Source organism: Acidovorax sp. JG5 (assembly GCF_017939685.1).
Classification (GTDB): Bacteria; Pseudomonadota; Gammaproteobacteria; order Burkholderiales; family Burkholderiaceae_C; genus Acidovorax.
In genome coordinates, this window is the sequence record NZ_JAGKSE010000005.1 from 1 (window position 1) to 112,173 (window position 112,173).

The 112,173-nt window shown below is 65.2% G+C and carries 101 protein-coding genes, 1 tRNA gene, 2 pseudogenes and 2 riboswitches (1 of these 106 only partly in view); of the genes and pseudogenes, 34 read left to right on the plus strand and 70 right to left on the minus strand.

Annotated elements, in window-relative coordinates; translation table 11 throughout:
- The 3 genes from J8G26_RS07660 to J8G26_RS07670 form a co-directional block, all read right to left on the minus strand.
- Positions 1 to 238: DUF1010 domain-containing protein (locus tag J8G26_RS07660; protein WP_210568493.1), on the minus strand; the 238-nt coding region annotated here is incomplete at its 3' end.
- Between the two features lie 16 nt (positions 239 to 254).
- A complete protein-coding gene (locus J8G26_RS07665; protein ID WP_210568494.1) occupies positions 255 to 545 on the minus strand; it encodes a DUF1010 domain-containing protein in 291 nt (96 codons plus the stop codon).
- Positions 546 to 589: 44 nt separating this feature from the next.
- Positions 590 to 871, minus strand: coding sequence for a DUF1010 domain-containing protein (locus tag J8G26_RS07670; protein WP_210568495.1), 282 nt, complete (start codon positions 869 to 871; stop codon positions 590 to 592).
- Between the two features lie 140 nt (positions 872 to 1,011).
- Here J8G26_RS07670 and J8G26_RS07675 point away from each other — a divergent pair, with 140 nt between their 5' ends.
- On the plus strand, positions 1,012 to 2,037 hold the full coding sequence (locus J8G26_RS07675) for an integron integrase (protein WP_210568496.1): 1,026 nt from the start codon (positions 1,012 to 1,014) through the stop codon (positions 2,035 to 2,037).
- Between the two features lie 70 nt (positions 2,038 to 2,107).
- Here J8G26_RS07675 and gcvP read toward each other — a convergent pair whose 3' ends face one another.
- From gcvP to J8G26_RS07725, 10 genes are all read right to left on the minus strand, one after another.
- Complete coding sequence (gcvP, locus tag J8G26_RS07680; RefSeq protein WP_210568497.1) at positions 2,108 to 4,996, minus strand: aminomethyl-transferring glycine dehydrogenase; 2,889 nt, start codon at positions 4,994 to 4,996, stop codon at positions 2,108 to 2,110.
- 35 nt (positions 4,997 to 5,031) lie between these two features.
- On the minus strand, positions 5,032 to 5,406 hold the full coding sequence (gene gcvH / locus J8G26_RS07685) for a glycine cleavage system protein GcvH (protein ID WP_086912538.1): 375 nt from the start codon (positions 5,404 to 5,406) through the stop codon (positions 5,032 to 5,034).
- A gap of 69 nt (positions 5,407 to 5,475) precedes the next feature.
- Positions 5,476 to 6,612: a glycine cleavage system aminomethyltransferase GcvT gene (gene gcvT, locus J8G26_RS07690; RefSeq protein WP_210568498.1), complete on the minus strand. Its 1,137-nt coding sequence runs from the start codon at positions 6,610 to 6,612 to the stop codon at positions 5,476 to 5,478.
- A gap of 44 nt (positions 6,613 to 6,656) precedes the next feature.
- A riboswitch (glycine riboswitch) is annotated at positions 6,657 to 6,786 on the minus strand.
- A gap of 13 nt (positions 6,787 to 6,799) precedes the next feature.
- Positions 6,800 to 6,907, minus strand: a riboswitch (glycine riboswitch).
- A gap of 6 nt (positions 6,908 to 6,913) precedes the next feature.
- Positions 6,914 to 8,191, minus strand: a complete 1,278-nt coding sequence (locus J8G26_RS07695; protein ID WP_210568499.1) for a TRAP transporter large permease — start codon at positions 8,189 to 8,191, stop codon at positions 6,914 to 6,916.
- Positions 8,188 to 8,682, minus strand: coding sequence for a TRAP transporter small permease (locus J8G26_RS07700; RefSeq protein WP_210568500.1), 495 nt, complete (start codon positions 8,680 to 8,682; stop codon positions 8,188 to 8,190). The genes J8G26_RS07695 and J8G26_RS07700 overlap by 4 nt, the downstream gene beginning before the upstream one ends.
- A 99-nt stretch (positions 8,683 to 8,781) precedes the next feature.
- The gene (locus J8G26_RS07705) at positions 8,782 to 9,753 is read right to left on the minus strand and encodes a TRAP transporter substrate-binding protein (protein WP_210568501.1); all 972 of its coding nucleotides are present in this window, start codon (positions 9,751 to 9,753) and stop codon (positions 8,782 to 8,784) included.
- Positions 9,754 to 10,027: 274 nt separating this feature from the next.
- The gene (locus J8G26_RS07710) at positions 10,028 to 10,822 is read right to left on the minus strand and encodes an ABC transporter ATP-binding protein (protein ID WP_210568502.1); all 795 of its coding nucleotides are present in this window, start codon (positions 10,820 to 10,822) and stop codon (positions 10,028 to 10,030) included.
- 22 nt (positions 10,823 to 10,844) lie between these two features.
- Positions 10,845 to 11,735, minus strand: coding sequence for an ABC transporter permease (locus tag J8G26_RS07715; protein WP_210568503.1), 891 nt, complete (start codon positions 11,733 to 11,735; stop codon positions 10,845 to 10,847).
- 106 nt (positions 11,736 to 11,841) lie between these two features.
- Positions 11,842 to 12,807, minus strand: coding sequence for an ABC transporter substrate-binding protein (locus J8G26_RS07720; RefSeq protein ID WP_210568504.1), 966 nt, complete (start codon positions 12,805 to 12,807; stop codon positions 11,842 to 11,844).
- A 209-nt stretch (positions 12,808 to 13,016) separates the two neighbouring features.
- Positions 13,017 to 14,723, minus strand: a complete 1,707-nt coding sequence (locus tag J8G26_RS07725) for an electron transfer flavoprotein-ubiquinone oxidoreductase (RefSeq protein WP_210568505.1) — start codon at positions 14,721 to 14,723, stop codon at positions 13,017 to 13,019.
- 161 nt (positions 14,724 to 14,884) lie between these two features.
- Between J8G26_RS07725 and J8G26_RS07730 the strand changes: the two genes are divergently transcribed.
- Positions 14,885 to 15,667 carry an SDR family oxidoreductase gene (locus J8G26_RS07730; RefSeq protein WP_087746058.1) on the plus strand — a complete coding sequence of 261 codons (783 nt, stop codon included), beginning with the start codon at positions 14,885 to 14,887 and terminating at the stop codon, positions 15,665 to 15,667.
- Positions 15,664 to 16,086 (plus strand): acyl-CoA thioesterase, encoded by a 423-nt coding sequence (locus J8G26_RS07735; RefSeq protein WP_210568506.1) that lies wholly within the window; start codon positions 15,664 to 15,666, stop codon positions 16,084 to 16,086. Before J8G26_RS07730 ends, J8G26_RS07735 begins: the two co-directional genes overlap by 4 nt.
- A 62-nt stretch (positions 16,087 to 16,148) precedes the next feature.
- On the opposite strand, the gene J8G26_RS07740 is transcribed toward J8G26_RS07735, so the two are convergent.
- The gene (locus tag J8G26_RS07740) at positions 16,149 to 16,733 is read right to left on the minus strand and encodes a peroxidase-related enzyme (RefSeq protein ID WP_210568507.1); all 585 of its coding nucleotides are present in this window, start codon (positions 16,731 to 16,733) and stop codon (positions 16,149 to 16,151) included.
- A gap of 221 nt (positions 16,734 to 16,954) precedes the next feature.
- Here J8G26_RS07740 and katG point away from each other — a divergent pair, with 221 nt between their 5' ends.
- Positions 16,955 to 19,114, plus strand: coding sequence for a catalase/peroxidase HPI (gene katG / locus J8G26_RS07745; RefSeq protein WP_210568508.1), 2,160 nt, complete (start codon positions 16,955 to 16,957; stop codon positions 19,112 to 19,114).
- Between the two features lie 110 nt (positions 19,115 to 19,224).
- Here katG and J8G26_RS07750 read toward each other — a convergent pair whose 3' ends face one another.
- Entirely contained in the window at positions 19,225 to 19,770 is a 546-nt protein-coding gene (locus J8G26_RS07750) for a PAS and helix-turn-helix domain-containing protein (protein WP_087746050.1), read from the minus strand.
- A 76-nt stretch (positions 19,771 to 19,846) separates the two neighbouring features.
- Here J8G26_RS07750 and J8G26_RS07755 point away from each other — a divergent pair, with 76 nt between their 5' ends.
- From J8G26_RS07755 to J8G26_RS07780, 6 genes are all read left to right on the plus strand, one after another.
- Positions 19,847 to 20,554, plus strand: coding sequence for a CoA transferase subunit A (locus tag J8G26_RS07755; protein WP_210568509.1), 708 nt, complete (start codon positions 19,847 to 19,849; stop codon positions 20,552 to 20,554).
- Positions 20,555 to 20,556: 2 nt separating this feature from the next.
- Positions 20,557 to 21,195, plus strand: a complete 639-nt coding sequence (locus J8G26_RS07760; protein ID WP_210568510.1) for a 3-oxoacid CoA-transferase subunit B — start codon at positions 20,557 to 20,559, stop codon at positions 21,193 to 21,195.
- Positions 21,196 to 21,304: 109 nt separating this feature from the next.
- A complete protein-coding gene (locus tag J8G26_RS07765; protein WP_210568511.1) occupies positions 21,305 to 22,627 on the plus strand; it encodes an HD domain-containing phosphohydrolase in 1,323 nt (440 codons plus the stop codon).
- 157 nt (positions 22,628 to 22,784) lie between these two features.
- Positions 22,785 to 23,660, plus strand: coding sequence for a translesion DNA synthesis-associated protein ImuA (imuA, locus tag J8G26_RS07770; protein ID WP_210568512.1), 876 nt, complete (start codon positions 22,785 to 22,787; stop codon positions 23,658 to 23,660).
- Positions 23,623 to 25,149 carry a DNA polymerase Y family protein gene (locus tag J8G26_RS07775; RefSeq protein ID WP_210568513.1) on the plus strand — a complete coding sequence of 509 codons (1,527 nt, stop codon included), beginning with the start codon at positions 23,623 to 23,625 and terminating at the stop codon, positions 25,147 to 25,149. The genes imuA and J8G26_RS07775 overlap by 38 nt, the downstream gene beginning before the upstream one ends.
- A gap of 31 nt (positions 25,150 to 25,180) precedes the next feature.
- Positions 25,181 to 28,414, plus strand: coding sequence for an error-prone DNA polymerase (locus J8G26_RS07780; RefSeq protein WP_246881297.1), 3,234 nt, complete (start codon positions 25,181 to 25,183; stop codon positions 28,412 to 28,414).
- 198 nt (positions 28,415 to 28,612) lie between these two features.
- Here the strand turns inward: J8G26_RS07780 and J8G26_RS07785 are convergent, their stop codons facing one another.
- Positions 28,613 to 30,808, minus strand: a complete 2,196-nt coding sequence (locus tag J8G26_RS07785; RefSeq protein ID WP_210568514.1) for an AsmA family protein — start codon at positions 30,806 to 30,808, stop codon at positions 28,613 to 28,615.
- 136 nt (positions 30,809 to 30,944) lie between these two features.
- On the opposite strand from J8G26_RS07785, the gene J8G26_RS07790 reads away from it, so the two are divergent.
- The 4 genes from J8G26_RS07790 to J8G26_RS07805 all read left to right on the plus strand — a co-directional run bounded on the left by J8G26_RS07790 (position 30,945) and on the right by J8G26_RS07805 (position 36,442).
- The gene (locus J8G26_RS07790) at positions 30,945 to 31,850 is read left to right on the plus strand and encodes a pseudouridine synthase (RefSeq protein ID WP_210568515.1); all 906 of its coding nucleotides are present in this window, start codon (positions 30,945 to 30,947) and stop codon (positions 31,848 to 31,850) included.
- Between the two features lie 154 nt (positions 31,851 to 32,004).
- The gene (locus tag J8G26_RS07795) at positions 32,005 to 34,074 is read left to right on the plus strand and encodes a Cache 3/Cache 2 fusion domain-containing protein (protein ID WP_210568516.1); all 2,070 of its coding nucleotides are present in this window, start codon (positions 32,005 to 32,007) and stop codon (positions 34,072 to 34,074) included.
- 129 nt (positions 34,075 to 34,203) lie between these two features.
- Positions 34,204 to 34,277, plus strand: a tRNA-Gly gene (locus J8G26_RS07800).
- Between the two features lie 239 nt (positions 34,278 to 34,516).
- On the plus strand, positions 34,517 to 36,442 hold the full coding sequence (locus J8G26_RS07805) for an integrase arm-type DNA-binding domain-containing protein (protein WP_060833124.1): 1,926 nt from the start codon (positions 34,517 to 34,519) through the stop codon (positions 36,440 to 36,442).
- 27 nt (positions 36,443 to 36,469) lie between these two features.
- On the opposite strand, the gene J8G26_RS07810 is transcribed toward J8G26_RS07805, so the two are convergent.
- A complete protein-coding gene (locus J8G26_RS07810) occupies positions 36,470 to 37,093 on the minus strand; it encodes a LysR family substrate-binding domain-containing protein (protein WP_060833123.1) in 624 nt (207 codons plus the stop codon).
- 104 nt (positions 37,094 to 37,197) lie between these two features.
- On the opposite strand from J8G26_RS07810, the gene J8G26_RS07815 reads away from it, so the two are divergent.
- A complete protein-coding gene (locus J8G26_RS07815) occupies positions 37,198 to 37,497 on the plus strand; it encodes a helix-turn-helix transcriptional regulator (protein WP_060833131.1) in 300 nt (99 codons plus the stop codon).
- A gap of 23 nt (positions 37,498 to 37,520) precedes the next feature.
- On the opposite strand, the gene mobH is transcribed toward J8G26_RS07815, so the two are convergent.
- Positions 37,521 to 39,365 (minus strand): MobH family relaxase, encoded by a 1,845-nt coding sequence (mobH, locus tag J8G26_RS07820; RefSeq protein WP_060833122.1) that lies wholly within the window; start codon positions 39,363 to 39,365, stop codon positions 37,521 to 37,523.
- Positions 39,366 to 39,694: 329 nt separating this feature from the next.
- On the opposite strand from mobH, the gene J8G26_RS07825 reads away from it, so the two are divergent.
- From J8G26_RS07825 to J8G26_RS07835, 3 genes are read left to right on the plus strand one after another with little or no spacing between them, the layout of a single operon-like run.
- Positions 39,695 to 39,913 carry an AbrB/MazE/SpoVT family DNA-binding domain-containing protein gene (locus J8G26_RS07825; RefSeq protein ID WP_006489017.1) on the plus strand — a complete coding sequence of 73 codons (219 nt, stop codon included), beginning with the start codon at positions 39,695 to 39,697 and terminating at the stop codon, positions 39,911 to 39,913.
- Positions 39,913 to 40,326, plus strand: a complete 414-nt coding sequence (locus tag J8G26_RS07830; protein ID WP_210568517.1) for a putative toxin-antitoxin system toxin component, PIN family — start codon at positions 39,913 to 39,915, stop codon at positions 40,324 to 40,326. The genes J8G26_RS07825 and J8G26_RS07830 overlap by 1 nt, the downstream gene beginning before the upstream one ends.
- Before the next feature lie 56 nt (positions 40,327 to 40,382).
- The gene (locus J8G26_RS07835; RefSeq protein WP_095377335.1) at positions 40,383 to 40,754 is read left to right on the plus strand and encodes a DUF3742 family protein; all 372 of its coding nucleotides are present in this window, start codon (positions 40,383 to 40,385) and stop codon (positions 40,752 to 40,754) included.
- 14 nt (positions 40,755 to 40,768) lie between these two features.
- Here J8G26_RS07835 and J8G26_RS07840 read toward each other — a convergent pair whose 3' ends face one another.
- From J8G26_RS07840 to soxR, 13 genes are all read right to left on the minus strand, one after another.
- Positions 40,769 to 42,292 carry a conjugal transfer protein TraG N-terminal domain-containing protein gene (locus J8G26_RS07840; protein ID WP_095377334.1) on the minus strand — a complete coding sequence of 508 codons (1,524 nt, stop codon included), beginning with the start codon at positions 42,290 to 42,292 and terminating at the stop codon, positions 40,769 to 40,771.
- A 13-nt stretch (positions 42,293 to 42,305) separates the two neighbouring features.
- Positions 42,306 to 42,656, minus strand: coding sequence for a hypothetical protein (locus J8G26_RS07845; RefSeq protein WP_031635005.1), 351 nt, complete (start codon positions 42,654 to 42,656; stop codon positions 42,306 to 42,308).
- The gene (locus J8G26_RS07850; RefSeq protein WP_104727372.1) at positions 42,653 to 44,050 is read right to left on the minus strand and encodes an integrating conjugative element protein; all 1,398 of its coding nucleotides are present in this window, start codon (positions 44,048 to 44,050) and stop codon (positions 42,653 to 42,655) included. Before J8G26_RS07850 ends, J8G26_RS07845 begins: the two co-directional genes overlap by 4 nt.
- 11 nt (positions 44,051 to 44,061) lie before the next feature.
- Complete coding sequence (locus J8G26_RS07855; protein ID WP_210568518.1) at positions 44,062 to 45,012, minus strand: TIGR03756 family integrating conjugative element protein; 951 nt, start codon at positions 45,010 to 45,012, stop codon at positions 44,062 to 44,064.
- A complete protein-coding gene (locus J8G26_RS07860) occupies positions 45,009 to 45,446 on the minus strand; it encodes a TIGR03757 family integrating conjugative element protein (RefSeq protein ID WP_114862086.1) in 438 nt (145 codons plus the stop codon). Before J8G26_RS07860 ends, J8G26_RS07855 begins: the two co-directional genes overlap by 4 nt.
- 204 nt (positions 45,447 to 45,650) lie before the next feature.
- Complete coding sequence (locus J8G26_RS07865) at positions 45,651 to 46,184, minus strand: AAA family ATPase (protein WP_210568519.1); 534 nt, start codon at positions 46,182 to 46,184, stop codon at positions 45,651 to 45,653.
- Positions 46,185 to 46,189: 5 nt separating this feature from the next.
- Positions 46,190 to 47,566 (minus strand): CoA transferase, encoded by a 1,377-nt coding sequence (locus J8G26_RS07870; protein ID WP_210568520.1) that lies wholly within the window; start codon positions 47,564 to 47,566, stop codon positions 46,190 to 46,192.
- A gap of 97 nt (positions 47,567 to 47,663) precedes the next feature.
- The gene (locus tag J8G26_RS07875; RefSeq protein ID WP_210568521.1) at positions 47,664 to 48,914 is read right to left on the minus strand and encodes a RhtX/FptX family siderophore transporter; all 1,251 of its coding nucleotides are present in this window, start codon (positions 48,912 to 48,914) and stop codon (positions 47,664 to 47,666) included.
- A 1-nt stretch (position 48,915) separates the two neighbouring features.
- Positions 48,916 to 49,320 (minus strand): cupin domain-containing protein, encoded by a 405-nt coding sequence (locus J8G26_RS07880; protein ID WP_210568522.1) that lies wholly within the window; start codon positions 49,318 to 49,320, stop codon positions 48,916 to 48,918.
- On the minus strand, positions 49,317 to 50,990 hold the full coding sequence (locus J8G26_RS07885) for a PepSY-associated TM helix domain-containing protein (RefSeq protein ID WP_210568523.1): 1,674 nt from the start codon (positions 50,988 to 50,990) through the stop codon (positions 49,317 to 49,319). Before J8G26_RS07885 ends, J8G26_RS07880 begins: the two co-directional genes overlap by 4 nt.
- Before the next feature lies 1 nt (position 50,991).
- Positions 50,992 to 53,103: a TonB-dependent siderophore receptor gene (locus tag J8G26_RS07890; RefSeq protein ID WP_210568524.1), complete on the minus strand. Its 2,112-nt coding sequence runs from the start codon at positions 53,101 to 53,103 to the stop codon at positions 50,992 to 50,994.
- 105 nt (positions 53,104 to 53,208) lie between these two features.
- The gene (locus tag J8G26_RS07895) at positions 53,209 to 54,096 is read right to left on the minus strand and encodes an AraC family transcriptional regulator (protein ID WP_210568525.1); all 888 of its coding nucleotides are present in this window, start codon (positions 54,094 to 54,096) and stop codon (positions 53,209 to 53,211) included.
- A gap of 114 nt (positions 54,097 to 54,210) precedes the next feature.
- Complete coding sequence (gene soxR, locus J8G26_RS07900) at positions 54,211 to 54,672, minus strand: redox-sensitive transcriptional activator SoxR (protein WP_210568526.1); 462 nt, start codon at positions 54,670 to 54,672, stop codon at positions 54,211 to 54,213.
- Positions 54,673 to 54,810: 138 nt separating this feature from the next.
- On the opposite strand from soxR, the gene J8G26_RS07905 reads away from it, so the two are divergent.
- The 5 genes from J8G26_RS07905 to J8G26_RS07925 are packed head-to-tail and all read left to right on the plus strand — an operon-like array spanning position 54,811 to position 61,814.
- A complete protein-coding gene (locus J8G26_RS07905) occupies positions 54,811 to 55,230 on the plus strand; it encodes a DoxX family protein (protein WP_210568527.1) in 420 nt (139 codons plus the stop codon).
- Positions 55,227 to 56,333, plus strand: a complete 1,107-nt coding sequence (locus tag J8G26_RS07910) for an efflux RND transporter periplasmic adaptor subunit (RefSeq protein WP_210568528.1) — start codon at positions 55,227 to 55,229, stop codon at positions 56,331 to 56,333. Before J8G26_RS07905 ends, J8G26_RS07910 begins: the two co-directional genes overlap by 4 nt.
- A complete protein-coding gene (locus tag J8G26_RS07915) occupies positions 56,330 to 59,425 on the plus strand; it encodes a MexW/MexI family multidrug efflux RND transporter permease subunit (RefSeq protein WP_210568529.1) in 3,096 nt (1,031 codons plus the stop codon). Before J8G26_RS07910 ends, J8G26_RS07915 begins: the two co-directional genes overlap by 4 nt.
- Positions 59,422 to 60,909, plus strand: a complete 1,488-nt coding sequence (locus tag J8G26_RS07920) for a TolC family protein (RefSeq protein WP_210568530.1) — start codon at positions 59,422 to 59,424, stop codon at positions 60,907 to 60,909. The genes J8G26_RS07915 and J8G26_RS07920 overlap by 4 nt, the downstream gene beginning before the upstream one ends.
- A gap of 2 nt (positions 60,910 to 60,911) precedes the next feature.
- On the plus strand, positions 60,912 to 61,814 hold the full coding sequence (locus tag J8G26_RS07925; protein ID WP_210568531.1) for a LysR family transcriptional regulator: 903 nt from the start codon (positions 60,912 to 60,914) through the stop codon (positions 61,812 to 61,814).
- Positions 61,815 to 61,823: 9 nt separating this feature from the next.
- On the opposite strand, the gene J8G26_RS07930 is transcribed toward J8G26_RS07925, so the two are convergent.
- From J8G26_RS07930 to J8G26_RS07970, 9 genes are all read right to left on the minus strand, one after another.
- A complete protein-coding gene (locus J8G26_RS07930) occupies positions 61,824 to 62,516 on the minus strand; it encodes an alpha/beta fold hydrolase (protein ID WP_210568532.1) in 693 nt (230 codons plus the stop codon).
- Complete coding sequence (locus J8G26_RS07935; protein WP_231522081.1) at positions 62,513 to 63,094, minus strand: LysE family translocator; 582 nt, start codon at positions 63,092 to 63,094, stop codon at positions 62,513 to 62,515. Before J8G26_RS07935 ends, J8G26_RS07930 begins: the two co-directional genes overlap by 4 nt.
- 91 nt (positions 63,095 to 63,185) lie before the next feature.
- Complete coding sequence (locus J8G26_RS07940) at positions 63,186 to 63,806, minus strand: glutathione S-transferase (RefSeq protein WP_210568534.1); 621 nt, start codon at positions 63,804 to 63,806, stop codon at positions 63,186 to 63,188.
- A gap of 68 nt (positions 63,807 to 63,874) precedes the next feature.
- Entirely contained in the window at positions 63,875 to 64,477 is a 603-nt protein-coding gene (locus J8G26_RS07945; protein WP_210568535.1) for an ATP-dependent Clp protease proteolytic subunit, read from the minus strand.
- Positions 64,478 to 64,639: 162 nt separating this feature from the next.
- Positions 64,640 to 64,834: a heavy-metal-associated domain-containing protein gene (locus tag J8G26_RS07950; protein ID WP_210568536.1), complete on the minus strand. Its 195-nt coding sequence runs from the start codon at positions 64,832 to 64,834 to the stop codon at positions 64,640 to 64,642.
- 61 nt (positions 64,835 to 64,895) lie between these two features.
- Entirely contained in the window at positions 64,896 to 65,324 is a 429-nt protein-coding gene (gene cueR, locus J8G26_RS07955) for a Cu(I)-responsive transcriptional regulator (protein ID WP_210568537.1), read from the minus strand.
- Positions 65,325 to 65,339: 15 nt separating this feature from the next.
- Positions 65,340 to 67,835: a heavy metal translocating P-type ATPase gene (locus tag J8G26_RS07960; protein ID WP_246881298.1), complete on the minus strand. Its 2,496-nt coding sequence runs from the start codon at positions 67,833 to 67,835 to the stop codon at positions 65,340 to 65,342.
- Positions 67,836 to 67,934: 99 nt separating this feature from the next.
- On the minus strand, positions 67,935 to 68,963 hold the full coding sequence (locus J8G26_RS07965; RefSeq protein WP_210568538.1) for a 2Fe-2S iron-sulfur cluster-binding protein: 1,029 nt from the start codon (positions 68,961 to 68,963) through the stop codon (positions 67,935 to 67,937).
- A gap of 7 nt (positions 68,964 to 68,970) precedes the next feature.
- Positions 68,971 to 69,240 carry a glutaredoxin family protein gene (locus J8G26_RS07970; protein ID WP_210568539.1) on the minus strand — a complete coding sequence of 90 codons (270 nt, stop codon included), beginning with the start codon at positions 69,238 to 69,240 and terminating at the stop codon, positions 68,971 to 68,973.
- A 256-nt stretch (positions 69,241 to 69,496) separates the two neighbouring features.
- Here J8G26_RS07970 and J8G26_RS07975 point away from each other — a divergent pair, with 256 nt between their 5' ends.
- Genes J8G26_RS07975 through J8G26_RS07985 form a run of 3 tightly spaced genes read left to right on the plus strand, consistent with a single transcriptional unit; the run spans position 69,497 to position 75,563 of the window.
- Positions 69,497 to 70,729: an efflux RND transporter periplasmic adaptor subunit gene (locus tag J8G26_RS07975; protein ID WP_210568540.1), complete on the plus strand. Its 1,233-nt coding sequence runs from the start codon at positions 69,497 to 69,499 to the stop codon at positions 70,727 to 70,729.
- Entirely contained in the window at positions 70,726 to 73,914 is a 3,189-nt protein-coding gene (locus J8G26_RS07980; protein WP_210568541.1) for an efflux RND transporter permease subunit, read from the plus strand. Before J8G26_RS07975 ends, J8G26_RS07980 begins: the two co-directional genes overlap by 4 nt.
- 8 nt (positions 73,915 to 73,922) lie before the next feature.
- Positions 73,923 to 75,563, plus strand: a complete 1,641-nt coding sequence (locus tag J8G26_RS07985; RefSeq protein WP_210568542.1) for an efflux transporter outer membrane subunit — start codon at positions 73,923 to 73,925, stop codon at positions 75,561 to 75,563.
- On the opposite strand, the pseudogene J8G26_RS19340 reads toward J8G26_RS07985, so the two are convergent.
- The 11 genes and pseudogenes from J8G26_RS19340 to J8G26_RS08035 form a co-directional block, all read right to left on the minus strand.
- Positions 75,480 to 75,683: pseudogene (locus tag J8G26_RS19340) on the minus strand (redox-sensitive transcriptional activator SoxR); the annotation flags it as partial. The gene J8G26_RS07985 and the pseudogene J8G26_RS19340 sit on opposite strands and share 84 nt — an antisense overlap.
- 105 nt (positions 75,684 to 75,788) lie before the next feature.
- Entirely contained in the window at positions 75,789 to 76,565 is a 777-nt protein-coding gene (locus tag J8G26_RS07990; RefSeq protein ID WP_210568543.1) for a thioredoxin domain-containing protein, read from the minus strand.
- Positions 76,566 to 76,577: 12 nt separating this feature from the next.
- A complete protein-coding gene (locus J8G26_RS07995; RefSeq protein WP_210568544.1) occupies positions 76,578 to 79,457 on the minus strand; it encodes a conjugative transfer ATPase in 2,880 nt (959 codons plus the stop codon).
- Positions 79,457 to 79,888 (minus strand): TIGR03751 family conjugal transfer lipoprotein, encoded by a 432-nt coding sequence (locus tag J8G26_RS08000; protein ID WP_043223459.1) that lies wholly within the window; start codon positions 79,886 to 79,888, stop codon positions 79,457 to 79,459. Before J8G26_RS08000 ends, J8G26_RS07995 begins: the two co-directional genes overlap by 1 nt.
- The gene (locus J8G26_RS08005) at positions 79,869 to 81,287 is read right to left on the minus strand and encodes a TIGR03752 family integrating conjugative element protein (protein WP_210568545.1); all 1,419 of its coding nucleotides are present in this window, start codon (positions 81,285 to 81,287) and stop codon (positions 79,869 to 79,871) included. The genes J8G26_RS08000 and J8G26_RS08005 overlap by 20 nt, the downstream gene beginning before the upstream one ends.
- Positions 81,277 to 82,164 (minus strand): TIGR03749 family integrating conjugative element protein, encoded by an 888-nt coding sequence (locus J8G26_RS08010; RefSeq protein WP_210568546.1) that lies wholly within the window; start codon positions 82,162 to 82,164, stop codon positions 81,277 to 81,279. The genes J8G26_RS08005 and J8G26_RS08010 overlap by 11 nt, the downstream gene beginning before the upstream one ends.
- Positions 82,161 to 82,850: a PFL_4703 family integrating conjugative element protein gene (locus J8G26_RS08015; protein ID WP_210568547.1), complete on the minus strand. Its 690-nt coding sequence runs from the start codon at positions 82,848 to 82,850 to the stop codon at positions 82,161 to 82,163. Before J8G26_RS08015 ends, J8G26_RS08010 begins: the two co-directional genes overlap by 4 nt.
- On the minus strand, positions 82,847 to 83,257 hold the full coding sequence (locus J8G26_RS08020; protein ID WP_020649417.1) for a TIGR03750 family conjugal transfer protein: 411 nt from the start codon (positions 83,255 to 83,257) through the stop codon (positions 82,847 to 82,849). The genes J8G26_RS08015 and J8G26_RS08020 overlap by 4 nt, the downstream gene beginning before the upstream one ends.
- A gap of 6 nt (positions 83,258 to 83,263) precedes the next feature.
- A complete protein-coding gene (locus tag J8G26_RS08025; RefSeq protein WP_025513276.1) occupies positions 83,264 to 83,623 on the minus strand; it encodes a TIGR03745 family integrating conjugative element membrane protein in 360 nt (119 codons plus the stop codon).
- A gap of 23 nt (positions 83,624 to 83,646) precedes the next feature.
- A complete protein-coding gene (locus J8G26_RS08030; protein WP_009463356.1) occupies positions 83,647 to 83,880 on the minus strand; it encodes a TIGR03758 family integrating conjugative element protein in 234 nt (77 codons plus the stop codon).
- On the minus strand, positions 83,877 to 84,242 hold the full coding sequence (locus J8G26_RS08035; RefSeq protein WP_029578133.1) for an RAQPRD family integrative conjugative element protein: 366 nt from the start codon (positions 84,240 to 84,242) through the stop codon (positions 83,877 to 83,879). Before J8G26_RS08035 ends, J8G26_RS08030 begins: the two co-directional genes overlap by 4 nt.
- A 224-nt stretch (positions 84,243 to 84,466) precedes the next feature.
- Between J8G26_RS08035 and J8G26_RS08040 the strand changes: the two genes are divergently transcribed.
- Both J8G26_RS08040 and J8G26_RS08045 read left to right on the plus strand, forming a co-directional pair.
- Positions 84,467 to 84,667, plus strand: a complete 201-nt coding sequence (locus J8G26_RS08040; protein WP_009397209.1) for a helix-turn-helix domain-containing protein — start codon at positions 84,467 to 84,469, stop codon at positions 84,665 to 84,667.
- Between the two features lie 61 nt (positions 84,668 to 84,728).
- Positions 84,729 to 86,348 carry a DNA cytosine methyltransferase gene (locus tag J8G26_RS08045; protein WP_029578134.1) on the plus strand — a complete coding sequence of 540 codons (1,620 nt, stop codon included), beginning with the start codon at positions 84,729 to 84,731 and terminating at the stop codon, positions 86,346 to 86,348.
- On the opposite strand, the gene J8G26_RS08050 is transcribed toward J8G26_RS08045, so the two are convergent.
- Positions 86,345 to 86,803 carry a very short patch repair endonuclease gene (locus tag J8G26_RS08050; RefSeq protein ID WP_048940592.1) on the minus strand — a complete coding sequence of 153 codons (459 nt, stop codon included), beginning with the start codon at positions 86,801 to 86,803 and terminating at the stop codon, positions 86,345 to 86,347. The genes J8G26_RS08045 and J8G26_RS08050 overlap by 4 nt on opposite strands.
- Before the next feature lie 135 nt (positions 86,804 to 86,938).
- Here J8G26_RS08050 and J8G26_RS08055 point away from each other — a divergent pair, with 135 nt between their 5' ends.
- From J8G26_RS08055 to J8G26_RS08070, 4 genes are all read left to right on the plus strand, one after another.
- Positions 86,939 to 88,417, plus strand: coding sequence for an ATP-binding protein (locus tag J8G26_RS08055; protein ID WP_210568548.1), 1,479 nt, complete (start codon positions 86,939 to 86,941; stop codon positions 88,415 to 88,417).
- Positions 88,418 to 88,548: 131 nt separating this feature from the next.
- Positions 88,549 to 91,074, plus strand: a complete 2,526-nt coding sequence (locus tag J8G26_RS08060; RefSeq protein WP_246881299.1) for a Z1 domain-containing protein — start codon at positions 88,549 to 88,551, stop codon at positions 91,072 to 91,074.
- Positions 91,067 to 92,032 (plus strand): PD-(D/E)XK motif protein, encoded by a 966-nt coding sequence (locus tag J8G26_RS08065; protein WP_029578137.1) that lies wholly within the window; start codon positions 91,067 to 91,069, stop codon positions 92,030 to 92,032. Before J8G26_RS08060 ends, J8G26_RS08065 begins: the two co-directional genes overlap by 8 nt.
- Positions 92,032 to 94,104, plus strand: coding sequence for an AIPR family protein (locus J8G26_RS08070; RefSeq protein ID WP_144735378.1), 2,073 nt, complete (start codon positions 92,032 to 92,034; stop codon positions 94,102 to 94,104). The genes J8G26_RS08065 and J8G26_RS08070 overlap by 1 nt, the downstream gene beginning before the upstream one ends.
- Positions 94,105 to 94,187: 83 nt before the next feature.
- Here J8G26_RS08070 and J8G26_RS08075 read toward each other — a convergent pair whose 3' ends face one another.
- From J8G26_RS08075 to J8G26_RS08095, 5 genes are read right to left on the minus strand one after another with little or no spacing between them, the layout of a single operon-like run.
- Positions 94,188 to 94,664 carry a Mov34/MPN/PAD-1 family protein gene (locus tag J8G26_RS08075; RefSeq protein WP_050411167.1) on the minus strand — a complete coding sequence of 159 codons (477 nt, stop codon included), beginning with the start codon at positions 94,662 to 94,664 and terminating at the stop codon, positions 94,188 to 94,190.
- Positions 94,652 to 96,283: a ThiF family adenylyltransferase gene (locus J8G26_RS08080; protein WP_210568549.1), complete on the minus strand. Its 1,632-nt coding sequence runs from the start codon at positions 96,281 to 96,283 to the stop codon at positions 94,652 to 94,654. The genes J8G26_RS08075 and J8G26_RS08080 overlap by 13 nt, the downstream gene beginning before the upstream one ends.
- A complete protein-coding gene (locus J8G26_RS08085; RefSeq protein WP_210568550.1) occupies positions 96,280 to 97,422 on the minus strand; it encodes a cyclic GMP-AMP synthase DncV-like nucleotidyltransferase in 1,143 nt (380 codons plus the stop codon). Before J8G26_RS08085 ends, J8G26_RS08080 begins: the two co-directional genes overlap by 4 nt.
- Positions 97,416 to 98,417 carry a CBASS cGAMP-activated phospholipase gene (locus J8G26_RS08090; protein WP_210568551.1) on the minus strand — a complete coding sequence of 334 codons (1,002 nt, stop codon included), beginning with the start codon at positions 98,415 to 98,417 and terminating at the stop codon, positions 97,416 to 97,418. Before J8G26_RS08090 ends, J8G26_RS08085 begins: the two co-directional genes overlap by 7 nt.
- A gap of 6 nt (positions 98,418 to 98,423) precedes the next feature.
- On the minus strand, positions 98,424 to 98,648 hold the full coding sequence (locus J8G26_RS08095; RefSeq protein WP_023093135.1) for a DUF2188 domain-containing protein: 225 nt from the start codon (positions 98,646 to 98,648) through the stop codon (positions 98,424 to 98,426).
- A 288-nt stretch (positions 98,649 to 98,936) separates the two neighbouring features.
- Between J8G26_RS08095 and J8G26_RS08100 the strand changes: the two genes are divergently transcribed.
- Positions 98,937 to 99,326, plus strand: coding sequence for a helix-turn-helix transcriptional regulator (locus J8G26_RS08100; protein ID WP_017462926.1), 390 nt, complete (start codon positions 98,937 to 98,939; stop codon positions 99,324 to 99,326).
- Positions 99,327 to 99,328: 2 nt separating this feature from the next.
- On the plus strand, positions 99,329 to 100,198 hold the full coding sequence (locus tag J8G26_RS08105) for an ImmA/IrrE family metallo-endopeptidase (RefSeq protein ID WP_144735372.1): 870 nt from the start codon (positions 99,329 to 99,331) through the stop codon (positions 100,196 to 100,198).
- Positions 100,199 to 100,255: 57 nt separating this feature from the next.
- Here the strand turns inward: J8G26_RS08105 and J8G26_RS08110 are convergent, their stop codons facing one another.
- The 13 genes and pseudogenes from J8G26_RS08110 to J8G26_RS08170 form a co-directional block, all read right to left on the minus strand.
- On the minus strand, positions 100,256 to 101,005 hold the full coding sequence (locus tag J8G26_RS08110) for a TIGR03747 family integrating conjugative element membrane protein (protein ID WP_210568552.1): 750 nt from the start codon (positions 101,003 to 101,005) through the stop codon (positions 100,256 to 100,258).
- On the minus strand, positions 101,002 to 103,161 hold the full coding sequence (gene traD / locus J8G26_RS08115) for a type IV conjugative transfer system coupling protein TraD (protein WP_210568553.1): 2,160 nt from the start codon (positions 103,159 to 103,161) through the stop codon (positions 101,002 to 101,004). The genes J8G26_RS08110 and traD overlap by 4 nt, the downstream gene beginning before the upstream one ends.
- Positions 103,162 to 103,171: 10 nt before the next feature.
- Entirely contained in the window at positions 103,172 to 103,723 is a 552-nt protein-coding gene (locus J8G26_RS08120) for an integrating conjugative element protein (protein ID WP_151181683.1), read from the minus strand.
- A complete protein-coding gene (locus tag J8G26_RS08125) occupies positions 103,720 to 104,298 on the minus strand; it encodes a transglycosylase SLT domain-containing protein (RefSeq protein WP_151181684.1) in 579 nt (192 codons plus the stop codon). Before J8G26_RS08125 ends, J8G26_RS08120 begins: the two co-directional genes overlap by 4 nt.
- Positions 104,283 to 105,014: a TIGR03759 family integrating conjugative element protein gene (locus tag J8G26_RS08130; RefSeq protein ID WP_151181685.1), complete on the minus strand. Its 732-nt coding sequence runs from the start codon at positions 105,012 to 105,014 to the stop codon at positions 104,283 to 104,285. Before J8G26_RS08130 ends, J8G26_RS08125 begins: the two co-directional genes overlap by 16 nt.
- Positions 105,015 to 105,043: 29 nt before the next feature.
- On the minus strand, positions 105,044 to 105,691 hold the full coding sequence (locus tag J8G26_RS08135; protein WP_210568554.1) for a hypothetical protein: 648 nt from the start codon (positions 105,689 to 105,691) through the stop codon (positions 105,044 to 105,046).
- On the minus strand, positions 105,688 to 106,272 hold the full coding sequence (locus tag J8G26_RS08140) for a PilL N-terminal domain-containing protein (RefSeq protein WP_210568555.1): 585 nt from the start codon (positions 106,270 to 106,272) through the stop codon (positions 105,688 to 105,690). Before J8G26_RS08140 ends, J8G26_RS08135 begins: the two co-directional genes overlap by 4 nt.
- 139 nt (positions 106,273 to 106,411) lie before the next feature.
- Positions 106,412 to 108,685, minus strand: a complete 2,274-nt coding sequence (locus J8G26_RS08145; RefSeq protein ID WP_210568556.1) for a helicase-related protein — start codon at positions 108,683 to 108,685, stop codon at positions 106,412 to 106,414.
- Positions 108,686 to 108,795: 110 nt separating this feature from the next.
- Positions 108,796 to 109,101, minus strand: a complete 306-nt coding sequence (locus J8G26_RS08150) for a hypothetical protein (RefSeq protein ID WP_032963631.1) — start codon at positions 109,099 to 109,101, stop codon at positions 108,796 to 108,798.
- Between the two features lie 102 nt (positions 109,102 to 109,203).
- A complete protein-coding gene (locus tag J8G26_RS08155; protein ID WP_210568557.1) occupies positions 109,204 to 110,313 on the minus strand; it encodes a DUF6094 domain-containing protein in 1,110 nt (369 codons plus the stop codon).
- Between the two features lie 65 nt (positions 110,314 to 110,378).
- Positions 110,379 to 111,030 (minus strand): annotated as a pseudogene (locus J8G26_RS08160) (hypothetical protein).
- Positions 111,031 to 111,114: 84 nt separating this feature from the next.
- Complete coding sequence (locus J8G26_RS08165; protein WP_210568558.1) at positions 111,115 to 111,480, minus strand: hypothetical protein; 366 nt, start codon at positions 111,478 to 111,480, stop codon at positions 111,115 to 111,117.
- Positions 111,481 to 111,569: 89 nt separating this feature from the next.
- Positions 111,570 to 112,173, minus strand: partial view of a DUF3275 family protein gene (locus J8G26_RS08170; protein WP_210568559.1) — the 3' portion only. The gene runs 8 nt beyond the window's last position; only the last 604 of its 612 coding nucleotides appear in the window; its start codon lies beyond the right edge, outside the window; it ends in the stop codon at positions 111,570 to 111,572.

Here is a 112,173-nt window from a genome sequence, read left to right on the forward strand (position 1 = left end):
CAAGGTAAGCGGCCCGCAGAATGCGGGTCCGCTTGACCGCAGGGTTAGACCCGAAGGCCAAAAGGGAGCGCCCGGACTTGGACCAGGGCGCAGCCCACGAAAAAGCGCTGGGCCACGAGAGCGGCGCAGCGCTGCAAGAATGATAGCTGGTGGCGCTTGCTACAAAGGCGCTGGAGGCCAAAAAGGCTTGAAAGCCTTTGGAGCAGGGCCAAGCGCTGGAACAAGTGGCTGCGCGCATAAAGCGGGTGATGGGACTAACGGGCGAGGTAAGCCGACCGCAGAATGCGGGTCGGCTTGACCGAAATGTTAGAACCAGAAGCCAAAACGGGTAACCCTAACTTGACGACGGGCACGAACTGTGAAAAAGCGCTGCGCCACCGAGGCAGCACAGCGCTTGTAAAACGATAGCTGCTTGCGCTTGCCACGCAAGGGCTAGAGCCTAAAAAGGCTGGAAATCGACACAACGCCACCAGGCGAAGCCCGGAGAAACGGCAAGCCCAGCGCTGAAGAACGCTTGAGAAGTTGAACGCCGTTTGAGAAAGCATGGGCTTGAGTAAAGCGGGTTTTCTGCGGTGCTAACGCCCTGAGTTCAGCCGCCGCCGTAGGCGGTCGGCTGCGACGAATGGTTAGACCCGAAGGCCGGAAGGGAGCGCCGGGCTTGAAGACGGGCGCAGCCCACTACAAAGCGCTGGGCTACGGAGGCGGCGCAGCGCTGAAAATGATAGCGGGTAGCGCTTGCTACGCAAGGGCTGGCAGCCAAAAAGACTGCAAACTGGCGCAGCGCATGCAGGCGAAGCCCAGCGCAGCGCGAAAACCCCAGCGAATCAACGCTTGAGAAAGGCGAAACGCTGGAATAAATGCGGGCCTGCATAAAGCGGGAATATGAGGGGACTAACTAGAATTAGACGACGGCCATCGTAAGCAAGTTGGTCTGCCAAAACAAGATGTATCCATTGGTACGTAGGGATAGTACCCAGGTGATGCTGTTTAGGCAAACCTAAAATTTTCCGGATGACATCGTCTTCCGATCGTGCCGCACCCACCGCACCGGGGGCAGCCCCAGCGCCCAAACTTTTGGATCGTTTGCGTGACCATCTGCGCACGCGCCATTACAGCATTCGCACCGAGACGGCTTATGTCGATTGGGCGCGGCGCTTTATCCTGTTTCACGGAAAGCGCCATCCGCAAGAGATGGGTGCGGCGGAGGTAGAAGCATTTTTGACACATTTGGCGGTGCAGCGCCAGGTATCTGCATCGACCCAGAACCAGGCCAAGGCGGCGATTCTGTATTTATACAAGCAGGTGCTGGGTGTGGATTTGCCCTGGCTGGAAGATGTGGTGCAGGCCAAAACGCCCAGACGCCTGCCGGTGGTGCTGACGGCCACCGAGGTGCGTGCTTTGCTGTTGCACATGCAGGGCACGACCGGGCTGATTGCGCAGTTGCTGTATGGCACGGGCATGCGCTTGCTGGAGGCGCTGCGCCTGCGCGTCAAGGATGTGGAGTTTGCCCGGCGCGAGATTGTGATTCGCGAAGGCAAAGGGAATAAAGACCGCATCACCGTGTTGCCCGAGAACCTGATTCAGCCGTTGCAGCAGCAATTGCAGAAGGCGCGGGCGTTGCACGAAAAGGACGTGGAGGCGGGGTTTGGCCGTGTGCATTTGCCGCATGCGCTGGCGGTGAAGTACGTCCATGCGGACCGCAGCTGGGCTTGGCAATGGGTCTTTCCGTCGCCAGTGCGCTCCGTTGATCCGCGCCCCGACGCAGTGACGGGCGCTTTGCTGGAGCGGCGCCACCATGTGTACCCCGAGTCGGTGCAGCGCGCGGTGCGCGAGGCGGCCCAGCTGGCGCAGATCGACAAGCCGGTGAGTCCGCATGTGCTGCGCCATTCATTCGCTACGCATTTGTTGCAAGCGGGCTACGACATTCGCACGGTGCAAGAGCTGCTGGGCCATGCCGATGTGAGCACCACCATGATTTATACGCATGTGCTCAACAAGGGCGGGCGCGGCGTGCTCAGCCCGCTCGATGCGCTGTAAAGCACAAAGGCCCGTCACCGGGCCTTTGTTGTGTTGCAGCAGCGCCATCACAGCGCTGCATCAGTGCGCTTTACTCCAGTTCGCTCACTGGCACGCAGCTGCAGAACAGGTTACGGTCGCCATAGACGTTGTCCACGCGGCCCACGGGCGACCAGTACTTGTTGCTGCGCAGGGCCGCCACCGGGTAGGCGGCTGCCTCGCGGGTGTAGGGGCGGGCCCATTCGCTGCCCAGCAGGCTCTCGGCCGTGTGCGGGGCGTTTTTCAGCGGGTTGTTGTCCTGCGGCCAGGCGCCGGATTCGATCTGGCGGATTTCACCCCGGATGGCGATCATGGCGTCGATGAAGCGGTCGATCTCGAACAGCGTTTCGCTCTCGGTGGGTTCCACCATCAGCGTGTTGGGCACAGGGAAGCTCAGGGTGGGGGCGTGGAAGCCGTAGTCGATCAGGCGCTTGGCCACGTCCTCGGCCATCACGCCGCTGGTGTCCTTCAGGCCGCGCAGGTCCAGGATGCACTCATGCGCCACATGGCCGTTGGCGCTGGCGTACAGCGTGGGGTAGTGGTCCTTGAGGCGCGCGCTGATGTAGTTGGCTGACAGGATGGCGGTTTCGGTGGCCGCTTGCAGGCCCTCGGCGCCCATCATGCGGCAATACATCCAGCTGATGGGCAGCACCGCGGCATTGCCCAGGGGCGCAGCCGACACCGCACCCACGCCACCGGCCACGCCGGCCGTGGCATGGCCGGGCAGGTAGGGCACCAGGTCGGCCACCACGCACACAGGGCCCACGCCGGGGCCGCCACCGCCGTGGGGGATGCAGAAGGTCTTGTGCAGGTTCAGGTGGCTCACGTCGCCGCCGAACTCGCCGGGGGCGGCCACGCCCACCAGGGCGTTCATGTTGGCGCCGTCTACATAGACGCGGCCGCCGTGCTGGTGCACCAGCGCGCACAGCTCTTTGACCTGGGTCTCGAACACGCCGTGCGTGCTGGGGTAGGTGATCATCACCGCGGCCAGGTTGGCGCTGTGCTGCTCGCACTTGGCCTGCAGGTCGGCCATGTCCACGTTGCCGTTGGCATCGCATTGGGTCACCACCACCTGCATGCCCGCCATCTGCGCGCTGGCGGGGTTGGTGCCGTGCGCGCTGCTGGGGATCAGGCAGATGTTGCGGTGCCCGTGGCCCTGGGCTTCGTGGTAGGCCTTGATGGCCAGCAGGCCCGCGTATTCGCCCTGGCTGCCTGCGTTGGGCTGCAGGCTGATGCCGGCATAGCCCGTGGCTTGGCACAGCCAGGCGCGCAGTTGTTCGTCGAGCAGGCGGTAGCCTTCGAGCTGGTCGGCCGGGGCGAACGGGTGCACGTTGGCAAATTCGGGCCAGGTGATGGGGATCATCTCGCTCGTGGCATTGAGCTTCATGGTGCAAGAGCCCAGCGGGATCATGCTGCGGTCCAGTGCCAGGTCCTTGTCGGACAGCTGGCGGATGTAGCGCAGCATGCCGGTTTCGCTGTGGTGGGTGTTGAACACCGGGTGCGTGAGGTAGGCGCTGGTGCGGCGCAGTTCGGCGGGGATCAGCGGCTCCACGCCCTTTTCAAAGGCGTCAAACGTGGGCAGCGCCTGGCCGTCCTGGGCGAAGATCTTCCACAGCAGCTCGATGTCGGCGCGCGTGGTGGTCTCGTCGAGCGAGATGCACAGCTGGTTTTCGAAGTAAATTCGCAGGTTGGCGCCCATGGATACTGCGCGGGCAGCTATCGCTTTGGTAGCGCCGTCGGTCTTCAGCGTCAGCGTGTCGAAGCAGGCCTGCGGGCGCACCGGCGCGCCGAGCTGCTCCAGCCCTTTGGCCAGGATGGCCGTGTAGCTGGCCACGCGCTGGGCAATGCGCTTGAGGCCCTGGGGGCCGTGGTACACGGCGTACATGCTGGCAATCACGGCCGGCAGCACCTGCGCGGTGCAGATGTTGGACGTGGCCTTTTCGCGGCGGATGTGCTGCTCGCGCGTTTGCAGCGCCAGGCGGTAGGCGGGCTTGCCGTGCACGTCCACACTTACGCCCACCAGGCGGCCGGGCAGGCTGCGCTTGAACTCGTCGCGGCAGGCCATGTAGGCGGCGTGCGGGCCGCCCGCGCCCATGGGCATGCCCAGGCGCTGGGTGGTGCCCACCACGATGTCGGCGCCCCATTCGCCGGGCGGGGTGATCAGCGTGAGGGCCAGCAGGTCGGCGGCGGCGATGAAGGCGGCCTGCTTGGCATGGGCCTTGTCCACGTCGGCGCGCAGGTCGTCAATGCGGCCGCTGGTGGCGGGGTATTGGGCCAGCACGGCGAAATAGTCTCCGTTCAGTGCGGCCTCCCACTCGGCGGCGGAATGGGCCAGCACCACCTCGATGCCCAGGGGCTTGGCGCGGGTCTGGATGACTTCGATGGTCTGCGGGTGCGCGTCACCGGCCACCACAAACACGTTGCTCTTGGACTTGACCGAGCGCTTGGCCAGCGTCATGGCCTCGGCCGCGGCGGTGGCTTCGTCCAGCATGGACGCATTGGCGATCGGCATGGCCGTGAGGTCGCACACCATGGTCTGGAAGTTGACCAGCGCCTCCATGCGACCTTGCGAAATTTCGGCCTGGTAGGGCGTGTAGGCCGTGTACCAGGCGGGGTTTTCGAGGATGTTGCGCAGGATGACGCCGGGGATGTGGGTGCCGTAATAACCCTGTCCGATGAAGCTTTTGAGCAGCTTGTTCTGCGATGCCATCGCCTTGAGTTCTGCCAGCGCCGCCGCTTCCGTGACCGGCAGCGGCAGATCCATGGCGCGGCTGCGCGCGATGGAGCGCGGCACGATGGAGTCGATGAGGGCGCGGCGCGAGGCCTCGCCGATCACCGACAGCATGTGCGCTTCGTCGGCTGCGTCGATGCCGATGTGGCGGGGCAGGAATTCGGTGGCGTTTTCAAGCTCGCCGAGCGGCAAGGCAGATGGCATCAACATAGGGCAGTCTCAGAAGGGGTTGTCAGGCCTGGCGCTCAGGCGTTTTTGGCGAAATCAGCGTAGGTGGCTTCGTCCAGCAGCGCATCGAGCTGGCTGGCGTCGCTGAGCTTGACCTTGAAGAACCAGCCGGTGTTGAGCGGGTCGGAGTTGGCCAGCGAGGGGTCGGCGCGCAGGGCTTCGTTCACTTCGACCACTTCGCCGGAGACCGGCATGTACACGTCGGCGGCGGCCTTGACCGACTCGACCACGCCGGCCACGTCGCCCTGGGCAAACGTGGTGCCCACGGCGGGCAGGTCCACAAACACCACGTCGCCCAGCGCGTCCTGGGCGTGCACGGTGATGCCGACCACGGCCGCATTGGCGTCGGCGGCGTTGATCCATTCGTGGTCTTTGGAAAATTTGATCGTCATGGAAAAGCTCCTGGAAAAAATGAAGGAATCCGGAATGTAGCCGGGCCCTGCGGCGGCGGCGTGGGGCAATCAGCCGCGGTAGTAGCGGGTGGGCACAAAGGGCATGGCGCTCACTTCCATGGGCACGGCCTTGCCGCGCACGATGGCGTTGACGCGCGTGCCCAGTGCCGCATGGGCGGGCAGCACGTAGCCCATGGCCACGGGTTTGTCGATGGTGGGGCCCAGGAGGCCGCTGGTGACTTCGCCGATCTTCTGGCCGTCCAGGCTTTGCAGCTCGGTGTGTTCGCGCACGGGCACGCGCTCCAGCGCGATCAGGCCCACGCGTTTGCGCTGCAGGCTGGCCGGGTTGTCGAGTTGCGCCAGCACCGTGTCGGCGCCGGGGAAGCCGCCTGCGCGAGCACCGCCGGTTCGGCGCACCTTCTGCATCGCCCAGCCAATGGCCGCTTCCACGGGGGTGGTGGTGGTGTCGATGTCGTTGCCATACAGGCACAGGCCCGCTTCCAGGCGCAGCGAGTTGCGCGCGCCCAGGCCGATGGGCTTGACTTCAGGCTGCGCGAGCAGGGCGCGGGCCAGGGTGTCGGCCTGCGCGGCGGGCACCGAGATTTCGAAGCCGTCTTCGCCGGTGTAGCCGCTGCGCGTGACAAAGCAGTCGCAGCCGGCGATGGAATAGTGGCCGCCGGTCATGAACACCCGCTTTTCAATGCCCGGCGCCAGGCGCGACAGGGCGGTGACGGCCTGCGGTCCCTGCAGCGCCAGCAGCGCGTGGTCGGGCATGGGGATGACTTCGCAGCGCTGGCCGATGCGGGCCTGGATGTGCGCGATGTCAGCCACCTTGCAGGCGCCGTTGACGATCACGAAGATCTCGTTTTGCGCCACGCGAAAGAACATCAGGTCGTCGATGATGCCGCCCGCGTCGTTCAGCAGCAGCCCGTAGCGCTGCTTGCCCACGGGCAGGTCGATCACGTCCACTGGCATCAGGCTCTCGAACGCGGCAGCGGCGTCGGGGCCGACCAGTTTGAGCTGGCCCATGTGGGACACGTCGAACAATCCAGCAGCGCTGCGCGTGTGCTGGTGCTCGGCCATCAGGCCAGCGGGGTATTGCACGGGCATGGAATAGCCGGCAAACGGCACCATGCGGGCGCCCAGCTCGATGTGCAGGGCGTTCAGGGGCGTGTTGAGCAGGGGGGCGGCGGCAGGGGCGGACATGAAAGCTCCAGGGCAAATGGGGGCCGCGGCACATGTGCCACGGGATTTGCCCTGCTGTCCGCTTTACCTGAGAGATTCACCGCAACACCCTGGCTGGCTGTGCGGTTTGCTCCTTCGGTGGATGGCCTCGCGCACAGTTTTCGTGTGGGGCCATCTCTCTCCAGCAAGGGAACGCCCACATCACTGCGGGCGTTTGCCAGTCCTTTTGCCTGAGCGTTCGGGTGTTCCTGCGCCTTCGGCGGTGCCTCTCATCCTGCAATGCAAGGGACGGGGCACTCTCTCCTGACGGGCACGATTGTACTTACTTCGCGTACACCAGATCGCGCAGCGCGAGCGAAATCCACGGCACATAGGTGATGACCATCAGACACACCAGGATCACGCACACGAATGGCAGCAGGTGCCGGATGATGCGGTCCAGCGATATGCGCGCCACCGTGCAGGCAGCAAACAGGTTCACGCCAAACGGCGGCGTGATCATGCCCAGTGCCAGGTTGACCACCATGATCAGGCCGAAGTGCACCGGGTCGATGCCGAAGTGCATTGCCACGGGCGCCAGGATGGGCGCCAGCACGATGATGGCCGCACTGGTTTCGATGAACATGCCGATGATGAACAGCGCCGCGTTCACGCCTAGCAAAAAGAGCGCGGGGGATTGCAGCACCGCCTCCAGCCAGCGGCCAATGGCATCTGGCACGCCGGCGCGCGTGATGAGAAAGGCAAACAGGCCGGCGTTGGCGATGATGAACATGATCACCGCCGACGAGATGGCCGACTTGCGCAGGATGGCGAACAGGTCCTTGACCTTGATCTCGCGGTAGATCACCACGCCCACCACCAGCGCATAGAAAACCGCCACGGCCGATGCCTCGGTGGGGGTGAACACCCCGCCATAAATGCCGCCCAGAATGATCACGGGCATGAACAAGGCCCACCCCGCCTGCAGCGTGGCGCGGCCAAAGGGCATGCGGCCATCGCCGTCGTTCTTGCCCCAGCCCTTGTATTTGCAGTAGGCCCAGACAAACAGCATCAGCGCGCCGCTGATCAGCAGGCCGGGGCCAAAGCCGGCAATGAACAGCTCGCCAATAGACACTTCGGCGCTCACGCCGTACAGGATCATGGGAATGGAGGGCGGAATGATCACGCCCAGCTCGGCGCTGGTGGCCTGCAGCGCCGCGGCATAGCTGGTGGGGTAGCCGTGCTTGATGAGCGCAGGGATCAGGATGGCGCCGATGGCAAAGGTGGTGGCCACCGACGAGCCCGACACGGCCGCAAAGATCATGCAGGTGAGCACGCAGGTCATGGGCAGGCCCCCCTGCACGCCGCCCACGATGCTCTTGGCAAACTCGACCAGCCGGCGCGAGATGCCGCCGGTTTCCATCAGGTTGCCCGCCAGGATGAAGAACGGAATGGCGGCCAGCGGAAACTTGTTGATCGAGGCAAACATCTCCTTGACCGCGATCAGCATGTTGGCGTTGGCCACTTGAATACCCAGGATGGAGGCCAGCCCGATCGACACGGCCACGGAGACGGTGAGTGCAAAGCAAAGCACCATGGTGAAGATCATTACTGGCGTCATTGCGCGGTCTCCAGTTCCATGCGCTGGGGATCGATCAGGTTGCCGATGATTCCCACCACGCAGAACAATCCGCCCACCGGCATGGCCAGATACGCCCAGAACATCGACACCGACTCCAGCCCGGCCATGCTTTGCACGCCGCCGCGCTGCGCGTAGTCCCAGCCCCACCAGATGATCACGCCGATCAGCGCCAGCGCGGCCAGGCACACCACCCAGTCGAGCACACGGCGAACGCGCGGCGGGCTCCAGCGGTAGAGCACGTCCACGCTCACCATCGCCCCCTGGCGAAAGGCGGCCGGAATGGCCAGAAACACCATCCAGATCAGGCTGAAGCGGATCAGCACCTCGGTCCATTCGGCGGGCTGCTCGAACACGAAGCGCATGAGGATCTGGAACATGCCCAGTGACGAGGCCACGGCCAGCATGGCGCAGGCGCCGAGCATGGCCGCCCCGGTGCAGTAGCGCTCAAAGCTAAGAAACAGGTTTTTCATGGGCGGCACGGATCGGAAAGCAGAATATATGAATAAAAACGCCCGTTGGCGCTTTGCCGACGGGCGCTGATAGCTATCAAAAAGAAAGCGCTTTGCGGTTTACTTCACGTTGCGGATCTTGTCGAGCGCTGCCTTGCCGAACTGCTTTTCAAACTCGGCATTGACGGGCGCCAACGCGGCCACGAACTTGGCCTTGTCCACGGTGTCGATCACGGTCATGCCCTTGGCGCGCAGGTCGGCCACACCCTTGGCATCGTCCTCGTCCACGCGCGCACGGTTGGCCTTGGTGCCTTCTTTGGCGGCATCGAGGAAAGCCTGCTTGTCGGCAGCGCTGAGCTTTTCAAAAGCCGCCTTGTTCATCACGAAGATGCAGGGCGAGTACACATGACCGGTGAGCGTGAGGTGCTTTTGCACCTGATCGAATTTGGCCGAGATGATGACGGGCAGCGGATTTTCCTGGCCGTCCACGGTGCCTTGCTGCAGGGCCGTAAACACCTCGGGGAAGGCCATGGGCGTGGTGATGATGCCAAAGCCCTTGTAGGCCGCGATGTGCACGGGGTTCTCCATGGTGCGCATCTTCAGCCCCTTGAGGTCGCCGGGCTCCTTCACGTCGCGCTTGCTGTTGGTCATGTGGCGAAAGCCGTTTTCGGCCCAGGCCAGCGCCTTGAAGCCCTTGCTGTCGAACTTGGTCAGCATCTCCTGGCCGATGGGGCCGTCGAGCACGGCGCGCGCATGGGCCTTGTCGCGGAACAGGAAGGGCACATCGAGGATTTTTGTTTCGGGCACGAAATTGGGGATGGGGCCGGTGGAGCTGAAGGCCAGCTCCTGCGTGCCCAGTTGCACTGCTTCAATCGACTCGCGCTCGCCGCCGAGGGCCCCGTTGTAGAAGGTCTGCACCTTGTAGCGGCCGCCCGTGCGCTTTTCGACTTCCTTGGCAAAAGTATCGATGGCCACGCCCTGGTGTGAGTTCTGCGCCGTCGAGATGCTGATGCGCATGGTGGTTTGCGCGGCGGCAGTGGCCATGAAGCCGATGGCAAGGCCGAGGCCGACGACGAGTCTGGTCAATTGCATGGTGTCTCCTGAAGGGGGATGGTTGCGTGCGGCCTGTGGTGCAGGTTGCGGCGCGGGCCTGCGCCGCGCACTGCAAAAATTATGGCGCTGCAGCATGGCGTCGGGCATCGGGGTTTGTGCTGGTAAGCATGCTTATCAGCGGCGCATGGGAGTTCCACAAGTGCCGCAACTACCGGACTCGTTGAATCTGCAAGCAAAAATAGCTGCTGGCGCTTATCCAGTAAGCGCGAGCAGCTATTGATTTGATAGTTAAAAGGCGCAGTCTGCGCCCGCTTCAACCCAGAAGCAGGGCGTCGTCCGACAGCTTTTCGCCGCGCACTTTCTCGAACATGTGCAGCAGGTCGGGCACATCCAGGCGCTTGCGCTCTTCGCCGGAAACATCGAGCACCACCTGGCCCTGGTGCAGCATCACGGTGCGTTCGCCCACGTCGAGCGCCTGGCGCATGCTGTGCGTGACCATCATGGTGGTCAGCTTGTTCTCTTGCACGATGCGCTCGGTCAGGCGCAGCACGAAGTCGGCGGTGCGCGGGTCGAGCGCGGCGGTGTGCTCATCGAGCAGCAGGATGCGCGACGGCTGCAGCGCCGCCATGAGCAGGCTCACCGCCTGGCGCTGGCCACCCGAGAGCAGGCCGATGCGGTCGGTCAGGCGGTTTTCCAGGCCCAGGCCCAGCGTGGCCAGGCGTTCGCGAAAGCCTTCGCGCATGGATGCCTTGACGGCGCGGCCCAGGTTGCGGAAGGCGCCGCGGCGCTGCGCCAGCGCCATGTTTTCCTCGATGGTGAGGTCTTCGCAGGTGCCGGCCATCGGGTCCTGGAACACGCGGGCCACGCGCTCGGCGCGGGCCCATACGGGCATGCGCGTGACATCCACGCCGTCGATGGCGATGCGGCCACTGTCCACCGTCTGGTCGCCCGAGATGGCGTTGAGAAAGGTGGACTTGCCGGCGCCGTTGGAGCCGATGACGGTGACAAATTGCCCGGCCGGAATGTCCAGCGACATGCCGCGCAGGGCGCGCGTTTCGATCGGCGTGCCGGGGTTGAAGGTGATTTCGAGGTGTTGGGCGCTCAGCATGGGGCTCTTTCGGTGCGCGGGTTCAGGACGGCTTGCGCTTGGCGAACTTGCGCTTGAGCTGCGGAATCACCAGCGCCACGGCCACCAGCACGGCGGTCACGAGGTTCAGGTCTTGCGCCTTCAGGCCAATGAAGTCGCTGTTGAGCGCCAGCGCGATGAAAAATCGGTAGGCAATGGCGCCGATGACCACGGCCAGCGTGGCATAGAACAGGCGGCGCGAGGGCAGGATGCTCTCGCCCACGATCACGGCGGCCAGGCCGATGACGATGGTGCCGATGCCCATGGAAATGTCCGAGCCGCCCTGGGTTTGCGCAAACAGTGCACCGGCCAGGCCCACCAGGCCGTTGGAAACCGCCATGCCCAGCAGCAGCATGGCGCCGGTGTTCACGCCCTGGGCGCGGGCCATGCGCGCATTCGAGCCGGTGGCGCGGATGGCCAGGCCGCGTTCGGTGGCAAAGAACCAGTCGAGCAGCAGCTTGGCGGCCAGCACGATGACGACCAGGATCAGCGGGCGCGCGATGAAATCCTCCATGCCTTCGGGCTGCAGCAGCACGAACAGCGTGGGGTCATTGATGAGGGGCACGTTGGGCCCGCCCATGATGCGCAGGTTGATCGAATACAGCGCAATCATCATCAGGATGCTGGCGAGCAGGTCCATGATCTTGAGCTTGACGTTGAGCCAGCCGGTGATCAGCCCGGCCACCGCGCCCGCCGCCGTGGCCGCCAGCGTGGCCAGCCAGGCGTTGGTGCCGGTGGAGATCAGGATGGCGCAGACGGCGCCACCCAGCGGGAAGCTGCCATCCACCGTGAGATCGGGAAAGCGCAGCAGCCGAAACGAGATGAACACGCCCAGCGCCACCAGGCTGAAGATCAGGCCGATTTCAACGGCGCCGAGCAGGGAAAAGAAGGACATGGGGCAGCGGGGCTAGAGGTTGAAAAACAAAGCAGGAGCCACGCGGGGGCATGGCTCCTGCCGGAGGGGGCCGGGTCTGATGACCCAATCCGGTTGCGGCTGGCGCTTACTGCACAACCTGCGCGGCCGACTTGATCAGCGCGTCAGACAGCTTCACGCCCTGTTTCTCGGCAGCGCCCGGGTTCACGAACAGTTCCATCTTGGTGCTGATCTCGGGCTTGATGTCGCCGGGTTTTTCGCCCTTCAGGATGCGCGCCACCATGCGGCCGGTCTGCTCGCCCAGATCGCGGTAGTTGATGCCGAAGGCGGCGATGGCGCCGCGCTTGACACTGTCGGAGTCCGCTGCCACCAGCGGAATCTTGGCCTCCTGGCCCACCTTCACCAGCGCCTCGTAGGCCGAGACCACGTTGTTGTCGGTGCTGGTGTAGATCACATCGACCTTGCCGATCAGACTGCGCGCGGCGCTGCTCACGTCCACCGAGCGGGGCGCTGCGGCCTCGACCAGCGTCATGCCCAGCTTGGGCAGCAGGGCCTGCAGCTGCTTGACCACGACGGCCGAATTGGCCTCGCCGGGGTTGTAAACCACGCCCACGCGCTTGGCACCGGGCACGACCTGCTTGACCAGGTCCATTTGCTTATCGAGTGCCAGCAGGTCGGACACGCCGGTCACGTTGTTGTGCGAGGGCTCCCAGTTCTTCACCAGCTTGGCGGCCACGGGGTCGGTCACGGCCGAGAACACGACGGGAACGGTCTTGGTCGAGGCAATCACGGCCTGGGCGGACGGCGTGGCGATGGCGACGATGGCATCGGGCTTGTCACCGACGAATTTGCGGGCGATTTGCGCTGCCGTGCCGGTGTTGCCCTGGGCGCTCTGGTATTGCCATTTGAGGTTCTTGCCGGCTTCAAAACCGGCTTCTTTCAACGCGGCCTGCACACCGTCGCGCACGGAGTCAAGGGCGGGGTGTTCGACGATGGCGGTCACCGCCACGGATTTTTGTTGCGCGCTGGCCGGAGCTACGACGGCCACGGCCAGGGCCAGGGCGCCCAGGGACATCCAGGGCAATTGCTTCATGTTTATTGGCGCGGTCTTTCTGGTTTTGGAGGGATAGGGTCGGCGCATGTGGCATCGGGGCCGGCTGCCAATTTTACTGCGATGGGGCAATGCGCCGGCAGGCGGGGCAAGCCCCCTCGCGCCAGGGTCGGGTTTTCAGCGGGGCGTGACTGAATATGAACGAAAAAGGCCTGCAGCGCAGGCCATACAAGCGCAAGGTGCTATGGTTTTTACATGCCCGAGTAGTTGGGGCCGCCGCCGCCTTCGGGTGTGACCCAGACAATGTTCTGCGTCGGGTCCTTGATGTCGCAGGTCTTGCAGTGCACGCAGTTTTGCGCGTTGATCTGCAGGCGCTGGGCGTTGCCGCCCTTGGCTGTGTCGGGCACGAACTCGTACACACCAGCCGGGCAGTAGCGGGCCTCGGGGCCGGCGTATTGGGCCAGGTTGGTGTTTACCGGCACGCTGGCATCTTTGAGCGTGAGGTGGGCTGGCTGGTTCTCTGCGTGGTTGGTGCTGCTGATGAACACGCTGCTCAAGCGGTCGAAGGTGATCTTGCCATCGGGCTTGGGATAGGCGATGGGCTTGCACTCGGCAGCGGGCTTCAGATAAGCGTGGTCGGGCTTGTCGCGGTGCAGCGTCCATGGGATGTGGCCCTTGAGCGCGAACTGCTCGATACCGTTCATCACCGTGGCCACCGTCAGGCCCTTCTTGAACCATGCCTTGAAGTTGCGCGCCTTGTTCAGCTCGGTGTAGAGCCAGCTGGCTTCGAACGCCTTGGGGTAGGCCGTGAGTTCGTCGTGCTGGCGTCCGCCCGTGACGGCGTCATAGGCCGCTTCGGCGGCCAGCATGCCGGTCTTGATGGCGGCATGGCTGCCCTTGATGCGGCTGACGTTGAGGTAACCCGCATCGCAGCCCACCAGCGCGCCGCCCGGGAACACGGTCTTGGGCAGGCTCATCAGGCCGCCGGCCGTGATGGCGCGTGCGCCGTAGCTGATGCGCTTGGCCGGCTTGATGCCCTTGGATTCGTCGCCTTCCAGGTAGTAGCGGATGTTGGCGTGCGTCTTCCAGCGCTGGAATTCCTCGAACGGGCTGAGGTAGGGGTTGGCGTAGTCCAGGCCCGTGATGAAGCCCAGCGTGACCTTGTTGTCTTCCAGGTGGTACAGGAAGGCGCCGCCATAGGTGTTGTTGTCCATGGGCCAGCCGGCGGTGTGCAGCACGAAGCCGGGCTGGTGGCGGGCGGGGTCGATTTCCCACAGTTCCTTGATGCCCAGGCCGTAGGTCTGCGGGTCGCTTTGCGCATCGAGCTTGAAGCGGGCGATGACCTGCTTGCCCAGGTGGCCGCGCGCGCCTTCGGCAAAGATGGTGTATTTGGCGTGCAGTTCCATGCCGAGCTGGAAGTCGCCCGTGGGCTCGCCTTCCTTGCTCACGCCCATGTTGCCGGTGGCCACGCCCTTGACGCTGCCGTTGTCGTTGTAGAGCACTTCCGCGGCGGCAAAGCCGGGGAAAATTTCCACGCCCAGGTTCTCGGCCTGCTGCGCCAGCCAGCGCGTGACGTTGCCCAGGCTGACGATGTAGTTGCCGTGGTTCTGAAAACACCCTGGCAGCAGGAAGTTGGGCGTGCGAAACGACGATTTCTCGCCCAGGAACACCATGGCATCGTCGGTGACGGGCTGGTTCAGCGGGGCGCCGAGTTCCTTCCAGTTGGGAATCAGCTCGGTCAGCGCCTTGGGGTCCATGATCGCGCCCGAAAGAATGTGCGCGCCGGGCTCGGAGCCTTTTTCCAGCACCACCACCGACACGTCCTGGCCTTTTTCGGCGGCCAGCTGCTTGAGCCGGATGGCGGTGGACAGGCCGGCGGGGCCGCCGCCCACCACGACCACGTCATATTCCATGGCTTCGCGGGGACCGTATTGGGCGAGGATTTCTTGGTTTGTCATGGGCGTCTCGTCGGGCGTTTGATAATGAATGGATTTTTTGCAACAAGGCGATAAAGCACTGTCCGTCTGGCGACTGATTGTATTCATGCGAATACGCACCATCGAAGGGGCGTTTTCGTTCACTGTTTTCGTTCTATTTCTCATTTGTGGAGAGACTCTCAATGGCTTACAGCATCGATTTGTCCGGCCGTGTAGCCTTGGTGACGGGCGCCTCCAGCGGCCTGGGGGCCCAGTTCGCGCGCACCCTGGCCCGCGCGGGTGCCGGTGTGGTGCTGGCCAGCCGGCGGCTGGAAAAGCTCAAGGAACTGCGGGCCCGCATCGAAGGCGAAGGGGGCGATGCCCATGTGGTTGAACTTGATGTGACCGACCTCGATTCCATCAAGGCCGCAGTGGCCCATGCCGAGACGGAAATGGGCTCCATCGACATCCTGGTCAACAACTCGGGTGTGAGCACCACGCAGCGCATCCAGGACGTGACGCTTGAGGATTACGACTTCATCTTCGACACCAACGTGAAGGGTGCGTTCTTTGTGGCGCAAGAGGTGGGCAAGCGCATGCTGGCGCGCTCGCGTGGCGCGGCGCCGGGCAGTTTCACGGGCGGGCGCATCATCAACATCGCCTCGATGGCCGGGCTCAAGGTGCTGCCGCAGATCGGCGCCTACTGCATGAGCAAGGCCGCCGTGGTGCAGATGACCCGCGCCATGGCGCTGGAGTGGGGGCGCTTCGGCATCAACGTGAATGCCATCTGCCCCGGCTACATCGACACCGAGATCAACCACCACCATTGGGACACCGAGCAGGGCCAAAAACTCATCTCCATGCTGCCGCGCAAGCGCGTGGGGCAGCCGCAGGACCTGGATGCGCTCATCGTGATGCTGGCCAGCGACCAGAGCCACTTTGTCAATGGCGCAGTGATCGCGGCGGACGACGGCTTTGCGATATGAAGATTGACGTCCCAGAGGTCAAGAAACTCGTCTTTGAAATGCGCTTTCCCGTGCGCTGGGGCGACATGGATGCGATGGGCCACGTCAACAACACCGTGTACTTCCGCTACCTGGAAACGGCGCGCATCGAATGGCTGGTGTCGGTGGGCTGCAACCCCGACCCGCGCGGGCAGGGGCCGGTGATCGCCAATGCGTTCTGCAATTTCTACAAGCAGCTGGAATACCCGGCCGACGTGCTGCTCAAGCTCTACGTCAGCGACCCGGGCCGCACCACGTTCGAGACCTGGGGCACGATGGAGCGCGTGGATCAGCCGGGCGCCATCTGTGCGGCGGGCGGCGCGACCACCATCTGGGTGGATTTTCCGCAGCAAAAAGCCGTGTCGCTGCTCGACTGGATGCGGGCGCTGGTCAGTGGATGATTTTGAATCAAATTGCCGTGTAGCGCTTTAATATCAAGCGCTGGCAGCTATCAAAATCATCGTTATTCGGTGGGTTTTCTGGCTTTGGGCACGCGGCCCATCAGATAAAACTCGGGGTTGGGCTGCATGCCGGCAAAGCTGGCCATGCGGTTGCTCAGGCCAAAGAACGCCGTGATGGCCGCAATGTCCCAGATGTCCTCGTCGTCAAAGCCATGGGCGTGCAGGGCGGTGAAGTCGGCATCCTCGACCTCGTACGAGCGCTGGCAGACTTTCATTGCAAAGTCGAGCATGGTGCGCTGGCGTGGCGTGATGTCGGCCTTGCGGTGGTTCACGGCCACCTGGTCGGCCACGAACGGTTTCTTTTCGTAGATGCGCAAGATCGCGCCATGGGCCACCACGCAATACAGGCACTGGTTGGCGGCACTGGTGGCAGTGACGATCATCTCGCGCTCGCCCTTGGTCAGGCTGCCTTCTTCCTTGAGCATCAGCGCATCGTGGTACGCAAAAAACGCGCGCCATTCGGCCGGACGGCGCGCAAACGCCAGGAACACGTTGGGGATGAAGCCCGCTTTCTCCTGCACTTCGAGAATGCGGGTGCGGATGTCTTTGGGCAGGGCACTCAGGTCGGGAAAAGGGTAGCGGCTCATGCGGGTCTCCTTGGGTGTCAATGTCGATTCCAGTGACCGTACCACGGAGCCCTGGCGGGGGCCGTTGCGCTGGGGCTTGCCTGCGGCGTGGGGTGCAGGTTTTGGGGTTTGCTGGGGTAGATAGTTGTCAAAAACTATCAATAAGATTGCGCGAATTGATTATTTTTTATTGAACCGCTTACTATCATTTCGCTTGCCATCATCCACACAAGGAGCTCTCCATGACCGAAGAATCCAAATGCCCATTCCATGCAGCCGGTACCAGCGGCAGCACCACCAGCCGCGACTGGTGGCCGAACCAGTTGCGCGTGGATTTGCTGAACCAGCATTCCGAGCGTTCCAACCCGCTGGGTGAGAAGTTCAACTACGCCGCCGAGTTCAAAAAGCTCGATTACTCTGCCCTCAAGGCCGACCTGAAAGCGTTGCTGACGGATTCGCAGGACTGGTGGCCCGCCGACTGGGGCACCTACACCGGCCTGTTCATCCGCATGGCGTGGCACGGCTCGGGCACCTACCGCACGGTGGATGGCCGTGGCGGTGCCGGGCGCGGGCAGCAGCGTTTTGCCCCGCTCAACAGCTGGCCCGACAACGTGAGCCTGGACAAGGCGCGCCGCCTGCTGTGGCCGGTCAAGCAAAAGTACGGGCAAAAAATCTCCTGGGCCGACCTGATGATTCTGGCGGGCAATGTGGCGCTGGAAAACGCGGGCTTTCGCACCTTTGGCTTTGGCGCCGGCCGCGAAGACGTGTGGGAACCCGATCAGGACGTGAACTGGGGCGACGAGAAGGCTTGGCTGGCCCACCGCAACCCTGAGACCCTGGCCAAGAACCCCCTGGCCGCCACCGAGATGGGCCTGATCTACGTCAACCCCGAAGGCCCCAACGCCAGCGGCGACCCGCTGTCTGCCGCAGCCGCCATCCGCGCCACCTTTGGCAACATGGCCATGGACGACGAGGAAATCGTGGCGCTGATCGCCGGTGGCCACACCCTGGGCAAGACCCATGGCGCCGCTTCTGCCAGCCATGTAGGCGCAGCGCCCGAGGCCGCACCCATCGAGCAGATGGGCCTGGGCTGGAGCAGCAGCCACGGCAGCGGCAGCGGCGCTGACGCCATCACCTCTGGCCTGGAAGTGGTCTGGACCCAGACGCCCACCCAGTGGAGCAACAACTTTTTCGAAAACTTGTTCAAGTTCGAATGGGTGCAGACGCGCAGCCCGGCCGGGGCCATCCAGTTCGAGGCCAAGGACGCACCCGAGATCGTTCCCGACCCGTTCGATCCCGCCAAGAAGCGCAAGCCCACGATGCTGGTCACCGACCTGACGCTGCGCTTTGACCCCGCGTTCGAGAAAATCTCGCGCCGCTTCTTGAACGATCCACAGGCATTCAACGAAGCCTTTGCCCGCGCCTGGTTCAAGCTGACCCACCGCGATATGGGCCCCAAGGCGCGTTACATCGGCCCCGAAGTGCCGAAGGAAGACCTGATCTGGCAAGACCCGCTGCCCACGCCGCAGCACCAGCCCACGACGGCTGACATTGCCGATCTGAAGGCGAAGATCGCGGCTTCGGGCCTGTCGGTCAGCGAACTGGTGTCGGTGGCCTGGGCCTCGGCCTCCACGTTCCGCGGCGGCGACAAGCGCGGTGGCGCCAACGGTGCACGCCTGGCGCTGGCACCGCAAAAGGACTGGGCGGTGAACGCCATTGCCGTGGGTGTGCTGCCCCAATTGCAAGCCATCCAGCAGGCGTCTGGCAAGGCATCGCTGGCCGATGTGATCGTGCTGGCCGGTGTGGTGGGCGTGGAGCAGGCTGCCAAGGCGGCGGGCGTGTCGGTGCAAGTGCCCTTTGCCCCCGGCCGGGTCGATGCGCGCCAGGACCAGACCGATGTCGCGTCCTTTGACGTGATGGAGCCGGTGGCCGATGGTTTCCGCAATTACCGCCGCGTTGCCAGCAGCACCGCGACGGAAGAGTTGTTGATAGACAAGGCCCAGCAGCTCACCCTGACGGCGCCGCAGTTGACGGCCCTCATCGGTGGCCTGCGTGTGCTGGGCGCCAATTACGACGGCAGCCAGCACGGCGTGTTGACTGACAAGGTGGGCGTGCTCAGCAACGACTTCTTCGTCAACCTGCTGGACATGGGCACCGCGTGGAAGTCGGTGGACGACACGGCGCAGGTGTTCGAGGGCCGGGATCGCAAGAGCGGTGCGGTCAAGTACACAGCCACCCGCAACGATCTGGTGTTTGGCTCCAACGCGGTGCTGCGGGCCCTGGCCGAGGTCTATGCCAGCGCAGATGCCCACGAAAAGTTTGTGCGCGACTTTGTGGCGGCCTGGACCAAGGTGATGAACCTGGACCGCTTCGATCTGGCTGAAGCGCCCGCCAACGTCTGAGGGTTTTGATCACGCCACCTGCCTGGCCCGCTTGGGTCGGGCAGGTGGCGTTGTGCTTTCTGCATGGGCGAGGCGGCTGACACGGCCGCCCCTCCATGCCGCAATGGGGATTAATTACCTGCCACCAGCTTGTGCACCAGATCGGCGGCCGTGGAGGCGCTGTATTTACGCATCAGGCGGGCGCGGTAGATTTCCACGGTGCGGTGGCTGATCTCCAGGGCCTTGCCGATTTCCTTGGAGGTCAGGCCTTCGAGCAGCTTGGCTGCCACTTCGCGTTCGCGCCCCGTGAGTTCGGCCTTGACGGTGCGCTGCGCGCTGAGGTCTTCAAAGCTCCAGATCCCTGATTCGTGCGGAGCGTTGCGGTTGAGGGCCCGGCCTGACACATGGCACCAGAACACTTCGCCGTTGGCCCGTTTCATGATGCGGTTGTCGGCATAGTGGCCCTTGGCGTTCAGGATGGGTTCCATGTGCGCACCCAGACGCTCGTACTCATCGGCACTGGGGTAGAGCACCTCAAAAGATTGCCCGATCAGCACCTCCCGCGAGGCGCCAAATATTTCACAGACCAGCCGGTTGCAATCCACCATGGTGCGGTTGCGCGAGAGCACCAAACCCACGGGAGCAAATTCAAAGGCCAGTCTGTAATCAACGTCCATAGTGCAAATCTTTACGGGGTACTACTTATCTATCTACGTAGTATCGTAGCGCATCAAAACTATCAAGGAGATCGTGGTGAAAAAGTTATTTCCTTCCGCAGCCAAGGCCCTTGAGGGCGTGGTTGCCGATGGCCAGTTGCTGGCCGTGGGTGGCTTCGGCCTGTGCGGCATTCCCGAGGCGCTGATCGATGCGCTGCGCGATTCGGGCGTGAAAAATCTCTCCGTGATCTCCAATAACGCCGGCGTGGATGGCTTTGGCTTGGGCAAGCTGCTCGAAACGCGCCAGATCAAGAAAATGATCTCGTCCTATGTGGGCGAGAACAAAGAGTTCGAGCGCCAGTACCTGGCGGGGGAGCTGGAGCTGGAGTTCACGCCCCAGGGCACGCTGGCCGAGAAGCTGCGCGCTGGCGGCGCGGGCATTCCGGCCTTTTTCACGAAGACCGGCGTGGGCACCATCGTGGCTGACGGCAAGGAGCTGCGTGAGTTCGACGGCGAAACCTATGTGATGGAGCGCTCGCTGGTGCCCGATGTCTCGCTGGTCAAGGCCTGGCGCGCCGACCAATCGGGCAACCTGCAGTTTCGCCTGACGGCACGCAACTTCAACCCTGCCGTGGCCATGGCCGGAAAACTGTGCATCGTCGAGGTGGAAGAGGTGGTGGAAACGGGCGCGATCGACCCCGACCAGATCCATCTGCCCGGTATCTATGTGCACCGCATCGTGCACCACGCCCATCCCGAAAAGCGCATCGAGAAAAGAACCGTCACAGAGAAAGCAGGAGCCTGACCATGCCTTGGACCCAAGACCAGATGGCCGCCCGTGCGGCCCAAGAACTCGAAGACGGTTTTTATGTGAACCTGGGCATCGGCATTCCCACGCTGGTGGCCAACTTCACAGGCGACAAGGAAGTGTGGCTGCAGTCCGAAAACGGCATGCTGGGCATTGGCCCGTTCCCCACCGAAGACAAGGTGGACGCCGACCTGATCAACGCCGGCAAGCAGACCGTGACCACCATCCCGGGCTCGTCGATCTTCAGCAGCGACCAGTCGTTTGCCATGATCCGGGGCGGAAAGATCAACCTGTCCATCCTGGGCGCCATGCAGGTGAGCGAGCAGGGCGACCTGGCCAACTGGATGATTCCCGGCAAGATGGTCAAGGGCATGGGTGGCGCCATGGACCTGGTGGCCGGCGTCAAGCGCGTGATCGTGCTCATGGAGCATGTGGCCCGCAAAAAAGACGGCACCGAAGACCTGAAGATCCTGCCCCGCTGCACGCTGCCGCTCACGGGCGTGGGCGTGGTGGACCGCATCATCACTGACCTGGCCGTGATGGACGTGACGCACTTGGGCCTCAAGGTGGTGGAGCTGGCGCCTGGCGTCACGTTCGAGACCCTGCAGGCCAAGACGGGCGTTACGCTGCTGCACTGAAGGCGCTGCTTGACTTGCCTCAAGATGGGCCCGCGCAAGCGGGCCTTTTGCATGGGCGAGCCGCCCCCTCTGGTCTTATATTCAAGGCTGTCCCTTTTGAAGTTTCCGCATGACAGATCCATTCCTGGCGGCCACTGCTACTGCTACAGCCACGGCCACTGACAGCCCGCACTACCTGCGCGCGCTCGCCAACATGGCCGACCGCCGAGCGGTGGTGACCCAGGATGCCATCTATACCGACAACGGCATCAAACTGGTGGAAAAAGGGGCACGCATCGACAGCCGTCTGTATGACCATCTGGTGCAGCACAAGTTGCGCGATCCCATCGACCGGCACCTGACGGTCGAGAATGCGGTGGATGTGCCGGCATTGATCGCTGCCGGGCGCGATCTGGCCGAGCAGAACGCCTTGCCCCAGATGCTGGTGCAGGCCCTCGGCTCTGCCGCCAGGCTGCTGGCGCCCTTGCGCTCACTGCCCCTGCCCGAGCCCATTGCCTTCAAGCTGACGGTGATGCGCGAGCAGCGGCCTGACCTGTTCGAGCACAGCCTGCAGATGATGATGGTGTCTGTTTTCCTGGGGCTGAAAAACGGCCTGGGCGAACGCGACTGCGTGTCGCTGGCGGCCGCTGCGCTGCTGCACGATGTGGGTGTGTTGCACATGGATCCGGCCTGGATGGACCCCCTCAATAAGGTCACTGGCGTGCAGCGCAAGCACCTGGTGGCCCATCCCATCACCTCCATGCTGATGCTCCGGGATGCCGGGGTGTACGCCCGGCCCGTGGAGATTGCTGTGCTGGAGCACCACGAACGCATGGATGGCAGCGGCTACCCGCGAGGCCTGTCCGGGGCAGACATTTCGCCCATGGGGCGCATCCTGCTGCTGGCCGAGGTGGTGGCGGCCTTCTACGAAAAATACACCGACATGCCCGCCCAGCGGCTGTCGCTGATGCTGCGTCTGAACCACCGCAAGTTCCCGGCCGCACTGGTGGCCCATGTGCTGCCGCTGCTGCAGGAAGATGTGGCGCGCGATTCCGCCCTGATGCCGCTGGGCAACGATGCCACGCGCCAGATCGACCTGCTGGCCGAAGCCTTTATCTACTGGGAGCAGCTCAAGGCGACCTTGCCTGAAGGTGCTGGCACCCAAGCGCCGGCGGGCAGTGCGTTTGCATTTGCCGACACCCGCCTTCTGGCCTTGCAAAAAGCCCTTGTAGAAGCCGGATCGCACCCGCAGCATCTGGGCGAACTGATGGCGCAACTGCAAGGCGACGCTATTGGAATGGCCGAGATGGCCCTGGTAGGGAGGGAGGCTTTGTGGCAGCTGCAAAGCATCCTGAACGCCTGCCATCGCCGCTGGCCCCAACTGTCGGAGCGTGCGACGCCTGCGGATACCGCAGTGGCCGACTGGTGTGATTGGGCGCTGCGCAAGCTGTAGCCGTCTGCCTTTTGGGCATCACAGTTGCCGCGCTCCACCGCATAAAGGGCGGGCCGCCAAAAAATTTCCTTCCCATCAGTTGCGGCGGCATTTGGCCCAGGGCTAAAAATACTGGTTATATTTACAGTGTTTTATTTTCTCAAGCCCCTGTACCGCCATGCCTGCACCACGCCTTTCCCTGCGGGTTGCGTTCGATCTGCCGTCTGCCGTGCCCGGTGTCTGGCATGCGGACACGCTGGGTTCGGGCCCGCAGAAGGTGCTGCCCACGGGGTTTGCGCAGCTTGATGCGCAACTGCCGGGCGGTGGCTGGCCCGTGGGGGCGTTGAGCGAGGTGCTGCAGCCCATGGCGGGCCTGCACGAGTGGCAGCTGGTGCTGCCCGCACTGGCGCAGGCTACGGCCCGGCGGGTGGGGGCCGTGGTGGTGGTGGCACCACCGTGCGAGCCTTTTGGCCCGGCGCTCAAGGCGCAGGGGCTGTCGGCCGAGCGCTTGTGCCTGGTGCGGGCCGATAGCGCCAAGGCCGCGCTCTGGGCGGTCGAACAGGCGCTGCGCTGCTGTGATGTCCTGGCTGTCATGGCCTGGTTGCCGCAGGCACAACCTGCGGCCTTGCGCAGGCTGCAATTGGCAGCGGCGCAGCAACAGCAGTTGCTGTGGGTGTTTCGCCCGGTCAGTGCCGCCCAGCAGGCGTCGCCGGCCTTGTTGCGGCTGCAGGTGCAAGGGCTGGCCCTGCCGAGCGATGCCGCCGCATCGCCCGGCATGCAGGTGCAGATCCTCAAGCGCCGGGGGCCGCCTTTGGCGCAGGGGCTGGATCTGCCAGGCTGCCACCCCCGTCTGGCGCAGGTGCTGGCGGCGCAGGCCGAGCGCCGGCGCGCAGCGCAGTGGATCGCCAATGCCCTGGTGGTGCGCCGCAATGCAGCGCCGGACCTGGGGGCACCCGCGGCGCTGCCGGTGCGTCCGGCGCTGGCGCCTGGGATGGCAGGGCCAGAGAGGAGGGGCCATGCACTGGATCGCGCTGCCGTTGCCCTGGTGCGGTGAGCCCGCGGCACCTTCGGGCGCAGCGATGCACGCCGCAGCGGCTGGCTGGTGGGCCTTGCGCTTTACGCCGCGCGTGGCACTGGTGGATGGCGAGGCGGTGCTGCTGGAGGTGTCCACCACCGAGCGGCTCTGGGGCGGGCGCGATGCCTTGCTGGCGCAGGTGCTGCAGGCCTGGGCCGATGCATCCGGCGGGCTGCCCGATCACCCCGCCACCAGGGAAGCGGAGGCACAGCCGCCCGGCACGCAGGCGGTGTGGGGCTGCGGGCGGACGGCTTTGGTGGCGCAGGCCTGGTTGCGCATGGCGCAGGCCGGGCGCGCGCCTCCGGTGCAGAACGTGAACGATTTGCCCTTGCACACGCTGACCGCCCTGCTCCCGCATGGGGCCAGCCTGGAGCGCATGGGATGCCGCACCTGGGGGGCGCTGCGGGCGCTGCCGCGTGCCGGGGTGGCCAGGCGTTTTGGGGCCAAGGTGCTGCGGGTGCTGGACCAGGCGCTGGGCGATGCCCCTGAAGCCCACGCCTGGCTGGAGCTGCCCGAGCAGTTTGCGCTGACCGCCGAGCTGCCGGCACTGGCCGCGTCGGCCGATGCACTACTGTGGAGTGCCAGCCGCTGCCTCACGGCCCTGCAGGGCTGGCTGCAGGCGCGCCAGCAGGGCGCACTGGCCTTGGAGCTGGCCTGGCACCATGACCTGCGGCGCATCGATGGCGTGGCCATTGCCCCCACGCAGGCCCTGCCGGTGCGCACCGCCCAGGCCACGCAAGACATGGCGCACCTGCGGCGCCTGTTGTCTGAAAACCTGGCGCGCACGGCGCTGGCGGCGCCGGTCAACCAGATCACGCTGCGCCTGCTCGAATCTGCCCCGTTGCCACACCGCAGTGCGAGCTTGCTGCCGCCTGGGGATCGCGGGGGCGGTGGCCGCGACGAGCCGGGTGGCACACCCGGCGAGGCCTTGCACCAGTTGCTTGAGCGCCTTTCGGCCCGTCTGGGAGCCGACCATGTGCTGGCCCCCGTGCTGCAGGCCGACCACCGGCCCGAGCGCATGCAGCAGTGGTGCCCTGCGGCCGAGGTGCTGGGCCAGGACCGCGCGCACCCCGGCACCCATGCCACCGGCCCAAATGCACCCGATGCCACCCTGTGGCCCACCTGGCTGTTGCGCCCACCCCGGCGGCTGGCGGTGCAGGGCAACCGCCCCTGCCACCACGGCTTGCTGCGCTTGCTGGCGGGGCCGCACCGGTTCGAGGCGGGCTGGTGGTCGGCCGCAGACGAGGGCGCTGGCGACCCGGCCCATCCCTGTGCGGGCCTGGCGCTGCGCGACTATTTTGTGGCGCACAACGATGTGGTGGGGCTGGTGTGGGTGTTCCGCGAGCGGTTGGCGCCGCAAGCAGGCGGCTCGGTGCAAGAGGGCGGAATGCAAAAGGGCGCGGTGCAAAGGGGCGTGACGTCGGCCGCGCAGCCGCACCGCTGGTTCCTGCACGGCATCTTTGGGTGAGGCCATGGCGTCTGCCTCCATGCCGTCGGCAATGTCCGCTCCATCGGGGGGCGCCATGCCATCGCCTGCGCCTTTGCCGGGTTATGCCGAGCTGCATTGCCTGTCCAACTTCAGTTTTCAGCGCGGCGCCTCCCACCCGCAGGATCTGGTGGCCCGTGCTGCCCAACTGGGTTACCAGGCCCTGGCGCTGACCGATGAGTGCTCGGTGGCGGGTGTGGTGCGCGCCTGGGAGGCCGCCAAGGAATGTGGCCTGCACCTCATCGTGGGCAGCGAGTTTGTGTGGGGCGACCTGCGGCTGGTGGCGTTGGCGCGGGATGCGCAGGGTTGGGGCAATCTGTGCGAGTTCATCACCGCAGCCCGTGCGGGGGCGCCCAAGGGGCAATACCACGTAGGCACCGCCAGCCCCTTTAGCCTTCTGGATGGGTGCGAGCTGTTGCTGGCCCCTTGTCGCGAGCGCTTTGATGCTTCTGATTTTGTAGCTGTCAGCGCTTGTGTATCAAGCGCAAGAGGTCAATTTTGCTCAAATTTTGATGGTCGCCTCTGGCTGGCGGTCGAGCTGCACCTGGCCCCCGACGACAGCCTGTGGCTGGCCACGCTGCAGCGCGCGGGTGCTGCGCTGGGCCTGCCGCTGGTGGCGGCGGGCGATGTGCACATGCACGCCCGCTCGCGCAAGCCGCTGCAGGACGTGATCACCGCCGTGCAGCGTGGGTGCAGCGTGGCCGAATGCGGCTTTGCCCTGCAGCCCAATGCCGAGCGCCACCTGCGCCAGCGCGTGCGCCTGGCGGGCATCTACCCGCCCGAGTTGCTGGCCGCCACGCTCACGGTGGCAGGGCGCTGCCACTTCAGCCTCGACGAGATCAAGTACCAGTACCCCCTGGAGACGGTGCCAGAGGGCATGACACCCGCTCAGGCCCTGGCCTGGCTGGTCGAGGCCGGTGCCACAGGCTTTTACCCGCAGGGCGTGCCCGCCACCATTGGCGCACAGATCCGCAAGGAGCTTGCGCTGATTGCGCACTGCCAGTACGAGATGTACTTCCTCACGGTGCACGACATCGTGCGCTTTGCGCGCAGCCGGGGCATCCTGTGCCAGGGGCGGGGCTCGGCCGCCAACTCGGTCGTCTGCTATGTGCTGGGCATCACGGCGGTTGCTCCGGAGGATTCGCACCTGCTGTTCGAGCGTTTCATCAGCAAGGAGCGCAGCGAGCCACCCGACATCGATGTGGACTTCGAGCACGACCGTCGCGAGGAGGTCATCCAGTACATCTATGCCAAATACGGCCGTGACCGCGCCGCCATCACCGCCGTGGTCACCACCTATCGCACGCGCAGCGCCCTGCGCGATGTGGGCAAGGCGCTGGGCGTGGCACCCGCATTGGTGGATGCCTTTGCCAAAGACCACCACTGGTTTGACGAAGGCATTGCCACCGACCGCCTGCAGGAACTGGCCCAGGCGGTGGGGGTGCCCCTGCACTGGCACACCGCCGCGCTGTGGCTGGAGCTGGCCGCGCAGCTCAAGGGCTTTCCGCGCCACCTGAGCCAGCATGTGGGGGGCTTTGTGCTCACGCAGGGCAAGCTCACGCGCCTGGTGCCGGTGGAGCCCGCGAGCATGGAGGGCCGCAGCGTCATCCAGTGGGACAAGGACGACCTGGACACCATGGGTTTGCTCAAGGTGGATGTGCTGGCGCTGGGCATGCTCAGCGCGCTGCGCCGCTGTTTGGACCTGCGCGCTGTGCTGCGCGGCGAACGCTGGCTGCTGCACGACATTCCGCGCGAGGATGCAGCCACCTACGACATGGTCTGCGCCGCCGACACCGTGGGCGTGTTCCAGATCGAAAGCCGTGCGCAGATGAGCATGCTGCCGCGCCTGCAGCCACGCGTGTTCTACGACCTGGTGGTGCAGGTGGCCATCGTGCGGCCCGGCCCCATCCAGGGCGGCATGGTGCACCCCTACCTGCAGGCGCGCGAGCGCAGGCGCAAGGGCGAGCCGCTGCAGCTGGAAAAGCCCGAGCTCGAAGCCGCCCTGGCCCGCACCCTGGGCGTGCCGATCTTTCAGGAACAGGTGATGCAGATCGCCATGATTGCAGCGGGCTTCAGTCCCGGCATGGCCGATGACCTGCGCCGGTCCATGGCCGCCTGGAAGCGCAAGGGCGGTGTGCACCGGTTCGAGCGCCCGCTGATCGACGGCATGGAGGCACGCGGCTATCGCACCGAATTCGCCCAGGCCATCTTTCAGCAGATGCTGGGCTTTGGCGAATATGGCTTTCCCGAAAGCCACGCGCACAGCTTTGCCTTGCTGGCCTATGCCAGCAGCTGGCTCAAGTGCCACGAACCCGCGTGTTTTCTGGCCGCGCTGCTCAACTCGCTGCCCATGGGCTTTTACAGCGCCTCTCAACTGGTGCAGGACGCCCGCCGCCACGGTGTGCGCGTGCTGCCCATCGACGTGACCTGCAGCGATATGGATTGCACGCTCGAAGGCCCGGAAGAGCGCCTGCGGCCCGCCAAGGGGCTGCCCACGCCGCTGCTGCCGCAACCGGCCGTGCGCTTGGGCCTGTGCCTGGTCAGCGGCCTGCACGCCAGCGCCACGCAGCGCCTGGTGCAGGCCCGGGCCGCTGCGCCTTTCACCAGCACCGAAGACCTGGCCTTGCGGGCGCAACTGAGCCAGCAAGACCTGCAGGCCCTGGCTGCGGCCGATGCGCTGGCCAGCCTTTCGGGCCACCGGCGCCAGCAGATGTGGGAGGCCGCCGCGCAACACAGCGCGCCGCCCTTGTGGCGCGATGTGCCGGTGCACGAAGCACCACTGGCGCTGCCCGCCGCACCCGAGGGGGAAGAAATATTGTTTGACTACGCCGCCACCGGCCTCACCCTGCGCCGCCACCCGCTGGCCCTGCTGCGCCCGCGCCTGGTGCGCTGGCGGTTGCAGACCGCGCTGCAGCTGCACAGCGCACCCAACGGCCGCAAGGTGCGCGCCTGCGGCATCGTCACCGTGCGCCAGCGCCCTGGCACGGCCAAGGGCACGATGTTTGTCACGCTGGAGGACGAGACCGGCCCCGTCAACGTGATCGTGTGGCCCGCACTGGTCGAGACCTGGCGCAACGCGCTGCTGCGCTCGCAACTGCTGGCGGTGGAGGGCGTGTGGCAGTGCAGCCCCCAGGGCCCCGACGGCCAGGCTGTGGTGCGCCACCTGGTGGCCCAGCGCTTCAAAGACCTCACGCCCCTGCTGGGGCGCATGGCGCAGGCGCTGCAAGGCAGCCGGGATTTTCATTGAGGGCAGGCCAAGGGGCCACAGGACGCATTGACGATCTTGCAGGAAGCGTTCGTCCTCGTGGCTGCCGCCGGTGGCACGCGGCTTTTTTTGTCCGATATTTTGATAAAAAGTGCCTGTAGTGCTTATGGATAAAGCGCTGGCAGCTATTAAAAGCAGAGCTATCTTGGCGCCCCAATACCGCCGTGCTGCGGGCGCTTTTCAGCGCGCCGCAGGAGTTGCAGGCGCCGCAGGCTGGCCCGCACGCCCCGCCTTGACTGGCTGCGTGGCCTGCGCCAGCAGGGGCGCGCACTGCGCATCGTCGTCGGCGCCCGGCACCGTCACGGGCAGCAGCGCCAGCGCCGCAGGGGCCGCCACCACTGCAGCGATTGCGGCGCCGGCGCGCAGCAGCAGGGGGCCGGGTTCCACGCCCACATCGGGCTTGGCAAAGCTGCCGCGCACATACAGCGGGGTGCGCAGCGAGAAGAACTTCCACTGCAGCGATTCGGGCTTGATGTGCAGGTCCAGGCGCTCCTGCGCCATGTTGATGGTGCCGCTGGCGTCCACAATGGCCTCGTTGGTGCTGAGCTTGCCGGTGCGCACCGTGGCCACGCCTTCGCGCACGGCCAGGTCGGCCACCGCGCAGCGTAGCTGCACTTCCTTGTCGTCGCCAAACAGCTTGGCCACCACGATGCTGCCCACGTTGAGCGCTGCGCGGTTGAGCAGTTCGCGGCTCAGGGTGCCGTCGCGCACATACAGGCGGGCCTCGCCGCTGCTGGTGCCCAGCCATTGCGCCACCGAGTTGCCTTTGCCGTTGAGTGCCATCGCGCCGTCGAGCCGGCCCAGGCTCTTTTTGGTGAGTTCCACCTCGGGGAAGAGCGCGGCCAGCCGCAGGTTTTGCACCCGCGTGTCCAGGCGCGCGGTCAGCGGTTTGCTGCGACTGTCCAGCACCACCTTCGACTCGATCTGGCCCTTGGCCACGCCGAAGTGCAGCGGGTCCAGGCGCAGCACGGCATCGCTGAGCAGGGCGTGCACGCTGAGGTTTTCCAGCGGCAGGCTGCCGGGCCGGATCACGCGCTGCCCCGAGAATTTCAGGTCCATGTCCATGGCGTTCCAGCGGTCGGTGGCAAACGGAGCATCGGGCAGCACCTTGCCGCTGCGCCCCGCCTTGGAGGAGGGCGTGGAGGGCGTGGAGGCCGTGCCAAGCACGGGCCCCAGGTCTGCCAGGCGCAACTGCCGGGATGTGATGCTGCCCGAGAGCTTGCCGCGCGGCGCGCCCGACACAAAGCGCAGGTTGCCATGCAGGTCGCTTTGGCCCACGGTGCCGGTGAAGTCGCGGTAGTCCCACACCGCCCGGCCCGGTTGCAAGCTGCCTTGCAACCGGCCCTGGGTCTGGAATGCGGGCGTGTTGGGCAGCACCAGGCCGGTCAGCGCATACAGGTCGGCCATGCTGGCGCCCTTGAGCATCACCTGCAGGTCCATGCCCGACAGCGCGCCGGGGTTGGCCAGAATGCCTTGCACGGCGGTCTCCAGGCGGCCGGCTTTGGCGGTGAATTGCAGGGGGTAGTTCACCTCCTTGTCGCGCAGCGTGAGCACGGGCCCTGCCTTGCCTTGGCCTTCGATGCGTGCCTTGCCCAGGGTGCCTTTCAGGTCAAAGCGCACGCCGTAGACCGGGGCGGCGGCGGGGCTGGCAGTTGAGGATGCGGTTGCCGAGGCGGGTGTTGCCGGGCCTTCTGCGCCGGTGGCCTGTGCTGCTTCGTTGATGGTGTCGATGTGCGCGCTCAGGTCCAGGTCTCTGCCCGCGTCCGCGTAGGCAAGCTGTCCCTTGCGCACCACCAGTCGATCAATGTTGACCGTCCAGCGGGGCGCGATGTCATCGGGAGCGCGCTGGGGTTTAAAGGTCCAGTTATTGCTGCCGTCGCTGAGTCTAGCGAGGGCGATGTCGGGGCCGGTGAGTTCGAGGGTGTCGATGGCCACCTCGCGCGCCAGCAGGGGCAAGAGGTGGAACGATGCGCGTGCCATCTCGGCGCGGGCCATGGGCCGGGGCTCGGTTGTCTTGCCGGGGCGGGCAAAACCGGGTGGATCTTGCATGACCAGTTGCGTGCCTTGCAGCGTGACACCCGGGACCCAGCGGCGCCAGCCATCGTCCAGCGTTTGCGGCCAGTGCCAGGTGGCCGAGAGATCGCCCTCCACCGCAACGTGGCGGCCGGTGGCGTCGCTCAGGGCTTGGTTCAGCCAGGGTTTGGCGAGGTTCCAGTCAAGCTGGCTGAGCACGATGCCGCCAATCACCACCAGCCCGACCAGGCCGCCTGCCATGCCCAGCGCCACTCGTTGCGCTCTGCGGCTACGCGATGGCGTCACGGGAGCTAGGGGTGCCGATGCCGGCACGGTGTTGGTATCAGTCAGGGGTTCTGTCATGGAGAAGCCATGCTAGCCCGCAGCGTGCGCTTTTTGGCCGATCCAGCAGGACGTGAGGCGTATTGGCGCAGTTGTCCTACAGCCCCGGCACAGCAAGGCGCGCGTTGCAGCCGGCGCGCCCTAAAATCCGCACGCCATGCAAAACCCCCGCCATGCCTTTGTCTTGCCCCTGCGCGACGGCGTGGGTCCCAGTTGCGTGGTGCTGCCTTCGCAAGGGCAGGGCAGCATGCTGGATTTCCTGGCCGAGCGGCTGCCAGGCGTGCAGCGCAGCGAATGGCTGCAACGCATGCAAGCGGGTGATGTGGTGGACGAGCGGGGCGTTGCCGTGCTGCCCCACCGCCCATTTGAAGGGGGCATTCGCCTGTACTACTACCGCCACCTGCAGTCCGAGCCCGCGCTGCCTTTTGCAGAAACGGTGCTGTACCAGGATGAGCACCTGCTAGTGGCCGACAAGCCGCATTTCATGCCCGTCACGCCTTCGGGGCGCTATTTGCAGCAAACGCTGCTGGTGCGCCTCAAGCGCCGTCTGGGGCTGCCCGAGCTGTCGCCTTTGCATCGCATCGACCGTGACACCGCCGGGCTGGTGCTTTTCTCGGTGCAGCAGCGCACGCGTGGCGCATACCAGGCGCTGTTTCGCGATCGCAAGATCACCAAGCACTACGACGCTGTTGCGCCCTGGCGCGCCGATGTGTGCTTTCCGCGAGAACACCGCAGCCGCCTGGAGGAAAGCCCACAGTTCTTTCGCATGCACGAAGTGCCCGGCGAGCCCAACAGCCACACCCACATGCAGGTGCTGCAAGTGGCGGGTGCGTGGGCGCTGTACCGCCTGTCGCCCATCACAGGCAAGCGCCACCAGTTGCGCGTGCACATGGCGGCATTGGGGTTGCCGCTGCGCAACGACCCGTTCTACCCGGTGGTCAACGACCCGCCCGAGGGCGACTATTCGCGGCCGCTGCAGTTGCTGGCGCGGTCGCTGGAGTTTGTCGACCCGCTCGCGGCAATGCCCAGGGTGTTTGAGAGTCAGCAACGGTTGATTTTGTAGGAATACGGGTTTACCATTAGATTCAATTGATGCATATCTATTACATGCTGCCATGCTCTTGCAAAAGGGTGTTTCTGCGGTTTTTAGTTAATGAATACCTATAAATTGAACTGAACACAAGCTTTGGACAGATGACCCGGAGCAGAAAAAATCAATGAACCCCACTTCTACTCCCGCCCCCACTTCTGCGCCCAAGCCGACGGCCCACCAATCTGTCGCCTTCAAGCTGTCACTTACTGCGTTGGTCAGCCTGCTCGTGGTCTTGCTGGTCACCATGGGCATCGTCAGCGGCCTGCTCTGGAAAGATTTTGGCCGCATGTCGCGCGAAGAGGCGAGCCGATACGCCGCCCAGGTGCGCGCGCTGGTGCAAACCTTTGACGAGACCGCGCAAGACCAAGCCCACCATGATTTTGCCATTTTCAAAGCCAATTTTCCGGGCAAGTTTGAAGTGGCCGAAGTGCCAGGGGCAGATGGCAAGGCCGAGGCCGTGCTGTCGTATGAGGGTGCGGCTCTCAACGGTGACTTCAATGTGGTGGACCAGTTTCTCAAAATAAGCGGGGGTGCCACGGCCACCATCTTTGCGCGCACGGGTGACGACTTCATCCGCGTGACCACCTCCGTCAAAAAGCAGGATGGTGAGCGCGCCTTCAAGACGTTGCTGGACCGCAACCACCCGGCCTATCCCCTGATGAACGAGGGCAAAACCTATGTCGGCCGGGCCAGCCTGTTTGGCCGCGAGTACATGTCCGTGTATGAGCCCATTCGCGAAGGCAACCGCACTATCGGCATCTTGTACATCGGCTCCGACATCGGCGCCATTCTGGGCAAGCTCGAAACAGTGATGGCGGGGCAAAAACTCTTCACCTCGGGTGCCGTGTATGCCGTCAACCTCTCGTCGGGCCCTGCGCGTGGCAGTGTCTTTGGCCTGCCCGGTGCCGGCAAATCACTGAAACTGGATGAAAAGGACGATGAAGCCAAGGCCTGGCTGACGTCGCTGGCAGCCATCGAGCAGGCCGGCAACCTGGAGTCTGCGTGGTCACCACGCCGCAGCACAGACGGCGACCGCGCCAAACGCTACGTGGCAGTGGAGCGCTACAAGCCCTGGTCCTGGGCCATCGTTGCCGAGGCCCCCTTGACAGAAATGATGGGCGGGGCGCGCTATGTGCTCACCTGGCTGTGGCTGGGGCTGGCCGTGGCACTTGTGCTGCTTGCCGTGGTGCTGGTGGCGGCCACGCGCCGACTGGTGGGAGTGCCGGTGCAGCAGCTGAGCACGGCACTGGGTTACCTGGCGCAGGGCGACCTCACACATGAGGTATCTATCCGGTCCCGCGATGAAATCGGCTCTCTGGCCCTGGCCATGGAAGGGTTTCGCGTGCGCCTGGTGGAAAGCCTGGGCACGGTGCGCACCAGTGCCGAAAGCGTGTCGGCCGCCAGCACCGAAATCGCACAGGGTAACCAGGACCTTTCTGGCCGCACCGAAAACCAGGCCAGCGCGCTGGAGGAAACGGCCGCCAGCATGGAGCAACTGGGTGCCACCATTCGCCACAACGCCGACAGCGCCAGCCAGGCCAACCAGCTGGCCGTGGGCGCAAGCCGCGTGGCAGCGCAGGGCGGTGAAGTGGTGTCGCAGGTGGTGCGCACCATGCACGACATCAATGCCAGCAGCCAGAAAATTGCGGACATCATCGGTGTGATCGACGGTATCGCTTTCCAGACCAACATTCTGGCGCTCAACGCTGCGGTGGAGGCAGCCCGTGCGGGCGAGCAGGGCCGCGGCTTTGCCGTGGTGGCCACCGAAGTGCGCAATCTGGCGCAGCGCACCGCTGCCGAAGCCAAGGCCATCAAGGTGCTGATCGGGGCCAGCAGCAGCATGGTGCAGCAAGGATCGGTGCTGGCCGATCAGGCAGGCACCACTATGCACGAGGTGGTCAGTTCCATTCAGCGGGTGGCCGACATGGTGTCCGAGATCAGCGCCGCCAGCAACGAACAGACCGCAGGCGTGAGCCAGGTGGGCGAGGCTGTCACGCAACTCGACCAGACCACGCAACAAAACGCTGCGCTGGTCGAAGAAATGGCGGCTGCGGCCAGCAGCCTGAGTGTGCAGGCCGAGCAGATGGTGATGGCGATTGCGCGCTTCAATCTTGGCAACACAGGCGATTCGGGCCAGCGCTCACTGCAACCGCCGGCCTCTGGCCGGTCAGGCCAAAAACGACTGGGCGCCTGAGCCAAAAGTCTTTTTGGCGTGATGCCGCACCGTGGTCTGGTGCACTGTTCTGCGGCCCCGGTGCCACCCCATCGTGTGGCTGGGTGCGCCCGGATTGCGTCCGTGGAGACGCCTATAATGCAAGGCTGTGCGGGTGTAGTTCAATGGTAGAACGGCAGCTTCCCAAGCTTCATACGAGGGTTCGATTCCCTTCACCCGCTCCACTTCAACTTTCCATGGTGTTCCAAGGAAGTCCATGGAGTGCTGCAAGTCATTGTCACGGTTCGGTTTTTTCGGAAAACCCGTTCCAGTGACGTCCAGCGAAATCCACTGACAGCCGGTCAAAACCGGTACATCAGGTGGTACATCGCAATGCGGAGCTTCCCAGTTCCGCATTGTTGCTGGGGGAGCCGGGGCCCGACGGGAAACATGGCACTCAACTCGCTTTCAAGGAGTTGGGATCATGCTTTCGGACCTCACGGTTCGCCAGGCCAAGGCGACCGGCAAACCGTACACCCTGGCCGACACAGACGGCCTTTCCCTCTTTGTTTCAGCCACCGGTGCAAAGGCGTGGCACTTCCGCTTCTCGTGGGGCGGCAAGCGCGACCGCATGTCCTTTGGCACGTATCCAGCGCTCTCGCTGAAGGACGCCCGTGCGCTTCGCGATGAAGCCCGCTCGCTGCTCGCCAAGGGCGTCAATCCCCACAGCGAACGCAAGCGCAAGCGGCATGCGATCGTCCTGGCCGGCGAGCACACCTTCATGGCCGTCTACGAGCAATGGCTGGCCCATCGCCGGCTCTCGCTGGAGGAAGGACGGCAGACCAGCCTGGAGCAGATCGGGCGCGTCTTCAAGAAAGATGTGTTCCCATCGCTGCGGCACCTGACCATCTACGAGATCACCCGCGCGCACCTGCTGGACATCATCGGCAAGGTGGAAAAGCGCGGCTCGCTGTCGGTGGCCGAAAAGCTGAGGACCTGGTTCGCCCAGTTGTTCACCTACGCAACGGTGGCGATCCCCAACATGGGCGAGAACCCGTCCAGGGACCTGGAAGTGGTCGCGCTGCCCTTGCCGCCGGTCGAACACAACCCGTTCCTGCGCATGCACGAGTTGCCGGCCATGCTGCAGACGCTGCGCAAGTACCGCGGGCGCCTGAACACGCAGTTGGGCATCCGGCTGCTGATGCTCACCGGTGTGCGCACCGGCGAGCTTCGCTTTGCCACGCCCGATCAGTTCGACCTCGACCGGGGCCTGTGGATCATCCCCGTAGCCAGGCTCAAGCAGCGCAAGCTGCTCACCAGGAAGAAGCGCAAGCGCCTGATCGACATCCCACCCTACATCGTGCCGCTGTCGGTGCAGGCGCAGGAGATCGTTCGCCACCTGCTCGACAACTTCAAGCCGGCCCAGGTTTATCTCATCCCCGGCGACTGGTGCCTGAAGAACCCGATCAGCGAGAACACGCTCAACGCCGCGCTCAAGCGCATGGGCTACGAGGACCAACTCACGGGGCATGGCATCCGGGCAACGATCTCGACGGCGCTGAATGAACTCGGCTACCCGAAGAAGTGGGTGGACGCCCAGCTCTCGCATGCCGATCCAGACAGGATCAGCGCGACCTACAACCATGCCGAATACGTCGAGCAGCGCCGTGTCATGATGCAGGACTGGGCCGATCGCCTGGACCTGTTCGAGCAGAACCAGGTCGAGGTTGCCAGCCGGCATCTGACCATCACGCTTCAGGGCCTGCCGACCATCGCCGGCCAGGCGGCCGTGCAGTCTCCGGTGGTCGACCTCACTGCGCCGCAACTGATCGTGACCGCGCCAACGCCCGACCAACTTGAAGCGCCGGCATCGGTGCAGCGGCTGTCGGCCGTGCGCATGCCCGAGTACGCACGGCCGCGCCTGTCGGAGGCGCAGCGCGAACGCCTGCAAGTGCTGGAGACCTTCGAGGCACCACACAACCTCTCGGTGGCGGACTACGCCAGGCTCGCGGGCAAGTCGCGCCGCTGGATCACCTACGAGATCCAGGCCGGCAACCTGCTGTCGATCCACATGGGGCATCGCGGGCAGCGGGTGCCGGACTGGCAACTCGATCCGCTCAAGCGCAGGCTGGTCCAGTCCGTCCTGAAGCAACTGCCACGGGGTATCGACACCTGGGACATCTACCACGCTCTTCTGCGCTCGTACGAGGCTCTCGGGACACGGCCGGCCATCGAAGCCGTCAATCCAACGAACCTGCACCTTGCCGCGCGGTTGGTGGCCGCACAGTGCATGCAGGCGAGCGAGCCAGTCGTGACGACCGAGTTCCCTGAGCAGGTCCGGCAAGGCGTGCAGCGGCTGGTGCGCGAAGCCGTCGCTGCCGATGCCGCCGAAGCGACGCCTAGAGTCTGATGAAGCCAGGGTCGCGTCGAAGTTCGGTCAGGCGTTTGCCTGGAGCGCTTGGAAGAACGGCTCCAGGCGGGTGCTGTCCGTATTTCGACGGCTCAGGAAGTACGTGGTGAGCGTCAGCGCTCCCTCTTGCAACGGACGCTGGAAAACGCCCAGGGGACGATGGCCCTCGATGCGGGCGACGGGTGCGAGGCAGACACCGTAGCCGGCGGCCACCAAGGTCATCATCAACCCGAACGAGGTGGCCGTCGTGACGTCCGAGGGGAAGACGCCGGCCGCCATCAGCAGCGTGTCGATCTGCCCGCAGTAGCCCACAAAGTCGCGGGCATCCAGGGCGATCCACGGGTTGTCGGCGGCCTGCTCCAGGGACACTGACGCGAACGCCAGCAAGGGGTGGTGGGCCGACACGGCCAATGCCAGCGCGTCTTGCCAGACGGGGCGGACATCGATGCCTTCCGGTGCTGCGGGCGACTGGCAGAGGCCTGCCTCGAAAGCCCCCGCGAGCAGTCCTCGATGCAGATCCTCCAGGCGTTCTTCATGAAGGCGAATGGGGTGGTTCGGATGGCGCCGGCGATGTTCCGCCATCGGCACCGACAACCGGGGATAGGCCAGGCAGTCCGACAGGGCAATGTTCAAAGGATCGGAAGCGATCATCGTGTCACCTGCACAACGCCGACACTGGAAAAAACCGGGCACGACCAGTCAATGAGATAAGTTTAACGTGGTTTAAATCCGCTTGGCGCGTGACGCTTCTGCTGATGCAGAAGCGATCGGTGCAACGCGGCAGACCCGCAGGGACAAGAACCTATGAAAGCGAGCCAGCGCGCGCTTTCGGCGTTGCCGTGCGCGAGGCCCGGTCTGCGCAGGGGCTGGCGCAGGAGGTGCTCGCGGAACAGGCGGGCATCGCCCGGTCGCACATGGGCAAGATCGAGCGCGGCGAGCACATGCCCACGCTGGTGTTGATCCTGCGGATCGCGAAGGGGCTGGGGTGCTCGGCCGCGGCACTGATGGCCGCGACCGAATCGCGACTGTCCGGGGAACAGGACACCATCGAATAGCCCGGCAACGCGGGCTTGGCCGGTCAGTCATCTGGTCGCAGGCATCTGGCATGCGTTGTGCCCGGGGGCGCTGAATTCCGCGCCAGGGACAGGTAGGGGTTGTCCGGCGGGACTTCCGCGAACAATGTCGAAGGCGTCGCCAACAGATAGCCGTGCAACCGCCGCGACTTGCGCGGCCCGGTGACTTCGCAGGTCCAGATGTTCAGGCCGCTGTCCTGTTTGCGGTGCAGTCCCAGCTTCTCGAAGCGCTTTTGCACCCATTGCCAGTCGTGCAGATTGTCCTGCCGGGCCAGCACCTGGATCTCCGGATGTTCCTGCACGTAGCGCTGGAAAACGCCGGGGCTGACCAGGTACGCCGTGCCATCGACGGTATGCACCAGTGCCTTCGCATCGTTGATGATGAGCTTGCGCGATTCGATGCCTTGCTTGAGCCAGGCAATGAAGTCTTCCCCGGACGGCGTGGCCTTCGTGGGAGCCGGCATGGTGGCAGGACTGGTCGGCGACAAATGAGTCACTGCCGCAGTTGCGGCGGCGGATGGTGATGGCGGTTCCGCGCTGGCGGACGATGCACTGGTGGTGGCTGCGTCGGACGCATCAAGCATCGACAGCAGATCGGAGACCGGGTCCGCGATCCCGGCCGGGGAATCCGCCACCCCAGGAGACGGTGAGGTGGCCGGGATGCCGGCGGAGGCCGGCGCTGTCTCATCGCCAGGGAGGGGCTCTTCCGTGGTGACCGTGCCGGAGAACGGTGCGGGACGCTCGCCCGACTCCCAAATCAAGGCCGGCGACAGGCGCAGGAAGGTAAAGCTGTGGGACCAGCCGGTGCCGCTCGTGACTGTCGCCCGCCAGATCGCCTTCCCATCCGGGGCGGGCTGCACGATGCCATGGTCCTGGAGCACCGTGAAGACGGCGGTGTTGTTCGATGGAATGCCTTCGATGCCCTGCGACAGGAGGTGTGCGCGCAGCTTGTCGCTGACTGTCTTGCTGACGAGCCAGAGTGCCTCCGGGGTCAGCCACCCATCCGACGGGCCGCCAGGCTGGTTCAGCTTGAATTCCTCGCGCAGCAGGTAGCGCAGACCATCCAGCAGCTTGCGCTGCAACGCATGCTTCGGCGCCGCCATCGCCCTGGCCGGATCACCGCCGAGCGCCAGGGCCACCGATGCCTGGTCAGCCTTGACGACCAGCTCTCCCAGCGTGCCGGCATGCTCGTACTGGCCCGCCAGCACGTACAGCAGCGCCGACCACAGGTCCTGGTAGTCGCTCAGCCAGTCGAGGATGCCGGCATCGAGCACACGGGTGTAGAGCAGTCCCGTGGCGGCGCCATGCAGCCGGTACTCGCGATCCGTCCGGTAACGAAAGCGGTACGGCTGCCGCAGCGGCCCGTGCCAGGGGTGCCAGACCAGGCCATCGGCCTGCTCGACGTGCAGGTCGACCGCGATCTTGCCAATGTCGTGCAGCAACGCGGCGTAGGCGGTCCCGGCGGTCCAGGCCTCGGCTTGCGCGGCCTGGGCCTCGGGCGAGGCGCCGGCCGGAAGCAAGTGGGACTGCCTCAGCTTGAGCGCGTAGGCCACGATCTCCAAGCCGTGGTCCAGCATGCCGCCCGGCCAGGCATGGTGATGCGCCTCCGAGGCCGGGAACTGCTGGACCAGCTCGGCGTAGCGCTCCAGCGGCGCCAGGTACAGCGAGCGGAACTGCCGACGCGACAGCGAGGTGCGCTGCCAGATGTGTTCCAGCAGCCGCTGCCGGCGCGGCTCCGCCAGCAGCGATGTGGCCGACTGCGGTGGCGTCAGCCCTTTGGCAGGCTCGACAGGAGGTGGCGCGGTGGCGGTGGCCAGCGGCACCCGTTTGCGCTGGAACAGCGAAAGCATGGCGACATCCTGGTGATGGGCTGGCCGGAGGAGCCTTTTGGCCTTTTCGGGTAGGGCCTTTCCCCTTGAGGCCATTCCCTTGCTCCATCCCAGCCCTTTGGCCTTCGACAAGCCCTTTGATATAGGGGCAGTCGGCTTCGTGTGCCGCAATCAATGTGGAGCCGGTGCGCTCCAGGATCGGGCGGAACAGGCACTGTGTTTTCACCGGATCAGGCCGTTTCAACCGGCGCTGAAAGCGCAGCAGGCCCTGAAACCCCTGCGCCCGAAGGCTGCTTGTCGAGAATGAAGTAAGGAAGTAAGATTTCCTTTGAAACTTACGGAGGCCTTCCATGCTTGCCAAGCTCACTTCGAAAAATCAGATCACACTGCCCAAGGCGGCCGTGTCCGGCGTGGATGCGGCGGAGTACTTCGACGTGACCGTCGAGGGCGGTCGGATCGTCCTGACCCCCGTGCGGGTCCAGAAAGCCCAGGCCGTGCGCGAGAAGCTGGAGCAACTCGGGATCACCGAGCAGGACGTCGAGGATGCCGTGGCCTGGGCACGGCGCTGATGCGCAGGGTCGTGCTCGACACCAACATCGTGCTGTCGGCGCTGATCTTCAATGCAGGACGCCTGGCCTGGATACGCCACGCCTGGCAGCAACAGCAGTTGCAGCCGCTGGTCTGCCGGGAGACGGCCAGCGAACTGCTGCGCGTCCTGGCCTATCCCAAGTTCAAGCTGTCGACCTTGGAACAGCAGGAGTTGCTGGCGGACTTTCTGCCCTACGCCGATGTGGTGGAACTGCCGATGCCATGGCCAGACCTGCCGGTCTGCCGCGACGAGAAGGATCAGGTGTTCCTGGTGCTCGCGCATGTCGGCAAGGCAGATGCGTTGATCACGGGCGATGCAGACATTCTCGCCATGCGAGAGGACTTTCCTGGCTTGATCATGACCGCCGAAGCATTCGCGGCGCGGCAGGCATGAAGGAAACCGGCACGGCCTTGCCCAACGACCGTGGAACGACCATGAGGTAGCCAACCATGAAGCACACCGCACGCATGACCACCGCAGCACGACTCGGCCGCTGGCTGGGCGGTGTATGGGGCGGTTGCCTGCGCGCGGAGCGTCGGGTGCATCGGTGGCTGATGGCGCAGGGACTGCCGGCAGGCGGTGCAAGGGTGCTGATCTGGGTGGTCAAGCTGGCGACCCTCGGGGTGTTGCTGTACGTCGCGGTCTGGGCGGCGCTGTTGCTGGTCGCTCTCGTTATGGCAGCCAGGATGGCGGAGCAAGCGCCGCAAGGCGACGATGATTTCCTCGGACGCAAGGCCGAAGAGTTGGATCATCGCGAAAGCCTTGCCTACGACCCCATCAACTACAGCGATGACCCAGATCCACGATTCGAAGACGATTGAACCGGCGGTTGGAGCTATTTCTGCTTGGCCGCACCGATCATCAAGCCGCCGCCCCTGCCACCGGCTTGTCCGGCATCCCGCGTGCCAGTACTCAATCCTTGAAGCACGTTGCCTGCACGGATACCAGCCCAGGCCAATGCCGCCACCCAGAACGTGGGCAAGATCAAAAACATCGTGGCCATCACGAAGTTCAGCAGCATGTCTCCGAAGGTGTTGTTGAGGCCCACCAGCGGATCGAAGTTCGTGTGCGGCCGGTTCCAGCCCCACCCCCAGCCGTAGAGCGCATCGAGGATCGTCGAGTCGATCCAGCGGGCGAGTTGAAACCAGAAGTCGGTGAAGAACAGCGCGAACTGCACCACGCTCACCGTGACCACGGTCTTGAGGTCATAGGTGCCGATCAGCAGCACTAGCGGGATGCAGATGACCAGCGCCATCTTGAGCAGGGACAGCACCATCGGCAGCGCCTGCCGCACCACGTCCATCGCCGGGAAATAGCCCAGTGATCCGACGGTCAGCCCCACGTCGCTGGCGGCGCGGGTGACGATGTTGGGCAACGTCATGTCGATCTGGCCACCGTAGTCCGTGTAGACCGCCCCCTGGTTGAGTTTCTGCTGGCGAGGGCTAGCGACGGCGCGGATCACCGAGTCGTTGACCTCGGCCTGGCTCAGGAAGCCCGCCCAGCCGGCCAGTCGCGTCAGCAGGTTGGGATCGACCTGGGCCAGCAGTCGGGCCCGCAGGCCATGGCCGCCGTCGGACCACCACTGCCGGCAGGTCGGGTAGCCACCCCCGCCGGGCACCTCGGCCAGGCCGGCGTCGCGCGTGGCGTCGAACGGCCAGGCATCGCGCGGTGTTCTGGAGCGGTAGCTGTCGTAGAAGCCGGCGGTGCCGACGAAGTAGCTGGAGCCGATCCAGGTGACGTCGTGCATCTGCTCCTCGCTCAGGCTGGGCCGGGTCATGAACAGCTTGGCGCGGGCGGGGCCATAGCAGTCGCGGGTGAAATCGCTGACCTCCTGGGCCAGCACCGGGTCGTCGATGCGAGTCGCGTCGATGTCCATGCGGATCTGCCGCAGGTCGGTGCCGCAGGGAATGGCCGCGACCGAGGCGCCGGTGATCGCGCGCGAGATCGCGTGCATGGCGAACCACCACACCGGCACCTTGGCCGACTGGTTGTTGATCGTGCTGAACGATTGCGACCAGCCGGTATCGGTCGGCTCCGGGACGCTTACCTGGCATTGCGTCGAGCGCGAATGGTCGTAGCGGATGGTGTTGAGATCGACGTCGATGAAGGGAATGCCCGCGAACATGATCACCACGATGGCGACGAAGACGCGGCTCTCGATGCGAGCCGAGGACAGCACGCCCTTGTTGCCTTCGTCCGCGCCTTCCGCGCGGGCTTTCAACCATTCCTGGATGACGATCGCCAGGAACGGGACGGCGAACATGCCGCTGGCGACCAGCACCGACCAGATGCCGTTGTGGACCACCCAGGACACCAGCGTCAGGTAGTACTCCAGGTAGTCGGTGGTGTACAGCGTCATGGCGAACCCCGCGCTACCGTGCCTGCATCAGCAGGCTGGCTTCCAGCACGATCACGGCGACGATGGCCGCAATCTCCGCGCGCAGCAGCCGCTGCCCGGCAGCGCGCTCCGGTTCCCGCGCGCGCAGGCGACGTCGCATCCACAGCCAACCCCAGGCGGTGGCGGCATACAGCAACAACCGCCAGGCCAGGAAGGCCCCGGATTGCGCCGCCATCCAGCGCTGCCAGCCCTCGATGCCGCCCGCGATGCGGATGCCGACCACATTGACGGCGGTCGCGGCGATCAGCAGCGACACCGTCCACACCAGCACCAGGATGGCGCGCTGGCTGGACAGCCAGCGCAGGCACCGCCCGGCGGCACTCATGGATGGCTTCCGCCGGACGGCGGCCGCTGCAGTTCATCGACCCGATTGCGTACCGGGTCACCCTCGTAGATCCCACGCGCACCGGCGGCACGGGTGCTGTGGCGCTGGATGATCGCCATCGGCGAGTTGCTGGCCAGTTCGCGGCGCAGCTCCAGCTCTGCCTTCAGGTTGTGAATCTCGCGATCGAGGATGTCGCTTTCGTGGGTGACGGCCTTCTGGGCCAGTTCGTTGGCGGCCACGTTGGGCTCCTTGCGCCCGGTCAGCAGCGTGCGTTGCAGCAGCAGCGCCTTCTCCAGCACGCTGGCCAGCGCGACCTCCGAGGCCAGGCGCCGAGCCAGGATGTCCTGGTCCGTCTCGTCGCGCAGCGCCTCGATCACCCCACGTGTGATGGGCAGCGACGCGCTGCTCGCAGCCTGCAGGTTCTGCGCCGTGGTTGGCCGGCTGCCGGCGACCAACTCCTGCAGGGCCTGCAGCTTGTCCTCGTATTCCTCCTGGATCAGCGGGGTCAGGCCAACGCCCGGCGTGGTGACGGTCTTGGTGCATGCATCGCAGGTGCGCTGTTCCTGCTCGCCCAGCACGCGAACGGCCCAGGCCGCGGCGGCATCGGGCGAACTCCAGGTCTGGCAGGCCAGGTTGCCGCTGCAACTGGCTTGCGGAATCGAACTGGCATCGCCGACGCCACGGCCATTGAGCAGGTTGTAGCCGGCGCGGGTCACGTCGCCGACCACACGCACCGGACGTTGGCCCGCGCCGCCAGCGTTGTCTCCGCCGACCCACGGCACGCCATTGTTGCCACGGTTCGCCTCGGCGTCGTCGATCGCCGAGACCGCATCGGTGCTCGCGACGGCCTGCTTCAGCGCCATGCCTTCGGCGAGCTGGTCCCAGCCGAGCTGCCCACCCGCCATGTCGGCCATGCGATTGGCGATGGCACGGCAGGTCAGCTTGCTGCGATCGAAATCCAGCCTGGCTTGCAGCACCCCATTGGTCAACAGGTTGTACAGCCCTGGATCGGCGCGCTGGATGATCAACGCGGGCAGCGACGCCACGGCAGCGGTGGCGTTCTGGATCACCGAGGACATGATGGCCTGGAAGCCATTGGTGATGCCGTTCAACTGGTTCTGCAGCGTGGTGGTGATGCTCATGTCGCCACAGATCAGGTTGCTGTTCCAGCCGACGCCAACGCCGATGGAGTGCATGTTGGCCGCACCGCTCATGGACACCGCGCGGCCGCCCCCAATGCTGTAGAGCACGTCGTCGCCGATCACGCTGCCTTGATGCTGGACGCCGTACTCGTTGACGCTGGTCTGCGCCCCGGCGCTGGAGTAGCTCAGCGCTGCGACAACGGCCAATGCGACGTACAGAAATCGACGGGCGCTCGGAAATGAATTCGTCATGGCATCGGGTCTCACAGGAAATCGACGCTGCCGAGGAACGCCTGGCCGCGGCGCTGGCAGCAGCTATAAGGACGCCACAATGCCCAGGCGTAGTCGCCTCGCCGGGCCTGCACCTTGGCATTGCCGTGGGGGAATACCGCGCAACTGCTGGACAGCGTGGGGGTCAGCTCCTGCCACTTGCCCGTGGCGGCATCGGTTTCCATCAGGGCGCCGGCCGGCCAGTAGCCATCGCGCGAACTGGCGAGCAGCGGTTGGTAGACGTGGATCTGGTTGCGGCGCGTCACGATGTCACCCGCGCGCTGGGCGACCACGGCTGCGGCCTTGTGGTCATCCACCTGGTGCAGGAAGCCGCCTCGCGGATAGACGTTGCCCCAGAGATTCAGGCCCGTACGCGTGCCGATCTCGCGCCGGCCCGGAATCAGTGCTTCCGGATACAGCGCCTCGGGGATGTTGTAGCGCCATGCCAGCGTGTCGAGCGTGCTCAGCAGATAGGGCATGAAGGCGGTACCGGCGCCCTCGCAGGTGTAGCCGGAGGCGCTGGCGAACTGGCTGAACACATGGCCACCGGGATGGCCGATGACGTCGGCGTTCTTGAACTTCGCCAGGTTGTTCTCGTGATCCTCGTTGGTGGTGCCGTCGCCGCCGGCCTTCGCGGTCGGGTTCGGCAGGCTCATCGCCCGCACCTCGACCCAAGAGTTCTCGCCGGTGTTCGAGTAGCTCGACACCACGGCATCCGGGATGTAGTGGCGCACCTTGACCGAGGTGCGCACGGTGCATCCCGTCCAGGTGCAATAGAGCCAATAGCAGATGCCGGTGACGCGGTACTCCAGGCAATCCGGCGACAGGGTGGAGGCCACGATGGTGGCCGTGTTCAGTGCGAAGGACGATGCGGAACACCCCAGCAGCAGCGCTGCGATGGCCAACCGCTGGCACCGGGATGGCGCGAACGGACGCCTCGTCATGGCTGCGTCCTCCGGTATTGGTCGATGCGGGCAACCGCACGGGCCACGTCCGCCTCGCCATAGACCACGTATCGGCGATCCACCACGATGGCCGGAACCTTGGCGACGCCAAGGCTCCAGGCATCGGCAACGCCCTGGTAGGCGGTGCCGATCCTTCGCTGCAGGTCTGTACCGCCCAGCTTCAGGCGTTGCTGGACGATGGCGCTGGCGCGCTCAGGATCGGTGGGCAGGTTGTCGGCCAGCTCCGCTTCGAGCACCGCGGCCGCGTCCAGGATGAGGTGCCGGTCAGCCTGGCCATGGACCGGATGATGCGAGTCGGTAACGACCCATACTTCCGCCGCGGCGGCGCGGGTGGCCAATGCCAGGATGGCAATGCCGGAAGCAAACCATGCTGAGCGAGCGCGAGCGGCATGAGGAACAGCGCAAGAGTCCATGAGACAACACCGGAGGGAAGCCAATCCGATGACAGTCGAACCGAAATCCGGCTTCGACACGACAAACAAACCGGAGACCGCTTCGCCCCGTTTTCGCCATCCCTGTCATCGCGTGGTCACCCCAAACGGTGCCTGCGAGTGCGCCTGCGACAAGGACGTGTTCGGATCGACGGCCAAGACGGCCGCCGCACGTTCGTCTCGCCTTCAGCAGCGATGAATCGCTTGGAGAACGAAGTCGGCCCGCTCGGCCACACTGGCGCGCGGAAGCAACCTGACTTCGTAGCCGAGTGCCCGGTAGGTGGCATCCAGGTGGGCGTACTCCGCCTCAGCCTCGGGAAAGCCGTGCCGCCGCGCCCCGTCGGCGCAATAGATGTCCGGCCAGGGCGGTGCGAGGAACACGAGCCGCCCATAAGGGCGGGATTCGCCCAGGCTTTCCGACAGAGGTACACCGAACAGTCGCTGAAGCGCTGCAGCGGCGTCGATCAGCCCTCGGTCGAAGAAAACCGGACCAGCGTCCCGAGCCGCGCCTTCGAGATCCATGGCGGCGACGCGCAGCGCCTCGCGCAGAAAGGCCGCCATGTCGGTCCATGGCAGGGCGTTGCCGCCCTGTCGAGTCTGCTCGGCGATGATCCTCCGCCCGGGTTCGGCGACGGTCGCATGACCACGCCGCCGCAGTTCCCCGAGCAGGGTCGACTTGCCGCCGCCGGAGCACCCCGAAATGACCACACGGGATTGCATGCGCGTCACCAATGCGGGTCATCGGTGCCCGGCTGCACCGACGGCCGCGCATAGCCAGCCGGCGTTCGCGCCAGTTGCGCACTGGGCCGCACCGCGCGCAGCAGACCGAAGCCGGAGATGTCTTCGGCGAACCAGGGCGTGACATCCGGCTTGTCGACCCGCAGGCCATTCTCGATGCGCCCCAGGCCGCGCAGCCAGTGTCCGGTTTGTGCCAGCGACACCTGGACGTGCCAGCTTCCGCCTTCATGCTGCTGCCTCCGGAGCGCCGCGGCCGCGCCGAAGGCCATCAGGAAGCCGCTGGCCTGGTCGAGGATCTGCATCGGCAGCGCGCGCGGCCGGCCGTCGCCCGCCGCCTCGCCCTCGGCGTGGTTGAATCCCATGGCGGTCTGCACCAATGAGTCGAAGCCGCGCCGGCCAGCCCAGGGGCCTCGGGTGCCGTAGGCGGTGAGCGAAATGGCGACGATGCCGGGCCGGCGCGCGGCCAGGGCCTCGGGCGAGAAGCCGAGCGCGGCCAGGCCACCGGGCCGGTAGCCCTGCGAGAACACGTGGGCGTCTTCCACGAGCCGCCACAGCGTCTCGCGCCCAGCCTCGGTGCGCAGGTCGATGTGCGCCGAGCGCTTGCCGCGGCTGGTCTCGGCGATGGCGGCGATGTTGGGCAGGTTCGGTGAATTGACCAGCATCACGTCCGCGCCGAACGATGCCAATGCCCGCCCGCCGACGGGTCCGGCCAGGATGCGAGTGAGGTCGAGCACCCGTAGACCGGCGAGCGGCCGTTCATCGACCGCCAGGGGCGGCAGTGCGCGCGGTGGCGCATCGGCGATCCGGGTGATCGTCATCAGCGGTTGCGCGGCCACGGCTTGGCCCTGGGGCGTGGCATCCCACTCGGCGAAGCTGCGCAGCGCCGTGGCCACCAGCGCGTGGTCGGCCGCGGCCTGCTCGAAGTCCAGCGCCTTCCAAGCCCGCAGGGCCTGCTCGGCGTCGGCGCGTGTGGCAGTTGCCGGGTCCAGACCCAGCAGGTGCAGCGCGCCATCGCGGTGGTGCGGGAAGTTGGTGTGGACACGCACGTGGCCATCGGCGCAGCGGTACAGGCCGGCGAACGGGTCCCACAGCTCGGGCTCATGGCCGTCGAGCGTGAACCAGCCGGTGCATTCGGCGGCGGCGTGGGCCATGTCCACGGCGACGCGCTGGCGCGGAACGCCCCGCCCATGGCCCACTTCGCAGGCGGCGAGCGCGGCCGCGGCAATGCTGGTCTGCGCGGCGGTGCCGACGGCGAAGGACGAGGGAAACACCGGGTCTTGTCGGGTCAAGTGGATCCAATCCAGGGCTTGCGATGGCAGTCCGGACAGCGGCCATAGCGCGCTCAGCGCGTCACACGAGTTCATCGAAGGATCTCCTTTCAGGGGGGCGCCTGCCCAATCGACATTCCACCCTGCCAACAGTGATTCGCCGCCAGCCTGTTCTGCGATCGAATAAGCAGGCTCACGATCCCGGGGCGTGGGATCGCCTCGCACGATGCGAGCGCAGCATCCAGGCGGTCGCAAGCATGGTCAGCACCGCCAGCCCGAGACCCAGCAGGAACCCTTCTTTGTAGCCCACCCTCGCGGCCAAAGCGATCAGGAACGAGGACGCCATCGTTTCGCCGAGGTCGCGCGCGCTCTGTACCATCGTCATGTCGGTGCCGGCCTGGGTGCGTCGCCGGCAGAAATTCATCGCGGCGGTCATGATGGCCACCGAGGCGCAACCCGATCCGATGCTGGCCAGTACCGTGGCCATGACGACAGCGGTCATGGGCATGGCCGGCGTTTGCGTTGCGAGCCAGGCCCAGGTCACGGCCGACAGGCCAGCGCTGGCAATGCCGAACTGGAACGCGGGCCAGGCCCCGAACCGACGCACGAGCCATGCGCCGCCACCGCACCCCACCAGGATCGTGAACGCGCCCCCCAGCATGCCGACCTGGCCGACGCGGGCCAGCGGCCATTGCGCATCGACCAGCAACAGCTTGCCCAGACCGTGACATGCCACCACGGTGATGGCGGACAGGCATGCCGCGACGACCAGCGCCCAGGCATTGCGGCCCGATCGCAGGAAGTGCCATTGACTGGCCTTGCTGGTTCTTGCCGCCACTTCAAGCGCCTGTGGTTCGTGCCATGACAGCGTGAGCACCAGGCTCGCGGCGATGGGCAGGACCAGTCCAACGATGGCCCAAGTCAGTCCGAGCGTCCCGTAGAGCATGAGAAAGACCGGACCGCCGTAGAAGAAACCCACCATGGTGCTGGCCACTTGAATCGCATTGACCATGGGCAGGGATTCGGTCGCAAACTGCTCCGCGACGAGGGCATCCGTGGCCACGTCCTGGGTCGCGCTGGCCAGCGAGGCCGTCACCGCCAGGCCCAGGATCCAGGGCAGCGTCTGCACCGATAGGCCCAGCAGGGCGACCGCAAGCAGCGCCGCCAGTACCAGGCCTTGCATGGGCAGAATCCAACTGCGGCGGCGACCGGTGCGTGAGCTCCAATGATTGTCCATCCACGGCGCCCAGAGCCACTTCAGCACCCAGGGCAGTCCCACGAGTGGCAGCCAGGCCAAGGCCTGCAGGTCCGTGCCGGCATGCCGCAGGGAAGCGGGCATGGCTTCCATCGCCAGGCCGAAAGGAATGCCCTGGGATACGTACAGGCAGGCGATCAGCGGCCAGAGTCTGGCGGGCGTGCGCGAGAACGATGATGATCCGCTCATATCAGCGTTCCGAATCTCGTTGCCGATGCTCGCTGTCGGTCGCCGGTGTCACGAACAGCAATTGCCCTGGCTGCACCACTTCCAGCCGGTGCCAGCACCCTTGAGGAACGATGAGGGAATGCCCGGCATCGACGTGCAGGCGCGTTTCCTCAAGGGGCGTATCCAGCACGACGTCGATACAGCCTTGAAGCACTGTGAGCATCTCGTCGCCGCGGGGGTGACGTTCCCAGTGACTGCCGTGGACCGAAGTGGAATCGCGGAAGGCGCGGATGCCGATGATCCAGTCGGACTGCACGCGGCCACGTTCGCTGAAGGGGACCAACTGCAACGCGGAACCGGGTTGCAGGACTGCCAGTGTGCGAGTCAGGGAGAAGGGTTTCAGCATCTGGGTGGGATCAGTTGTCATGGTGTTGTTTTCAGTTTGCGGGCGGTGCCCCAGAGCGCGATGGCGCTCGGCAGGAGCAGGAAATTGATCGACAGGGCTGGCCATGGCGCTTGCCAGGCGCCACGCCATTGGGTTGCAAGGCTGGCTGCGGCCGCCACGGCGAGAAGCGCCGCAGCCAGCCGCAGCAATGTGGTGGGCAGTCGTGCGCGCCATTTCCCCGGCAGCAGGCAGCAAACCAGCGCACCCGCCCAGGCCAGCCCGAATCCCATGGCCTGCCAGCGCTCGCGCGACGGCCATGAGTCAGGCGTCAACGCCGTGATGGCGAACAAGGCACTGCACGCCAGTACAAGGCCGAGTGTCATGCCGCTCAGCCAGGGGCGGAGATGCCGAGCGACCTCGTCATTGGCGCGTCGCTTGAGCCACAGCCAGGTGCCGCTGGCGGCCAGCAGCGCGCCGGCCAGGCCCGCCAGCGCGTGCAGCCACCGGCTGGCGGCGTCGGCGTAGCGGGCGAAGTGCAGGGGTTGGATAGCGATGAAGCCTTGCGTGAATGGGCCCTGGTTGGCCGCGCTGTCGTGCCGCAGCAGGCTCAGGTCCGTGAGGGCATAGTGATAGCGCTCGAAGATGGCCGTGCTCAATTGCCAGCGCTGCGTGCCGCGCAGCGTGGCGTAGGCATGCGCGTCGCCCCAGTGGTGGACACTGATGCCCTGGACACGAAAGTCGGGATTCATCTGACGATGGCGCAGCATCAATTCGTCCATGCTGGCCATGGGCGCACGATGCCCGCTGGCCGGGCGCGCATAGGGCTGCATCAATGCCTGCATCACCTGGCCCGGCTTGTCGGGGAAGGCGAGCGGTGCCAACTGGACCGTGGCCAGCGCCCCGAGTCCCGAGAAGACGCCGGTGACCGCGATCAGCAACAGCAGCGGCGCCAGCCACAGGCCGAACAGCCGGTGGGCATCGTAGGCTGCGGTACGCAACCCGGCACCCAGGCGCAAACGCCACAGCGTGCCTTCCTGCCGGGGATGCAACACCACGCCGCCGACGACTAGGGCGCCCAGCGCAAACCCGAACAGGCTTACGAAGACGCGACCGGGGAAGCCCGCGAAAAAGGTGTTGTGCAGGCGGGTGACGATGCCGGTCAGGTCGCCATGCACGGCAGGCACGGGTGGCACAGACAGGGTTGGCGCAGGGCCTGCCCATCGTTGTTGCGACCGCATGGGTTGAACGTGCCATGACCCAGGGCCGGCCTCGGGCCTGTCGAACTGAAGTGAATCTGCCTCGGGAAAGGCTGCCAACGCCTTCGCGAGCAGGTCATCCAGCCCGATGGGGGCCTGGGCAAGCTGCCGTTCGGTGGGCATTTCCCAGCTGCGCAATTCCGGCTTCAGCACCGACAGCGCACCGCTCAGGCAGATGACGAAAAGGATGCCGCCGAGCATCGCGCCCATCCAGTGGTGGCTGGTGGACAGCGCCCTGCGCAGTGGCAAGCCGGCCGGACGGCCAGCCACCAGGCCGACCGCGAGCAGCGCACACTGCGTGAGCACGGCGCAGAACAGCCCTGCATAGAGGCGATTCAGTGGATCGGAGCCGGACCCAAGGCATGTCATCCCGACGGCTACGCCGATACTCACCAGCGGTGCCACGACCAGTACGAACAGTCCTCGCGCCCGGCCATTGAAACCGGAGGGCTGCATGTCAGTACTGCGCTCGCAGGGTCAGCATGACGCTTCTCGGTTCCCCGTAGCGGTTGTTCCACTGCGGGCTGGAGAGGCTTTGGTAGTAGCGGCGGTCGAACAGGTTGTTGAGATGCAGGGCCGCGCTCAGGTTGCGGTTGATGCGGTAGCCCAAGCGCGCGCTGACCAGCGCATAGCCGCCCTGGCGCAGCGTCAGGCCACCCGACTGCACGGTATAGGCGCTTTGCGCCTGCACGCCCATGCCGGCGCTGAGGCGGCCGCCGTCCCAGGGAAACGCATAGTGGGCCCACAGGCGTGCGATGTGCCTGGGCGTGAAGCTGGCGAAGGCCTGCCCTTGCGATTGGGCATCCTTCAGGTACTTCGTGGTGTTGTAGGTATAGCCGAACGAGAGGTCGAGACCAGGCAGCGGCCGGCCGCTGATCTCGGCTTCCACGCCCTGGCTTTCCACCTCACCGCCACTGATGTAGAAGCAGGTCATCCCGGCGCACGGGTACGCCGGGTCCATCTGGGCGCGATTGCGCTGGCGGATGTTGAAGAACGCCAGGCTGGTGTTGAGCCGGCCATCCAGCAACTCGCCCTTGATGCCCGCTTCCAGGTTGGTGCCCTTGACGGGGTCCAGCGTCTTCCCATCCCAGGTCGTCTGGGTCTGCGGCTGGAAGATCTGCGCGTAGCTCGCGTACAGGGACCACTGGGGGGCGATGTCGAGGACCACGCCGCCGTAGGGTGTGAGTTCGTTTCCCAGTTTGGTGGACGTGCCTGCGCCCTCCTGTTTCCAGCGGCTCAGCCTGACCCCGGTGATCAACGTGAGAGGATCTGCCAGCGAGAACCGTCCCACCGCATAGAGGCCGGATTGCGTCGTGCGGGTCGGGCCACGGGACGCGTAGGGTCCGATGCCGGGTTCGGGCACGCTGCCGGGGTCCCAGTCCCAGACGTTCACGGGCTGGTTCACCGGCGTCAGGAAGTTCGCGGAGAACTGCTCAAGGCTCGTGCGCTGGTAGTTCCAGCCAACGGTGGCCTCGTGGCGGCGCCCCAGGAACTCGAAGGGGCCGTTTAGGTAGCCGTCGACGCTCTTCTGGTCGTTCTCGAACTTGTAGGCTGCTCCGGTCAGGCGCGGCCCGGTGCCCGTGGCGGGATCGACCGCCCCATTGGCGCCGGCGTATTTCAACTTGGAGTCGCCGTTCTGGTAGTTGACGGACAGCTTGGCCGTCCATGCATTGCCGAAGGCGTGCTCGATCCCGCCGAATACGCGCGTGGTGTCCCAATCGAATCGATCCCAATCCACGTCCAGATAGGTGGAGCGAGGCAGGCCGATGTCGGAGCCGTCCTTGTAGAACGGCACGCCGGCCATGTTGGTGGTGGAGCGGATGCGTTGCCGCTGCAGGCCGACGGTCAGCACCGTGTCCGGCCCCAGGTCGAGATCGGCCGTGCCATAGACCGAACTGGTCTTCTGGCCGGCGACGTCGTAGAAGAAATCGCGATCCTCGTGGTTGGCCACGATGCGGGCCCTCAGGCTGCCGCTCTCGTTGAGCGGGCCGCCCACGTCGAGCAGGCCGCGATAGCGATTCCAACTGCCGGCCGACAACTCGCCATTCGCCAGGAACTCGCGCGGAGCGCGCTTGGGAACGAGGTTGACCGTCGCGGCCGGGTTGCCCGATCCCTGCATCAGGCCGTTGGCGCCACGCAGGATCTCGACGCGCTCGTAGATACCGGCATCCTGGGGCGGGCTGGCCATCTGCCCCATCTGGATGGGGACCCCGTCCTGCTGGAACGAGTCGATTTTGAAGCCGCGAGCGTAGTAGCCGGTGGTCAGCAACTGGTACGGCTGCACCGTGATGCCGGGGGCGTGCTGCAGGACCTCGTCCAGGCTGTGCAGGTTTTGCTGGTCCATCCGTTCGCGCGTGATGATGGTCACGGACTGGGGCGTTTCCCTCAGCGTCTGCGAACCCTTCAGCAGCGAGGGCGTGGTTTCCCGGTCGGCTGTCACCGTGACGGTGTCCAGCTGGCTGATTTCGGTGGTCGATTGTGCGAAGGCACCTAGTGGGAGCAACAGCAAGGTCGACAGGCTGGAACAACTGCTCGCGCGCAGCCATCCACGCGTTCTGGAGATAGACATGGCAAGGACTCAAAAGCAACTGGGAATCAATTGCATTGAGTCTAGGCATCGCGCAGCGCTGCCAATGGCGCTGGCCGGTATTCTTCTGGCGCTCGCCGATATCGTTCAGCGGCAGAGTGTGTGCGGCGCGATGCCGAAGCGCTTTTGGAAGGCCTTGGAGAAATGTGAGTCGGTATAGCCGCACATGCCGGCGGTGGCGGAGACGCTGCATTCCCCGGTCGCCAGCATTCGATAGGCTTGCTGGAGACGCTGCTCCCGCACGAACTCGTAGATGCTCATGCCGAACAACTGGCGAAAGCCACGCGTCAGGAGCGTGACGCTCAGCCCGACCTGGCTTGCCAGCCAGTCGAGTCCCGGCGGATGGCTGATATCGCGCATCAGTATTTCGTGGGCGCGATGGAGGCGATCGCGATGGCGTACCGGCAGGGTGATTGCTGTCGACGAGGGCAGTTGGACGTCCAGCGTTGCCAGCACGTTGGCCGTCAACTCCAGCGCCTTCCCAGACAGGTACAAGTCGCGCAACGCGCCCTGCAAAGGACATAGCAGCAATTGCTTTGCCAGTGCCTGCAACGCCGGGCCCGCCTTCGCATCGTGGATGAACGGCGTCGAGCCGGCCATGTCCAGGAGGCGATCCATGGGCCTGCCTTGCGTGTCGAACCACTGCATCAGGCTCGACTGGGGCATGCGTACGGCCACATAGCGCAGGGGCGTATGGGCATGGAAGCTATGGGTGACCGTGAAAGGCTGGTCGCTCAAGCTCAGGTGGAGGGCCGGCCCGCTCACCTGGGTGGGCTGCGACGGTGGCATGCGATAGCGGACAGCGCCGTCCCCGAGCATGAGCACGAGTTTCAACCCCGGCTCGTTGTCTTCGGTGATGACCTGGTCCGGCTTCACGCGCATCGCGCCGCCGCCGATGGTCATCGGCGCCGTCGAAGCCTGTAACTGCCATTGCCCGGACATCATCACCCTGCCACATATGTTAATGACAATCATTATTGCCCATTCGCATCGACAAGCCGGTCCAGCCACCCTGCTGGCAATGCATCAGGTCCTTGTCGGACCTCACGAAGGCGCTTCGCATCGGCCGGCCATGAATGGCTGTGGTCGTCACGGCCGTTCGAGGATGCGGGGACCGGGCCCTTCCGCCCCCAGTGCGTCCTGGGGATTGCGCAACGGGCATTCGTCCAGCGACAGGCATCCACAACCAATGCAACTGTCCAGTTCGTCGCGCAGCCGGGTCAGTTTGGTGATGCGTTCATCCAGATTGGTGCGCCAGCGTGTAGACAGTTCCCGCCACTGGGCCGCGGTGAGTTTGCTTCCCGGTGGATAGCGGCCAAGTGCCTCCTTGATTTCCTCAAGGGGAATGCCCGTGCGCTGGGCCACCTTGATCACGGCGATGTAGCGCAACACGACCGAGGCGAACCGGCGCTGGTTGCCGGCGTTGCGTGTGCTGGCGATCAGTCCCTTCGACTCGTAGAAGTGGATGGTGGAAACCGGCACGCCCGCGCGGTGCGCCACCTCGCCCACGGTGAGCAGGCGCGAGAAATCGATCGGCTTCTTCGGGTGCATGGCTTGACCTCAACTTTACTTGAGGTTTTATAGTCCGCCGCGTCGATCCTGGCAAGCCCCTTCGCGGCGGCCAGTCTTCCTGCAACCCATCGGTCGCGCGGTCCTGCCGCGCGGCCGTTTCTTCGAGAACGGACCCGCATGCGAAACATCGTTGACAAGACATTGGACAGCCGCTGGCTGTGGATTGGCGCCCGCGTCCTGCTGGCGGTGGTGTTCCTGTCTTCCGGGCTGGCCAAGCTGCTCGACTTCCAGGGCGGGCTGGCCGAAATGCGCGCTGCGGGGCTGGAGCCGGACTGGCTGTTCAACATCGCCACCATCGCGGTGCTGCTGGGCGGTTCGGTATTGCTGCTGCTCGATCGTGCGCTGTGGCTGGGCGCCGGCGCACTGGCGGTGTTCCTGATGCTGACCATCCTCGTCGTGCACCGCTTCTGGGCGCTGCCGGAACCGCAGGCCAGGACGGCCATGTTCTGGGCCCTGGAGCACATCAGCCTCATCGGTGGCTTGGTCGCAGCGGCGATCGCCAGCCGCCTGCGCCGGCAGTTGGAGGGCAAGGTATGAACGACCGCTTTGCATTTTTTTGCCTGGTACTGGCGAGTGTGATCGGCTTGTCCGCCTGCTCATCGGGCTCGGACGGCGCGGGTGGCTGGCCGGCCGCCAAGGTGGCGCTGGCGCCGGTCGAGCGTGCGCAGGCGCCGCGCGCGTTCCATGGGGTCGGAGAACTGGAAGCGGCGCGGCAGGTGGAACTGGCGTCGGAAACCGCCGGTCGGGTCACGCGCATCGCGTTCACCTCCGGGCAACGGGTGAAGCAAGGCGAATTGTTGGTGCAAATCAACGATGCGCCCGAGCAGGCCGAGCGCCTTCGGCTGCGCGCGCAACTGCGCAATGCCGAGACCGTGCTGGCGCGCACCCGTCGGTTGATGGCCGACAAGGTGGCCACGCAGGAGCAACTCGACCATGCGCAGGCTGCACGCGACATGGCGCAGGGCGAACTGCGTGGGATCGAGGCGCTCATCGCGCAGAAGGCAATCCGTGCGCCGTTCGCGGGCACGATCGGCATTCGTCGCGTGCATGAGGGACAGTACCTCGCTGCGGGAGACGGCATCGCCAGCCTGGTCGATGCCGGGACCCTCAAGGTCAACTTTGCGCTGGACGAACGGGCGGTCCCGCACGTGCGGCCTGGCCAACCGGTCGAGATCCGGGTCGATGCCTGGCCGGAGCGCCGTTTCGAGGCGCAGGTGTCGGCCGTCGATCCGCTGATCGGCGCGTCGCGCACGCTGCGTGTGCAGGCCAGCCTGCCCAACGTCGACGGCGTGCTGCAGGCCGGCATGTTCGCCAACGTGCGCGTGCTGCGTGATCAGCCCACACCGGTGCTGGCGGTGCCCGAGACCGCGGTGACCTACACCGCCTACGGCCAGACGGTGTTCGTCGCCGAGGCCGCAGAGCCGCAGGGAATGACCGTGCGCCGCGTCGCGGTGAAGACGGGCGAACGCTGGGATGGCCGGGTCGAGATCGTCTCCGGCCTGAAGGAAAGCGACCGGGTGGTGGTGTCCGGCCAGCTCAAGCTCAGCGACGGCATGCCGGTCGAGCCGGTTGCACGCGACGCGCTGCACGGGGATGCGGCCTCGCCCCAGGCGAAGACGGCCCGGGAGCAGGCGACATGAGGTTCACCGACGTCTTCGTGCACCGTCCGGTGCTGGCGCTGGTGGTCAGCAGCCTGCTTGTCTTGCTGGGGCTGTTCGCCCTGGGCAAGCTGCCGATCCGGCAATACCCCACTTTGGAAACTTCCACCATCACGGTCAGCACCGAGTACCCGGGCGCCTCGGCCGAGCTGATGCAGGGTTTCGTGACCCAGCCGATCGCGCAGGCAGTGTCCTCGGTCGAGGGCATCGACTACCTGTCCTCCTCGTCGACGCAGGGCCGAAGCCTGGTCACGCTGCGCATGGAACTGAACCGAGACTCGACGCAAGCGTTGACCGAGGCGATGGCCAAGGTCAACCAGGTGCGTTACCGCCTGCCCGAGCGCGCCTACGATCCGGTGATCGAACTTTCCGCCGGGGATTCGACTGCGGTGGCCTATGTGGGCTTCTCCACCGGCAGCCTGTCCACGCCGGAGCTGACGGACTACCTGTCGCGGGTGGTCGAACCCCTGTTCTCCGGCATCGACGGCGTGGCCAAGGTGCAGGTGGATGGCGGCCAGAAGCTGGCGATGCGCCTGTGGCTGGACGCCGAACGGCTGGCCGGGCGCGGCCTGACCGCCACCGATGTGGCCGATGCGATCCGCCGCAACAACTACCAGGCCGCGCCGGGACAGGTGCGTGGGCAGTATGTGATCGCCAATGTGCGGGTCAATTCCGACCTGACCAGCGTGGAGGAATTCCGGGATCTGGTCATCCGCCAGGATGGCAACGATCTGGTGCGCCTGCGCGACGTGGGCACGGTGGAACTGGGCGCCGCCTCGACGCAGACCAGCGGCCAGATGGACGGCGAGCCGGCGGTCTACCTGTCGCTGTTCCCCACGCCCAAGGGCAATCCGCTGGTCATCGTGGACGGCATCCGCCAGTTGCTGCCGGACATCGAGAAGACCTTGCCGCCGGGCGTGAAGGTGGCCATGGTCTACGAGCGCGCGCGCTTCATCGATGCCTCGATCCAGGAAGTGGTCAAGACGCTGCTGGAAGCGGTGCTGATCGTGGTTCTGGTGATCTGGCTGTGCCTGGGTTCGCTGCGCAGCGTGGTGATCCCGGTCGTCGCCATCCCGCTGTCTATGCTGGGCGCGGCGGCGCTGATGCTGGCGTTCGGCTTCAGCATCAATCTGCTGACCCTGCTGGCGATGGTGCTGGCCATCGGGCTCGTGGTGGACGACGCCATCGTGGTGGTCGAGAACGTGCATCGCCACATCGAGGAAGGCAAGTCGCCGGTGGCGGCGGCGCTGGTCGGCGCGCGCGAGATCGCGGGGCCGGTGGTGGCCATGACGCTGACCCTGGCCGCCGTGTATGCACCCATCGGCCTGATGGGCGGGCTGACCGGTGCGCTGTTCCGCGAGTTCGCACTCACCCTGGCCGGCGCGGTGATCGTCTCCGGCGTGGTGGCACTGACGCTGTCGCCGGTGATGAGTTCGCTGCTGCTGAAGTCCAGCCATCAGGACGGTGGACAGGGCCGCATGGCCCGCGTGGCCGAACGGGTCTTCGGCGGCCTCGCGGACCGCTACGGACGGGTGCTGGGTCGGTCGCTGCGGCATCGCTGGCTCAGCGGCGGATTCGCCCTGCTGGTTTGCCTCAGCCTGCCGTTCCTGTACCAGTTGCCGCAGCGCGAACTGGCGCCGCCGGAAGACCAGGCGGCGGTGCTGGCGGCAGTAAAGTCGCCGCAGCACGCCAGCCTGGAGTATGCGGAACGCTTCGCCGACGAACTGCACCGTGTCATGTCCGCGGTGCCCGAGACGATCGGCACGTGGATCATCAACGGCACGGACGGTCCGGCCAACAGCTTCGGCGGCCTGATGCTGTCCGACTGGAGCGAGCGCGCACGCAAGGAGCCGCAGATCGTGGCCGAGTTGCAGGGCGCCGTCGGCGAGATCGTCGGCAGCGACATCTTCGTGTTCCAGGTCGCGCCCCTGCCGGGCGGCAGCGGCGGCCTGCCGGTGCAACTGGTGCTGCGCAGCGCGCAGGACTATCCGGTGCTGTACGAGGCCATGGAGGGGATCAAGCAGCGTGCCCGCGACAGCGGCCTGTTCGTGGTGGTGGACAGCGACCTGGAGTACGACAGCCCCGTCGTGCAGGTGACGATCGACCGCGCCAAGGCGGCAAGTCTGGGCGTTGCGCTGCAGGCCATCGGCGACTCCCTGGGGGTGCTGGTCGGCGAGAACTACGTCAATCGCTTCGCGCTGTTCGGCCGCTCCTACGACGTGATCCCGCAGAGCGTGGGCGAGCAGCGCCTCACCCCGCAGGCGCTGGCGCGGCAGTACGTTCGCACTGCGGGCGGCGAACTGGTGCCGCTGTCCACCGTGGTGCGCCTGGACATGGGCGTGGAGCCCAACCGGCTGAACCAGTTCGACCAGCAGAACGCGGCCACCCTGCAGGCCATTCCCGCGCCGGGCGTCTCGCTGGGCCAGGCGGTGGGTTTCCTCGAACAGGTCGTGGCCGAACTGCCGCCCGGCTTCAGCCACGACTGGCAGTCCGAGTCGCGCCAGTACGTGCAGGAGGGCAACGCTTTGGTCTTCGCCTTCCTGGCCGCCCTGGTCGTGATCTACCTGGTGCTGGCCGCGCAGTACGAGAGCCTGGTCGATCCGCTGATCATTCTGATCACGGTGCCGCTGTCGATCTGCGGCGCCCTGCTGCCGCTGGCACTGGGCTGGGCCACGCTCAACATCTATACCCAGATCGGTCTTGTGACGTTGATCGGACTGATCAGCAAGCACGGCATCCTGATGGTCGAGTTCGCCAACGAACTGCAGGTCCACGAGCGGCTGGACCGCCGCGCCGCCATCATCCGCGCCGCGCAGATCCGTCTGCGTCCGGTGTTGATGACCACCGGGGCCATGGCCTTCGGCGTGGTGCCGCTGCTGTTTGCGAGCGGGGCGGGCGCCAACAGCCGTTTCGGCCTTGGGGCAGTGATCGTCTGCGGCATGCTGGTGGGCACGCTGTTCACCCTGTTCGTGCTGCCCACCATCTACACCCTGCTGGCGCGCGACCACCGCGTGCAGAGCGCGCGCAGCCGGCAACTAGCCGAGATCGCACGCACCGAAGGAGCGGCGACATGAGCACAAGCACCCAATGCGTCCGCACATGGGCGGCTGCGGCGTTCGCCACGGCGCTGGCGGGTTGCGCCGTCGGTCCGCAGTACGTCCGGCCGCAAGCGCCTGCCATCGTGCTGGCCAGCCCGCAGGCCGCGGAGTTCGCTGCAGCCGACGCCGACGCCGACGTCGCGCCGGTCGCGTGGTGGCAGGTCTTCGACGACGAGGGCCTCAGCCGCTGGATCGAGGCGGCGCTGGCGCGCAACCATGACATCCGCCAGGCCCAGGCCAACCTGCTGGCGGCACGCGCCATCTTCGACGAGCGTCGGCTCGATCGTCTGCCGGGCGTGACCAGCGGCGCTGGCTACACCCGTGGCATCCAGCAACAGGCGAGCAACGGTGGCCAGCGCTCCCTGTCCGAGTCCTGGCAGGCTGGCTTCGACGTGCAATGGGAGGTCGACCTGTTCGGTCGCCTGGACCGGCTGCAGCGGGCGGCGATGGCGCGGGCCGAGGCCACCCAGGCGGAACTGGAGATGACACGCCTGAGCATTGCCGCCGAGGTGGCCCGCACCTGGTTCGAGGCGCAAGGCTATCGACGGCGACTGGAGGTCACACGACAGGAAGCAGACAACTGGCGTGAAACCGTACGGCTTGCCCAGGCCAGCCTGCACGCCGGCGCCGGCCTGCCCGAGGAGGTGGAGAATGCGCAGGCGAACCTGTTGCGCAGCGAGGCAGAGCTTCCAGCGCTGGTGGCGGCGTTGCAGCAGGCCCGCCATCGGCTCGATGTCCTCGCAGGGCAGCGGCCCGGCCTGGGCGGCCTGCCCGCACCGGACGCCGTGCGAGCCGCACCGCTGGTGGCGCGTGTGCCGTTGGGCGATGTGAACCGGATGATCCTGGCGCGCCCGGACGTCATGCAGGCCGAGCGCATGCTCGCCGCCGGCGTCGAGGATGTCGGCGCGGCGACGGCTGACCTCTATCCGCGCATCGAGGTGGGTGGATTTCTTGGCTTCTTCGCGTTGCGCGACGGAGATTTCGGCAGCGCTGCCTCGCGTGCCTTCCAGATCGCGCCAACGGTGTCCTGGCCCGCACTGCGATTGGGCAATGCCCGTGCCCGGCTGCGCGGGGCCGAGGCGCTGTCCGATGGCGCGATGGCGCGCTATGAGCAGGTGCTCCTGACCGCGCAGCAGGAGGTCGAGAGCGCGGTGACGCAAGTGGCCGAACAGCAGCGCCAGCTGGCGGGACTGCTGCAAGCCGCACAACACGCCCAGGCCGCGTTCGACATCGCCGACAGGCGCTACCGCGCCGGGGCCGGAAGCTACCAGGCCGTGCTGGAGAACCAGCGCACCCTGTTCCAGTTGCGTCGGCAGATAGCACAGCAGGAAGTCGACTCCCAGATACACATCGTGGCCCTGTACAAGGCCTTGGGCTGGAACGTCCCAAGTCCCGAGGACGCGGAAAGCCTATCTTCCAGCCCCGGCCGCCAGGCTGCGAGGCATCGATCGGGAGCGTAGCGATGCTGATGCGCCATATCCGATACTTCATCGCCGTGGCGGAAGAGCTCAGCTTTACTCGTGCGGCGGAACGGCTTCACATCGAGCAGTCGCCACTGTCGCGATCCATTCGTCAACTGGAGGATGACCTGGGCGTCAGGCTGTTCGAACGCAACAGCCATGGCACCCGGCTCACATGGGCTGGACAGGTCTTCCTTGACGAAGCACGGCGCGTGCTGGCGGCCGCCGAGCAGGCCCGGGCCGGCGCACGCGCTGCGGCAACCGGATACCGGGGCATCCTGCGAATCGCGCTCTCCGATGGAATTTCGCCATCGCACCTGAGCGACCTGCTGGCTCGCTGCCGCGAGGAGTCGCCCGAGGTCGAGATCAGCCTGTTCGAGGTGACGCTCGCCCAGCAGTTGAAAGGCCTGAGAGAGGGTGACTATGACGCGGGGTTCGCCAAGGCGGAACATCCAGGTGAAGGATTGCTGGCGACGCCAGCGTGGAGCGAGCCCCTGGTCGTGGCGGTGCCTGCGAGGCATCCCGCCCTGATTCATCCCGAACTCTCCCTGATGGAACTGCTGTCCCATCCACTGGTGCTTTGCGATCCGGAAGCGTGCGCAGGATGCAGCAGGCAAATCGACCGGCTCCTGCGTGCCGCGGAATGCGAGGTCAGGATTGCCGAACGGGTGGTATCCCATGACTTGCTGATGGCGCTGGTGGCAGCAGGCTACGGCCTCGGGATCACAACCCGCCCGCAACTGTCCCTATGGCGGCACCCGGACGTCGCTTCGCGTCCGCTGGCCGGTGAGGTGCCACCACTGACGACCTACCTGCTGCGCAGGGATGCCGAGGATTCGGAGCAACTGCGCAGCTTCGTCGAAAGGTTGCAACGACCCAGTAGGCAGGTACCCGACAAGGAGTAGACCGCCTGCTTACATGTCCAGCAGTAGATCGGCTAAGGCCTGCGGATGGCTGATCATCGCATCATGCGGGGCGTCCAGTTGCAGATAGTTCCAGCCGTCGTTCCTGGCCCGTGAGACGGAGCGTGCGAGAAGCTCACCGGGCGCCTGGCTGCAACGGACATAGGTCCTGCGGCAGGCGGACAACGGGCTTTTCAGGCGGATGCATTCGAAGTAACTCTGTGCGGGCTGGCCCCTCAGGCGCATGTCCACCCATGCCTGGTCGGCCGGGGAGATGCCGAACTGCGCGGCGGGCAAGGGAGGGATCCGCCAGTCCGGATGGGCGGCCATGGCATTGGCGTAGCGGTCGATGAGATGCGGTGCGTGATCGAGCAACTTCTCTCCGTCGAGGGGAAGGAACGCGTCGAGGAGCACCAGATGGTCGATCCTTTCTCCCAGGCGTGATGCGGCGGCGCAAGCCGGGAATCCGGCATAGCTGTGGCCGACCAACGTGATCGTTCCCAGGTTCTCTGCATGGGCGAGGATGTCGTCGACGTGGTGGCTCAGTCCGAAGCGCCCAGGGGTGCCATCCAGGCCGCTCAGCGTCGGTGTCACCACGCGCCGTCCCGCAGCAGCCAGCAGTGGAGCCACGCGCTCCCAGCACCAGCCGCCGTGCCAGGCGCCATGCACGAGGAGAAGGTCGCTCGCACGGGGGGATCGTGTCATTGCGAGGCCTGGCCGGACAGCAGGGGATACAGCGACAGCACGAGCAGGATGGCCATCGCGATGTTGAAGATGCGCAAATGGCGCCTGTCCGTCAGCCAACGACGCAGCGTCGTGCCGAAGGCTGCCCAGACGGCAACGCTTGGCGCATTGACGACGGCATAGAGCGCGGCGATGACGATCACCGCCAGCACGCCGCCCTCGGCGGGTGCGTAGGTGGCAATGGCCCCGATGGCCATGATCCATGCCTTGGGATTGACCCATTGGAAGGCGGCGGCCTTCCAGAAACCGAATGGCCGGCCGGGCGCCGAGGTTTCCTGCAGCGGCTGGGCTGTGGCGATCTGCCAGGCGAGCCAGAGCAGGTAGACCGCACCGACCACGCGCAAGGTGGTGTACAGGAAGGGATAGGCGAGGAACAGGCGCCCGAGTCCCGCCCCCACGCCGAACACCATCGCCGCGAAGCCGAGGCTGATGCCAAGGATGTGCGGCACGCTGCGAACGAACCCATGGTTGAGTCCCGAGGCGAGCAGCATGGTGTTGTTGGGGCCGGGGGTGATGGAAGTCACGAACGCATAGGTCATGAAGGCAAGGAGCAAGTCTGGTCGCATGGACGTATGGGCATCACGGTAATGGGCAAGGAAGGGAAAGCGAGGTCGATCGCGGTGTGCCGGATCACGGCACGCCGATGCAATGCGTGATGAACGCATTGCGCTGTTCGATGCGCCGGTAGTAGCCGTCCACTGCCTCCAGGCGAGGGTGTTCGAATGGCGTCTGGTACCAGCGATGCACGGACAGTCCAATGGCAATGTCCGCCAGGCTGAACGCGTCGCCCGCGGTGTAGGCACCCGTCTCCACCAGCCGGCCGTCCAGCACGCGCATGAACCGATGCCAGGCTTGCAGCGACCGCTGTACCTCGGCCGCATCGGCGTGCTCCGGCGAGTGCCTTGCCAATGCCATGAAAGCGTAGCTCCACGCACGGTTGAGATCGGACGCCTGCCAGTCCAGCCACTGGTCGACGCGGGCGCGTACCATGGCGCCCTGGGGGTACAGCGCCGCACCGCCATGGCGATTGGCGAGGTAGCGCAGGATGGTGTTCGACTCCCACAGCACGAAATCACCGTCGATCAGCACGGGCACCATTGCGTTCGGATTGAGCGCCCTGAAGGCGTCCTCGGTCACGTCACGAAAGCCGCTGCCCCAGTCTTCCTGCTGGAACGGCAAGCCAAGCTCGGCGCATGCCCACAGGACCTTGCGGACATTGATGGAGGATCGCTTTCCGAGGATCTTGAGCATGTGTCGTTCCGGTGGAACTTGTGGGTGTGATGGCTTCGAAGGTGTCGAGGAGTCAGGCCCGGTGTACTTCACGCGGCCATGAGTTCCTCGCGGCGCTGGATGATGCGCGACACGAGCCCGTAGGAAACCGCTTCCTCGGCCGGCATCCACAGATCGCGCTCGATGTCCTGCATCACGCGTTCGAGGGGCTGGCCGGTCTCGCGCGCGATGACCTGGGCAATGCGTTCCCGGGCCTTGATGATCTCCTTGGCCTGGATGGCGATATCGCTGGCGGGGCCACCGGCGCCACCGCTGGGCTGGTGGATCAGGAATCGGGTCTGCGGCAAGCAGAAACGCCTCTCGCGGGGCGCGCCCAGGTAGAGATGGGTGGCCGCGCTGCCGACCCACCCTGTGCCCACCATGTTGACGGGCGAGGAAACGAAGCGCACGACATCATGGGTCGCATCGCCCGATTCCAGGTGGCCGCCCGGAGAGGAAACGATCATGGTGATCGGTGCGCTGGATTCTGCGTCCAGCGCCAGGAGCTTGCGGACGGTTTCCGAGGCCAGCGTATCCGTCACGGTGCCGAACACGAGCACCATCCGCGCGCGAAAGGCTTTTTCTTCCAGAAAGGGGCTGGCCCCGCCTGGCTGGGCTGCGGGGGGTGGGGACTCGGTTTGGCAGGTGAACATGAATGGAGGCTCCGGAGATTTCAGCGGTGGTATTGAAGACGCGCACACCCTGGGATGCACGCGCCACCACAGGATAAAACCTCAGGTTAACTTTAGGTCAAGCGCGGTGACAGAAGAGCCCGGGCAAGGCGGCTTTGGCCCGGGCCGGCTGCCCGGTCGCGGTCAGTGCTCACGCGGGGGAAAGCCCGCTTCGCGCAGGGCGGCGGCGATCTGAGCCTCGGATGCCGTGGTCTGCACCTGGACCGTGCGGTTCGGCGGGTCGGCAATGACGCTGGCGGCGGGGTCGATCCCCTGGATCACCTTGGTCACTGTGCGGGCGCAACCGCCGCAGGTCATGTCATCGAGATGGAATTGCATGAAAAACTCCTTGTTGGGGGTTGAGGTGTTCATCAGTCTGGTGCTCGCCATGGTGGCAAGGTCAAGTGGCCTGCCCGCGCTCAGGGGCAGCACAGCCATGACCGGGCCGTTCCAGGGAATTCAGAATCGGGCAGTCGGGGCGTTCGTCGCCGGCGCAGTGACTGACCAGTGTCTTGAGCGTGTCGGACAGTTGCCGCATGTTGTCGATGCGCCGGTCCAATTCGGCGATGTGCGCCTCGGCCAGGCGCTTGACGTCTGCGCTCTGGCGCGACTGGTCGTTCCAGAGGTTCAGCAGATCACCGATCTTGGCCACCGAGAACCCCAGATCGCGGGCGTGGCCGATGAAGCGCAGCCGGTGGACATCGGTCTGGGCATAGTTGCGATAGCCGGATTCGGTCCGCGCGGCGGGCGGGATGAGTCCGATCTGCTCGTAGTAGCGGATCATCTTGGCGGACACGTTCGAGGCCATGGATGCTTCGCCGATGTTCATGACGATTCTCCTGGTTCAGGTGGTGGGATTGGCAGAGCCGGCCATCGGCGGCCGGAAGCGGCGCAGGCGCAGCGCATTGCCGAGCACGAACACGCTGGACATGGCCATGGCGCCGGCGGCGAAGATCGGCGAAAGCAGCACGCCCCAGCCGGGATACAGCGCGCCGGCGGCCACCGGGATCAGCGCCGTGTTGTAGGCAAAAGCCCAGAACAGGTTCTGGCGGATATTGCCCAGCGTGGCCCTGGACAGTGCGATGGCGTTGGGCACGCCTTGCAGATTGCCGGACATCAGCACCACGTCGGCCGACTCCACCGCCACGTCGGTGCCGGTGCCGATGGCCAGGCCCACATCCGCTTCGGCCAGCGCCGGGGCGTCGTTGATGCCGTCGCCCACGAAGGCGATCCGGCCATGCGCTGCCTTCAGGCGGCGCACGGCATCCACCTTGCCGGCAGGCAGCACGTCGGCCACCACGTCGTCGATGCCCAGTTGCCGGGCGATGGCCTGGGCGGTGCGGGCGTTGTCGCCGGTGATCATGGCGACCTTCAGGCCGAGCTGGTGCAGGGCCGCGATGGCGGCGGGCGAGCTGGGCTTGATCGGGTCGGCCACGGCGATGATGGCGGCCAGGCGGCCGTCGATGGCGGCGTACAGCGGCGACTTGCCTTCGTTGCCCAGGCGCTCGGCCGTGTCGGCAAAGCCGCCCACATCCAGGCCCAATTCACGCATGTAGCGGTCGGCGCCCACCTCGACGCGAACCCCGTCCACCCGGGCGCGCACGCCCATGCCGGTGACCGATTCGAAGTCCGTCATGGCCGCAGGCACGATGCCTTGCGCTGCGGCGGATTCGACGATGGCGCGGGCGATGGGGTGCTCCGAGCGCGATTCCACCGCCGCGACCTTGGCCAGCACATCGGCGTGGTCGAACCCGGTGGCGAGCTCCAGATCGGTCAGCGCGGGCTTGCCTTCGGTCAGGGTGCCGGTCTTGTCCACGGCCACCACCCGGGCGTCCTTGAGCAACTGCAGGGCTTCGCCCTTGCGGAACAACACGCCCAGTTCGGCGCCCCGGCCGGTGCCGACCATGATCGAGGTCGGGGTGGCCAGGCCCATGGCGCAGGGGCAGGCGATGATCAGTACCGCCACCGCGTTGACCAGCGCGAACGTCAGTGCCGGCGCGGGGCCGAACACCAGCCAGGCCAGGAAGGTCAGCAGGGCCGCCAGCATGACGGCGGGCACGAACCACAGGGTCACCTTGTCCACCACGGCCTGGATCGGCAGCTTGGAGCCCTGGGCCTGTTCGACCAGGCGGATGATCTGCGCGAGCATGGTCTGCGCACCCACCGCGGTGGCGCGCAGCGTCAGCGCGCCCTTTTGGTTGACGGTGCCGCCCACCACGGTGCTGCCTGCGGCCTTTTCAACGGGGATCGGTTCGCCGGTGATCATGGATTCGTCCACGAAGCTGCGGCCGTCGGTCACTTCGCCATCGACCGGCACCCGTTCGCCCGGGCGCACGTCCACGACATCGCCCACCACCACGTCGGCGATCGGGATGTCCACGCTGCGGCCGTCGCGCTGCACATGCGCCAGCTTGGCCTGCAGGCCCACCAGCCGCTGGATGGCCTCGGACGTGCGGCCCTTGGCGCGCGCTTCCAGATAGCGGCCCAGCAGGATCAGCGCGACGATGACGGCGGCTGCCTCGTAATAGACGTTGACCGTGCCGGACGGCAGCAGGCCGGGGGCGAAGGTGGCGACCACCGAGTAGCCGAACGCGGCGGCCGTGCCGACCGCGACCAGCGAGTTCATGTCCGGCGCCAGCCGCACCAGCGCCGGGAACCCCTTGGTGTAGAAGCGTCGGCCCGGGATGGCCAGCACCAGCAGCGTCAGCACGAATTGTGCATACCAGCTTTCCTGCATGCCGATCGTGTTGGCAACCCATGCGTGCATGCCGGGAATCAGGTGCGAACCCATTTCCAGCACGAAGACCGGCAGCGCCAATACGGTGGCCAGGATCAGGTCGCGCTTGAGCGCGGCGCGCTCGGCGTCCTTTTTCTGCGCGGCGGCTTCCTCCGCCTGCGCGCCGGTATCCACCGGGCGGGCCTCGTAGCCGGCGTTCCCGATGGCGGCGACCAGTGCCTGCACGGCGGCCGTGCCGCGCACGGTGGCGCGCTCGGTGGCCAGGTTGACCGTGGCCTCGGTGACGCCGGGCACCGCCCTGAGCGCTTTTTCGACGCGGCCCACGCAGGAGGCGCAGGTCATGCCGGAGATCGCCAGTTCGACGTTGCCGGTGGGCACGGTGTAGCCCGCTTGTTCCACCGCCTGCACCAGCGCCCGGTGATCCACCGGGCCGGTGGGGTGGATTTCCGCCCGCTCGGTGGCGAGGTTGACGGACACGCTGCCCACGCCCTCGACCTTGGCCAGGGCGGCCTCGATCCGGCCCACGCAACTGGCGCAGCTCATGCCCTCGATGGGCAGGCGGATTGTGGCGGTTGGCGTGCCGCCGGAGCTTGGCATGTTCATGGCGGATCTCCCATCGTTGGAATTCGAGATGGGGCCAGCGTAAAGCTTGCCATCATGGGAAAGTCAAGCGGTCGGGAACAGGGGGGACGGGCGCCGTCGTCAGGCCTCGCCGCCGGCTGGCGCCAGGGCATCCGGGGTGAAGAACACGTCGGCGTGCAGATCCTCCGCCGCCAGGCCGCGGGCGAACGCCATTTCCATCGCTGCGTCCACCATCGCCGGCGGCCCGGCGGCATAGACCTTCCAGCCGTGGAGGCGCGGCAGGTCTTCCGCGGCGGCCCGGGTGACCAGGCCGCGACGATGGCGGGTGGCGCGTGCCTCGGACAACACGGGGACGAAGCACAAGTTGGCGTGCCGGCGGGCCAGGTCTTGGAAATGCCCGGTCAGATACAGGTCATGCTCTTCGCGGGCGCCGAAATAGACGTGGATGGGCTGCCGCATGCCGAGCGCCAGCGCGGTTTCGACGATCGCCTTGATGGGCGCCAGCCCCGAGCCGCCGGCCAGGCACAGCATCGGCCCGCAATGGCCGTCGCGCAGGTGCGATGCGCCGCGCGGGATCTCCAGCGTCACCGGATCGCCTGGTTTCAGGACAGTATGGACGTGTCCCGAGACCACGCCTCCGGGCACGCGGCGGATGTGGAATTCCAGCACCGGGTCGCCTGGCGGGTTGGCCATCGAATAGCTGCGCGCGGGGGCATTCCCGAACCGGATATCGGCGTACTGCCCCGCAGCGAAGGCAAGCGGGGCGCCATCGGTCAGGCCGATCCGGACCCGCCGGATATCGTGGGTCAACGCGTCGATGGACAGGACCACGCCTTCCCGCATGCAGGAAGGCGGCAGCGCGGCCAGGTCGGATGCGACCCAGGCCACGGCCACGTCCGTCCTGGGCACGGCCCGGCACGCGAGGATCAGGCCGCCGGCCTTCTCATCGTCCGTCAAGGCATGGCGGGAATGCGGCAACAAGTCCACCTCGCCCGCGACCAGGCGCGATTTGCAAGCGCCGCAGCGGCCGGCACGGCATCCATGCGGATAAGGAACGTCCTGCGCCAGCGCCGCCTCGAGCAAGGTCTGCCCGTCCGCGACTTCCAGCACGGCGGGCGCCTGCCGGATGAAGAGGGTCTTCACCGCCATGATCCGCTCAATTCCCCGCCGTCAGGCCGAGTGCTCTCGCGAGGCCCGGCTTCTGGCGTTCGAAGCTGCCGTAGAACACCTCGTTGCCGATGACCGAGATGGGGGCGACCCGCACGCCGGTGCGGGACTTGGCCTCGGCCGCGATCCGCGGGTCGGTCAGGTCGCGCTCCTCGAAGGCGATCCCCTGCGACGCGAGCCAGCGCTTGAGCGCCAGGCAATCGGGGCAGGTCGGCGTCGTGTAGAGGAGAAGACGGCGTGTGGGGACTGTGTTCTGCATGCTGGCTCCGGTGCATTGGGGCTTGAACGAGGCGGCCCAATCTAGTCCTTGCCACCATTGCAAGGTCAACACCCGACCGTTTGCACAGGGTGACGCAGACCATCGAATTGCTGGGCCACGACGAGAAATGTTGCCGTCATGGCGCTGCAGGCCGATGGCTTGACCTTCCCTTCGTTGTAACCCGCAGCATTGCCCGGAACTACCGCAGAGATGCTTCGGAAGGGCCGAAGCCCTGCGACAAAGAAAGGGGCATTCCATGCATAGAAACTACAAGATTGCCGTGATGGCGGGCATCGTCGCCGCTGCCGCCGGGCTGGCTTTTGCGGTCGGTGATGCGCCGGACAACACGGCGCAGGACAAGGCCACGTCTGCCGGTCCGCCGTCGGCGCCGCAGGTGCCGGTGGCGGAAGTCATGACCCGTGTCATCGCGCCGTCTTCCGAGTTCACCGGCTTCATCGCTGCGCCCGAGACCGTAGAACTGCATTCGCGGGTGAGCGGCTCCGTCGATGTGGTCCGCGTTCCGGAGGGCGGCCTGGTCCGCAAGGGACAGCTGCTGTTCCAGATCGATCCGCGACCGTTCCAGATTGCGCTGGATACCGCTGCCGCGCAATTGCGCCAGGCCGAGGCACTGGCCAACCAGGCCGAGGTGGATTTCGCGCGCGCCGAGCGCCTGGTGTCCACAGGCGCGGTCTCGCGCAAGATCCATGACGATGCGGCGGCAACGCGGAATGCCCGGCGTGCCGAAGTGCAGGCCGCCAAGGCAGCCGTTGCCGCCGCGCAATTGGATCTGACGTACTCGCGCATCACGGCTCCGATCTCCGGCCGCGTCGATCGCGTGTTCGTGACCGAGGGCAATCTGGTCAGTGGTGGTGCGACAGGCACCGCCAGCTTGTTGACCACCATCGTTTCGGTCGATCCCCTGCATGTGTACTTCGACGTCGATGAAGCCACCTATCTGAACGCGGTCAGGCATCGCCGGCCCGATGGTACGGGTGGGCGGCCAGCGCTGTCGGTCGACGTGGGATTGAGTACGGACAAGGGCTTCCCGTATCGGGGCGAGCTCGATTTCCTGGGCAACCAGATCGACCGCGGCACCGGCACCATTCGCGCACGCGCCGTCGTGCCCAACCCGGATGGAGCATTGTTGCCTGGGGCGTTTGCCCGGGTCCGTCTGAGCACCGGCGCAGCGCGCCAGGCCGTACTGGTCGCCGATCTGGCCGTGGGCACCGACCAGGGCAAGCACTATGTGCTGGTCGTGGACAAGAACAACCAGGCCCAGTATCGCCCGGTGGAACTGGGGCCGATGGCGGACGGCTTGCGCGTCATCCATGGCGGTTTGCAGGCCGGCGAAAAAATCGTCGTCAAAGGCCTGGTGCGCCCGGGCATGACGGTCGCTCCCCGCCCGGTGGCCATGCAGGCATCCACCGACACGTCCGATGCGCATGCCCCGAGCGGCGCCAAGGCGGACGCGACGGAGGCCCGGCCATGAAGTTTCCCCACTTTTTCATTGCGCGGCCGATCTTCGCCATCGTGCTGTCCCTGTTGATGCTGCTGGCGGGTGCCATCGCCTTCTGGCAGCTGCCGCTGAGCGAATACCCAGCCGTCACCCCACCCACGGTGCAGGTCACCGCGAGCTACCCGGGCGCCAATCCCGAGGTGATCGCCGATACCGTGGCCGCGCCGTTGGAGCAGGCGATCAACGGCGTCGAAGGCATGCTGTACATGAATTCGCAGATGGCCACCGACGGTCGCATGGCGCTGACCATCGCGTTCAAGCAGGGAACGGACCCCGACATGGCGCAGATCCAGGTGCAGAACCGGGTCTCGCGCGCGCTGCCGAGGCTGCCCGAGGAAGTGCAGCGCATTGGTGTCGTCACGCAGAAGACCTCGCCCGACGTGCTGATGGTGGTGCACATCGTTTCGCCGCAAAAACGGTATGACGCGCTCTACCTGTCGAACTTTGCCATCCGCCAGGTACGCGACGAACTGGCTCGTCTGCCCGGTGTCGGCGATGTCCTGGTCTGGGGCGCGGGCGAGTATTCCATGCGCGTCTGGCTGGATCCGTCCAAGGTTGCCACGCGCGGCCTGACCGCCAGCGATGTGGTTGCTGCGCTGCGCGAGCAGAACGTGCAGGTCGCCGCCGGATCGGTGGGGCAGCAGCCGGATGCGTCGGCCGCTTTCCAGGTGACGGTCAACATGCTGGGGCGCCTGACCAGCGCGGAACAGTTCGGCGAGATCGTCCTCAAGACCGGCGCGGACGGGCAGGTCACGCGCCTGCGCGACGTGGCCCGCGTGTCCCTGGGCGCCGACGCCTATGCCCTGCGCAGTCTGATCGACGGTGAACCGGCCACGGCACTGCAGATCATCCAGAGCCCAGGCGCCAACGCCATCGATGTCTCCAATGCCGTGCGCGCCAAGATGCGGGAGTTGCAGCAGGACTTCCCGCAGGACATCTCCCATCGCATCGCTTACGACCCCACGGTGTTCGTGCGCGCCTCGCTGAAATCGGTGGCCGTCACGCTGCTGGAAGCCATTGTGCTGGTCGTCATCGTGGTCGTATTGTTCCTGCAGACTTGGCGCGCATCCATCATCCCGCTCGTCGCGGTTCCGGTGTCACTGGTCGGCACCTTCGCGGTGATGCATCTGTTCGGCTTTTCGCTGAACACACTGTCCCTGTTCGGCCTGGTGCTGTCGATCGGCATCGTGGTGGACGACGCCATCGTGGTGGTCGAAAACGTGGAACGCCACATGGCCCTGGGCGAGCCGCCCGGGCGGGCTGCGCGCAAGGCCATGGACGAGGTGACCGGGCCTATCCTGGCCATCACCTCGGTGCTGGCGGCGGTTTTCATCCCGTCCGCCTTCCTGTCCGGTCTGCAGGGCGAGTTCTATCGGCAGTTTGCCCTGACCATCGCCATCTCGACCATCCTGTCGGCCATCAATTCGCTCACCCTGTCGCCCGCGCTGGCTGCCATCCTGCTCAAGCCGCATCACGGCACGATGCAGGCCGACTGGCTGACACGTGCCATTGAAGCCGCGCTCGGTGGGTTCTTCCATCGTTTCAACCGTTTCTTCGAGCGTGCTTCGGGTGCCTATGTGGGCGCCGTGCGCCGGGCCGTGCGTGGCAGCGCCGTCGTGCTGTTGCTGTATGCCGGCTTCGTCGGCCTGACCTGGCTGGGCTTCCACAAGGTGCCCAACGGTTTCGTGCCGGCCCAGGACAAGTACTTCCTGGTCGGCATCGCCCAATTGCCCAGCGGCGCGTCGCTCGACCGCACCGAGGCGGTCGTCAAACAGATGTCCGACATCGCCCTGGCCGAGCCCGGCGTGGAAAGCGTGGTGGCTTTTCCGGGCCTGTCGGTCAATGGTCCGGTGAACGTACCGAATTCGGCCCTGATGTTCGCCATGCTCAAGCCATTCGACGAGCGCAAGGATCCGTCGCTGTCGGCCAATGCCATCGCCGGCAGGCTGATGGGCAGGTTCAGCCAGATCCCGGACGGCTTCGTGGGGATGTTCCCGCCACCGCCCGTGCCCGGGCTGGGCGCCATGGGTGGCTTCAAGCTGCAGATCGAGGATCGGGCCGGGCTGGGCTTCGAAGCCCTGGCGCAGGCGCAGGGCCAGATCATGGCAAAGGCTATGCAGGCGCCCGAACTGGCCAATATGCTCGCCAGCTTCCAGACCAATGCGCCGCAGCTGGCGGTGGACGTGGATCGCGTGAAGGCCAAGTCGCTGGGCGTGCCGCTCACCGATGTGTTCGAAACCCTGCAGATCAACCTCGGATCGCTCTACGTGAACGACTTCAACCGCTTTGGCCGTACCTACAAGGTCATGGCCCAGGCCGATGCGCCGTTCCGCATGCAGGCCGAGGACATCGGGCAGCTCAAGGTGCGCAATGCCGACGGGGACATGATTCCGCTCAGTGCGTTCGTGCGCATCTCGCGCGGATCTGGCCCGGACCGCATCATCCACTACAACGGCTTTCCGTCGGCAGACATCAGCGGGGGCCCCGCGCCAGGCTACTCGTCTGGCCAGGCCACGGACGCCATCGAGAAGATCGTGCGCGAGACCCTGCCGGAAGGCATGACGTTCGAGTGGACGGATCTGGTTTACCAGGAAAAGCAGGCGGGCAACTCGGCGCTGTACATCTTTCCGCTGGCGGTACTGCTCGCCTTCCTGATCCTGGCTGCCCAGTACAACAGCTGGTCGCTGCCTTTCGCCGTACTGCTGATCGCACCCATGGCGTTGCTGTCGGCAATCGCGGGCGTCTGGCTCGCCGGTGGCGACAACAACATCTTCACGCAGATCGGTTTTGTCGTGCTGGTCGGCCTGGCCGCCAAGAACGCCATTCTGATCGTGGAATTCGCCCGTGCCAAGGAACACGAAGGCGCCGATCCACTGGCGGCAGTGCAGGAGGCGGCGCGCTTGCGCCTGCGCCCGATCCTGATGACCTCGTTCGCCTTCATTGCCGGTGTCGTGCCACTGGTGCTGGCCAGCGGTGCCGGCGCGGAGATGCGCCATGCCATGGGCATCGCGGTGTTCGCCGGCATGTTGGGGGTGACCCTGTTCGGGTTGCTGCTGACGCCCGTTTTCTATGTCGTGGTGCGCAAGTTGGCCTTGCGCCGCAGTGACCGCCGCGCTCGCGATGGCTCAGTTGGTCAGTCCGCAACGGAGCAAGGATGAGGCTTGATATGAAAACGTTACTCGCACTTCGTCGCAGGGCCGCAGGGCTGGTTTCGCTTGCGTTCGCCGCGGGTCTGGCCGGATGTTCCCTGGCCCCGGTGTATCAACGCCCGGAAGTTCCGGTTGCGGCGGTTTATCCCAGTGGAGCCACCCAGGCCGCTGAAGTCGCCTTTCCGGCCGGGGAAACGGCTGCGGCCGACATCGGCTGGCGTGACTTCTTCCGTGACCCGCTCCTGCAGCAATTGATCGCCATCGCATTGGATAACAATCGTGATCTGCGCAAGGCTGCGCTCAATGTGGAAGCGGCCCAGGCGCTGTACCGCATCCGGCGCGCCGACATGCTGCCGAACCTGGGTGCGGTCGCCAGTTCGGCAGTCGAGCGTGTTCCGGCTGATCTGAGTACGGCGGGTGTCACCCGGATCAATCGGCGCCACGAGGCAGCGGGTGTTGCGTCTGCCTGGGAACTGGATCTGTGGGGGCGCATTCGCTCGCTCAGCGACCGGGCGCTGGCATCCTATCTGGCCTTGGCCGAAACCCGCATCGCCACGCAGATGACTCTGGTGGCCGAAGTGGCCAATGCCTATCTGTCGCTGTGCGCCGATCAGGCACTGCTGCATCTGACGGCCGATACCCTGGAGACGCAGCGGCGCTCCTACGAGCTGACCGTCCAGCGAGAGGGCGCCGGCGCCGCGACCCGGCTGGATCTGCGCCGGGCGGAAATCACGCTGCGCAACGCAGAAGCCCAGCATGCGGTCTACACCCGGCAGACGGCCTTGGATCGCAATGCCCTGGTGCTGCTGTTGGGACAGCCATTGACGCGGGAACTTGCCGCGCAGCTGGACGCAGCCGCTACTCTGCCGGATGACGTCGTGCCCGCGACGATCCCCAGCGGGCTGCCGTCAGACCTGCTTGCGCGTCGACCTGACATCCGCGCCGCCGAACAGACACTGCTTGGCGCGAATGCCGATATCGGCGCTGCGCGTGCGGCGTTCTTTCCCACCATCAGCCTGACGGGTTCGGCCGGGACGGCCAGCGCAGACTTGGACAACCTATTCAACGCTGGCTCGGGAGTCTGGAGCTTTCTGCCGAGGATCACTCTGCCTTTGTTCCGGGGAGGCGCCTTGCGGGTCAACCTGGATCTGGCGCATGTGCAAAAGCGCATCGAAGTCGCCAATTATGAACATGCCATCCAGACCGCCTTCCGTGAAGTGGCCGATGGACTGGCAAGGAAAGGCACGCTTGACGCGCAGATCCAATCGGAAGAACTGTCGGTGCAAGCCGGTCTCAGCGCCTACGAACTGGCCGAGCAACGTTACCAGGAAGGCATGGACGACTATCTGGCCCTGCTTGACGCCCACCGCACGCTGTACGGAGCGCAGCAGGCGCTGGTCCGTACGCGTCTGGCGCGGCTGACCAATCGGGTCGACCTGTACAAGGCGCTGGGTGGCGGCTGGTCGGAGCATGGGATCCGTACACAGGCACGCAACTCATGCCTTAAGTCCGAATCGCTTGCCAGCAACGGCGCAGGGCATGTCCTGTGCCACGCTGATCCTGGCCGTTCGTCCTCACGCCCGTTCCAGGATGCGCGGTCCGGGTCCCTGCTCTCCGAACGCGTCCTGGGGATTGCGCAAGGGGCACTGGTCCAGTGACAGGCAGCCGCAGCCGATGCTGCTGTCCAGTTCGTCGCGCAGCCGTGTCAGCCGGGTGATGCGTTCATCCAGGTTGGCGCGCCAGTGCGAAGACAGTTCCCACCATTGCGTAGCCGTTAGGTTGGCGGGCACATCCCTAGCGAAGGGATCTTCTCGCGTGAACTCACGGCAAGGCCCGGACGAACCGCAAACTCGCGTGTGAGTGACGACATCACCGGATGGTCGTTATTGCGGGGTGCCGGTGTCTCCGCTGAGTTCCGCGTCGGCGGCATGAGTAGGCCCTGGAACGCGCGACGCATCGCTGGCGACCAGATCGAGCGCCGACAGCAGCGCATCGCCCTCGACCGGACCGTGCAGCAGCAGCGATTTCCCGGTCAGGCCGTCGTCAAGCCGCACGGTGGGCGTGGCGTTGATGCCGCTGCGCAGGGCCTCGTCGGCCTGCGCGCGGACGATGGCTGCGGAACGATCACTGTCCAGGCATGCCTGGATGGCGGTCGTCAGGCCTAGCCAGGTCAGGTCAGCCGGCAACCCCTGGCCATCGCCCCGGGTGCTTTGGTAGAGCCATGCGATGGCATCGAAGAACGCCTCGTGGCCTTGCGCCTCACCTGCGCACTCGGCCACGCGGGCCAGCCGACTCGCCTCGGGATCGTGCATCGCCAGCGGCAGGTGATGCCACCGCAGGCTGGCCTCGGGATGGGCATCGATCCAGGCCATCAGGGTCGGGTAGTAGGCCTTGCAGAACGGACACTCCAGGTCGGAGTACAGCGTCAGCGTGAAGCGCGCATCGGCTGGGCCGTGACGCCAGGGTGGGCCGGCCGGATGCGCCTGCGCGACCTCAGGCCCCGTGCGTGGTGCCGGCGCACCGGGCGTGCGGTACAGGAGCCAGCCCAGCAGGCCGGCCACAAGGATGCCGGCAACCACCCAGGGCAGCCGTGGCAGGCGCCCGGCGCGCTTGCGAATGGCCTGGGACCGGCTCGGCAAGGTGGTTCGCTTCGAGGACATGACGCGCTCCGGTCATTTCGGCAGGAACAGCGGCGGCGATGCGATGCCACGCGCCTGGTCGATCTTTTCGGCCACCTTGAAGGCGGCATCCAGTTCGCCGATGCCGTACTGGCGCATGAGCTGGTAGCGTTCGGCCTTCTCTTCCGGTTCGGTCTGCGCAAGGGCCAGATAGAGGCTGGGCGGCACGGCGCGGAACAGCACTTCCATCGACTTAGACAGGATGACGCCCTCGCTGAACTTGCCCGCCTCCTTGCGCGCGGACAGCATCAGCGCCTTCTGTGCGGGTGAAAGTTCGCGGAACCGGGCGATCTTCTCCACCTCGTCGGGCGGCATCGACAGGCAGATCCACCACTCGATCATGTTGAGCATGGGCTCGGCGGCCTTGGGCAGGTCGTCGATGTTCTGCGTCGCCAGCCAGTACCACGCACCGAGCTTGCGCCACATCTTGGTGATCTTGACCACGTAGGGCGCGAGCAGCGGGTTCTTGGTGATGATGTGGCCTTCGTCGGTGACGTTGATGATCGGCCGGCCCAGGAACTGGTCGCGCTCGGCGATGTTGTTCACCGTGTTGATCAGCGAGATGTAGGCAATGGAGAGCTGCGCGTTGTAGCCCTCGCGCGCGAAGGTGGCCAGATCCACGATGGTGATGTCCGCCTCGGGCCAGGGCGTGCCCGGACGGTCGAACATCTCGCCGTCTGCGCCCTGGCAGAGCATGTCCATCGCATCGGCCATCTCCAGCAGCCGCGCGCGCCGGGCATCCGGCAGGTTGGCGTCGCGGGCGCGTTCGCGCAGCGCGTCGCGCACGTCGCGGGTCAGCATCGTGCGCGCCTGTGCCACGCAGCGCTGAGCGGCGTCCAGGATGCACTGGCGAATCAGGCTGCGGTCGGCGCGCGTCATGCGCGCTTCCTCCTTGTCCTCGCCGCCGGTGATCATCAGCCGGGCGGTGATTTCGAGTTCGCCGAGCACGTCGCGCTGGTCATCCCCGTCGTCGGCCGGATGGGTGTCGCCGTCCTCGTCCAGAGCGTCGGCATCCAGCGTCTGCACCTGGCCCGGTGTATCGACTAGGCGCCAGGCATCGGCGAATGGCGCCAGGCTCACGCCCGCGCCGGGTGCCAGCTTCACGCGATGCACGCTCAGGCCCAGCCGAGCGGCGAAGTCACCGAACAGGCCAAAGCTGTTGCCGGCCTCGACGATGAACAACCTGGGCCGGTAGATCGCCGTGACCTGGTTGAGGATGTTGTTCAGCGTGGCGCTCTTGCCGGAGCCGGTGGGGCCGAAGAGGAACAGGTGGGCGTTCATCTGCCGGTCGAGCCGGTTCAGTGGATCGAAGGTGATCGTCCCGCCGCCCCGGTTGAAGAAGGTGATGCCCGGATGGCCAGTGCCCTGGCTGCGCCCCCACACCGGCGCCAGATTGGCCGCGTGCTGCACGAACATCAGTTGCGTGTACCACTGCCGCTTGTCCGCCACCGGGTCGAACAGACAGGGCAGCCAGCGCAGGTAGGTGTTGAGCGGCGCCACCTCGTCCTCTTCGCGCACCGGCTGCAAGCCCGCATTGAGCATGACATTGACCAGTTGCAGGCCGCGGGCGTCGAGCTGCGCCATGTCGCGGCCGCGCAGGTAGAACGCCAGCGTGCCCCGATACAGCTTGTGCGCGCTGCCGATGAGGCCGCGGGCCTGCTGCACGTCCTGGCGCGCCTGCTCACTGGCGAGCGTCTCGCCGACTGCCTTGCGGGCCAGGTGGTTGAGGTGCGCCTCCAGCACGTCCTGCGGTGTGGCGACCAGGGTCAGGCACATCACCGTGTCCTCGGGCATCTGGTCGAACAGCGCGTTCATCGCGTCGCCGCCCTTGCGCGTCTCGCCGGTCACGTGTCCGGTCGCGGGTGGCGAGCGCAGGCGGTCCATGACGATGACCCGGTGCGGCATGCCGTCGAAGAACCACAGGCCGTTCGCGACATCCGAGCGCGGCTGGCCGAAGAACAGGCGTTGCGCGAAGTCGCCGCTGGCCAGCTCGATTTCACCTTCTTCCTGTTCCTCCGGGTAGCGGGCGAGCGCGTAGAAGCGTTCCCGGTCTTCGGCCGTGCTGCCCAGCGCGCCGGGATTCGGGTTGAACCAGCGCAGCAGCCAGTCGTGAATGTCCGCCGCGCCAAGGCGCCGGGCCTTGACGCCGGCATTCGCCAGGCCGCCGACCAGGCGGTCGCAAATCGTCGCCAGGGCCTGCTCGGGCGATTGCCCCCGCCGGGCCGATGCTGCGTCCGGGGTGCGCCGATAAACCACCATGCGCACGCGCCGGGTCTGGCCGCGCCACGGCAGGCGAGTGACCGTGGTGTCCTCGAACAGGCCGCCCGGCTTCGCGATCGCGCGCAGGTGCTGCCCGAAGAAGCGCAGATAGAACTCGCTGAACGCGCTGCCCTGCGCGCGTGGATGCAGGTACGCCTCCAGCGTGCGCAGGTAGTGGTCCCAATCGGCTTCGTCCTGCGCGTAGAGCTGCACCACCCACGGGTTCTCGTCCAGTTCGTCGAAGGAGTCCTGCAGCGCATTCTCCAAGGCATCGCGGGCCTGCCACAGCCAGGCGGTCTCGCGCCCTTCGGTACCGATCGGCTGCAACTCGAAGAACGCCGCCACCGATTGGCCATCTTCGAGCAGCATGCTCTTCGTGGCCGGCAGGTACTCGACCCAGGGCAGCAGGTCGGCGAAAGACGGCGCCACGTCATAGAGCGCCGCGTGGTCGGCCCGCGTCGCGGGTCGCCGATGATTCGACCCAAGGGCGGCGCCAGGTGCGTCGATGCCGTGCGCAGCGAGGCGGTCGACATGCCGCGTCCAGGCGTCCGGCTCGATGTCGGCCTGGACTGGCCTGGGGGCCGGACGACGCGGCCACGGCAGTCGCCAGCCCATCAGTAGTCCTCCAGCCGCTCGCCGGGCATCGCGTACTGCACGCGCTGGTAGAGCGGGAAGACGGTGCTGTAGCCGGGCACCGGTACTGGGTCGGTGCCGGCCAGGTGCGGAAAGACGTACATCACCAGATCGGGGTTCGGCAGTCGATGGAACTGTCGCTGGATCTCGTTCGCTGCTGTGCGGGTGTAGGCCGCGTTCCGGGCGGACGCCGCGAGGGTGTCAGCGTCGGTCAGCGGACGGCGCAGGTCCTGGCGTGCGTCGAGCAGCAGGCGGCCGGCCTGGCCGCCGCTGTAGCCGCCAGTCTCGTGCTCCCAGATGTCCTGCATGGTGTGCTCGCCCCGAGGTAGCAGCTTTTCCGAGCTGGTGGCACAACCCGCGAGAACGGCGGCGGCGAGGAGGACAAGGGGGCGGTCAATCCAGGTCCGATGCATGTGCTTCTCCCATGAGGTGATTCACCCGGCGCCCCTTGGCGTCGTGGTCGATGGCGATCGGCTGCTCCAGGTGCACGGCCACCCTGGCGCCGGGCTGCACGTAGACCGCAGCGAAGGCCTGGCCGTAGAGCTTGTTGACCCAGTCGGCCATGTCGCGCACGCCACCGGCCAGGATGCGGCCCATGGCCTCGTTGCCCGAAATGCCGACCGTGCCCAGCGAACCGTTGTTGTTGGCGACCACGGCCACGCTGCCGTTGTCGGAATTGATGAGCGAGGCGGCGCCCGCGCCGGCCGCGGTGATCAACGCCTGCGATCCCAGGTACTGCTGGGCATTGCTGCGGCGCTCGCCCGAGACGCACGGGATGCCGTAGGGATCGCTGATCCAGCCCAGGCCATCCAGCAGACTGGTGCTGTTCTGGCTTCGACTGCGCTTGCCGTCGTCCTCCGGCACCGTGCGGATGGTGCCGTCGCTGAACACGAAGGTGATGGAACGGACCTGCCCACGCACGCACGAGAGCGTCCAGTCGCCCGAGGCCGTACCGCTCACCACCGCACCGGCCACGTCGGGAATCTCGATCCCGTTGGCCGCCAGGTTGTCGGCCCCGATCAGCACCTTGAAGGGGAACGGGTCGTTGACGGTGCCGTCGATGGGGATGCGACCGATCAGCGCGGTCATGGCGACCGAGCCCATCAGCGTGGCATTGGCGGGCACCGTATAGACCGCCTGGGCGGTGCCGCCAACGGCTTGCGCAGTCCTGTCGCTGACGGCCTCCGCCGCAGCCGACAGCTCCGGCGAGGCCGGGCCGAAGCTGGAGGGAAAGGCGGGCAAGCGCAGGCTGCTCGAACCGCCCTTCGGATCGGGCCGGGCGTCAGCCGGTTCGATCCAGCGCATGCCGCCATCCTTGAGCGGTCCGCCGTCATGCCCGTCCAGTCCAAGGCCGATCGGCAGGTCGGCGGCATCGCCCTTGCCGGACAGCCCGTCCAGGCGGCGCTGCAATTCCTGCATCAGCCCTTGCGTCTGCTGCCGGTCGCTGGCGGCCTGGATGCGCTCCTGTTCCAGGCGGCGGCGTTCGCTGTCGAGGGCGTTCTGGATGCGCTGGTCGATCGAACCCTCGCGGGTACGCAGGCGCTCGTTCTCCGCCTTGTGCTGGCGGTTGTCGCTCAGCGCGGTCTGCAGCTCGGTGCGGAGCTGCTTGACCTGCGCGACCAGGGTGGCGACGGTATCGCGCGGGGTGTCGGCCGCGATGCCGAGCGCCTTCATTTCCTCGGGAGTGAGCTGCCCCGGGACATCCTGCTCGCCAGGTGCAACGTCACTGCCTGAGAACAGCCTGGCACCGACGAACACCAGCAACAATGCCATCGGAATCAGCAGCCACTTCAACAGGGGATTACTCCTCATCGGACGTCCTCCCCGCAGCGGCGGCCGGCGGCAAGTTCGTGCCGGCATCGATGGGGCCGAGCACCGGCATCAGGGACTCGGCCAGGCCACGGCCGCGCGTGACCAGATAGACCACCGTGGTGTCGGTCGAAGCGCCCGCCGGCCCCAGGTCGGGATGCTGGAAGGTCGCAGCCACGAAGTCGCCTTGCAGCGCCCTTGGATCGAGATCGATACGGTAAGGCGAGGTGTTGGTCAGGCGCACGGCGGTGACCCACTGGTCTTCGAGTCGCCAGGCCGCCAGCGCCCGCGCCTTCAGCGGCAGCGTTGGCAGCAGTGTGTCCAGCGCGAGCGGGCGCCGCAGCGGGACGCGCCCGATGCCGGCCACGGGCTCGACGGTGCGCAGCGGTGCGTAAAGGTTCTGCGCCGCGTAGCGCGTCAGGACAACGGTTATCGGCGTTTGCCGACGCCTCGCGGGTTGCGCTGCTTGGGTTGGACCGGCGGCAGTGTCACCGCTGGCCTCCGCGGCGGCGTCCTGCAGGACGATGCGTACAGGCTCCAGCGGCTGCTCGCCTTCCCGCGCGTCCGTGGCTGCGATGTCGACCAGCACGATGGCGCCGGATTCCACGTCCTGCAGTTGCAGCCGCGTCGGCGCGATGGCCTCGCTGGCGCGCAGGTAGATGGCTCCACCCGCGCTTTGCACGCGCAGCCGCTCGCCCAGGCTCGGGGGCAGGCCGACACGCACGTTGCGGTCGATGAACATCACGCGCTCCTGGCCGACGACCAGCGGGACGGCCAGCGGCAGCCGCTGCCAGCGCAGGATCTCGATGGCATGGCTGTCCGGCACCAGGCCGAAGCCAAGGGCCAGGCTCGCCGCGATGGTGAAGACGTGGTGTTTCATGGATTGCCTCCCTGCGAAGGGTCGCCGCCGGGCGTGCCAGACGGAGGCACTGCCGGCGACGGTGCCTCGATGCGCTGCGGCGCGCCGTCATAGCAGTCCAGCGCAAGGCCGAAGGGGTTGTGCTGGGGATCGACGTCCAGCCGCACCACTTTCAGCGGATAGCGCACCAAGGCCCGCTTGACCTGCTCGGCGCCGTAGTACTCGTCCGCGCTGACATCGAGTGTGACGATCCAGTCGCGGCTGGAAACCGTCTTTACCCGCATCGTGGGGTTGTCGCCAAAGCCGCGCCCCGGAATCTCGTAGATGCCGCGCACCCGCTGGCGCAGTTCGCCACTGCTGCGCCGGTGCTCGTAGTCCTGGCGCAGGAAGGCCTGGCAGGCCGGTGTGAAATAGGCCGACAGCGCGTGGAGGTTGCGCGGGTAGTCCTGTTCGCCATCCGTCGGCCAACGTTGTACCTGCTGCCAGACGTAGAAGGCGAACGCATAGACATTCTCGGGCGGCACATCCCACCAGGCGCGGGTGCTGCCCGAGCGCAGATCGGGGGGCACGTGGATCGTCAGTTGCCTCGGCGCACTCCACCAGCCGAAACCGAGCAGCAGCGCCACCACGAACAACGCACCGGCGCCCAGGCGCAGCGTGCGCACATGGGCCTGCAGGTGATGGACTTCATTCCTGAAACGGCTCATGAGGCGGCTGCTCCGCGTGAGCGCCGGGTGGTCCAGTACCCAGACCGCGTGATGAGACGGTGCCCACCGAGCCAGGACGCTGCCAGCGGATGGCGCAGCGCCAGGCGCCACTGCAGTTGCCGGTACAGCCAGATGTCCGGGCGGCCGCGCTTCTGCCGGCGCAGGAAGCCGCCACCACCGAACACGCCAGCCGCCACGCCGGCCACGATCAGGGTCGGCACCATGGCGACGCTGTGCGTGGCCCAAGCCAGCGGCACGCCGGCGATGAACCCCGCCACCGCGGACAGACCGGCGCAGATCCAAAGTTCGTCGGCGGTCAGGCCCCTCACCACCACGGGCTGGCGGTTCAGCCTGTGCGGCAGGAAGGTCACCAACCCGTCACGCGCGATATCGTTCAAGGCAGCCATCGCCGCTCAGAGCACGCCGGTGGCCTTGGTCAGCAGCCAGATGCCGACCACCAGCAGGATCGCACCCACGGCCACGGTGAGACCGAACTGGCCCCAGGTGGCGCGACCGGTATGGATTTCCGAGTAGCGCGTATAGGCGTGGTAGCACACACCGACGAACATCGAGGCGACCACGAGGAGCGCGATCAGCAGCACGATGTCGTAGCCGTAGTTCTGCAGCGTCTGCATGATGCCGCTGCCCTGGCCGCGCGAGGGGTCCTCGATGGTCGGCAGGCCCTGCGCCCGGGCCGCCAATGGCAAGCCCATCAGCGCCAGCGGCGCGAGGATGGTGGTGGCAGCGCGATGTGGAGTCGGATGGGTCTTCATTGTGGTCAGGCCTTTCGTGGTGGTCAGGACAGGAGGAAATAGGTCAGCACCAAGTACATCGCGACGAATCGCACGACGACACCCAGGAACTGACGCTGGGATAGGCGCTGCTCGGCCCACCCGGTGTAGGCGGTACGCATGGCCCAAACGCCCCACAGGAGCAGGACGGCGAACACCAGGCCGAGCACCACCGTGGCCACGGCGGCGGGGGCAAAGCCGCCGTTGGCCTGGAAGGCGCTGACCTGGGCGGCGTTCATTGGGGTGCCTCCTGTTCGGAGGGCGGGCTGGACTGGCGGTAGTCGCCGGACAGCTCGACCGAATCGCGCGGCTGGGCGCGCGGCGGCGTCAGGTAGTCCTGGATGCCCGCCCGAACGCGCTGGAGGTCATCGCGCAGGCGGGCATGGTCGAAGTGGTAGCGGGCGCGTTCCTGCGGAGCGGTATTGGCGGCGTGCTCGGCGAGGCGGTCGATCAGGTCGAGTTGGCGGGCGAGCGCGGCGAGCTGCTCACGCTCCAAGGCGAGGCTGTCGGCGGCGACGGCAGGCTGCAGCGCCGAAAACGACACAGCCAACACCATGGCAAGCGCAGGCCATGCGGATTTGCGGCGGTTGGTCTGTCCCATCGTGCCATTCCCCGTTGATGCGGATGGCACGATGCTGTGGCGCGCTCTCGCTTTGCGCCGCAGGGAATGGGAACTACGGCACGACCGGATTTCCGGGGCGAGCTGGCGATCAACCGTGCAATGCTCCCGGGATTGCGGAGTTGGCCAGCGCCTACCGCAGCTTGGTAGAATTGGCTAAACTTGGCAATCGTAATCTACGAAAGGCCAGATCGGATGGTTTCCGGATGACTGAAGTCGAGAGCGAGATCCTCACGCTTGAGGAGGTCGCGGCCTACCTCAAAGCCGGGAAACGGACGGTCTATCGCCTTGCCCAGAAAGGCGAGATTCCGGCGTTCAAGCTTGGAGGTACCTGGCGCTTCCGCCGCTCGGAGCTGGATCGGTGGATCGCCGAAAGCATCAGCAAGAAGAAGCCGGAGGCAGAGTGAGCGTGCACCAAATCGGCAACCGAATCACGTTCGGGAAAGAACCAAGGGGAGGATTGCTGGCGTGCCAGTTCCCATAATTGATCTTTTTGCTGGCCCAGGAGGGCTCGGGGAAGGATTTGCTTCCCTGCAGGGCCACAAGCGGCAGCCATTCTTCGAGATCGCCCTTTCCATTGAAAAGGATGCTGTCGCACATCGCACGCTGACGCTCAGGGCAGTGTTCAGGCGTTTGCGTGGCACCAAGGACGTCAAGCACTACTACAGCTACATACGGGGCGAGATCGATGAGGCCGCTTTCCGCAGGATCCCTGCCGTGGCCAGCGCCTTCGAGCATGCTGCCGCCGAGGCGAGGTGCCTGGAGCTTGGCAAGTCCGACGAAGCCAGTATCGACAGGGAAATTCGTGCTGCACTGAAGGGGCAGGAAACCTGGGTACTGATCGGCGGCCCGCCCTGCCAAGCGTATTCGCTGGCGGGGCGCTCCAGACGCGCCAACGACAAGGACTTTCACAAGGATGAAAAGCACTTCCTCTACAGGGAGTACCTGAGAATCATCCAGGTGCACAAGCCCACCATCTTCGTGATGGAGAATGTCAAGGGTCTGCTTTCCTCAAAGCACTCCGGCGACCCGATGTTCGAGAAGATCATTACGGATCTTTCGCTGCCGACCGAGGGGCTCGAATATGAGATCCGATCCTTCACCAAGAAGGGCGACGGCAGTTCGCTGGAACCCACCGACTACCTTATCCATTCTGAGCGCCATGGGATCCCGCAAAGCAGGCATCGCGTGATTCTGCTCGGCGTGAGAAAGGGGCTGGACATGCCTCAACACCAGTTGCTGGCACCAGTAGCAAGGCCTGTCACGGTCAAACAGGCCATTGACGATCTTCCCCGAATCCGCAGCAAGCTGTCGCGTGGCGATTCAGTGGAGGCATGGCGCAAGGCTGTTCAGGCTGCCCCCTCTTACGTCAAGGGATGGAGGACAGAAAACGAGTCCGTCATGATCGGGACAATGCGTGCCTTTGCCGCAGCGGCAACCAGCACCACGACCGGTGGCGCCTTCATTCCACGAGGCTATAGAAGGCCGAAGAAGCCGACCGAGCTTCAGCAATGGCTTCACGACCGAAGCCTGGGTGGTGTCTGTCAGCATGAAGCGCGCGCGCACATGGCATCCGATCTTGCTCGCTATCTTTTCTCGGCCAGCTTCGCTCATTTATGGGGATATTGCCCACGGCTGGATGTGTTCCCTCCCAAGCTGCTTCCCGATCACATCAATGTGCATGTCGATCGGGAATCCGAAGCGATCCCGTTCAAGGATCGGTTCCGCGTGCAGTGCAGGAACGAACCGTCCACCACGGTGGTGGCTCACATTGCCAAGGACGGGCACTACTACATCCACTACGACCCCTCCCAATGCAGAAGTCTCACGGTCAGGGAAGCAGCACGGCTCCAGACGTTTCCCGACAACTACGTCTTCGCGGGCAACCGCACGGAGCAGTACACCCAGGTCGGCAATGCGGTGCCTCCGTTGCTTGCCCACAAACTGGCCAAGATCGTTCGTAGTCTTCTGAACGAGATGAGCAGGAGAAGGCGGAGGCAGGCTAGTGATGCCGTACAGAAGAGGCCGGCGGGAAGCGTGCCGCGAAACCTGCCAGAACAGCGTCCGGTGCTTGCCGAAGCGGGCTAGTCAATGCTCTGACCAATCACCAGGACATCTTCATCGCCATGCAGCCACTCCTCAACCGCTTGCGCAGTCTCCTCGACCGAGTGCCTCAAGGCGCACTCCCAGACGACCGCCACGCGCCAGCCGAGAGCATGGAGCATCTCCGCATGGCGCCTGTCGCGAGCGACATTTCCCTGGAATTTCTGCCGCCAGAAATCTTCATTGGTCCTGGGAGTGGTTGTGTAGCGGCAGCCTTCATGTCGGTGCCAGAAGCAGCCATGGACGAACACCACTGCTCTGCGCTTCGGGAACACAAGGTCGGGGGAGCCGGGCAGCCCCCGCACATGAAGTCGATATCGAAAACCCCTGGCGAAAAGGAGGGAGCGAAGTATCCGTTCCGGCCGGGTGTTCTTTCCGCGAATGCTCGACATCATGCGGCTGCGTTGCGGAGTGGTAGGAACGCGCATGGTCTTGAGCATCTTCCGCCTGAATGTCTGCAGAAATGGCAGCTCCGCGCTTCCACTTGGTAATGCGAACGGATGAAGACGACACCCGAAGCAGCAATTCGGAGCTTACCATGCACGTGACTCACGAGAAGACGCAAGAGGAAGCCGATGGCTCGTGATCGCAGTCATCCGCCGAGCGCGGCCTGCCTTTCCGAATCGATGCGGGACCTTGGGTACTCGCTCGAAACTGCGATTGCCGATCTGATCGACAACAGCATTTCCGCTGGCGCGGACACCATCGACATCATTTGCGATGTGTCCGGTGAGCATCCTGTGATGGTCATCCTCGACAACGGCAGGGGGATGACGGAAGACGAGCTGCTCGATGCGATGCGTCATGGGACCGGCAACCCCAGGCAGCATCGGTCGCCGAAGGATCTTGGGCGCTTCGGCCTTGGCCTGAAGACAGCCTCGTTTTCCCAATGTCGCTCGCTGACCGTTGTGAGCACGCGCGATGGAACTGTCTGCGGAGCCGAATGGAATCTGGATCGCATCGATGCTGCCGACGACTGGATTCTTTCCATCCTGGATGATGCGGACATCCATGGCTTGCCTTATGTCGAACGGCTCGGCGCCCGGGGCACGGCCGTCATCTGGCGAGAGCTCGACCGATTGATGGAGGACGAGGCCGGGGATCGTCGAGACGAGATCGTCAATGAGAAGCTTGAGGTGGTGGGCAGACATCTGTCACTTGTCTTCCACCGGTTTCTCTCGGGTGAGATCAAGGGACATGCCAAGATTTCTCTCACCGTCAATGGTCGTCCGATTACGGCATTCGACCCCTTCTGCAGGAAGAATCCTGCCACCCAGGTGCTTCCGGAGGAGATCGTCCGCATCGGCGAGGCCGAGGTGCGCCTGCAGCCTTACGTGCTTCCACACCACAGTCGTCTGTCCGCGTCCGAGTACGACTACTACCAGGATCGCAGTGACTTCATCTCCAATCAGGGGGGCTACGTCTATCGAAACGGCCGCCTGATGGCCTGGGGCGACTGGTTCAGACTCGTGCCGAAGGGTGAGGCCACCAAGTTGGCGCGGGTAAAGATCGACTTTCCCAACAGTCTGGACGAAGCCTGGACCATCGACATCAAGAAATCGCGTGCCCGCCCGCCGCATGCGGTGCGGGAGCGCCTGCGTCAGATCATCAACAGGATCACTGCCCGCAGCGTGACGGTGCATCGGGGACGCGGGCAGAGGCTTTTTCAGGAAAGCCAGGCCCCGTTCTGGGAGCGCTACGCCGATCACGGCGGCATCCGTTTCGCAATCAACGAGCAGCACCCGCTCATCGCATCCCTGGGCACAAGACTCTCGCCCGAGAATGCGGATCTGCTTCGTGTCCTGCTGGATTCGATTGCCGCCTCCCTGCCGGTGGAGATGATCTATTCCGATTACTCGACCCATCCGCGCGAGATCAACCAGAGGGCGGTGGATGAAAGTCAGACTTTGGAGCGCCTGAAGAGTCTCAGGAAGGTGCTCTACGGCGACGGGCCGGGCGATCCGAATGCCTTTCTCCAGATCGTGCGCTCGACGCACCTTTTCGATGGCCAGATCGAACTGGCCGAAAAATTCATCAGCGAGACCTTTGCATGAGCCTCACAGTCATCACGGAAGAACGGAACATCGCCAACGCGCTCATCTCGGGCCTTGCCAACATGGCCGAGACGCCGACGCGCGAGCAGGTGGAGGAGAAGGCGAGATAGATCGCCGCGATCTTCGGCTATATGGGTGATCTCCGCAATATCGTCACCGAGGCGATGATCTCGGTCGACACGCGCATGGGCGCCGGTGTTTCGCTGGTGGATGTCACTGCGAAGCATGATGATCAGTGGGTCCACAAGCGTGAGGATGTCGCCTGGACCTATGCGGAATCCTATGGAAACTTTCTTCTCAAGGAAGGTTGGCCACCGCAGATGGTCCAGTCGCTGAGCGATGTGACGACCCGCATTCTCGGCCACCTGCAGGACCCGTTGAGCGAGGGCACAACTTGGAACCGTCGCGGACTTGTCATCGGTCATGTGCAGTCGGGCAAGACGGCCAACTACACCGGCCTGATAGCACGCGCCGCCGACGCTGGCTACAAGTTCATCATCGTCGTCGCCGGCATTCACAACAATCTGCGCAAGCAGACACAGCAGCGCATCGATGAGGCTTTCATCGGCCGATCCAGCGATCCCGAGGATCGTCGTAACATCGGTGTCGGCCTCGCGCCGGGCTATCCGCATCCGGCCACCCTCACCAACATCAACGAGGACTTCAACAAGAACACGGCGGAAAAGAGCGGCTGGAAGATCAACGACTTCAGCAAGCCGATCATTCTGGTCATCAAGAAGAACGTCACGACGCTCACGGCTCTTCACAAGTGGCTGAAGGAGCTGAACGCCGAGGGCGATGGCCGGATTTCCGACGTGCCGATGCTGCTGATTGACGACGAGGCCGACAACGCGTCGATCAACACGAACAAGGAGGATCTGGATCCGACCCGAACGAATGCGATGATCCGGCGCATCCTCGGGCTGTTCGCGAAATCGTGCTATGTCGGCTACACGGCGACACCGTTCGCCAACATCTTCATCAACCCCGACGCCTATGGCGATGATGTGCGTGAGGAGCTGTTCCCGCGCGACTTCATCTATTGCCTGGACGCGCCAACGACGTACTTCGGTGCCGAGAAGGTTTTCCTCGACGAGGCGACCAGTCAATCGATCGTGAGGCCGATCGACGATTGCGAGGATCTCATCCCGTACGCCCACAAGCGTGACGATCCCGTCCACGAGTTGCCCCCCAGCCTCTATCGCGCACTCGACGAATTCATCGTCGCCCGCGCCATCCGGAACCTGCGTGGGCAGACCAGCAAGCATTGCTCAATGATGGTCAATGTGTCGCGCTTCGTGCCCGTTCAGAAGGCCGTGCGTGACTTCCTGAGTCTCAGGGAGAAGAAGATCAGGGAAGCGGTTCTCGCCAACTACGCGATGCCGGAAGAGGTTTCCTCAAGAAACGCGTACATGCAGGGCCTGAAGCATGCCTTCGATGCCGAGTATGCCGATGCTGGATTTACCTGGGCGGAAGTGAAGACTGCCCTCAGCGGCGTCTTCGAGCACCTCCACCTCTATGTCATCAACAGCAAGAGTGACGAGGTGCTCGACTACGCCCGCTACGCGAAGGAAGGAGTCGGGTTGACCGCGGTCGCGGTCGGTGGTCTGAGCCTCTCCCGAGGCCTGACCATCGAGGGGTTGACCGTCAGCTACATGTACCGCAATACGAAGATGTACGACACCCTCATGCAGATGGGCCGCTGGTTCGGCTACCGGCCGGGCTTCGAGGACCTCTGCCGCGTCCATCTCTCGCGCGACTCGATCAACTGGTACTCCCACATCGCCGATGCCGCCGAAGAGCTTGTACAGCAGGTCAAGCGCATGCGGCGCGATCGCCTCAGCCCGAAGGATTTTGGCCTGTACGTCCGCTCGCATCCGGACAGCCTGCTGATCACGGCGGCGAACAAGATGCGATCGGGCCAGGAGGTCACGGTCGAGCAGAGTTTCAGTGGGCGACTGCGGGAGAGCTACATTGTCTCCACCGACCCCGACGTGAATGCCAGGAACCTTGCGCTGATCGCCGATCACTGGCGGAGTGGATTCGGCGGACGACCGGAGGAGTCCACCGAAAAGGGCGTCATCTTCAGGGACGTGCCCGTCGAGGTGATCGACGACTTCCTCACCCGGTTCGAATGCCATTCGACCTTTGCCGGACAGAAGTCGGACGTGGTGAGCTATCTCGAACGGATTGCGACAAAGCGCCCGCTGGCCGATGTTCTGCTGATTTCCCCTTCGAGTGGCTCAGGCGGTGAAAACCCGTTCACCCTGAGGAATCAGGTGCGCGTCGTCGGGAAGGATCAGCCGAACGGCACTTCGTGGCGCCTGAACAAGGACAGGGTTGCCTCGCGTGGCGACGAGAAGCTTGGGCTCAGCGACGCACAACGCAATGAGGCCAGGACGCTGGCTGGCGGCGAAGATGGCTCAGGAGCGGTATCCGACACACATTACCGTATGGTCCGGAACAAGCCGCTCCTCATGATTCACAGCCTAGAGCCCAAGGGCGAGGCCGTGACGGGACCGATCGCCGCCTTCGGCGTCAGTTTTCCCTATGGGGACTATTCGACGACCATCAATGTCGTCGTGAACAAGGTCTGGCTCCAGCAGATGCAGGGTTACGCCGACGATCCTGACGAGGAGGATGACTACGATGCCTGAGTCCTCTCCGTGGGATGACATCGCCGTTCCGGGAGCGGACTTCAATGTCCGCCAGGTTGCGGCGGGAACGGCCGTGCCCTGTTTCTGGGGACGCGATGCCAGTGGCGCCTGCCTGTTCATCGTGGAGCTTCAGGGCGACCACGCAGCCCAGTACCGGATGAACGCGGTCACGGTGAACGGCATCGATGTCGATCTTCGTGCCGGAGATCAGGGGCAGCAGCACTTGGTCCTCGCTCTTGAAAGGCAGGTCGACCGCGATCTCTTCGAAGGACTGTGCCGCACCCTTGCATCCTCGCTGGAGCACGCCACCGACTCGGCGAGTTCTCTCGCGGTCTCTCTGGCACACATCCGCCGTTGGAAGACCTTCCTGTCAGGCCGGAGTCAGCACCTGTCCATCGAGGAAGTCCGCGGTCTCTTCGCCGAAATCGTCTTTCTGACGGAACTGATCGATCGGCAGATGTCGAGCAGTGACGCCGTCGAGGCCTGGCTCGGTCCGGAACGATCACATCAGGATTTCATCTTTGGCAACACAGCCGTCGAGGTCAAATCGCTCTCTGGCGCAGAGCGGAGCAGCGTCCGCATTTCATCGGAAGACCAGCTCGAATCCCTGAACGATGCGCTGTTCCTGCGCGTGTACCGGCTGAGCAGTCTGACCGACGCGGCAGGAGCTCGATCGCTCAACGAGATCGTCACTGCAGTCCAGGCACGGCTCGGCGAGGCGGACGCCGTCGAGGCCTTTGACCGGAAGCTGGTTGCGCACGGCTATGCGCCGCTCCCTGACTACGATGAGCCTCGCTTTGTCGTCAGCGACGTGCGCAGCTATCGTGTTGGTGACGGATTTCCGCGTCTGATGCGGTCGCAACTGCCGCCAGGGATTGACAACGTGGCCTACGACATCAGGCTGGAAACGATTGCTCCGTACAAGTGTGACGAAGCATCCATCTTCGGGGAGGATTGATGGAGCAGACCGACGAAGAGTTCTTCCACGACTTCCGACAGGAACTTTTGGCGGGCGCCGAAGCCAATGGCAGCTTCCAGCTCTCCGAATTCATGGAGGCCATCGCAAACGACCTTGTCGAGACAGGCTTCACGGAAGGGTTCGAACTCTGCCATTTCCGGGCGCAGCGTGGTATGCGCGTGGACGGCTACTGGTTCAATGACGAAGGAGTTCTGGACCTCTTCATCGCGGACTTCGACTCCCGAAACGAGCTGGCATCGCTCACCAGAACGGAAGTGGCCGCGGCATTCAAGCGTGTTGCCAACTTCTTCGAGGCCAGCGCCAACAAGGGCCTGGCCGGCGAACTTGAGGTCACATCGCCGGAGTACGGCCTTGCCAGGCAGATTGCGGATCGCAAGGACGCCATTCGGCAGGTCAACCTGGTTCTCTTCTCCGAGCGCACGCTCAGCGAGAAAATCCAGGCCCTTCCCGATACGGAAGTGGCAGGTGTTCCGGTTGCTCACCACATCTGGGACATCTCACGACTTCATCGTCAGCGAAGCTCCCGCAGCCACAAGGAGCCACTCGACCTCGACTTCGAGCAGATGTTCGGCAAGGGCATCGCCTGCCTTCCCGCACACCTGGGGACCGATGCCTATCAATCCTATCTCATGGTCATGCCTGCCGAGGTGCTGGCGACCCTGTACGAAAGATTCGGAGCGCGTTTGCTTGAGCAGAACGTCCGTACGTTCCTGCAGGCGCGCGGCAATGTGAACCAGGGAATAAGGGCGACGATCCTGAACGAACCTGGGATGTTCTTTGCCTACAACAACGGGATTACGGCTACTGCACAGAGTGTCGAGACAGGGATGACGGATTCCGGTCTGGCGATCACGAGGGTTGTCGATCTCCAGATCGTCAATGGTGGCCAGACCACGGCATCGCTGTTCCACACACGGAAGCGGGACAAGGCCGATCTTTCCCAGATATTCGTCCAGTTGAAGCTGTCCGTCATTGACAGCCTGCAGAGCGAAACGGTCGTTCCAAGGATATCGGAGTATGCGAACACCCAGAATCGGGTGAATGCCGCCGACTTCTTCTCGAACCACCCGTTCCATGTGCGGATGGAAGGGTTTTCCCGACGGATCTGGGCACCCGCGCAGAAGGGCGCCCCGCGCGAGACGAGATGGTTCTATGAGCGCGCGCGCGGCCAGTATGCCGATGCACAGTCCAAGCTCACACCCGCGGAGCAGCGTCGCTTCAAGGCGGAGCATCCCAAGCCACAGATGTTCACGAAGACGGACCTCGCGAAGTTCGAGAATGTCTGGGATGACCATCCCAGGTGGGTGAATCTTGGCTCCCAGAAGAACTTTGCGCGCTACGCCGCCCGAATCGGCAGCGAGTGGGAGAAATCATCCGACGCGTTCAACGAGTTCTATTTCAAGAGGGCTGTCGCACGTGGTCTGATCTTCCGCGCCACGGAGCGCATCGTTTCTGCGCAGCCCTGGTACAACGGCGGGTACCGAGCAAACATCGTGGCCTACACGCTGGCGGTACTCGGTGACATCACGAAGCGCAGGAAGGAGAGCATCGACTTTCTGGGCATCTGGAATGCACAGAAGGTCGATCCGGTGCTCGAAAGTGCCATCGCTGTCGTGTCGGGGGTCGTGAACGACGACATCATCAGACCACCGCAAGGCATTTCCAACATTTCCGAGTGGTGCAAGAAGGAGGCGTGCTGGACGAGGATACAGGCTCGTACCGACGCCATTGCCAATCTCCTCCCGCCCGAGTTCTACGATCGACTTGTTCCGCAAGATGATCAGGCAGCGATCGTGAAGACTGCGAAGCAGACGCAGAGGATCGACAACGGCATCGAGGCGCAGCGAAAAGTGCTGGCTGTTCCCGCTGCGGAATGGGCTCGCATCCATCAGTCGCTGCTTGAGAAAGATCTGCTCACCCTGAAGGAAGACGGCGTGCTCAGGGTGGCCATGCAGATTCCCTCCAAGCTCCCGACAGAAAAGCAGAGTGTGGTGTTGCTGGATATTCTGGAGAAAGGGCGTCTCGAAGGCGTGGTTGTGAGCGAGCCCTGAGCGCCGAAGGTTGTCCCGGCGCGCTATTCCGTTCACCGGCCCGACGAAGGCGGCACGCTGCGACGACACTGGTTTGTGTGCCGCTATTCCACAGGGGAGAATACTGATCCTTGGCCTGAGCCTGGCACCAACTCAATATACAGGGCATTTCGGCCAACAATGACAGCGAGCGTTGGTCGCTTATCCCGACGCTTGGCCGACAGACGGTTCCACTCCGATCTATCGAGGCCCGACGGGTTGGGGTTGTCTTCCGGATGGGTGTGCCATTCGCCCAAATAGCGGATGGTTCCCTGGCTCGCCGTCCATCGAGCCAGTGCAATGGCTTCGTGGCCGAATGGCATTCTCTCGAACAGGTAGCGAAACCGTTTGTCCCATGCCGTGGGAACCGTTGCATGCTCAATGAGCATGTGAGTTCCATGGACCGAACCAAGTAGCAGCCCGCCAGCTTCGCAGTCAGAATCACTGGCTTGGACATGCTGGCGGAAGGTCTCCAGCGTGGACTTCGAAAAATGTAGCAGCGTTCTGTTGTCGTCGGCCGCCCAAGAACTCATGAATTGCATAAGGGGCACTCCCGATCCCGCGGAGGATTGCAATCGGGTGTGGCAAGCTGCTGGGCGCGGTCGATCAACCTGGTTCGTAACGCGGGGGTATAAACGCCGTTGACCCAATCGAGGGTCATCTCAGCGCCCAGGCTGGCAGCGTGCACCGACACCGAAGCGGGGAATGGCACGTACAAGCCTTCGCATCCATGCCCCGCCAGAATGGCAGGAAGAGGATCAGTGATAGAACGGAACTCGCCTCTTCTGTTGCTATGCCAAAGACATCGATAGCACGCATCAGATGCTTTCGTCCTCAGGAGCGCACGGACAGCCGTTCCCGGCCCCTCGATCCAGACCGAAAGCATGGGCGTCGGAGGCGGATAGTGGCCGCACAGCCAATGCCCGAGAGATTCTTCCCCGGTGGCATCTATGAGCAGGTCCAGCTCTCCCAGTTGGGCATGCCTGACATCCACGGGCAGCGCGCGAATCTCGGCGCCTGGCGCCAAGCGCTTGAGTTCCTTCGCCATAGCCTCCGCCTTGTTCGACAGCAGGTCCGGGAATCCGAGGCGATGGCGCCCGATGTTTTGCGGGAGAAGGCAATCGAAATCCACCAACGTGAGTTTTCCGCCACATGTCCCCGCCCCAGCCTTGACAAGCATGTCCGACAGATAGCCACCAATCGTGCCGCATCCAACGACGGCGATGTTCTTCCCTGCAAGCGTCTTTGAGTTCGGCATGTTCCGCTGGGCAAGGTACCGATCGTCAATTCTGACCACCGAAATGGGCATCACCTTCAACCCATAGCTCGAATCCCTGCGATCTATGAGCTTGCTCTTTTGGACAAGACTTTGGCGGTCGTAGAGAACCGCAAAGCCATAGGTCATCAGCGGAGACTCGATGACGATCAGAACTCCGTTGGCCTTCTTCCTCTCCCCCTCCTTGATACGCTCGTGAATCTTGCGCCGGCACCGGGGATCAAGAGTGCTCTGCCACGCCAGGATATCTCCGACTGTTTCAGGAGGCCAATTGCTAGTCAGAGGGCGCGGTTGAGCACCGGTCTTTACTCGGTAAGTCAGCACCGTTCTATCGGTGACCTGGTAGCCGAGCGACTTCAGCTTCTCAGTTGTTCGATCTTCGTTGTCGGTGATGAACCACAAGGGGTACCCATTGGCATGCGCGACGATGCAGTTCTGTCGCCCTAGATCCTCGCCTTGCATGTCCACGAAACAATGCCAGCCGTGCCAATAGGCGAAGAACTCTTCCGCGAGGTCTTCGATCATCTCCCCCTGCATGATCTGCCCGAACACGACGGCCGCGCGTTGCAGGCACGCCAGCGACTGTCCGACAGGATCGTAGATGTCCAGAACGACGGTCCCCTTGGCGAGATAGCAAAGCCCGCCATCTGCGCCAAGATGAGGAACCGCTGCGGGCAGCTCAGGAGGGATTTCCAGCAGCCGGATGCGAGGCAAGTCGAAGAACGTGGGGTCGAGCTGGACTTCGCACGGACAACCCTTGTCCGCTTGGGGCGAGGTCAACCGTCCGTGCAGCCTGAACCAGCCGTCATCCGTCTTGCCAACAAACGCGAAGCCTCGCTGCTTGAAGGCCTCGATCACGTCTGCGACCGCTGCGGCGCTGCTCATCCAGCTTTCGTTCGTCCGATGAGTTCGCTAGGACCAGCAGTAGCGGGAGTCGCGGCAATAGTGGCGGCAACGGACACCACCTTGACCCGATCCGGCTCGTTCGGAAAACGTGGGCCAAATTCGCCTCGCATCCAGATGCAGGCCTGTGAAGGACTGCTGGCGCCGGTTGCTCCGCGAAGCGCCTTCTCAAACTCTTCGAATGCTTTGGCCGCATCTTCGACACCCGCTTGGCCAAGTCGTTCCGTGAGCGATTCGGACTCTTCCACGGGGTTGTTCACTCCCCCACGCAACCGGGCTGGCAGTGCCGCGACGACATCCAGCAGAGCGAGGTCGTCGCGCCTATCGCGTTTCTCAAAGAGCGGGGCCGCGGCGGCCATCAACAGGATCGAGGCAGGTCCTCCGCTGGACCACTTCCAATCGCGGAACGCCTTCAAGTAACGAACCACGCGGCGGAACTGCTCCCCCTTGGCTTCCACTTCGCCCAGGAACCATTCCTTCACGGGCCTCGGGTCAGAGGGCATCCAGTTGCATTCACGATGGGCCAGGAGAACCTTGTCAGCCGGCAGCGCGGTCCACGCATCGCGCTCTGCCATGTTCACCGCTTCCGTCAGCGAGTCGTAGCCATATCGCTCCATCGAAGCCTTTGCGAGCGTGACAAATTCCTCGTCGGGAATGGCGTACAGAGGAATATCAATGTGAGCATACGCAGCAATGACGATGCGTATGCAGGTCGGCTTGTCGGTGACAAGCTTCCACCGCCTTTCCTCGACCAGCGGCTTCAATGCTTCTTCCGCAGCGGCAAAGAACACCGTCGCCGCAGTGCTGGGACGCTTCGTCTGCGAGACGAAACTCATTGGCAGATAGCAGCCATCGTCGACATCCGCCTGCTGAGGGTGTTGTGCCGGGGCGTTCAGCGTCTTGTATGCCCACGACCCTTGCGTGAAGAAGCGCGGCTGCGGCACGTCTTCCGTGTATCCGTTTGCCCTAAGCACGCGGGGGATGCCTGTGCGCAGGCAGTCCCTGACGTCAGTGCGTGCGCTGGCGATCCAGGCGCGCTGCCCAGGCGTCAGATCCAGCTCGTCGTGCATGCAGGATTCGTCATCAAGGGTGGTGAAGAAGAGTGGGCTCAAGTTCAGCATGCGGCCTCCGGAACATTCTTGTTGGGGCCGTGATAGAAGATGGGAGCGTCGGCCTGGTGCGCTCGAAATGGTTGGAAAAGAGGATCGCCGAGCGCACGCTGCGCCGCGTGGTTGCCGCGATCCTTGAGCGTATTCGTGGCGCCAATGGAAACCCGATCCAGCGCCTTCACGTCCTTGCTTTGATCCGGCGTCGCCTTGTCGTCGATCTGGAAGTAGTTGTTGCCCAACGCCTGCCGCAGCATGTAGTCCACCGACGACTCCTGGGCGGAGATCACGAGATCGAAGAGTCCCCCGCGCCACTTGCCGAATCCGCGGTCGAGGCTGGCGCCGCCACGAACGGTCGCACCGATGGTCATCGTGCCGATGGCGAGGACCCGAACCAGCGCATCCTGCTTCGGCGCCAGGAACGTCTTGACTTCGTGCAACCCGAACAGGCCCGGGGCGTTGCCCACCAGCCCCCCATCCGCGAAGACACCGCGGTCGTTGCGCGCCAGAGGAAAGTAGACGGGCGCGGCGGCTGTCGCCAACGCCACATCAACGACCTTCATGCGGTGATCCAGCTCAAAGGACGGATGGTGCGGTGTCTTGAAGAACTGCCCGCGTCCCGTCGAGTAGTTGACTGCCGGCACAAGAACACGATGCTTCAGGTCGCCTATCGTGGTCCCTTGGAAGTGCTCGGTCAGTACCTCTTTCAATCCCGCTGAGTCATGCTTTGCGGTCAGCCAGAATCCCAGAAGCCGCCGCGGCAGGCTGCGGCAGCCAAAGATGCGGCTGCCCTGTTCTTCAAACAGTGCCTTGAGTTCATAGGCCGGAATTTCCGCAGCCAGCCCCAAAGCCAGCATCCCTCCTGCCGATGTGCCGCAAATCAGATCAAAGTGCGAAGCGATCGGACGGCCCAGCACGGTTTCGAGTTCGGCGAGAACCGTGGCGGTGTACAGGCCGCGATAACCGCCCCCTGACAGGGCGAGCACATGGTAGGTAGGGATGCCCGTCATGGCACTTCAGCCCTTCGGCGGGAAGGAGTCGTTGCCGTGGCTGTCCTTGTCACGGATACGGCCATCCGGACGATGGATGACGAGTTCGGATTGCTGGTTGCGTGCGATATCCCTCGCTGCGTCAATGGCCTGTTGCTGCGTGTCGTGCACGGAGGTCGCCCGCTGATTGCCGGCTCCCTTCACGGCCCAACCATCTTGATGAGGAACAACATGCTGATTCTTGCCTGCCATAATGACTTTCCTACAGTGGAACTATCGAAGACCCAGCCGCTCGGCTAGGTTGTCAACGGCCGCCCGCTGTAGCACAATTCGTTGCTCACGCAGACAACAGAAAGGCCGAGCCAATCCAACCTGGAGCAGGCGTAAAACCTACATCTGTTGCCTGGCTGGACAACAATGTATCAGAGCGCGTGCGCCGGTGCAACTGGGCGTGCGGTGTGCGCCTTTGAACATCAACCGGATGTGGAGGGGCAACAGAGGGCTTGGCCCTTCTTCCCGCAACCGCAAGGATAAGAACTCATGCCGCAAACAGGCCTAGGCGTCGCCCTCAAGACGCTACGCGAACGCAGAACCCTTTCCCTGCGTGAGATCGGCCAGCTATCGTCAGTTGATCATGCTTATGTCCACCGTCTCGAAACAGGCGAGAAGACAAACCCATCCCAAGACTTGGTGGAGAAGCTATTGAAGGTTCTCAAGCCGGGGGAAAGAGATGCCGCACTCGTGATGTGGCTGGTTGACCACGCAGATGCTGATCCAAGCCTTGTTGAATTCGTGCTACAAGATCCCTCGATCAGCATCGATGTTTTTTCAGCCGCGGCTGGAGTCAGGCATCGGGGAAATGCAAGGCCTGATCCCGCGACGCTCATCGCCCGAATCAAGAAGGCCTTTGACGACGACGAGGACGACTGAACATGGACGAGGCGGATGTCAGGCAGAGAGCGCGCGCGTTTGTCGCGAGAGTCGATGTTTCGAACATCCGAGAAGACCTGTCCCCGTATGTGAACGCGGCTAACGCCAAGGTCAAGAAGGATGAGCTTGGCGATGGGGAGTCCGGCTATACCGTTACCAAGCCGAACGGGAAGCACATCATCACGGTGAATTCGCTGGAAACCGAAGAGCGCCAGCGCTTCACTGTCTGCCACGAAATAGCTCATATCGTGCTCGACTTGGAATCAAGTCACGACGAGGTGCCGTCATGGTCCTATGCAAAGCGACATCCGAACGAGATCGCCTGCGACACGTTTGCCGCTGAACTGCTGATGCCCTATCAGCAATGGCTCTCCGCTGTTCCCAAGGAAGAGCCCTCCCTGGATCTCATCCAACACATGGCCGACTTGTTCGGCACATCATTCCCTGCAGCGGCGTCAAGGTTTGCCAGTCTTAGTGACATGCCGTGCGCATTCGTCACCATGGAGCGCGGTGCGGTGCGATATGCCGCACGCTCAACGGCCTTGCGGCAAGCTGGGGCCTGGATACCTCCCAGGTCGGTCATTCCAGCAGGCTCCGTAGCTCACCGAATCCGCTCTTCAGGGAATAGCGCTACTGAGACGGGGGAAGTTTCACAGGATGTCTGGTTCGACAACTGGGAGAAGGGCCTTGATCTATGGGAACTTTCAAGACATTACCAGCGCACCGATACCACCATCTCCTTGCTATGGTTCGACGGCGACGATTTGCCGGAGGTTGAGGTAAACCGCTTCGGCACACGTGTCGAAGACGATGGAGGCTTGGCTGAATTGACGGGAGAGCTGCCATGGCCGGGGCGAAGCAGGCGCCGCTGAAAAGCCATCACGGCCACGACCGCAAGGAGGTTACTCTTATGCGCCATTCGCGCGTTCTTACAGGTACTTCTTGAATGTCGCCGCCGCAATGCACACCGCCACGCCGAGCAGTGCGGCGCTGGGCAGCAGGATCAGCAGCGGGTTCATGCTGACCGGTAGCGCCAGGTAGGTCACCCACGGGAGTACCGCCAGCGGGATCAGGCTGGCCCTGGCGCGGTGATAAACGAACCCGGACTCGCGCCCCGCGCCGAAGCGGCGGATGTCCCGGCGCACCAGACCATCCACCAGCCCGACGAACGCGGTCATCAGGAACAGCGGCAGGGTCAGGCACAGCACCAGCAGCCGCACGAGGAAGATCAGCGTCGTATAAGCCGCCGCGATCAGGTAGCTCTCCACGTTCACGTAGACCAGGCCAATGTAATAGCGGAAAGCCTTGGTCGGGCGATGGCTGCCGGCGCTAGCCTGCGCCGAGGCGTCGCGCATCCAGTCCAACAAGCCCGTCTCCACGAAAACCCACTCGTAGGTGCCCTCCACCAGCCAGCGCGCGGTGCGTCCCGGCTCCTGCACAACGGCGCTCCGGGTGAAATGGGTGGAGAGCTGGTTCAGTTCGTAGTCGAGCATGCCCTGCGCGTGGCGCCAGCCCTGATCGGGCCAGAACAGGTGCATACCAACGCATTCGATGACGATGGACAGCAGCAGCGAGGCGACCAGCACGCCGAACAGGCGCCATGGCAGCGTGACCACGCTGGCGACCAGTCCGCGTTGGCGTGCCTGCTGTCGCTCGGCGGTCGCGGCGGGCTCTTTCACGATAGCGCCTCTTTATCCGGCGTGCCTTCTTGCACGTCCTCGGCCAGATCCGCTGGCAACGCGTCGTCGTCGTGCAACCGGGGCAGTCCGTTGCTCTCCCACCATTCGCCCGCCTCGGCGTAGTGCTGGCGCATGTAGCCGGCCAGTTGTTGCAGGTCCCGGGGCATAGCTTCGTCCGGATCGGGCGCCGGCAACGGCATGCGGACCTTCCACAGGTTACCGCCTTCGATGAGGGCGAAACACTGCCCCTTGGGCAGGCCGACCACGTGCGCAGGCTCGATGAGTGGCACGCTCGACGTGCTGATGCGGTCCTGCGCGTTGCTGGTGAAGTCGGTCGAACCGTGGATGTCGGAACTGTCGGTGGCGCCGCTGACCAGCGTGGTGGTGTAGACCTCCACCTTCGGCAGTTGTCGTGTCAGCAGTTCGGCGGTGGCGGTCTCGCGCACCCGCAGCATGAACAGGTTGTTGAAGTTGCCGATGACCTGGCCGGCCTTGGCGCGATTGCCGATGCGCGCCTCGATGTCCGAGAGCGTCTGCGTATAGGCCGTGACCTGCATGCCTGCACCGCCACCCTTGTTGATGAGCGGGATGAACTCATCGCCCATCAGTTCGTTGAACTCGTCCGCATGGACATTGATGGCGACCTTGGCATTGGCCGATGCTCCAGGCAAGCCGTCGTCGATGCCGTGCTTGTAGATGTGCCCCGCTACCGACACGAGGTCGCTGAACATGCTGTTGCCGACGGCCGCCGCCACTTCGGCGTCGGACAGCGCATCCAGCCCCACATAGACCACGGCCCGCTTCCTGATGATTTGCATCCAGTCGAAGATCGGGCGCGGGTCGCACAGGTCGGAATAGTTCGGCGCGAGCAGTTGCGCGATCTTGCCGGTGGTGAGCTTCTCCAGCAGCGGCAACAGCGAAGCGACGATCTTGTCGAAGTAGGTGCGGTCGTAGCGCACCGCGGAGCGCAGGCCGTCGAGCACGGCGTCATAGGTTCGTGCCTGCGACAGGTACTGCTCCAGTGCCACCACCCGCTTCTCTCGCCCGACCATGTGGCGCGGGATGGTCTTGTCGTTGAGGCGTCCTTCGAGCTGGACGATCACCTCCCAGGCCTTGGGCTCGGTTCGGGCAAAGAAGTGCTGGGCGTACTCGATGAACAGCGCGTCGATGTTGACGACGTGGCGCTGGATCAGCAGGTAGTCTGGCCGCTGCCCCAGTTCCACCAGGGCACGCGCGATGATGTTGACGAAGCGCCAGGCGAACTCTCGGAACGCGGCGCTGTTGCCCTCGCCGGAAAGCTGCCCCGCGATGCGGGTGGCGACTTCCGAGATGCGCCCGAACCGGCCCACGGCGTTGTAGCGTGCCGAGATGTCGGGCCAGCCCAGGTGGAACACGTACATCTCGCCTTCGCGTCCGGCGCGCCGGGCCTCGACATACATGCGCTTGAGCAGGTCGGCATCGCCCTTGGGATCGAAGACGATCACCACCTCGTGCTCGCCATGGACCTTGCGGCGGATGTCCTGCGTGATGAACAGTTCGGCCAGGCGCGTCTTGCCCACGCGCGTGGTACCGAGCACCAGGGTGTGGCCCACACGCTCGCCCAGCGGCAGGGTGACGTCGGTCTCGTGCGGCTCGATGCCATGCAGGCGCGGCATGCCACCCACTGGCGGCAAAGGCCGGACCGGGTTGAGCGGGTTGTCCCAGGCCAATGCCCGCGCCAGCCTAGGCAGCGGCGGCGGCGCGAACTCCAGCCGCTCCTCCAAGCGGCGCGCCAGGCGGTAGAACGTCGTCGGTTCGGCGTAGCGCCGGAACTCGGGCTTGTAGGTCTGCGTTAGCCGATGGGTGTGTCGTTGTTCCCAGCGGAAGCCACGCCCAACGAACAGGCGGTACTGGCTCACTGGCACGTCGCGGCTCGTCATCACGTAGCGTGGCAGACGACGGATGTGGCGGCGGTAGCGCAGGATGGCCCAGGCGTCGCGCAGGCGGACCGCGCCGAAGGCCAGGAAGGCCAGCGCGCTGCCGAGGCCGAGTACCGGATTCAACGCGAGCGACCACGGTGCCACCACGCACATCACCGCGGCGCCTGCGCATACGGCAACGGTGTATAGCTCCACTGCTGGCCGCAGCAGGACTTCGACGGCGTGCGGCTGGGCCATCGGGCAGTTCTCACTGTTCGATGCCGGTGGCGGTCACCAGCACCGGGTAGTGGCGCAGCCCCAGGCGCTCGGCCAGTTCGTCCCCGGACGCCGGTGCCAGCATCAGCCCGGGCGCCAGGGAACGCAGCGCTGCCAGTGCCTGCGGTGACTCGACCTGGACCACCAACCCCACGGCCCCGAGCTCGCGCAGCGCCGGGGCACGCTGGCGCAGCCAGGCATGGGAGCGCTGGTCATCACCAACCAGGAACATCGGCGTGAGCCCCGGCGCCTGGATCGCCCGGGGAGCCACATCGCCAGGGGCCAAATGGGCCGAACGCACCGGCAGCATGGCCGCCTCGCCAGAAGGCCCTTCGGGCAGGCGTGGCATCTCGATCCTGGGAGATGACCTGCTTCCGGTGCGCGGTTGCAGGTCCAGGGCTTGGTAGTAAGGCAACGCGGAGGCACCGCCGTGATCCTCGACGACGATCAAGGGCGGCGATTGTCCGAAAGCGGCTGGCACGGACACGAGCGGCAGCAAGCCGATCAGCCACCGCGTAGCGGGACGGAAGATTCGAGGCTTCATGGCAGGGTTCTCCGGGTATCCGAGCCCCGCGCTGGCTCGCCCAGTACGCGGGCCAAGTGGCGGCCAACACTCTGGCGGTAGCGCGCAGCGGGTGCGCCACCAGCGGGACGGTGGTAGCGGCCGATCGTGATCAGCCAGTCCTGGCCAGGCGCGTGCTGCTCGCGCAGGATCTGCGCGGCCAGCGCCAGGTTCCGATAGGGATCGAGCAGTTCGCAGGGGTGGTCGTAGCGGTGACGCTGGTAGCCCAAATTGATCTGGCCCAGGCCAGCGTCGATGCGGGTGCGCGGCACGTCACGCAATGCCTGGTGCAGGCCGGCGCAGGCCTCGGTACGGGTGGCGAATCGACGCGATGCCCCGGCCACGTTGAGCGTCCAGGGCCAGGGCACGAGGCGGCCGTGGTACTGGGCGCCACTCTCCTGCAAGGCCACGGCGTAAAGCACCTCCGCCGGGATGCCCGCGCGCTGTGCCGCGAACTGGTAGGCCGGCGGCGGGACCTCCCCCGCCTTCGCCTGGCCGAGTGCCCAGCAAGCCAGCAGCAGGAGCGGGAGACGCGCGAGGCCTACTGTCGCTGCCATTGGCCGCCGACCTGGCGCACGACGGCGGGCAGTTCGCCCTGCAGGCCGAGGGACAGCCAGCGGCCACCGTCATGGTTGAGAGTGATGTACCGGGCGCGCACTTTCGCCGGGTCGATACGGGCCCGGCGTGCCCATTCACGGATGCGCGCGTCGTCGGCGCGACTGCCGACGACATAGACATCGAACTCGACGCCCGACGCCTGCAGCCGCTGCACGGCCTGGTCGCAGGCGGTACAGCCGTCCTTCACGAAGACCGCGGTTCGGTCGGTGCCTGATGCGATGGTGGTGCCCGCGCCGGTCGGCTTGGCACCGGGTAGGTTGACCCTCGCCATGCCCGGCGCGATCCGTTGCCAAGCGGCGTCGTAGGCACGCTGGTAGGCCAGCGTCTTCTCGACCCGCCGGGCTTCGGCCCGAACCTGCAATTCCGCATAGCGGCGGCGCTCCTCGTCGGAACGTGCTTCGATGCCGAGGGCGGTGAGCGGGTCGAGGCTGGGCGAGTAGACGCCCAGCGGCCCCTGCATCAACTCGCGATAGCGCGTCCATTCGTCCGTGTGCAGCCCCCAGTCCTGCGCCCGCTGTTCGTCGCTGCGAGCGATGGCCGCAGGCGCTTCACGGCTCGGCGCCGTCCTGGCTGCGGTGGTTGCGCCGGTGGGCAGCGCGAGCGCCGCCTGCATGGCGGAGGCAGCCAGCAATGCAACCAGCAACGGCGGGGTCAAGTGGCGCGGGACCATCGGTGTGGGCCTCCTTATCGGGGCGGGATGGGCAGCCTGCGGATCTCGTCTCCCTGCCGGAAGACGGCGCCATCGCGCTCGATCCTGTCCAGTCGCCAGCCACCCTCCGACTCTCCGGCGCGCAGCAGGCGAACATCGGCCAGCCCGGTGCCATCGGCAGGCATCACCGACACGAAGTGTTCTCCCGCACGCAGTTCCACTCCGATCAGGCGGAATGAAGGCTCAACAGGCTTGGGTTGGGCCGCCACAGGTTGGGATGGCCGTGGTGCGGGCAGCTTGGGCTGGCGCGAGCCCGGGCGAGCTTCCAGTCGCGTGACGCGGGCTTCCAATGCGTGCAGCGCATCGGTGGCGGCGTGATGGGCCTGCGCCAGCTCGATCGCCGCCAGCCGTTGGTCCAACGCCGCGGTGTCCTGCTCGTAGCGCGCCTGCGGCAATGCGGCGGGCTGAGTGTGGCGTTGTTCGATCCGATGCGAGAGCCCGTCCAGTCGGGATTCGAGCAGGGACACCTGCGCGGCGGGCGCGAAGGCCTGGGTCTGTTCCGCCAGCCCGGACAAGGCCATGTGATCCACCAGCACCACCGCGCTGACGAGCAACAACCAGGTTGCGGCCGCGACCCGCAGCAGCGTCGTGCGCTGGCCCGTCGCTGAGTCCCGCATGGTCATGGCGAAACCTCCCGGATCTGCGGAGAGGTCTCTGCCGGATTGTTGGTTTGGGGTGGATTGGACTCGTGCGGCGTACGAGCCTCCTTGAGGCTGCGGATGAAGCACACCTTCCGCTCGCCGTCGTCGACCTGCAAATCCCAGGCGGGGCCGGCCAGGGTCAAGAGCGCGTCGCGCAGCAGGACCGGGCCGAGCCGGTAGTGAGCCGCCGGCAGCGGCAAGGCCAGCAGATCGGCGGACTGCTCATCGCACAGCCGGTAGCCGGAACGCAGGACGAGGTGCCGGAGGGCATCCCCGACGGTGGCGCCCAGCGTGCCGGGGATCTCCACATCCACCACTTGCAGCAACAGGTCGTGCTGGGCCGCCGTGGGCGCGAGTTCGACCAGGGTGTAGCGGCCATACCGCGTCACCGGCACGAACTCCATCACGGCTTCGGGCGCGATGTCGGTGACTTTGGATACGGGCGTCGGTGGCACGGCGTTCGTCATCGCGCAGCCGCTGGCCATGGCGGCCAGGAGCAAGCCGGGCAAACGGATCAGATGGCTGCGTCCGGCAATACGGAAGGGCTGGCGGGATGGGCGCATGGATCGGTGTCCTGAAACAACGAGCCATCACCATCGCCGCGCCGGCCCTTTGTCACAGCAAACAAAGCGAATCCGTCGGCTCCCGATTTGCCAGGAAAAATGCCGGCGACCATAGGGCCGCCGGCATGCAACGCATGAATCATGCCGCCACGAGTTGTCGTGCCAATGCCACCTCGACGGAATCACCGTCCTGGTTCAGGACATCGAGCCCGGACTCCGGCACGTCGCCCGACGTGCTCTGCGACACCATGATCTTCCGGGCCATCAACCCCAGGCAGGTCATCTGCGAAGAGTTGGCGTAGCCCAGGTAGATCACGCGCACCGGCTGCTTCTGGCCGATGCGCCATGAGCGCCGAGCAGCCTGCTGCAACGAATACACGTTGTAGCCGGACTGGAGGAACACGATGGTCGGGAACTCCAGCAGGTCCAGGCCGGTTTTCACCAGCTCGGGATTGGTGATGAGCACGTCGATGCCACGGTCCAACTGCTCGGCGATCCAGTCTTCGCGGCGGGAGGCATCCACGCTCGCGCGCAGTACCGCCACCTTGAAGCCTTCCTGCTCCAGCAGCACCTTCAAACGCGACGTGGTGTCGCGCGTGCCGGTGTAGACCGAATAGACTAGGGTCTTGCGCCCTTCCGCCTTCTCCTGCTTGCAGATCTCGATCAGCTCGCGTTCCTTGGGCATCACCTCCAGCTCGTTGAACTGAGCCGGCACGAATGCCAAGGTGTTGCGCGTGCGCGGATGCACCACGGTCTCCGATCGGAAGCAGCAGTCCGGCCAAGCCAGCAGCACGTTGAGGACCACACCGAGCAGCGTCGTGTCGCGCTTCGCCAGGGCCTGCTTCAGCTCCTGGGTCAGCCGACCCGCCAGATCGCGGTAGGCCGCGGCCTGCGCCGTGTCCATCGCGACTTCGCGGAACTCCTCGTCGTAGGGCGGCAGCACGTTGCCACCGATGTCCTTCAACTTGAGGAAGACCGTGAACGGCAGGACGCAACGCAGCACGCCCTTCGGACCGAAGCCCGGCGCCTTGACCGTGCGCACCGATACCTTGGTGCCCTTGGCCGTCTTGTGCGCCGTGCCGGTGCTCTCGGAATAGATGTCCTTCAAGACACCGTGATCGCGCATGAACGCCATCGCGGCCGACGTCATGCTGCCGCTCTTCATCGGCCGGTAGCCGTCTTCGATCATTCGCCCCGGCAGGGCTCGGAACAGCAGGTGGAACAGGTCGTCGCCGTAGCCGCCCATCAGCGTGCCGGTGAGCAGCAGCGTCTTGCGCGCCTTGGCCGCCAACACCCCCATGGCCTGGCCCTGTGCGGAGCCGCCGTTCTTGTACTCGTGGGCCTCGTCGGCGATGAGCAAGTCGAACGTGCCTTGGGGAAGCTGCCTCTTGATGAACTCGGACGGCTGGTAGCCGCCCTCGCCGAAGCCGAACTCCATGTTGGCCATCGCGCGTTCCATCCGGTGGGCTTGCCGGTCCGAGAAGACCAGTTCGCCGCGGTCGTCCATCAGGTTGATGAACTCGTGGATGTTGTCCCCGAGCATCGACGCGAGGAAGGCGTCACCGAACTTCTGCATCAGCTTCTGCGCTGTCACTTCGCCAATGGTTGGAATACGCTTCAGTGCCTTGAGCACGGTCGAAGACTGGTCGCTGGCGGACAGGCCTCTGGGACGGATCAAGGACCACAGAGGTGCATGGCAGTGACTGCACTTGCGGCGGGACTCCTCGGCTTCCAGCTCGACCGGGTTGATCGGCTCGCCGTCGAGGTCGGTGACGACATGCCCGCAATCCGGGCAGGCCCCCACGTCGCCGTGAGGCGTGTGCCGCCGAACGAAGACAGGCTTCCAGTGGAACCCCATCCGCATCCGCACGCGGCCCAGGACGAAGAACTCCTGGCCCTGCGCAGGCACGCCCAACTGCTCGCGCAGTTTCAGCAGCTTGACCAGCGTGTCCGGGCCATTGAGCACCCAGACCTTGGCGCCGGCCACCGTCTCCTGGATCTCGCGCCGCCACTTGTAGACCAGGTGGGGTGGCGAGAGCACCAGGGTGCGGCGGTAGCCCTCGGCGTTGAGCACGGCGGCGGTGGCAATACCCACCGTCGTCTTGCCGCAGCCCATCTCGCCATTGACGATCGCGGCGCGTTCGCCGCGGTCGACCAACAGCTCGGTGACGGCATGGACCACATCGGCTTGCGCCGGGAACAGCTTGCGCTTGAGCGCGGCGAGGATCTGTTGCCGATGCACCCGCACCTGGCCGGTGTAGACCGGAGGATTGGCGCGGTTTAGCGAGTCGAGCAACTCGTCGCCGAACTCGGACACGAAGTCCTGCAGGCTGAGCGTGAGGGATGAAGCGGCCGCTTCGAGCAGGTCGCCCTGCACAGCGGTTTCGGGAACGGTTTCGAGATCAAGGGACATGGTGATGCTCCAAGGCAATGGGGCATGCACCTCCCCCACGGGGCGGTGACATGCCCCTGGGTGGGAAGAAAGACGCGGCAAAGAAACGTGTAGGTGCCGCTGGATGCGGATCAGTATTCGCTGGGCAACAGCAGTGTGGTGACGCTGCGATCCCATTCCGTGATGATCCAGAGCTTCAGGTCGCGCGTGACCTGGTAGGACGAGAACAGACGATCCTCGCCAGACTTCAGCGCGGCGTCGTTCTGCCGCCGATCGCTGTCGTCCAGGTCGCCCCAGTCGCCATGAAGATGGCGGCGCAGGTACGGCGCGGGGTCGAGCCGGCCCTGCCGGACCAGTTCGTCGACGCCGGCGGTCATGACCACCTGCCCGGGGGAAAAGCGTGCTTGTGACGCGAGGTTGAGGATTGCGAGTGCCATGGTGGTTTCTCCTTCTGGAAGAAGGGGCCACGGCACCCCCATCGGGGCAACGTGACCCCGGTGGGTGGATGAAAGCGACGGCGAACCGTCAGGGAACAGCGATCAGCGGATGGTCAGCACTTCGCCCCACGTGGGCGAGCCCAGCGTCAAGTCCCATGCACGAATGACCGGCACGAACTTGTCGGTGAGGATGCGCGTCTCGGCCACGGAGCCGTCGTCGCGTTCGGTGTATTCCGTCTGGAGGGTCTTCTCCTTGTGGGTATCACCTTTGACGACGAGCACGCGCCCGCTCTTGGACTTCACCACGCCGGAGATCGCGCCTGCGGCCAAGGCCAGGGCGAGATGCCAGTGCGACAAGGCCCGCGCGGGCGGACGCAGCGATTGCTGCGCGGCGCCCAGGTGCGTATCGAGCGCCGGCCAGAGACCTTGCAGCCGGCCGACTTCATCGGCGAACTGCTCGGGCTCCATCGTCACGCGATAGAAGTGCTCCGGCTCGGCCGGGCTGGCAGGGACGGTGTACGGCAGGAACGGCCATTCGAGCGGTAGTTCCTCGGCCTCGGCGTCGCCCTGTCCGATCTGCAGCAGCAGACCGCGCACGGCCTTGACCGACTCCGATGCCTGGTCGCGTTGACGAATCCTGCGACCGAAGATCACCACCTGCTTGAACTGCGTCTCCACCGCACGGTAGATACGCAGGTCGGTGAAGTGGCGCGTCAGCCATCCGACCAGCTCGGCGTCGAGCACGTAGGACGGCACGATGAAGACCAGCACGCCGCCGTACTGCATCAGCGGCAGCGCACGCTGATAGAACAGCTTTTCCAGCCGCGCACGGCCCTGACCCTGATAGCCGATGTTGCCGTTCACGTCCTTGCTCAGGTCGCCATACGGCGGGTTGAGCCACAGCAGGCCGAAGGACTGGCGCGAGATCAGCGTGTCCATCAGGTCGCCGTGAATGCAGCGATCGACCAGTTTCCGTGCGTGGCGGGCACGCTCGGCGTCGTACTCGACGGCGAAGGCCTGGACCTGCTCGCGCCCGAGGGCGTGGGCGGCTTCAGCGATCGCCACGCCTTCGCCGGCGCAGGGATCGAGGATGGACATGGCGCCGGGAGACGGCGCCAGCGCGGACAAGGCCCGCTCCAGCGTCGGCTCGTCGGTGGGGAAGTAGCCGTTACGAATGAAGTTGCGCGCCAGGCGCGGAAACATGAGTGCCATGGATTTCTCCTGGTGATGGATGAAGGAAGGCGGGCACGCGCGGCGCGCATGCCCGTGGGGATGGCTCACGCCACACGCCGAAGCGGTGCGTCCGCGGCCAGTTCGTACTGCGTGGCGCCGAGGGTGCCGTTGCGGATCAGCTCGCCCAACGCCTTCGTCAGCGCCGGGACATCGAGGGCCAGCCGATGGCCTTCCAGCGGCCCGAGGGCCAAGGGAAGACCGGTCAACATTCGCCGTGTCTGCAACAGCGCCAGCACGGTGTCGCGCCAGTGGTCGAGCAGTGGCAGCGGGCAGGTCTCCTGCACCAGCGTCCACAGCCGGTCGAGCCGGTGAGCGGAATCCCTGGGCAGAAGCGCCAGCGCGCTGGCGTTGGCCTTGTCTGGCTTCACGCAGCGACGATCGAACAGCCACACATTTGTCAGCGAACCGAACAGCGTTCGCCGATAGGCACGGGTGATGCGCTTTTTCCAGGTTCTCGACGTTGCCGACGAAGACCGGGATGGATGCGCACTGCTCGGTGATGACGTGGAACTGATCCAGTCCCTGCTCATCCCGGCCGAGGGTCAGGCGGGCGAGGTACTCCTGAACAGCGGTGTCGCGCGCCCAGATCGAGAGAAAGACGAGATTGCCCTGCTCGTCACCGACGCAAGCGTCGGCCATGAGGTCGGGGCATTCGTCGATGCGGTACAGCGGTTTCGCGGAAGAAGGTGCAGGCATGGTGATGTCCTCTTGAAAATGAAGGAGCAACCACAGCCCGCGGGGCCGTGCTCGCCCCGGTTGGGTGAAGGAAGATGCGTGCCGCTAGACAGCGCACCCCGCGTGGAAGCGGTGAACCCGCTCGCGCCACTCGGGGCTTTGCACCGGCGCCATGTCGAGATAGCGCAGCGGGCACGAGTAGTAGTACGGATGCACGGACTCATCGAGGGACTTGTAGCCCCAATCGCCGCCCGAACTTTCCAGCAGATGGCAGCCGATGTAGCAGACGGACTCACCGGCCGCGAGGCCCATGACGCCCGCCTGCCTGGCGGTGACGCGAACCACGGTCCACAGAACGTCGCCGTCCAGCGTGTGGTCGATGATTTCGCAGCAAGCGCGTTCGGACGCCTGCGGAGCGAGCAGCTCGCGGATCAACTGATCGCGCGTCTGACGAACGAAGGTCCAGCCCATGAGGATCTCCTTGAAGAAAAGGCCGGAGCCCTCCCCGTCGGGGGAGAACCCCGGCGGGTGGCGGAATGCCGCGCAAGGCGGCGGATGGATCAGGCAGCCTTTAGGTGCCAGTCCTGGGACAACGGAGCGAACTCGTAGCCCAGCTTGTCGAGACGGTCGCGCTGCTGACGCAGCACACGACGATCCACGGTCGCATCGAGCTTCACGGTCTCGCCCAGAGGCCACAAGACACCGAACAGCGCCGCGTCGTCTGCCTCGGCCGAGGCCGCAGCGGACACGGGAGCCGGTTCGCTGCCGAACGGCGTGGTATCGACCAGGGGATCGCGCGGACTGCGCGGCTTCGCCTTCGGCTTGGCCGGGGGCGATGCCGGCGCGGGCGCCTGCGCTTCCTCGTCGATCGGATCGACTTCCTGCGGACTCAGCCGGCGGGCGTCGTCGCGGCTCAGGGCGTCGATGTTGGACAGCGTCATCCCGCCCAGATGGGCGCGGATCTCGATGACCATGCGGCCGTTGGCGTTGTACGTGGAGGGGCGAATCTCGACGATGGCGAAATCACCGTCGTACTTGCCCTCCCGGTACTGATCGAGTTCGGCGTTCTTCACGACGAACTCGCCGATCGAGGTCGCGAGGCGGCCGACGTTGAAGTCGCCGTTCCTGCCGTGGATGGTCTTGATGGCCAGTTGGCCGGGGATG

Excerpts from the sequence above, each read along its gene's own strand:
- J8G26_RS07665 (WP_210568494.1), bottom strand. The coding sequence starts at position 545 with ATGCTTTCTCAAACGGCGTTCAACTTCTCAAGCGTTCTTCAGCGCTGG.
- J8G26_RS07670 (WP_210568495.1), bottom strand. The coding sequence starts at position 871 with ATGCAGGCCCGCATTTATTCCAGCGTTTCGCCTTTCTCAAGCGTTGAT.
- J8G26_RS07675 (WP_210568496.1), top strand. The coding sequence starts at position 1,012 with ATGACATCGTCTTCCGATCGTGCCGCACCCACCGCACCGGGGGCAGCC.
- gcvP (WP_210568497.1), bottom strand. The coding sequence starts at position 4,996 with ATGTTGATGCCATCTGCCTTGCCGCTCGGCGAGCTTGAAAACGCCACC.
- gcvH (WP_086912538.1), bottom strand. The coding sequence starts at position 5,406 with ATGACGATCAAATTTTCCAAAGACCACGAATGGATCAACGCCGCCGAC.
- gcvT (WP_210568498.1), bottom strand. The coding sequence starts at position 6,612 with ATGTCCGCCCCTGCCGCCGCCCCCCTGCTCAACACGCCCCTGAACGCC.
- J8G26_RS07695 (WP_210568499.1), bottom strand. The coding sequence starts at position 8,191 with ATGACGCCAGTAATGATCTTCACCATGGTGCTTTGCTTTGCACTCACC.
- J8G26_RS07700 (WP_210568500.1), bottom strand. The coding sequence starts at position 8,682 with ATGAAAAACCTGTTTCTTAGCTTTGAGCGCTACTGCACCGGGGCGGCC.
- J8G26_RS07705 (WP_210568501.1), bottom strand. The coding sequence starts at position 9,753 with ATGCAATTGACCAGACTCGTCGTCGGCCTCGGCCTTGCCATCGGCTTC.
- J8G26_RS07710 (WP_210568502.1), bottom strand. The coding sequence starts at position 10,822 with ATGCTGAGCGCCCAACACCTCGAAATCACCTTCAACCCCGGCACGCCG.
- J8G26_RS07715 (WP_210568503.1), bottom strand. The coding sequence starts at position 11,735 with ATGTCCTTCTTTTCCCTGCTCGGCGCCGTTGAAATCGGCCTGATCTTC.
- J8G26_RS07720 (WP_210568504.1), bottom strand. The coding sequence starts at position 12,807 with ATGAAGCAATTGCCCTGGATGTCCCTGGGCGCCCTGGCCCTGGCCGTG.
- J8G26_RS07725 (WP_210568505.1), bottom strand. The coding sequence starts at position 14,723 with ATGACAAACCAAGAAATCCTCGCCCAATACGGTCCCCGCGAAGCCATG.
- J8G26_RS07730 (WP_087746058.1), top strand. The coding sequence starts at position 14,885 with ATGGCTTACAGCATCGATTTGTCCGGCCGTGTAGCCTTGGTGACGGGC.
- J8G26_RS07735 (WP_210568506.1), top strand. The coding sequence starts at position 15,664 with ATGAAGATTGACGTCCCAGAGGTCAAGAAACTCGTCTTTGAAATGCGC.
- J8G26_RS07740 (WP_210568507.1), bottom strand. The coding sequence starts at position 16,733 with ATGAGCCGCTACCCTTTTCCCGACCTGAGTGCCCTGCCCAAAGACATC.
- katG (WP_210568508.1), top strand. The coding sequence starts at position 16,955 with ATGACCGAAGAATCCAAATGCCCATTCCATGCAGCCGGTACCAGCGGC.
- J8G26_RS07750 (WP_087746050.1), bottom strand. The coding sequence starts at position 19,770 with ATGGACGTTGATTACAGACTGGCCTTTGAATTTGCTCCCGTGGGTTTG.
- J8G26_RS07760 (WP_210568510.1), top strand. The coding sequence starts at position 20,557 with ATGCCTTGGACCCAAGACCAGATGGCCGCCCGTGCGGCCCAAGAACTC.
- J8G26_RS07765 (WP_210568511.1), top strand. The coding sequence starts at position 21,305 with ATGACAGATCCATTCCTGGCGGCCACTGCTACTGCTACAGCCACGGCC.
- imuA (WP_210568512.1), top strand. The coding sequence starts at position 22,785 with ATGCCTGCACCACGCCTTTCCCTGCGGGTTGCGTTCGATCTGCCGTCT.
- J8G26_RS07775 (WP_210568513.1), top strand. The coding sequence starts at position 23,623 with ATGCACTGGATCGCGCTGCCGTTGCCCTGGTGCGGTGAGCCCGCGGCA.
- J8G26_RS07780 (WP_246881297.1), top strand. The coding sequence starts at position 25,181 with ATGTCCGCTCCATCGGGGGGCGCCATGCCATCGCCTGCGCCTTTGCCG.
- J8G26_RS07785 (WP_210568514.1), bottom strand. The coding sequence starts at position 30,808 with ATGACAGAACCCCTGACTGATACCAACACCGTGCCGGCATCGGCACCC.
- J8G26_RS07790 (WP_210568515.1), top strand. The coding sequence starts at position 30,945 with ATGCAAAACCCCCGCCATGCCTTTGTCTTGCCCCTGCGCGACGGCGTG.
- J8G26_RS07795 (WP_210568516.1), top strand. The coding sequence starts at position 32,005 with ATGAACCCCACTTCTACTCCCGCCCCCACTTCTGCGCCCAAGCCGACG.
- J8G26_RS07805 (WP_060833124.1), top strand. The coding sequence starts at position 34,517 with ATGCTTTCGGACCTCACGGTTCGCCAGGCCAAGGCGACCGGCAAACCG.
- J8G26_RS07810 (WP_060833123.1), bottom strand. The coding sequence starts at position 37,093 with ATGATCGCTTCCGATCCTTTGAACATTGCCCTGTCGGACTGCCTGGCC.
- J8G26_RS07815 (WP_060833131.1), top strand. The coding sequence starts at position 37,198 with ATGCAGAAGCGATCGGTGCAACGCGGCAGACCCGCAGGGACAAGAACC.
- mobH (WP_060833122.1), bottom strand. The coding sequence starts at position 39,365 with ATGCTTTCGCTGTTCCAGCGCAAACGGGTGCCGCTGGCCACCGCCACC.
- J8G26_RS07825 (WP_006489017.1), top strand. The coding sequence starts at position 39,695 with ATGCTTGCCAAGCTCACTTCGAAAAATCAGATCACACTGCCCAAGGCG.
- J8G26_RS07830 (WP_210568517.1), top strand. The coding sequence starts at position 39,913 with ATGCGCAGGGTCGTGCTCGACACCAACATCGTGCTGTCGGCGCTGATC.
- J8G26_RS07835 (WP_095377335.1), top strand. The coding sequence starts at position 40,383 with ATGAAGCACACCGCACGCATGACCACCGCAGCACGACTCGGCCGCTGG.
- J8G26_RS07840 (WP_095377334.1), bottom strand. The coding sequence starts at position 42,292 with ATGACGCTGTACACCACCGACTACCTGGAGTACTACCTGACGCTGGTG.
- J8G26_RS07845 (WP_031635005.1), bottom strand. The coding sequence starts at position 42,656 with ATGAGTGCCGCCGGGCGGTGCCTGCGCTGGCTGTCCAGCCAGCGCGCC.
- J8G26_RS07850 (WP_104727372.1), bottom strand. The coding sequence starts at position 44,050 with ATGACGAATTCATTTCCGAGCGCCCGTCGATTTCTGTACGTCGCATTG.
- J8G26_RS07855 (WP_210568518.1), bottom strand. The coding sequence starts at position 45,012 with ATGACGAGGCGTCCGTTCGCGCCATCCCGGTGCCAGCGGTTGGCCATC.
- J8G26_RS07860 (WP_114862086.1), bottom strand. The coding sequence starts at position 45,446 with ATGGACTCTTGCGCTGTTCCTCATGCCGCTCGCGCTCGCTCAGCATGG.
- J8G26_RS07865 (WP_210568519.1), bottom strand. The coding sequence starts at position 46,184 with ATGCAATCCCGTGTGGTCATTTCGGGGTGCTCCGGCGGCGGCAAGTCG.
- J8G26_RS07870 (WP_210568520.1), bottom strand. The coding sequence starts at position 47,566 with ATGAACTCGTGTGACGCGCTGAGCGCGCTATGGCCGCTGTCCGGACTG.
- J8G26_RS07875 (WP_210568521.1), bottom strand. The coding sequence starts at position 48,914 with ATGAGCGGATCATCATCGTTCTCGCGCACGCCCGCCAGACTCTGGCCG.
- J8G26_RS07880 (WP_210568522.1), bottom strand. The coding sequence starts at position 49,320 with ATGACAACTGATCCCACCCAGATGCTGAAACCCTTCTCCCTGACTCGC.
- J8G26_RS07885 (WP_210568523.1), bottom strand. The coding sequence starts at position 50,990 with ATGCAGCCCTCCGGTTTCAATGGCCGGGCGCGAGGACTGTTCGTACTG.
- J8G26_RS07890 (WP_210568524.1), bottom strand. The coding sequence starts at position 53,103 with ATGTCTATCTCCAGAACGCGTGGATGGCTGCGCGCGAGCAGTTGTTCC.
- J8G26_RS07895 (WP_210568525.1), bottom strand. The coding sequence starts at position 54,096 with ATGATTGTCATTAACATATGTGGCAGGGTGATGATGTCCGGGCAATGG.
- soxR (WP_210568526.1), bottom strand. The coding sequence starts at position 54,672 with ATGCACCCGAAGAAGCCGATCGATTTCTCGCGCCTGCTCACCGTGGGC.
- J8G26_RS07905 (WP_210568527.1), top strand. The coding sequence starts at position 54,811 with ATGCGAAACATCGTTGACAAGACATTGGACAGCCGCTGGCTGTGGATT.
- J8G26_RS07910 (WP_210568528.1), top strand. The coding sequence starts at position 55,227 with ATGAACGACCGCTTTGCATTTTTTTGCCTGGTACTGGCGAGTGTGATC.
- J8G26_RS07915 (WP_210568529.1), top strand. The coding sequence starts at position 56,330 with ATGAGGTTCACCGACGTCTTCGTGCACCGTCCGGTGCTGGCGCTGGTG.
- J8G26_RS07920 (WP_210568530.1), top strand. The coding sequence starts at position 59,422 with ATGAGCACAAGCACCCAATGCGTCCGCACATGGGCGGCTGCGGCGTTC.
- J8G26_RS07925 (WP_210568531.1), top strand. The coding sequence starts at position 60,912 with ATGCTGATGCGCCATATCCGATACTTCATCGCCGTGGCGGAAGAGCTC.
- J8G26_RS07930 (WP_210568532.1), bottom strand. The coding sequence starts at position 62,516 with ATGACACGATCCCCCCGTGCGAGCGACCTTCTCCTCGTGCATGGCGCC.
- J8G26_RS07935 (WP_231522081.1), bottom strand. The coding sequence starts at position 63,094 with ATGACCTATGCGTTCGTGACTTCCATCACCCCCGGCCCCAACAACACC.
- J8G26_RS07940 (WP_210568534.1), bottom strand. The coding sequence starts at position 63,806 with ATGCTCAAGATCCTCGGAAAGCGATCCTCCATCAATGTCCGCAAGGTC.
- J8G26_RS07945 (WP_210568535.1), bottom strand. The coding sequence starts at position 64,477 with ATGTTCACCTGCCAAACCGAGTCCCCACCCCCCGCAGCCCAGCCAGGC.
- J8G26_RS07950 (WP_210568536.1), bottom strand. The coding sequence starts at position 64,834 with ATGCAATTCCATCTCGATGACATGACCTGCGGCGGTTGCGCCCGCACA.
- cueR (WP_210568537.1), bottom strand. The coding sequence starts at position 65,324 with ATGAACATCGGCGAAGCATCCATGGCCTCGAACGTGTCCGCCAAGATG.
- J8G26_RS07960 (WP_246881298.1), bottom strand. The coding sequence starts at position 67,835 with ATGAACATGCCAAGCTCCGGCGGCACGCCAACCGCCACAATCCGCCTG.
- J8G26_RS07965 (WP_210568538.1), bottom strand. The coding sequence starts at position 68,963 with ATGGCGGTGAAGACCCTCTTCATCCGGCAGGCGCCCGCCGTGCTGGAA.
- J8G26_RS07970 (WP_210568539.1), bottom strand. The coding sequence starts at position 69,240 with ATGCAGAACACAGTCCCCACACGCCGTCTTCTCCTCTACACGACGCCG.
- J8G26_RS07975 (WP_210568540.1), top strand. The coding sequence starts at position 69,497 with ATGCATAGAAACTACAAGATTGCCGTGATGGCGGGCATCGTCGCCGCT.
- J8G26_RS07980 (WP_210568541.1), top strand. The coding sequence starts at position 70,726 with ATGAAGTTTCCCCACTTTTTCATTGCGCGGCCGATCTTCGCCATCGTG.
- J8G26_RS07985 (WP_210568542.1), top strand. The coding sequence starts at position 73,923 with ATGAAAACGTTACTCGCACTTCGTCGCAGGGCCGCAGGGCTGGTTTCG.
- J8G26_RS07990 (WP_210568543.1), bottom strand. The coding sequence starts at position 76,565 with ATGTCCTCGAAGCGAACCACCTTGCCGAGCCGGTCCCAGGCCATTCGC.
- J8G26_RS07995 (WP_210568544.1), bottom strand. The coding sequence starts at position 79,457 with ATGGGCTGGCGACTGCCGTGGCCGCGTCGTCCGGCCCCCAGGCCAGTC.
- J8G26_RS08000 (WP_043223459.1), bottom strand. The coding sequence starts at position 79,888 with ATGCATCGGACCTGGATTGACCGCCCCCTTGTCCTCCTCGCCGCCGCC.
- J8G26_RS08005 (WP_210568545.1), bottom strand. The coding sequence starts at position 81,287 with ATGAGGAGTAATCCCCTGTTGAAGTGGCTGCTGATTCCGATGGCATTG.
- J8G26_RS08010 (WP_210568546.1), bottom strand. The coding sequence starts at position 82,164 with ATGAAACACCACGTCTTCACCATCGCGGCGAGCCTGGCCCTTGGCTTC.
- J8G26_RS08015 (WP_210568547.1), bottom strand. The coding sequence starts at position 82,850 with ATGAGCCGTTTCAGGAATGAAGTCCATCACCTGCAGGCCCATGTGCGC.
- J8G26_RS08020 (WP_020649417.1), bottom strand. The coding sequence starts at position 83,257 with ATGGCTGCCTTGAACGATATCGCGCGTGACGGGTTGGTGACCTTCCTG.
- J8G26_RS08025 (WP_025513276.1), bottom strand. The coding sequence starts at position 83,623 with ATGAAGACCCATCCGACTCCACATCGCGCTGCCACCACCATCCTCGCG.
- J8G26_RS08030 (WP_009463356.1), bottom strand. The coding sequence starts at position 83,880 with ATGAACGCCGCCCAGGTCAGCGCCTTCCAGGCCAACGGCGGCTTTGCC.
- J8G26_RS08035 (WP_029578133.1), bottom strand. The coding sequence starts at position 84,242 with ATGGGACAGACCAACCGCCGCAAATCCGCATGGCCTGCGCTTGCCATG.
- J8G26_RS08040 (WP_009397209.1), top strand. The coding sequence starts at position 84,467 with ATGACTGAAGTCGAGAGCGAGATCCTCACGCTTGAGGAGGTCGCGGCC.
- J8G26_RS08050 (WP_048940592.1), bottom strand. The coding sequence starts at position 86,803 with ATGCTCAAGACCATGCGCGTTCCTACCACTCCGCAACGCAGCCGCATG.
- J8G26_RS08055 (WP_210568548.1), top strand. The coding sequence starts at position 86,939 with ATGGCTCGTGATCGCAGTCATCCGCCGAGCGCGGCCTGCCTTTCCGAA.
- J8G26_RS08060 (WP_246881299.1), top strand. The coding sequence starts at position 88,549 with ATGGGTGATCTCCGCAATATCGTCACCGAGGCGATGATCTCGGTCGAC.
- J8G26_RS08065 (WP_029578137.1), top strand. The coding sequence starts at position 91,067 with ATGCCTGAGTCCTCTCCGTGGGATGACATCGCCGTTCCGGGAGCGGAC.
- J8G26_RS08070 (WP_144735378.1), top strand. The coding sequence starts at position 92,032 with ATGGAGCAGACCGACGAAGAGTTCTTCCACGACTTCCGACAGGAACTT.
- J8G26_RS08075 (WP_050411167.1), bottom strand. The coding sequence starts at position 94,664 with ATGCAATTCATGAGTTCTTGGGCGGCCGACGACAACAGAACGCTGCTA.
- J8G26_RS08080 (WP_210568549.1), bottom strand. The coding sequence starts at position 96,283 with ATGAGCAGCGCCGCAGCGGTCGCAGACGTGATCGAGGCCTTCAAGCAG.
- J8G26_RS08085 (WP_210568550.1), bottom strand. The coding sequence starts at position 97,422 with ATGCTGAACTTGAGCCCACTCTTCTTCACCACCCTTGATGACGAATCC.
- J8G26_RS08090 (WP_210568551.1), bottom strand. The coding sequence starts at position 98,417 with ATGACGGGCATCCCTACCTACCATGTGCTCGCCCTGTCAGGGGGCGGT.
- J8G26_RS08095 (WP_023093135.1), bottom strand. The coding sequence starts at position 98,648 with ATGGCAGGCAAGAATCAGCATGTTGTTCCTCATCAAGATGGTTGGGCC.
- J8G26_RS08100 (WP_017462926.1), top strand. The coding sequence starts at position 98,937 with ATGCCGCAAACAGGCCTAGGCGTCGCCCTCAAGACGCTACGCGAACGC.
- J8G26_RS08105 (WP_144735372.1), top strand. The coding sequence starts at position 99,329 with ATGGACGAGGCGGATGTCAGGCAGAGAGCGCGCGCGTTTGTCGCGAGA.
- traD (WP_210568553.1), bottom strand. The coding sequence starts at position 103,161 with ATGGCCCAGCCGCACGCCGTCGAAGTCCTGCTGCGGCCAGCAGTGGAG.
- J8G26_RS08120 (WP_151181683.1), bottom strand. The coding sequence starts at position 103,723 with ATGAAGCCTCGAATCTTCCGTCCCGCTACGCGGTGGCTGATCGGCTTG.
- J8G26_RS08125 (WP_151181684.1), bottom strand. The coding sequence starts at position 104,298 with ATGGCAGCGACAGTAGGCCTCGCGCGTCTCCCGCTCCTGCTGCTGGCT.
- J8G26_RS08135 (WP_210568554.1), bottom strand. The coding sequence starts at position 105,691 with ATGACCATGCGGGACTCAGCGACGGGCCAGCGCACGACGCTGCTGCGG.
- J8G26_RS08140 (WP_210568555.1), bottom strand. The coding sequence starts at position 106,272 with ATGCGCCCATCCCGCCAGCCCTTCCGTATTGCCGGACGCAGCCATCTG.
- J8G26_RS08145 (WP_210568556.1), bottom strand. The coding sequence starts at position 108,685 with ATGTCCCTTGATCTCGAAACCGTTCCCGAAACCGCTGTGCAGGGCGAC.
- J8G26_RS08150 (WP_032963631.1), bottom strand. The coding sequence starts at position 109,101 with ATGGCACTCGCAATCCTCAACCTCGCGTCACAAGCACGCTTTTCCCCC.
- J8G26_RS08155 (WP_210568557.1), bottom strand. The coding sequence starts at position 110,313 with ATGGCACTCATGTTTCCGCGCCTGGCGCGCAACTTCATTCGTAACGGC.
- J8G26_RS08165 (WP_210568558.1), bottom strand. The coding sequence starts at position 111,480 with ATGGGCTGGACCTTCGTTCGTCAGACGCGCGATCAGTTGATCCGCGAG.